Origin of the sequence: Cystobacter fuscus DSM 2262 (assembly GCF_000335475.2) — a bacterium.
Taxonomy (GTDB): Bacteria; Myxococcota; Myxococcia; order Myxococcales; family Myxococcaceae; genus Cystobacter; species Cystobacter fuscus.
The window spans coordinates 57070-170971 of sequence record NZ_ANAH02000007.1 but is presented as its reverse complement, the minus strand read 5'-3'; the positions used below and the strand labels follow the sequence as shown (position 1 = coordinate 170971).

Here is a 113902-nt window from a genome sequence, read left to right as displayed (position 1 = left end):
GCTCGGTGCGCAACACGTTCCTGTTCACCGGGGTCTCCGTGACACTGGAGACGGCGCTGGGGATGATCATCGCGCTCACGCTCAACAGCCGCTTCCGGGGCCGGGGCGTGCTGCGGGCGGCAGTGCTCGTTCCCTGGGCCATTCCCACGGTGGTGTCCGCGAAGATGTGGGGGTGGATGTTGAACGACCAGTACGGCGTCATCAACGAGATGCTTCTGTACGTCGGATTGATCTCCGAGCCCATCGCCTGGACGGTGGATCCCAACCTGTCCATGGTCGCCATCATCGCGGTGGACGTGTGGAAGACGACGCCGTTCATGACGCTGCTCCTGCTCGCGGCGCTGCAGATGCTGCCGGACGAGCTCTACGAGGCGGCGCGGTTGGATGGGGCCCACCCGGTGCTCGTCTTCTTCCAGATCACCCTGCCGCTCATCCGGGGGCCGATGCTGGTGGCCATCATCTTCCGTGTGCTGGACGCCCTGCGGGTGTTCGATCTGTTCTACGTGCTCACCAGCAACAGCAGCGAGTCCATGTCCATGGCCGTCTATGCCCGGCAGCAGATGTTCGAGTTCCAGGATCTGGGCGTGGGGGCCGCGGCGGCGACGCTGCTCTTCGGGCTCATCGCGCTGTTCACCATCATCTACATGCTGGTGAATCGCAACTCGGTGATTCAGGAGGCCGCATGAGCCAGGCCCTGGTGTGGTTGAAGCGGATCTCGTTCGGCGTGTTGGTGACGGCCATCACCGTCTACACGCTCTTTCCCTACTATTGGGCGGTGGTGTCGTCGCTCAAGGAGGGCAGCGCGCTCTTCCAGGTGCAGTGGTGGCCCACGAAGCCGGCGTGGCACAACTACGTCGCGGTCTTCACCGAGCAGCCCTTTGGCCGCAACCTGCTCAACTCGGTGCTGGTGGCCAGCTCGGTGGTGATCGTGTCGCTCATCCTGGCGATCACCGCCGCCTTCGCCCTGGCGCGCATCCGCTTCCGGGGGCGTGTCCCGCTCATGCTGATGATCCTCGGCGTGTCGATGTTCCCGCAGATCGCGGTGCTCTCCGGCATGTTCGAACTCATCCGCGCCCTGGGGCTGTACAACAAGCTGTCCGGACTGACGCTGTCCTACATGCTCTTCACGCTGCCGTTCACCGTGTGGGTGTTGACGACGTTCATGCGTGAACTGCCCAAGGAGCTGGAGGAGGCGGCGGTGGTGGATGGTGCCACGCCCTGGGTCGTCTGCATGCACGTCTTCCTGCCGCTGCTGCGTCCGGCGCTGGTGACGACGGGCCTGCTCGCCTTCATCGCGGCGTGGAACGAGTTCCTCTTCGCCCTGACGTTCACGCTGGATCAAAGCGCGCGCACGGTGCCGGTGGCCATCGCGCTGATGAGCGGCGCCAGCCAGTACGAGTCGCCCTGGGGCCTCATCATGGCGGCGTCCGTCATCGTGACGACGCCGCTCATCGTCCTGGTGCTCATCTTCCAGCGCAGCATCGTCTCCGGCCTCATGGCGGGCGCCGTCAAGGGCTAGAAACGGCTCCGCCCCACACGGTGTGAGCACCGTGCGGGGCGGGGAAGGGCGCCCGGGACGAGCGCCCGGGGTTCAGGCCGCCTTCGCCTCGCCCTTGCCGAAGGTCAGGCCGTCCTGGTCCGCGTCCACGAGGATGTGCTCCCCGGGGGCGTAGTCACCACCGAGCACCTTGCGCGCCAGCGGATCCATCAGGTGCTTCTGGATGGCGCGCTTGAGCGGACGCGCTCCGTACACCGGATCGTAGCCGCGCTCGGCGAGCACCGCCGCGGCCTTCTCCGAGAGCGACAGGGTGAGCCGCTTGTCCGCGAGCAGCTTCTGCAGGCGCCCCACCTGGATGTCCACGATGCGCTGGATGTCGCGCTTGCGCAGCGGCTCGAAGAGGATGATTTCATCCACGCGGTTGAGGAACTCCGGCCGGAAGTGCTGGCGCAGGATGCCCAGCACGTCCTCGCGCGTGCGCTCGTCCAGCTCGTCCTTGCCCGCCATGCCCTCCTGCAGCGCCTGCGAGCCGATGTTGCTCGTCATGATGAGCACCGTGTTCTTGAAGTCCACGGTGCGCCCCTGGCTGTCCGTCAGCCGGCCCTCGTCGAGCAGTTGCAGCAGGATGTTGAAGACGTCCGGGTGGGCCTTCTCGATCTCGTCGAAGAGGATGACGGTGTACGGACGGCGGCGCACGGCCTCGGTGAGCTGGCCGCCCTCGTCGTAGCCGACGTAGCCCGGAGGCGCGCCCACCAGGCGGGCCACGGAGTGCTTCTCCATGTACTCGGACATGTCGATGCGCACCATGGCCGTGTCGTCATCGAAGAGGAACTCCGCGAGCGCCTTGGCCGTCTCCGTCTTTCCCACGCCCGTGGGGCCCAGGAAGATGAACGAGCCGATGGGCCGGTTGGGATCCTGCAGGCCCGAGCGCGCGCGGCGCACGGCGTTGCTCACCGCCTCGATGGCGCTGCGCTGACCGATGACGCGCTTGGCCAGCCGGTCCTCCATGTGGACGAGCTTCTGCACCTCGCCCTCCAGGAGCTTGGAGACGGGGATGTGGGTCCACTTGGCCACCACCTGCGCGATGTCCTCCGCGTCCACTTCCTCCTTGAGGAACTTGTGGCTCTTCTGCAGCTCGGCCAGCTGCTCGTTGCCCTGGGAGATCTCCTTCTCCAGGTTGGGGATGACGCCGTACTTCACCTCGGCGGCCTTGTTGAAGTCGCCCTGGCGCTCGGCCGCGGCCTGATCGTTCTTGGCCTTCTCGAGCTTCTCCTTCTTCTCGCGGATGCCGGCGATGGCCTTCTTCTCCGAGTCCCAATGGGCCTTGAGCGCGGTGAAGTTCTCGCTGAGGTTGGCCAGCTCCTGTTCGATCTTCGAGAGCCGCTCCTTCGAGTGGGGATCCGTCTCCTTGCGCAGGCCCTCGCGCTCGATCTCCAGCTGGGTCATCTTGCGCCGGATGTCGTCGATCTCCGTGGGCATGGAGTCGATCTCGATGCGCAGGCGGCTGCACGCCTCGTCCACGAGATCAATCGCCTTGTCGGGCAGGAAGCGGTCGGAGATGTAGCGGTTGGACAGCGTCGCCGCCGCCACGAGGGCCGAGTCCTGGATGCGCACGCCGTGGTGCACCTCGTAGCGCTCCTTGAGGCCACGCAGGATGCTGATGGTGTCGTGCACCGTGGGCTCGCCCACCATCACCGGCTGGAAGCGCCGCTCGAGCGCCGCGTCCTTCTCGATGTGCTTGCGGTACTCGTCGAGCGTGGTGGCGCCCAGGCAGTGCAGCTCACCGCGCGCGAGCGCCGGCTTGAGCATGTTGCCCGCGTCCATGGAGCCCTCGGCCTTGCCCGCGCCCACCAGGGTGTGCAGCTCGTCGATGAAGAGGATGATCTCCCCGGCCGAGTCGGCCACCTCCTTGAGCACCGCCTTGAGGCGCTCCTCGAACTCACCGCGGAACTTGGCGCCGGCCACCATGCCGCTCAGGTCCAGCGTCACCAGGCGCTTGTTCTTGAGTCCCTCGGGCACGTCGCCGTCGACGATGCGCCGCGCGAGCCCCTCGGCGATGGCCGTCTTGCCCACGCCCGGCTCGCCGATGAGCACCGGGTTGTTCTTCGTTCGCCGGCTGAGCACCTGGATGCAGCGGCGGATCTCCTCGTCGCGGCCGATGACGGGGTCCAACTTCCCGGCGCGCGCCGCGTCCGTCAGATCGCGCCCGTACTTCTCCAGCGCCTGGTAGGTGGACTCGGCGTCCTGGCTCGTCACCCGGGCCGAACCGCGCACCTCCTTGAGGCTGGACAACACGCGCTCGCGCGTCACGCCGGAGGACTTGAGCACCTCGCCCACGTTCCCCTTGTCCTGCGTGAGGGCGAGCAGCAGGTGCTCGCTGGAGACGAAGTCATCCTTGAGGGACTTCGCCTCGTCCTCCGCCTTGTCGAAAACCTTGGCCAGACGCTGGCGCACGGCCGCGCTCTCGCCTCCCTGCACGCGGGGCAGCTTCTGGAGCGCCTCGCCCAGCCGGGACGCGAAGAGCTTCACGTCCACGCCGATTTTGCGCAGCAGGGGCTCGACGATGCCGTCCTTCTGTTCGAGCAACGCCGCCGCGAGATGCTCCGGCTCGTAGTCCGGGTTGTCGGCACGCCGGGCCAGAGACTGACCTTCCTGGATGGCCTCCTGGGCCTTCACCGTATACTTGTCGAGTCGCATGTCTCCAACGTAAGGGCCACGCACCCCTTGGCAAGGAAGGCCAGTCCGAGCTCCTTTCACGCCCCGTGGGGGCTTTTCAGGGACTTTCTGGCTCTTCGGGAGTTGCCTTCCCCCACCCGGTCCAGGTATATGCCCGCGCGAACACCCTGGGGGGCACCCACCTGGAATCGCACGGCGGTTACCTCATTCGAGTCGAGTCGCTGGGCAGCCTGCCGTTGAGGACGCTCGCTCAGCAGGCGCTCGTCGAGGACGGCGCCCCGGTGGACACGGTGCTCTCCCTGTCCGTCTACCCGCGGCGGAAGATCGTCCGACTGGCCCTGGACTCGGCCCTCACGGCGGGCCGCCGGGGGGCCCACTGGTACAGCACGCACCACGCGCTCGCCCGCGCCCTGTCACGCACCACCGGTGTCACCGTGCACACCTACGTGTATGATCCCCAGGAGTACGAGGAAGTGCTCGCTTTTGGCCGGGGACAGCATGTGGGCGGAGAGCGGCTGTGTTACGACACGGTGGATCTGCCCGAGTGCGTGGACGGGGAGTTCGACGACGCGGCGTTCGCGCGGATGCAGGCGCGCTGGCCCCTGGGCCACCTGGCGTGGGTGTTCGGGGTGGAGCGGGAGCTGTTGCTGCAACTGCACCAGATGAAGCCGACGCGGTTGAGTCTCCAGGACTCGGGGCCAGAGCTGTCCCTGGAGCACCTGCTGCACGGCATCGCCGCCTGAGCCCGCCGCCCGAGGGCTACTCCTCGTTGGCGAGGTGCCCGTCGCTCAGGCTGATGGCCTGACGCACCCGCTCACTCTGGAAGTACTGGCCGAGCACGGCGAAGGAGCCGGCGATGAGGGCCGTGAGGGCAATGGTGGTGGCGGGCAGCAGCCAGGCCACGAGCTCCAGGGACGCGGCGGTGGGGCCCTGGAACTCGGGGAGTGTCTTCAGGGCCTCGGCGATGACGGGGCCCGTGCGCCGGGCGACCACGGCGTTCTGGGCACCGTCGATGGTGCGCAGCAGGGCGGCGGCGATGGTGGAGCCCGCGAGCATCCGGCGCATCCGCTCCAGGGGGAGCCCGTCGGGCCGCAGCAGCCGGCCGGCGGACACGAAGGCGAGCGAGCACACCACCGAGAGGGCGCCGAGGAAGAGCGCGCGCGACTCCCGCAGCGGCTCGAGCGCGGAGATCTGGGCCTTGGCGATGCGGGTGTCGAGCACCGGGTCTCCCACGAGGGAGAAGTTGGCGGCGTTCCGGGGGTCCTCGAGCTGGCTGAGCCCCAGGCACTCGCTCAGGGCGAAGAAGCCCGTGAAGGCGGAGAGCACGAGACAGACGAAGGCCGCGAAGCGCAGGCCTCGCGGCAGGGGGCCCTTGTGGGGGGCGGGTGCGGCGGGGGGCGTCACCGTTTGTTCGCCTCCACGAAGCGCAGGCGCAGGTCGGCGAGGAGGTTGTCGAAGAGCTGCTTTTCCTCGCCCGTGAGGTTGCCGCGGGTCTTCTCCTGCAGCATCCCCAGCAGATCCAGGCTCTGGCGCGCGAGCACCAGGTCCCGCTCGGCCTTGCCCGTCTCCGGGTTGGAGGCCTCGCCCAGGTGGATGAGGGCGCTGGAGGCGAGGCCGATGAGAAAGGTGCTGAAGGTGATGGGGGCCTCGGGCGCGCCCGGCTTCGGCTCGCCCCTCATCACGAAGGTCTCTCCACGCTTCTCATCGCTCATGGGCTCACTCGTTCGCTTCGGCGTCCTCGTCGCCCTCGTCCTCGTCCTCGTCGTCCTCGTCGTCGAAGTCGTCGTCGAGGTCCTCGTCCTGCATCAACGTTTCCACGGGCACGGACTTCTCGGCCACGTCCGGCAGGCCCTCGATGTGGCGCTTGTACGAGGTCTCGTCCAGCTGACCGCTGCGCAGGTAGCGCTCGACCGTGCGCTTGTCGAGGTGCTTGGGGTCCATCGCGTCTGCCATGCTCAACTCCTCGGAATCTCTTGGAAAAGGGCGCGCCACCTTATAGCAGGGCTCCCCCCTGTCAACGCCGCTCAACCCCCCGCCCCTCCCGAGCCGATGAACGCCCCCCTTCCTCCCCGACTTCCACGAGATTCATCCCCCCCGGGTGACGACGCGCAGCAGGTATCCGAGCAGGCGTGGTGGCCGTGCGCCGCCTTTGACGCGGGGGCCCAGGGGGCTAGCCTCGATGGGAGAGGCGTATGATGCACAAAACCCATGGTCAGGCTCCACGCCGGCCCAATATCGGTATCACCCCGGACTTCAGCGCGAGCCGGCCGGATTCGGTCTTCCCCAGCTACGAGCTGAGGGCGGCCTACCCGGAGGCGGTGTTGCGCGCGGGGGGGCTGCCGCTGGTGCTGCCGTACTCGGACGACGCGGCGTGCGTGGAGTCCTACCTGGACCGCATCTCCGGGCTGATGGTCACCGGAGGCGCCTTCGACATTCCCCCGGACGCCTATGGCGAGACGGCGCGCGAGGGCCTGGGGCCGATGAAGCCGCCGCGCACGGCGTTCGAGACGGCGCTGATGCGCGGGGCCCTCAAGCGCAACATGCCGGTGCTGGGCATCTGCGGGGGCATGCAGCTGCTCAACGTGGTGCTGGGCGGCACGCTGTTCCAGGACATCGGCCTCGAGGTGCCCGGCGCGAATTCGCACCAGCAGACGCATGACCGCACCCAGCCGCAGCACCCCGTGGAGGTGCGCGATGGCACGCACCTGTCGGAGGCGCTCGGCCGGGGTCAGCTCATGGTGAACTCCACCCATCATCAGGCGGTGTCGAAGCTGGGCGAGCAGGTGGTGGTGAGCGCGACGGCGCCCGATGGGGTGGTGGAGGCCATCGAGTCGCCGCAGCACGTCTTCGCGCTGGGCGTGCAGTGGCACCCGGAGTTGATGCTCCAGACGATTCCCTTGAGCGCGGGCATCTTCCGGCTGCTGGTGCAGAAGTCGCGCGAGCACCGGCGCTGAGCGCGCCACCCACCGTGCTGTCAGACCTGCATGGCAGACATGCGGGGCCGAGCATGGTGAGAGGACATGGCCCCGAAAGAACAACGCCTGCGCGAGCTGCTCCAACTGCCGCCCGCCGCCGCCGTTCCCGCCGCTGACGCCTCCTGGCCCGACGAGTACTGGGACGAGACCTTCATGCGGCTGGGGCGCGGGTATGTGTTCGAGCCCGACGCGGGTGAGTTCCCCGTCGATCATTCACGCTTGATGGCGGAGCTGCTGCCGCTCGTCTCGCCGTGGCTGGCCGGGGCCCGGTTCTCCCAGGTGCTGCCGGGCCAGGGAGACATGGCGGGGGAGGGGTGGGGGCCGTTCTTCGGGGTGGAGGACCGGGAGGGCGGGGGCGTGGCGTCCCGGTACACGCTGCGCCTCACCCAGGGGGGACACCGCTACGGCGTCACGTTCCACGACAGCTCCGAGTTCTACAACCTCAACGCGGTGCTGGCCCTGTTGAACGCGGCGCTGGAGACGAGTGGCACGCCCCTGCGGCTCTTCGGCCTGGGCAACGTGGTCCTCCTGGGGCCGCTCGGGGGTCTGCAGCAAGCCATCCGCGAGGGCTTCATTCCCGGCTTCGAGGGGGAGGGCATCCACGAGGAGTGGGAGCTGGAGGCCATCGATGCCTGGTGCGAGTCCGGAGACACGCCCGAGTCCTTGGCCCGACAACTCGAGAAGGGGCTGCGGCGGGTCCAGGTCTCGCTCGTGGTATGAGCGGCCCGCATGGACATGGCCTCGAATACGGTGCTCATCACGGGCGGTGCCTCGGGTATCGGTCTGGCGCTCGCCGAGCGCTTCCTCCGAGCGGGCAGTGAGGTGATTGTCTGTGGCCGCCGCGAGGACAAGCTGCGCGAGGCCCAGCGGGCCCACCCCGCGCTGCACACGCGCGTGTGTGACGTGGCGAAGGCGGAGGAGCGTGTCGCCCTGGCCTCCTGGGTGAAGAGCGCGTTTCCCCGGCTCAACGTGCTCGTCAACAACGCGGGCATCCAGCGCCGGCTGAAGCTCTCCGACATCGAGGACTGGGAGGCGTCCCAACAGGAGCTCGCCATCAACCTCGAGGCGCCCATCCACCTGTCGGCGCTCCTCGTGCCGCATCTGCTCCAGCAGCCGCGCCCGGCCCTCCTCAACGTCACCTCGGGCCTGGCGTTCGCGCCGCTGGCGTTCACGCCCATCTACTGCGCCACGAAGGCGGCCCTGCACTCGTTCACGCTGTCCCTGCGCCACCAGCTCGCGGACACGGCCCTCCAGGTCATCGAGATCGTTCCCCCCGCGGTGAACACGGACCTGGGCGGGCCCGGGCTGCACACCTTCGGCGTTCCCCTGGACGAGTTCGCCGACGCCATCGTCGAGCGCCTGCGCCAGGGTGAGCGGGAGATCGGCTACGGCACCGCGGAGAAGGCCCGCCGCGCCTCGCGCGACGAGCTCGACGAGGCGTTCCAGCGGATGAACTCGCGCCGCTGAACGCCTCGGCCCGCCCTCACTCCATGCGCGCGCGGCTCTCGAAGCGCGTGTACTCGGCGAGGAAGACGAGATCGATGTCCCCGATGGGACCGTTGCGCTGCTTGGCGATGACGAGCTGCACGGGGATGGCACTGCTCGTGCGCACCTCGCCTCCGCCCTCGCCCTCGCCCTGATCCTCGCGGTGGATGAACATCACCACGTCGGCGTCCTGCTCGATGGCGCCCGACTCGCGCAGGTCCGAGAGCATGGGCTTGCCGCCCTTGCGCTCCTCCACCTTACGGCTGAGCTGTGAGAGGGCGATGATGGGCACCTCCAGCTCCTTGGAGAGCTGCTTGAGGGAGCGGGAGATCTCCGAGATTTCCAGCTGGCGGCTCTCCACCTTGCCCTTCTGGTGCATGAGCTGGAGGTAGTCGACGATGATGAGCGACAGCCGGGGATCCCTCTGCTTGAGCCGCCGCGCCTTGGCGCGCAGGTCGAACGGGGACAGGCCACCCGAGTCGTCGATGTAGAGGGGGGCGTTGTAGAGCTTGCCCGCCATCTCCTGGAACTTCTCCTCGTCGTGGGGGGTGAGCCGGCCTCCGCGCAGCTTCTTCATGTCCACGCGCGCGCACGAGGCGAGCAGACGCATGAGGAGCTGGTCCGCGGGCATTTCCAGGCTGAAGATGGCCGCCGCCTTGGCATCCTCCTGGAGCGCCACGTGGGTGGCGATGTTCATCGCGAAGGACGTCTTGCCCACGCCCGGACGCGCCGCGAGGATGATGAGCTCTCCGCCGTGCAGGCCCGTGAGCTGGTTGTCCAGGTCGACGTAGCCCGTGGACAGGCCGGTGATGCCCGTCGTCGCGGTCTTCATCTTGTCGAGCAGATCGAGCGTGTGCTCCATCAGCTCGCTGACGGGCCGCAGGTCGCCCTCGCGCTTCTTCTCCGCCAGGAGGAAGACCTTGCGCTCGGCCTCGTCCAGCAGCACCTCCAGCTCGCCCGTCTCCTGGCTGGCGAGTTCCTGGATCTCCCGCCCCACGCCCGCCAGGCGCCGCCGGATGGCCTGGTCCTTGACGATCTTCGCGTACTGGACGGCGTTGCCCGGCACGGGCACCACCTGGTCCAGGCTCATCAGGTACGCGGGGCCGCCCACCGCGGCGAGCTGGCCGAGCACCTTGAGTTCCTCGGCCAGGGTGAGGTGATCCACCTGGCGGCTGGTGCCGTCCAGCTTGATCATCGCCGCGAAGATCTGGGCGTGCGCGGGACTGGCGAAGTCGTCCGTGCTCACCACCTCCGCGAGGCTGGCGAAGATGCTGTTGTCCGCGAGCACGGCGCCCAGCACCGCGCGCTCGGCGGCCAGATCCTCGTGGCCCCGCCGCGTTCCCGTCCGAATGTCGAGGATGTTGTCCATGTTGTCCCGGCCAGTCTCCGCGCTACAGACGTGTGGCGCAACCCTGGCAGCCACCCCTGACACACGCCTGGGTGCCCGCTCTCGAAAAAGCGGAGGGCCGCCCGGGAGTGAACCCGGACGGCCCTCGGTGCTTCACGCGATGTCAGGGGGGGGCTTTACGCCTCCGCCTGGACCTCGACCTTGATCTTCGCCGTCACTTCACGGTGCAGGCGCAGCTCCACCTCGTACTGACCGGTGGCCTTGATGGGCTCGGCCAGGTGCAGCTGGCGGCGGTCCACCGACTGGCCCTGGGCGGCGAGCGCCTCGGCGATGTCCAGCACGGTGACGGAGCCGTACAGCTTGTCCTGCTCACCCACCTTGCGGCGGATGGTGACCTTCACCGAGCCGAGCTTCTTGGCCTGCTCCTCGGCGGCGCCCTTGAGCTTGACGTTGCGCGCCGAGATGACCGCGCGCTCGTGCTCGAGCTGACGCACGTTCTGCTCGGTGGCGAGCACCGCCATCTTGCGCGGCAGCAGGAAGTTGCGGCCGAAGCCGTCCTTCACCGTCACGAGCTCACCGGACTTACCCAGGTTCGCGACGTCCTCACGAAGAATGACCTTCATTGAATGTCTCCGTTGGTGCGGGCGAGGGGACTAGCCGACCATCGCGTTGTAGGGGAGCATCGCCAGGCCGCGGGCGCGCTTGATGGCCGTGGCCACCTCGCGCTGGTGCTTGGCGCAGTTGCCGGAGATGCGGCGGGGGATGATCTTGCCGCGCTCGGTGACGAAGTACTTCAGCGTCGCCTGATCCTTGAAGTCCACCTGGGCGTTCTTCTCGGCGCAGAAGCGGCACACCTTCTTGCGGCCAAAGCCGCGGCCACCGCCACGCTTCTCGTCATCGCCCCCGGCGCCACCCCGGCCGCCGCCATCCCGATCCCTGTCCCGATCCCGGTCGCCGCCACCGCGGGACGAATTCCTGTCGCTGTTGCCAATCATTGAGCGTTCTCTCTTCTCTGGTAGGGGTCCGTGGAGGACCAAGGGGCTCACGCCTCCTCGGTGCTCTCCTCCTCAGCCTCGCCCGCATCCTCGACCACGCCGCGATCCTGCGCGGGGGCCACGCCCGGACGGGTCTCCTCGACATCTCCGGCGAGCTTCACGTCCTCGAGCACCGGACGGCTCTCGGGATCCACCTCGTCCGCCAGCTTGGTGGACAGGTAGCGCGTGACCTCGTCGAAGTTGCGCAGGTTGCGCTCCACCTCGGCCACCATCTTGGTGCCGCCCAGGTAGTGGGCGTGGATGTAGATGGCGCGGGGCTGCTTGGCGATGGGGTAGAGCGTCTTCTTCTTGCCCCACACCGTGAAGCGGATGACCTTGCCGCCCTCACGGCCGACGATGCCACGGACGCGCTCCTTGAGCTTGTCCACGTTGTCGTCGGTGAGGTCCGGCTTGACCAGGAAGATGGTCTCGTACTCACGAAGCCGCTTGGCGGCCTGCGTCTCAGCCATGTTTCTCTCCCCTTGGGGTTGAGTGCCCCCCGGAAGCCGGGGAGCGGGGAAACGGTCGGAGGGTCCAAGGGGGATCCTCCGCCGGGGACGGGAAACCGCGCGCCCGTCACCCTCGCGCTTTTGAAAAAGAACGATGAAGAGGGGGGCCTTCTAAGGGCGCCCCGGCCCGGAAGTCAAGGCGCCCGCTTGTTGTAACGGTTCATCGCCGTGGCCAATCCGTCCCGCACCCACGTCTCGGCCGCGTCCGCCGCCTGGGCGAGCAGCTCGTCGAGCCTCCGGCGCTCCCCGTCGTCGAAGTTGGAGAGCACGTAGCCGGCCACCCGCTCCTTGGCATTGGGACCCTGCGGCTTGCCGATGCCGAAGCGCAGGCGGATGAAGCTGTCCGCCCCCAGGGTGGACACCGTGCTCTTGAGCCCGTTGTGTCCCCCGCTGCCGCCCCCCGCCTTGAGCTGCAGGCGGCCGAAGTCCAGGTCCAGCTCGTCGTGGATGACCAGCACGTCCTCCACCGCCACCTTGTAGAAGCGCGCCGCCTCGGCCACCGAGCGGCCCGACAGGTTCATGTAGGTCTGCGGCTCGAGGAAGACGACCTTCTCGCCCCCCAGGGTGCCCTGGCCCACGCGGGCCTGGAACTTCTCCTGGTGGAGCTCGGCGCGCGCGCGCGGCAGCAGCGTCTCCACCACCATGAAGCCCACGTTGTGCCGGTGGCGCTCGTACTCGCGCCCGGGATTGCCCAGTCCACAGATGATCTTCATGGCGGAGGCTCCGCAAAACAGACGGGGCCAGTCCTTTTGACGGACCGGCCCCGCGGGTGTGACAGGGAAGGGGGATTACTTCTTGCCAGCCGCGGGCTTGGCCGCCGCACCGGCCGCGGGCTTGGCCGCCGCGCCAGCCGCGGGCTTGGCCGCCGCACCAGCCGCCGCCGCCGCCGCCGCGGGAGCCGCCTCGACCGCACCCTCGGGCGCGCTGACGACCGCCACGGTGTAGTTGACGTGCGACTTCACCGTCACGCCCTCGGGCATCTTCACGTCGTTGATGTGGAGCGCCTGGTTGATCTTCAGCGGCGTCACGTCCACCTCGATCTTCTCGGGGATGGCGTTCGGCTTGGCGTAGACCTCGATCTCGCGGCGGGCCTGGGTGAGCAGACCGCCGTCGGCGACACCCTCGGAGCGGCCGGTGAGCACCAGCGGCACGTTCACCTTCACCTGCTCGCCCTCACGCACGGCGATGAAGTCCACGTGGAGCATCTGCCGGGTGAGCGGATCCTGCTGGTAGTCCTTGAAGAGGACCTGCTGCTCGCCGCCCACGCCCGTGAGCGTGAGCAGGGTGTTGAACTTGTGCGGGGTGTTGATGGCCTGGCGCACCGCCTTCGCGTCGACGGCGATGGACAGGGGCTTCTCCAGGTGCTTGCCGTAGACGACGGCGGGCACGAGGCCCTGGGTGCGCAGGCGGCGGGCGGCGCCCTTGCCAGAACCCTCACGCGGCTTGACCTCGAGCGGGCGCTTGTCGATGGACATGGATTTCCTCGGTATGGACTGCGGTGTGTTCCCCGCCGACGTCCCGGCGCCTCTGGCATCCCGCCCCCGTGGCGGGCCCCAAGAGCAGCGCCTCGCTTTTCGGGCAAGGACCGGCAGGGTGTGCCCGCCACATGCCAGCGCGCGCGCCCCGAGTCAAGGCGCGTGGCAGAAGAAGCAGCGGACCCTCCTCCGTCTACCTACACGAAGAGCGAGCTGAGCGAGTCGGCGCGGTGGATGCGCGCGATGGCCTCGCCGAAGAGGTGATCCGTGGCGATGACCCGGATCTTCCCGCACGCCTCGGCCGCGGGCGACAGGGGCACGGTGTCCGTGAAGACGACCTCTTCCAGGGTCGAGTCCTGGATGCGCTGGATGGCGGGACCGGAGAGGATGGGGTGGACGGCGTAGGCCACCACCCGGCGCGCGCCCCGCTCCTTGAGGGCGGCGGCCGCCTGGGTGAGCGTGCCCGCGGTGTCCACCATGTCGTCGATGAGCATCGCGTCCTTGCCCGCCACGTCGCCAATGAGGTTCATCACCTCGGAGGAGTTGGGCTTGGGCCGGCGCTTGTCGACGATGGCCAGGGAGCAGCCGAGCCGCTTGGAGTAGGCACGTGCCCGCTCCACGCCGCCCGCGTCCGGTGACACGATGACGAGCTCCTGCGCGTCGGGGAACTTCTTGCGCGCGTCCTCGAGGAAGACGGGCGAGGCGTACAGGTGATCCGAGGGGATGTTGAAGAAGCCCTGGATCTGCCCGGCGTGCATGTCCATGGACACCACGCGCGTGGCTCCCGCGCCCTCGAGCAGATCCGCGATCAGCTTGGCGGTGATGGGCGTGCGCGGCGCCACCTTCCGATCCTGCCGGGCGTAGCCGTAGTACGGGATGACGGCGTTGATGGAGGCGGCGCTCGCTCGCTTGAGCGCGTCGCACATGATGAGCAGCTCCATCAGATGATCATTGGCCGGCGGGCAGGTGGACTGGACGATGAAGATGTCCAGTCCGCGCACGTTCTCGCCAATCTCCACGTGGATCTCTCCGTCGGAGAAGCGACCCACGTGCGCCTTGCCTAGAGGTCTCTTGAGATAGTCGCAGATACGCTGGGCCAGGGCCGGGTTGGAACTCCCGGAGAACACCTTGAAATCGCTCGGGCTCATGGGGCGCGCTCCTAGCGCGCCCCGTGGCGGAAGGGAAGATCCTTCCACCACCAGCGTGCAGTCCCAGGCTCAGTCGGCCACGGCCTCCAGGTGGTACGAGCCCATCGCTCCCATGCTCGTCTGCTGGTGCCGCTCGTACTCCAGGAGGATGGCACGCTCCATCTGCGTGCGGGTGTCCGCGTTGAGCGGGTGGGCGATGTCCTTGTACGTCCCGTCCTTGCGCCGCTTGGCGGGCATGGCGATGAACAGGCCCGAGGCTCCGTGGATCACCTTCAAGTCCCGGATGACGAAGCAATGGTCCAGGGTGATGGTCACGTAGGCCTTCAGTTTGTCTTCTTCAACCGGATATACCTTGACGTCGGTGATGTTCATGGTCCCCCCAAGGACCCTTCGGATCCAAGCGCTGGGGAGAAGCCTGAAACAGACAGGCCTGGAAAAGCAAGTCTGTCAGGACTGGATGTGCGTCACGCGACGGTTTCGTGGACCAGGTGCGCCAGGAAGGCCAGGTGGTAGATGTCGATCACCGTATAGAGCGCCGCGCCCGCCTGGATGGCGCGCTGGCTCAGCTGCATGGAGCGGTGCAGGCAGAGCAGGGCGAGTCCCAGGCTCACGATGGTGATCTTCACCGCCATGAACGACAGCGGCGAGTGCATGTAGGCCACCCGCATCAGCGGATTGAGTTCCTCGGCCACGTTCATCTGTAAAAACGTCAGGGTGAAGAGCCCGTCCAGCAGGTTGAGCACCACCAGCAGCGCCGCCGCCGGCGTGATGTGGAACGAAGCCCCCTCGATACCCGCCCAGCTCGACCCCTGCACCTGTGCTGTCGCCGCCACCCGTCACCTCGCCGTTTGAACCCGAAGCACTTCTTTTCAAGATGCTTGCCAGGGGCACGGGCGCCGGGGGCTGGGGGGCGGGTCCCCGGAAAGTTGACGACCCGGGGGGGTCATGAAAGAGGTGGCCGTCGCTGTCGTCACCGCCCGGAACGAGCCCCTCGCGTGTACCAAATTCCCAAAGACATCGGGTGGATAGAGGTCATCTGCGGCTCGATGTTCTCCGGAAAGACGGAGGAGTTGATTCGCCGCGTCAAGCGCGCCGTCTACGGCAAGCAGACCGTCCAGGTCTTCAAGCCGAAGCTGGATAACCGCTACGACGAGACGCAGGTGGTCAGCCATTCCCAGTTGAAATTGACCTCCGTGGCCATCGAGAGGGCTGAAGAAATTTTCCATCACCTGTCCCCCCGCACCCAGGTGGTGGGAATCGACGAGGTGCAGTTCTTCGGCTCCGAGGTGGTGGCCGTGTGTGAGGCGCTGGCGCACCGTGGCCTGCGGGTCATTGTCGCGGGGCTGGATCAGGACTATCAGGGCCGTCCCTTCGAGCCCATGCCGCAGCTGCTCGCCGTCGCCGAGTACGTGACCAAGCAGCTCGCCATCTGTGTGGTGTGTGGCAATCCCGCCCACCGCTCCCAGCGGCTCGTGGACCGGGGCGAGCGCGTGGTGGTGGGCGCCGCCGGGGCCTACGAGGCGCGCTGCCGCAAGTGCCACCGCGCCGAGCCCACCGAGGCCACGCCTCCCCAGACGCTCGATCTGTTCAAGGACTGAGGTCCGACTGTTCAAGGACTGAGGCCCGAGCGCCATGAACGACCCGCTCTACACCCACATCCCCTTTCAGTTGAGTGAGCTGCCCCACCGCTATGGACCCCAGGTCCACCTGGTGGGCACCCCGTTCCTGCTCTCCCATCTCGCCCGGCTGTGCGCGAAGGGGACGACCCAGCCGGACATCAACCGGCTGGTGGCTCTGCTCTACACGGACCTGGTGAAGGCGGTCCTCAACGCGGAGTTTCCCCGCACGCGCGTGGCGCTGGCCACGCGGATGATCGACTCCTCGCCCCAGGGCATCTACCAGGGCGAGGTGCTCGATCCGGCCGTGCGCGCGGTGACGGTCAACATCGCCCGGGCCGGCACGCTGCCCTCGCAGGTGGCGTACGATCTGCTCAACATCACCCTGGAGCCCGCGCGGGTGCGCCAGGATCACCTCATGATGAGTCGGACGATGGACGCCCGGGATGTCGTGGTGGGCTCGCACATCGGTGGGTCCAAGGTGGGCGGGGACGTGGACGACGCGTTCCTCCTGTTTCCCGACCCCATGGGCGCCACCGGCGGCAGCCTGAGCACCGCGGTGAACCTGTACAAGAACCAGGTGGCCGGCACCCCCCGGCGCATCATCAGCCTCCACCTCATCGTCACCCCCGAGTTCCTGCGGCGCGTCACCCGTGAGCACCCGGACGTGACGGTGTACGCCCTGCGCCTGGACCGGGGCCTGTCCCCTCCGGAAGTGTTCGGCACGGTGCCCGGGGAGTTGTGGGAGAAGGAGCGGGGGTTGGATGATCACCAGTACATCGTCCCCGGTGGCGGCGGCTTCGGGGAGATCATGAACAACGCGTACGTGTAGAGGTCGGACCGTGGCTTACTTCGAGCAGGACGTCGGCATCCACATCGATGAGCAGAAGCTCCAGGCGCGCGTGCGCGAGCTGGGCGCGCAGATCACCCGCGACTACCAGGGCAAGGAGCTCACGCTCGTCTGCGTGCTCAAGGGCTCGGCGTTCTTCGCCATGGACCTGGCGCGCTACGTGGATCTGCCGCTGACGATCGAGTTCCTCGGGGTGTCGTCCTACCAGGGCGGCACCGAGACGACGGGCGAGGTGCGCATCACCACCGACGTGAGCAAGCCCATGGCGGGCAAGCACCTGCTCATCATCGAGGACATCATCGACACGGGGCTCACCATGAGCTTCCTGCTCGAGAACCTCAACGCCCGGCACCCGGCGTCGGTCAAGGTGTGCACGCTCCTGGAGAAGCCCTCGCGCGCCCGCGCGAAGATCCCCATCGACTACAAGGGCTTCGTCGTCGACGACGTCTTCGTCGTGGGCTACGGCCTCGACTACGCCGAGCGCTACCGCAACCTGCCCTTCATCGGCGTGATGAAGGGCAAGTAGTCCACCCGGCCGGCTACCGCTTCCCCGCCGTCTTCTTCGCGGCGGCCTTCTTCACGGGCGCCTTGCTGGCCGCGCTCTTCTTCACGGCGGCCTTCTTCACCGGGGCCTTGCCGGCCGCGCTCTTCTTCACGGCGGCCTTCGCGGCGGGTGCCTTCTTCGCCGGAGCGGCCGGGCCCGGTGTGTCCGTGCCTCCGGTCAACCGGTCCACCAGCTTCTTGGGCGCCACGGCGCGGTAGCTCTCGTCGAGCCACCGCCGCAGCATCTCCACCGGAGGCGTGTCCTTCGCGCCGAAGCGCGCGGTGACCCAGCCGCTCTTGCCCAGCCCGTACCCGGTCGGCTCGGCGAAGGGCAGCATCAGCGCCGCGCCGTGTGACTGGGGCAGCTTCACGGACAGCGAGAGGCCCTCTTCGCTCAGCGAGAAGAAGACGAACGCCTTGCCCTTCACCTTCAGCGTCGGATGGCCCCAGGGAAAGTCCTCGGTGACTTCCGGGTAGCGCCGTCCCGCCTCACGCAGGCTCTTCTCGAACGGCTCGAGTCTCTTCATCTCCGGGGGAACAACCAGGGTCATCGTCATGTCGCGCGCCTCCTCGGACCCGGTGGTTATACCGCTCGCGCGGCCACGCGCTCAGCGCGCCGTGCCCGGGGCCTCGCCCGTGGAGCCCGGGGCCGGTCCGGCGGGCGGCGGAGTCCCGGCCGGTGTTCCCTCGCGCTCGGGAGTGGGGGCGGGCGCCGGGGTGGGAAGCGCGGGGGCGTCGGACCCCTCGAAGCTCGCGTCCACGGCCCGCAGGGCCCGCTCCAGCGCCTGCGCCGCCGGCCCCACGGTGGTGAGCATCTGGTTGGCCCGCTGCGTGTTCCGGTTGCGGCTCTCCGCCGCCAGCTTGAGCTGCGTGAGCGCCTCGGTCACCCCCCGCCGCGCCTCCTCCAGCTTCTGCTTCGCCTGGAAGAAGGCCACCTCCGTCTTCATCGTCCCCAGCGAGCGCCGCTGCTCCTCCGTCAACCCCGTGAGCAACTCCGCGCGCCGCAGGTAGTACAGCCCCTTCTCCAGCACGGCCGGGTCATCCGACTGCACCTTGGGCTGGGCGAGCGACTCCAGGAGCGGGAAGAGGGCCCGGTCCAGCTCGTCGCGCTCGGTGAACTTGCGCTCCACGAGCATGCTCACGTCCCGGCCCTCCACCCCCAGGGGGGCATAGGCGTCCGCCAGCCGCGCGTCCCCGGGCCGGTAGGGCACCGCCCCCGTGGGCAACAGCCGGCCCTTCATCACCACCAACTGCCCGCTCTCCTGGGCCAGCGAGAAGGTGCGCGCGTTGAGCTGCGACAGCAGGAAGACCACCGCCGCCCCCAGGCCGAGCAGGAGCAGGGTGACGAGGAGCCGCGTGAAGGCGCTCGTGGCCCGGCGGCCGAGGCTCGGCCGGTGCTGGGAGGGACTCATCGGGGAATTCATGGTGCTTGCTCTCCCTTCATCCGGGCAGAGAGGCGACCTCCCGACTCCGGTGCTTTGCTTGGGACAATCCTCCCCGGGGCTATACTCGTCCGCTGGACCTCATGCACCCTACATTCCGCCGCCTGGGCAGCAGTGAGCTGTTGCCCCGGTACATCTTCGCGGAGAGCCTCTTCGCCCGCCGCCGTGTGTTGGAAGTGGACGCGGTCTCCACCACGGGCGGGGAGAGCGCGCGCTTCCTGCTCGAGCGCGGGGCTCGGACCGTGGTGGCCTGCGACGCCGACGTCGCCGCCGTGGAGGCCGCCCACAAGGCCCATGGTGGCCCCTCGCTGCGCTTCCGCGCCAACGTCTTCGACGACCTCGAGCCCGGCAGCTTCGATCTGGTGCTCGTGGCCGACCTCGGCCCCTACGTGCGCGCGCCCACGCTGCTCGCCGAGCTGACGCGGCTGGTGAGCCGGCAGGGCCATCTGGTGGGCGGCTTGCGCAATGGCGCGGGGCTCGCCCTCTGGCAGCTCATGGAGGTGGAGGAGGAGGCGCCGCCCACGTACGGGCAACTGCTCGACGCGCTCTCGCCCCACTTCCCCCACGTGGAGGTGGCCACCCAGTCCCCCGTGCTGGGCTACCAGCTCGCCTTCGAGAAGGGCGATGGGCTCCAGGTCGACGGCACCCTCATCCACGGGAGCGAGGCCGCCTACTTCCTCGTGGTCGCGGGGCATGATCCCGCGCGCATCGTGGACCCCACCTGGGTGCAGCTGCCCCCCGAGCCGCTCGCCTTCACCCGCGGCAAGCTGGATGAAGTGGCCCAGCGCGGCAAGAGCTGGGAGGAGCGCGCCGGCAAGTTCAAGGAGTCCCTCGCCCGGGCGCGCGCGGAGCTGACGGATCGCGAGGCCCAGGTGCTCGCCCTCCAGCCCGCCCTGGAGTCCGCCCGGAGCGACGTGGCCCGCCTCATCGCGCAACTGGAGCAGGCGCGCGGCACCCCCGACTCCGCCCGTGAGCGCGATGAGCTCGCCTCGCGTCTGCGCCGCACGAGCCTGGAGCTCCAGGTGGCCATGGAGCGCCTGTCGGACGCGGACAAGCGCCTCACCCAGCAGCGGCTGGAGGTGGAGTCCGCCGAGCGCGCCCGCAAGGAGTTCGAGGTCCAGGCCCTGGGCGCCCAGGAGGCGATGCGGCTGGAGCGTGCGCGCCTCGAGGAGCTGAACACCACCCTGGAGGAGGCCCGCGGGCGCCTGGCCCAGGCCTACGCCGATCAGCGCGAGCTGCGCGACGAGCTGGCCAGCGTGCGCGTCGAGCGCGAGAAGGATCGGCTCGCGGCCGAGCGCTCGCGTGAGTACTCCGAGGACTCGCGGCGGCAGTTGGAGGCGGCGCGGGAGCGCGAGGTGCGCCTCGCCGAGCAGCACTCGACGGCACTGGCCGCCGTGGAGCTGCTCAAGGCGGACGTGGCCCGGGCCGAGCACGCGCGCGAGGCGGCGGAGAAGTCCCTGCGCATACAGGACGCCGACCTGTCGCGCGTGAGCCGGGAGCTGGAGGCCCATTCCCGGCGGGTCTCGGCCGCGGAGGCGGCACGGCGCGACGCGGAGCTGCGCCTCACCGCGCGCGAGGCCGAGCTGCGAGGCGTGAACACCGAGCTCACCGCGGCACGCGCCGAGGTGCAGCGGCTCAACGCCGAGGGCGAGGAGCACTCCCGCGCCCAGGAACAGCTCCGGGCGGCGGCCGCGCGCCTCGAGCAGGAGCTCGCCGAGGCGCGCTCCCAGTTGTCGTCGCTGGAGCAGGAGCGCGTGCGCGCCGCGGCGGAGCTGGAGGAGACCATCGAGGAGGAGCGCCGGCTCGCCGAGGGGCGGCTGGAGCACGCCGTGGCCCAGGAGCGCGAGCGCACCGAGCAGGCCCTGGCCGAGGCGGCTCAGGAGCGCTCCGAGCGGGAGGACCAGGCGCGCCGGCTCGAAGAGCTGGAGCACCAGCTTCGTCTGGAGGAAGCCGCGCGGCACGACGCCCAGCGCGCCCTCTCCGCTCTGGAGGCCCAACGTCAGCAGTGGGCCGATGAGCGCGGTGCCCTGCGGCGGCGCGTGACGGAGGTCGAGGAGTCCCTCGCGGAGCTGGAGCGCGTGCGGGCCTCGGACATCGAGTCCATCTCCCGGCTCCAGGAGGAGCTCGAGGCGACCCACGGCACCATCGCGGCCGAGCAGCAGGCGCGGGTCCGGGCCGACGAGGAGCGGGAGCGGACGCTCGTGGAGCTCGGGCTGGAGCGCGATGCGCGGCTGCGGTTGAAGGAGTCCCTCGCCCTGGCCCAGTCCGGACTCTCGGCCGAGCAGCAGCGCCTGGCGGAGACCCAGGAGGCGCTCGCCCAGGCCCGCGAGCAGCTCGAGTCGACACGGCAGCGGCACGTCCAGGCGGCGCGCGAAGGGGCCCGGACTCAGGAGGCGCTCGAGGCGGAGCGCCAGCAGCGGACCCAGGTGGAAGAGGCCCTGGCCGAGACCCGGATCGCGCTCGAGGCCGAGCAGCGGGCACGGGGACTCTCCGACGAGTCGCTCGCGCGGCTCCAGGCCGATTGGGAGGCGGAGCGGACCCAGGGCGACGAGGCCCGGGAGTCGATCCTCCAGGTACGCGCGGAACTGGAAGCCGAGCAGCAGCGCGCCGAGCACTCCCTGGAGTCGCTCCGCGCGGAGTTGGAGGCCGAACGCTCCCGGCTCGCCGTGCTCGAGCAGACCCTGGCCTCGGAGCGCGAGGGCCGGGAACAGGCCGAGCAATCGCTGGCGCGGACCGAGGAGACATGGGCCGCCGAGCAACAGCGGCGGGCCGAGGTGGACACGTCGCTGGCGGCCCTCGAGGAGCAGCTCGCCGAGGAGCGGCTGGCGAGGTCCAGTCTCGAGGACTCCCTCGCGCACGCCCAGGAGGAGCTGGACACCGAGCGGGCGAAGCGCGCCGAGACGGACGAGTCGCTCACCGACATGAGCGCGGCCTGGGAAGTGGAACGCGACGGCCGGGCGGCCATCGAGGCCTCGCTGGCACGGGTGCAGGCGGAACTCGAGACCGAGCGGACGAAGCACGCCGAGGTGGCCACGTCGCTCGCCGCCGCCGAGGCCGGACTGGAGTCCGAGCGCGAGGGCCGCGCCCAGGCCGAGGAGTCGTTGGGCATCCTCCAGGAGGAGATGGCGGCCGAGCAGCGGCAGCGCTCCGAGCTGGAGGGCCTGTTCGCCGCGGAGCGTCAGGAGGCGGAGGCGCTCCTGGCCGAGGTGCGCGAGTCACTGGAAGCGGCGCTGGCGTCGGCCCGGGAGGAAGGGGAGGCGCAACGCCTTCGTGTGGAGGCCCTCGAGGCACGCCTGGAGGAGGAGCAGCGCTCGTTGGCCGAGCTGTCCGCCACCGTCCAGGCGCACGAGGCCGACCTGCGCCTGGCACGTGAGAAGCTCGAGGACACCGAGGCCCAGCTCGCCGAGGCCCAGGCGCGTGAAGCCGCCGCCTCCGCCGAGCGCGAGGCCCGCAAGCGCGAGGCCGTGGAGAGCCGGATGGAGCTGGAAGGTCTCCGGGACGAGCTGGAGGCCGCGCGCGCCCGGCTGGTCTCCCTCGAGGCCGCCCAGGCCCAGGCCCGGCAGGACGCGGAGGCCCTCGAGGCGGCTCGCTCGGAGCTCGAGGATCGCGAGGTCCTCGTGGAGAACCTGCGCGAGGAGCTGGACCAGACGCGCGTCCGGCTCGCCTCCGAGAGCGAGCAGCAGGAGTTGCTCACCCTGCAACTCGAGTCCGCGCGGCGCATCGCGGGCAAGGTCACCTCGCTCGAATCCTCACTCCAGGAGGAGCGGGGCCGGCTCGAGGCCTACCGCGCCGAGCTCGAGTCCGTTCGCGCGGAGCTGGAGACGGCCCGGGAGCGCGTGGCCGAGCTGGAGAAACAGAACGACGCCGCGGAGAAGGCCCGCCTCATGTCCGAGCGGGAGCGCCTGGCCTCGGACCTCACCGTGGCCCGGGCGGCTCGCGTGCGCTTGGAAGGCCGGGTCTCGACGTTGGAGGCCGAACTGGCCAGCCTCAAGGCCGGGGCCGCGCGCAAGGAACCAGATTCCGTCCAGCACATCTATGCTCGTGCCCACGCCGAGCTGAACGCGGTAAAAAACGACTTGCTGCGCCGTCCCAAGCCCAGCACCTCGGCGCCCACCGCCTCTCCCTCCAAGCCCGATGAGCCGGGCTGAAGCGACCCCTCCGTATGAGCACCACAGAGTTCTTTCACAAGTACCACGGCCTCGGTAACGACTTCATCGTCCTGGATCGCCGCCAGACGGGCGTGGACGTGGATGCCCAGACCGCCCAGTGGTTGTGCGATCGGCGCCTGGGCATCGGCGCGGACGGAGTGCTCAGCCTGCTGCCCTCGGAGACGGGCATGGCGCGCATGGTGGTGCACAACTCCGATGGCAGCATCGCCGAGATGTGTGGCAACGGCCTGCGCTGCGCCGTGAAGTACCTGGTGGACAACTCGGGCGAGAAGCCCGAGCGCATCGACGTGGAGACGGGCGCGGGCCTGCTCGCGTGCGTGCCCGGTTATGGCGCGGATGGGGTCGCCCAGGTGGAGATCTCCATGGGGCCCGCGCGGCTCGTCGAGCCGAACCTGCCCTCGGGCGCCACCCAGCGGCCCTTCCTCGACGAGCCCGTGCCGGGCCACGCCGGCCTGCGCGGCCATGCCATCAGCATGGGCAACCCGCACCTCGTGCTGCTCGATCAGCCCCTGGAGACCGCCAGCCGTCTGGGCCCCGTGCTCGAGCGCCACCCCGACTTCCCCGAGCGCACCAACGTCGAGTTCGTCCGCGTGGACGCGGATGGCCTCACGGTGGTGGTGTGGGAGCGCGGGTGTGGTCTCACCCAGGCCTGTGGCACCGGCGCCTGCGCGGCGGCCGTGGCGGCGGTCCTGGCGAAGCGACGCCCGGCCGAGGACTGGTCGCGTGTCCGCCTGCCCGGAGGGGACCTGTTCATCTGGGTCGCCACGGATCTGTCGGATATCCGCCTGCGCGGTCCCGCCGCCTTCGTCTTCACCGGCGTTGTCCCGGATGCTCCGGGCCGCTAACCTCCACTCCTTCCACTCCTTTCCCGCCCCGAGTTCCCCCCCGCCGTGGCCGGTCCCATCCTCGTCGTCGACGACGACCCATTCTTCCGGCAGCTCGCCTCCGACATGCTCTCCCGGCGCGGCTACCGCGTCGTCACGGTGGAGAGCGCCGCCCAGGCCCTGGACGAAGTGGGTCGCGCCTCCTACGACCTGGTCATCACCGACGTGGTGATGCCGGGCATGGATGGCCTCACCCTCACCGAGAAGCTGCGCGAGCGCGACCCCGCCCAGGAGATCATCCTCGTGAGCGCGCGCCCGGACATGAAGGGCTCGGCCATGGCGTTGAAGGTGGGGGTGGCCGTCGTCCTCACCAAGCCCGTGGACGAGACGGACCTGCTGCTGGCCACCGAGCGCGCCCTGGAGCGTGCCCAGCTGCGCCACGAGCGCGCCAAGCTCCAGAACGAGAACCTGGAGTTCGCCCGCTACCAGCACCTGCACCAGCGCTGCCTGGAGTTCCTGTCCCAGCCGGACCTCGAGTGGCTCCAGGAGCGCGTGGCCGCCGAGCTCGCCTCGGTGTGCGACGCCCAGAGCGCCGCCCTGTGGATCTCCGATGACCGGGGCCAGCTCGTCCTGCGCGCCTACCGGGGTCTGCTCGACCGGCACTTCCTCGTGGATCGCATCAGCACCGAGGGGCCGCTCGGCCCCTACATGCGCGAGGGCCATCCCTGGGTGGCACACGAGCAGCGCTCGTCCATCCTCTACGTCCCCTTCGTCAACAACGGCGAGCTGCTGGGCCTGGCGCAGTTGTCGGATCCGCTCGCGGGCGAATTCCGCCCCGAGCACCTGCACTACGCGAAGATCCTCGGCGACTCGGCCGCGGTGGGCGTCAAGAACGGCCGCAAGATGCTGGCGCTGCAGCGGCTCGGGCTGCGCGACCGGGACACGGCCGCCTACAACCTCAGCTACTTCACCGACTACGCCTCCAAGGAAATCTACAAGGCGCGGCGCTACGGGCGCATGTTCTCGCTGCTCACTTTCAGCGTGGACAACCTGCCCCTGGTGCGCATGCGCCTGGGCGCCACGGAGGCGAAGCTCGCCGTGCGCGGCATCATCAAGGCGCTCTCGCGCATCGTGCGCGACTCGGACGTCATCGCCAAGGCGAGCGACCAGGAGTTCTACCTGCTGTTGCCGGAGACGGACTTCTTCGGCGCCATGATGTTCGTGCGCCGCGCCCTGGCCGCCGTGCGCGAGGAGCCGGAGGCGCAGGAGGTGGAGGCGCGGCTGCCGCTCGGGCTCGTGGGCGGGGCGAGCACCTTCCCCAAGGACGGCGAGGACTTCGACGAGCTGATGTACCGCTGCCGCCGGCGCATGGACGAGCGCCGCGCGTCCCTGCAGCGCAAGCTCATGCTCGACACGCTGCCCTTCTGGGACGAGGTGGATCTGCTGCTCGGCAACGCCTCCAGCCCCCGGCTGCCCGTGGAGGACAACGCCGAGCCCTCGCGCCGCGGCAAGGTGTCCGATGCGCTCTTCGACGAGCTGCAGGTGGAGATCGCGCGCGAGCTGATGCGGGATCCGGCCTCGCGTGGGCTGTTGTACGTGGGCAGTCCGGAGATCCGCTCCGAGCTGCCCATCGTGCAGGGCCTGGAGTCGGCCTCGCCCGACATGGCCTCGCGCATCTACCTGCTCGGGCGGCGCATGGACCTGGAGTCGCACCGGGCCCTCACGCCCGTCTTCCTGGAGGGGGACGATCGCATGAGCCGGCACGAGTTCATCCTCTGGCTCTCGGAGAACGCCGCCTACGCGCTCATCCAGCGCCGGGGGCTCGGCGCCACCTGGGGCTTCCACTCATCGGACACCGCCGTGGTGGATGGGCTCATCACCCGTCTGCAGGCCGAGTACGATCTGCAGCCGTACTGACCCGGCGAGGAACTCCCCCCATGGCCCAGGTCCGAAAGATCCTCATCGCCGACCCCGACCTCGAGTCCGTGAGGCCGCTCTCGCGCGCCCTGCGTACCAAGGGGTACCAGGTGCACTACGCGCCGGACGGCTCGCGCGCGCTGGAGGTCGCCGTGCTGCGCCACCCGGACCTCATCCTCTTCGATGAGGCGTGCCGGATGCTGGATGCGCGCACCTTCATCAACATCCTGCACACCAACCCGCGCACGGACGACATCCCCGTGGTGGTGTCCACCAGCCAGTTCGAGGCGGACAAGCTGCGCGGCCTGCGCGATGGCTTCCTGCGCAAGCCCTTCAACCTCGACGAGGTGCTCTCACGCATCGAGCACGTCTTCCGCCGCAGCGAGGCCGCCAAGGATCTCAAGAGCGAGGCGCAGGAAATCGAAGGCTCGCTCAGCCAGCTCGGCATTCCGGATCTCATGCAGATCCTCGGGATGAACAAGCGCAGCGGCAAGCTGACGCTGGAGCGGGGCAACGAGCGCGGGGAGATCGTCGTCATGGAGGGTCGCCCGTTCAACGCCCGGGTGGGCCGCGCCGAAGGGGAGAAGGCCCTGTTCCGGCTGCTCGTGTGGACCGAGGGCACGTTCACCTTCGCGCCCGGCAACACGAGCGGCAAGCCCCGCATCCAGCGCCCCATGGACAGCGCCCTCCTGGAGGCCATGCGGCAGGCGGACGAGGTGAACCGGCTGCTGCCCGGACTGCCGCCGCGCCACACCCGGCTGGTGCTCGCGCCGGAAGCGGATCTCACCCAGGATCAGCACCCGGTGACGGCGCAGGTGGTGGACCTGTTGCGCCAGCCCCGGTCGCTGGGCGAGGTGTTGGATCTGGCGCCGGCCACGGACCTGGACGTGGTGGGCGTGCTGCACACGCTCCTGCAGAAGGGCGTGGCCCGGATGACCGACGGTGACTCGGACGAGGGCACCCAGGCGCCGCTCTTGGGGACCGCGGAGCTGCACGCGCTGCGCGGGCGCATCCTCCGGGGCCGGGGCTCCTCGCGCGAGGCCGTGGCGAAGATCTTCGTCTGTGGCAGTGGGCCCGCGGTGGCGCGGCGGCTGCTCACCCAGCTCGCGGACATCGCCGCCGTGGCGGCCGAGCCCCCCGCGGTGCGCAGTGGCTTCGGCACGCTCGGGCGGCTGGCCCTCAACGAGCTGCTGAGCCTGGACTTCTGCGTGCTGCCCCCGGCGGAAGCCGCGCGGCCCCTGTGGCGGCCCTTCAGCGCGGGCGCGGTGGGCGCGCTGCTCTTCGACAACACGGAGGCGGCCGTGAAGCTGGCCCATTTCCTGACCTGGGACATCCGCCTGCCCCTGGTGGTGGTTGGCCAACCCGTCCCTCCGGAACTCCAGGGCGCACCCTCGGGCTCGGCCAGCGTGGGCGAGGATCTCAAGGAGGCCATGCGCAGCCTGCTCGTCCTGGCGCTCAACCCCACGCCCCTGGTGTCTGGAATGCCTCCGCCCCCGCGCCCCAGCGCCTCGACTTCCTCCTCGCCGTAGCGTGTCCGCTCCCGTGCCCGCGATGCCCTCGAGACTCCTCCGCCCGCTCTGGGCCCTCCCCTTGCTGCTGTCGCTCGCCTGCAAGGACTCCGACACGCTCTCCGCCCGAGGCCAGGAACAGCGCTTCCAGGCGAAGATGAACGAGGGCCATGCCCTGCTCAACGAGAACCAGCCCGAGCTGGCCGCGCGCGCCTTCAGCGCGGCCTCCGGCCTGGCGCCCGACCGCACCGAGCCGCTCGTCCAGCTCGCCGAGGCCCAGCGCCGCGCGGGCAACTCGGGCGCGGCCATCCTGGCGCTCAAGCAGGCCATGACGCTCAATCCCTCCGAGGCGCCCGACATCAAGCGCAAGCTGGCCGAGCGCTATGAGCGGGACGGGCTCATCCGCCAGTCCATCACGGTGCTGCTGGAGCTGCGCGACGCCGATCAGCTGCGCGATTCGGAGATCCTCCGGCTCGCCCACCTCCAGACGATGGAGGGCCAGCACGAGGAGGCCTTCAAGACGCTGGAGCGCATCCAGAAGGACCGTCCCGATGACCTGAACGCCAAGGTCGTGGAGGCGGAGATCCTCCTGGCCAAGGGCGAGGAGGTGCTCGCCGCGAAGCTGATGGATCGGCTGCTGGAGGAGCAACCGGAGCTCACGGCCGCGCGGGTGCTGCGCGCGCGCTACTTCCTGCGCAACGGCTACGCGGAGTACGCCGAGCAGGATTTGTCGCGGATTCCCCCCGAGGACGCGCTGTTGCCGGAGTACGTCGCCCTGCGGGTGGGGGTGCTGACGGAGCTGGATCGCCGCGCGGACGCGGAGAAGCTGCTCGCCCAGGCGGTGGAGCAGAACCCGCGCAACGCGGACCTGCTCGCCCGGCTCGCCGAGCTGCGATGGGTAGCGGGCAACAAGGTCGAGGCGCAGCGGCTCGTGGAGCAGGCGCTCAAGGCGCAGTCGGACTCGGCCCGGGCGCTGTACGTCCGGGGCCTCATGCACGAGGGTGCGGGCAACGCCCAGCTCGCGAAGGAGGACTACGGCTTCGCCCTCACGGAGAACTCCCGGTTCGCCCCGGCGCTCTCGCGGCTGTGGCGCTTGCAGGCGCGCGCCGCCCAGGACGACGCGGCGGTCGCCTCCCTGGAGCGGCTGCTGGTGCTGGGCGAGGCCACCCTGGAGGAGAAGGTGGCGCTCGCCGACCTCTACGCACGCACCCGGACGAAGCCCGAGCAGGGCTTGAAGCTCATCGCCGAGGCGCTCAAGCAGGACGCGCGCAATGAGGAGTACCTGGAGATCCAGAAGGCGTTGAAGAGCATCCTGCCCCGGAAGAAGGCCGCGGGGCCGCTCATCATGCGGGGCGGGCGCCGCTAAACCCCTTCAGGGAAGTTGGGGATGGGGCCCGCCGCGTCAGGCCAGGAGCGAGCCGGCCAACGCCAGCATGACCAGCCCGATGGCGCCATCCAGAAGCCTCCAGGCGAGGGGCCGGGCGAAGAGGGGCGCGAGGTACCGCGCGCCAAAGCCCAGGCTGCTGAACCACGCGCAGCTGGCAACCGCGGCCCCGATGCCGAAGAGCGGCGCGCCGTTCCCCCCTTCCCGCGCCGCGACGGAACCCAGGAGCACGACGGTGTCCAGGTAGACGTGGGGGTTGAGGAACGTGAGCGCCAGGGCCGTGCGCAGCGTGGGCCCCGCGCCGGCCTCCCGCCCGCCGGCGGCCTCCATCCCCGTGTGGGCGGGGCGGAGTGCGCGGGCGAGCGACGTCAAGCCGAACCAGGCCACGTAGGCGGCGCCACACCACGTGGTCATCGTGACGAGCCACGGGAGGCTCTCGATGAGCCGCCCCATGCCCGCGACGCCCGCGGCGATGAGGAGCACGTCCCCGGCCACGCAGACGCCCACCACCAGCGGGACGTGCGCGCGCAGCAAGCCCTGCCGCAGGACGAAGGCATTCTGGGCTCCGATGGCCACGATGAGTGAGGCGCCCAGCCCGGCCCCTCGGATGAACGGTGACAGCTCCATGACAACCCTCCGTGCGGTGCGCTCGTCGCGCTCCCACTCGGCAAGGTGTCCGGGGACAGGTATGAAGTGAAGCTAAACATCCTGAACCCGATGAAGGAACGCTAAACCATGCTCGACTACCCTCTGCTGGAGGCGCTGGCGGCCGTCGTGCGCGAAGGGTCCTTCGAGCGTGCCGCCCGGGTGCTCCACGTCACGCCGTCGGCTGTCTCCCAGCGCGTCAAGCTCCTGGAGGAGCGCCTGGGCCAGGTGCTGGTCGTACGGGCGCAGCCCTGCCGCCCCACGGCGACGGGCGCGGTGCTCTGCCGGCACGCCGAGCAGGTCGCGCTGCTCGAGCACGAGCTGCGTGCCCGCCTTCCCGAGGTGGGGACGGCGGCGGGCCCCCTGCCCACGTTGCGCCTGGCGGCGAACGCCGACAGCGTCGCGACCTGGCTCGTGCGCGCCTTGGCGGCCTTCGCCTCGCGCCACGACCTGCTGTTCGATCTGGCCGTGGACGACGAGACCAACACCGCCGAGATGCTGCGGTCGGGCTCGGTGCTCGGCGCCGTGACCTCGCAGAACGAGCCCGTCCAGGGCTGCCGCTCCACGCGCCTGGGAGCGCTCCGCTACCTGGCGACGTGCTCTCCCGACTTCCACCGGCGCCACTTCGCCTCGGGCGTGACGCCCGCGGCCCTCGCCGGCGCACCGTGCCTGCGCTTCGACACCAAGGACGCGCTCCAGCGCACGTTCCTGCGACGGCTGACGCGCGCCCACCTCGAGCCGCCGACCCACTGGGTGCCCAGCTCGCACGGCTTCCTGGAGGCCTGTCGCGAGGGGATGGGTTGGGGGATGAACCCCGAGCCCCTCATCCGCGAGGAGCTGCGCACCGGGAAGCTCGTCGAGCTCGCTGCCGGCCGACACCTGGATGTGGTGCTGTACTGGCAGCAGTGGCGACTGGCGTCCCCGCTCGTGCAGGAGCTGACGCGAACGCTCCAGGAGGCCGCCCGCGCCACCCTGCGCTGAGCGCGGTTCGTACCTTCTACCGGACTACCCTGAAAGAGGTTGAGGGGCGGCGTGGCCGAGCACCACGACGTGGCCGATGACGGGCTGACCCGCCTGCCGGCGCAGCGTGTCCTCGCGCTCCACCACGGGATGCAGGCCCGCCAGATGGGCGCAGTGCCGGACGTAGTCGAGGTGGTGCGCGTAGCGCGCGCTCGGCTGGAGCCGGTAGCCGGGCTCGGTGCTCTTCTCCACGGTGAAGGCGAACAGGCCCTCGGGCGCGAGCCGCCGGGCCACCTGCGCGAAGAGCGGCTCCAGCGCGCCGAAGTAGACCAGCACGTCCACGGCGACGATGAGATCCGGGCGCGCGGAGGAGGCGGCGAGCCGCGCGGTGATTTCTCCGGCATGCAGGGCGTCATACACGCCGCGCTCGCGGGCCTTGTCCAGCATGCCCGTGGACAGATCGATCCCCTCCAGGTTGCGGGCGAGGGGCTTGAGCAGCGGACCGGCGAGCCCCGTGCCGCAGCCCAGGTCCAGCACGTCGAGCCCCCGCCGGGCTCCGAGCGCGGTGAGCACCGCGTCCAGGAGCCGCTCGGGCGCGCGGTAGTCGAGGAAGCCCCGCAGACTGTCATCGAAGGTGGGGGCGTAGAGATCGAACAGCGCGCTCACGTACGCGTCGGCCGAGCGCTCGGGCGGAGGGGAGCCGGTCTCGGCCGCCTCGAGGTAGGAGATGACCGTGTCGCGGGCGTGCTCGGGGACGCGCAGATCCTGGCAGCGCCGCTCCTGGAGCTGGCGGCGCAGGGGGCGTTCCTCGTCGCCGCGGCCCAGCTCGCGCAGCAGGGCGATGAGCGTCTTGAGCGCGTCCTTGTCCTCGGGCTGGTGCTCGAGCTGCTCGCGCAGGGCGGCCTCGGCGGCGAGCGGCTCGCGCCAGGAGCGCAGCACGTGGGCCGCGTAGCCGGGGGGGACGTCCTGGGCCCCTTCGAATCCACAGGCTTCCAGGCGCGCGCGCCAGTCCACGGGGGAGGGCTTCATGGGGGGCTCAGTCCTTGCGGTGCAGGACGAAGACGGCGTGCTGGAGACCGGACTGGTCCGGCTGATACTCGCCGGAGCGGAACGGCGCGCCGACGAGCGCCATCATCGCGTCCATGCTGCCGTTCATGAAGTAGGGCTCGATGCCGGACTGGTTGCCCAGCGCGGCGTGGAACTCGGGCAGCACCTCGAAGCGCAGCTCGAGCGCGCCTCCCTCCAGGAACCGGGTCTGGGCCGACAGGAAGTTGGTCCCGGATTGGAGCCCCCGGGTGATGCGTGACAGCGAGGACTGCCAGCCGAGCATCCGGAAGAGCTGGAGCACGGCGCTGCCCATGGTGGTCCGCCCATAAGCGTCCGTGAGCGCGTAGCCGATGCGGTAGCGCGCCTGATCGATGGGAAGGTCGGGGTGGAGGATCTCCGCGCAGACGCCGACGGTGGCGCGCCAGGTGGGCACCGAATAGGCGACCAGCAGCGGTTGATCCATGTCGACCCCAATGGCCTTGAGGCGCTTGCGGGTGTCCGCGTCGAAGCGCTGCCTGCCAGTGAGCCGGAAGAGGGAATCCACCACCTGACTGAAGATGACGGGTTCTCGTGGGCCCTCGACCGCGTTCATCATGTGCCGCATCCCCCGATGGTCGGGCGTCATCGAGGGCGAGGGTATAGGGGGGCGGGGGTAGCCGCCAGCACGTGTGCTCGACGGGCCCCGCACATCGTCAAGTGGCGGATGGCAGGCCCTCGGCGGTCTCCACCACCTTCTCCAAGGCCTTGATTCCCTTGCGTTGGCCCACGGCCACCACGGTGAGGTTGTCCCGGGCGAAGTAGCGCCGGGCCACGTCGCGCACCTGGGTCGCGCTGGCCGAGTCCACCAGATCCGCGCGCAGGCCGAAGGACTCGGGACGCCGGAACAACTCGGTTCCCGCGAACCACCCGGAAAGCTCTCCCGGCGAATCCTGGGAAAATTCCAGGAGCATGCGATGCCGCCGCTTGGCGCGCGCCAGCTCCTCCTCGGCCACCGGGGACTGGGCCAGCTCGCCGAGGACGCGGAACATCTCGCCCACCACGAGCGAGGCCCGCTCCGGCGCGCTCGCGGCCTCGATCTCGAAGATGCCCGCGTCGTGGAATGCCTCGAGCGAGGCGTGCACGGAGTAAGCGAGGCCCCGCTTCTCGACGATCTCGAAGGGCAGCCGCGAGGACAGCCCGTCATCGAGGAAGCGGCGCAGCAGCTGGAGCGCGGGCCAGTCCGGGTGGTGCTCGGGCACGGTGCGGAAGGACAGGCGGAACTCGGTCTGGGCCTCGTCGTGGGTGACGACGTGCAGGCGCGGACCCCGAGGAGTGGGGGGCGGGGCGATGTCGAGGCTCTCGGGGCCCTGGGGCAGGCGCGCGAAGTGACGCTCCACGAGCGCGAGCACCTCGTCGTGCTTGACCCGGCCGGCGGCGGACACCACGAGGTTGCCGGTGACGTAGTGGCGCGCGAAGTGCTCGAGCACCTGGGCATGGGTGAGGGCGGAGACGGACTCGCGCGTGCCGGCGATCTTGAAGGACAGGGGGTGGTCGGGGAAGAGCAGGCGCTTGGACAGGTTGTCGATGTCGATGTCGCGGCCCTTCTCGTCCACCTCGTCGAGCATCTCCTCGAGGATGATGCTGCGCTCCACCTCCATGTCGGTGAGGCGGGGGCGGGTGAGCATGTCGCCGAGGATGGCGAGGCCCACGTCCAGGTGCGCGGGGTGCAGGGGGGTGTAGTAGTAGCCGTGGTCGCGCGTGGTGACGCCGTTGAGGTTGCCGCCCACCTCCTCCACGGCGGAGTTCATCCGCACGGTGTCGGGCCAGCCCTCGCTGCCGCGGAAGAAGAGGTGCTCGAGGAAGTGGCTGACGCCGTTGCTGAGCACGGACTCGTGGCGGCTGCCGGTGCGCACGTACACGGCGAGCAGCGCGGTGTGCAGGTGCGGGGTCTCGACGGTGACGACGCGCAGGCCGTTGGGCAGCACGTCGCGGTGGTAGGTGAAGCTCATGCGCGGGGAAGCCTGACGAAGAAGGTCGTGCCCCGGCCGGGCTCGCTCTGACACGAGAGCTCCCCGCCGTGGGCCTTGAGGATCTGCTGGCAGACGGCGAGGCCGAGGCCCGTGCCGTCTTCCTTGGTGGTGAAGAAGGGTTCGAAGATGCGGGAGAGCACCGCCTCGGTCATGCCTCGGCCGGTGTCGCGCAGGGCGACCACCACGTCGCGCGTCTGCACCTGGGTGGCGATGGTGAGCCGGCCTCCGTCGAGCATGGCCTCGCGGGCGTTGCGCAGGAGGTTGAGGAACACCTGGCGCAGCTGGCCCTCGTCGGCGAGGGCATGGGGCGGCTCGGGGGACAGCTCGCGCACCACCTCCACCCCGGCGCGCTCCAGCTCCTCGCGGGAGAAGTCGAGCACGCTGGCGATCACCTCGGTGACGTCGGTGGGCTCGAGGCTGGGCTGGGGTGGGCGGGCCATGCGCAGGTACTGCTCGGTGACCTCGGTGAGCCGGTCCACCTCGCGGGTGACGGCGCCGAGGATTTCGCGGGCCTCGCGCGCCTCGTCGGGCGAGTCGAAGGAGGCGTGCTCGAAGGCGTCCTGCATGAGCTCCACGTTGAGGCCGATGGAGGAGAGGGGATTGCGCACCTCGTGGGCGACCTGGGCGGAGATGCGGCCCACGGCGGCGAGCTGTTCGGCGCGCATGAGGGCCTCGGCCTGGGCCTTGAGCTGGGCCTCGCGTGCCTGGAGCGAGCGCGCCATGGCGTCGAACTCGCGGGCGAGCACCGCCACCTCGTCGTCGCCGCGCACGCCGAGCTGGGCGCTGTAGTCGCCGCGGCCGATGCGCGACACGCCCTCGATGAGGGTGCGCACCGGGCGCAGCGTGCGCGCCGACCAGGCGGTGGCGACGAGGCCCACGATGATGGCGAGCACGGACAGGGTGATGATGGCCAGACCCGTGCGGCGCTCGCGATCCTCGGCCCCGTCCACGCGCTCGCGGATGCGGTTGGTGAGGGCGGCGCGCAGGAAGCGGATGTCGCGGCCGATGGCGTTCTCCTGCTGGCGCAGCTCGGTGGCGGCGCGAGTCACCTCGGCGGCGGGGGGCGACTCGCTGGCGAGCACCGTGAAGACGGCCTCCGCCGCCCGGCCGTAGGTGGGGTAGCGATGGGCCAGCTCGCCCAGGCGCGACTCCAGGTCCTGCACGAAGGGCACTTCCCCGGGCGGGGCCAGGGTGCGCACCTCGCGGGCCCGGGCGAGCGCGTCCTTCAGCCGCTCGGACATGAGCGAGGGGACATAGAGCCGGGCGAGCCGGATGAGGGCACGCCGGGTCTCCGCGTTGCCTTCCTCCAACAGCCGCTCGGTGTCCTTCTCCTGATTGGTGTGGAAGGAGTCGAGCGCGGCGGCGTCCTGGGACAATTGGAGGTAGCCCTGACTGACCAGACGGATCTCCAGTTGGTTGCGGTGCAGCTCGGCGACGCTGAACAGGGACACCGCGCCGAAGGTGACGAGCACCACCGCGTAGCCCAGGAAGATGCGGGTGGCGAGCGAGAGCTTCATCGGGAAGAAGGCCGCGTTGACCCTGGCCAGAGGGCATCGCTACGCTCGCGCCGGTCCGAGCGCAAGCCCTCTTTCGTCTGAGCCGGGGCCATCGGATCGCGAAAGGGTACCTCATGGGGCGGAGCAACAACCGGTGGGACTTGGCCGCCGGGAGGAGCGTCGGGCGGGGAAGGGGACGGCGGCTGGGTTGGATGGCGTTGACCGTCGCGGCGTTGGGCGTGCTGGGCGGGTGCGAGACACGTCCTCCCGTGGAACTGCGCACCGAGGCGTGCTCGGGGACTCCGGCCCTGCGGGGGGTCTCCTACCTGCGCTGGCGCGTCACCGGCGAGGGAATGGAGCCCCGGGAGCATTTCACCACCGTGGAGGTGGGCGTGGCGGGCGTCCCCGCCATTCCTCCGGGGAAGGGCCGGGTGGTGGAGGTGCGGGGGTACACGGCCATGCCGCGGCAGGGAGGACGGGTGGTCGCGGTGGGACGCTCGCACCCCTTCGAGGTGGGGGGCGGCGAGGCGCCGGCGGTGACCATCGCCCTGCGCCGGGTGGGGGAGTTCGTGCGGCCGAGGCTGGCCCAGGGCTGCGCGGGGCTGGGCGAGGCGCGCGCGGGACATACGGCGACGCTGCTGGAGGATGGGCGGGTGTTGCTGGCCGGGGGCGTGCGGCTCGGCGCGGACGGGAGGCCCGCCACGGTGTCCGCGGTGGAGATGTTCAATCCGGCCACGGACACCCTGGAGCGCGTGCCCGCGCTGGACTCCGCCCGGGCCTTCCACACGGCGACGCGGCTGCCGGGAGGCAAGGTGCTGCTGGTGGGCGGCGAGGAGGAGACCTCCGGAGGCACGAGGCCCCTGGCGAGCGCCCGGGTGCTGGATGTGACGGCGGGCACGGCGACGCCGGTGGAGGGCCTGCGGGCGCGTGGCCACCACGCGGCGGCGGCGGATGCGAGTGGGCGGGTGCTGGTGGTGGGGGGCGTGGGCGTGAACGGCGAGGTCGTGTCCGAGGCGGAGGGGTATGACGCCGCGACGGGCCGGATCTTCCAGGTGGGCACGCCGGTGCGGCGGGTGGGGATGGGGGTGAGCCCGGTGGGAGACGGGCGGCGCATCGCCGTGGTGGGCGGCTCGGACGGGACGGCGTTGGTGCCGGAGGTGTTGTTCTTCTCGTACCAGGGGGACACCTTCGTCGCGGAGGACACGGGCGAGCGGCTGCGCGAGCCCCGGCGTGACGCGGCGCTCGTGCCCTTTGGCGGGCCTGGGCGGTTGCTGTACGTGGGGGGCCATTCCTCCGCGGGGGCCGCGATGACGGACAGGCTGTTGGCCTCCTCGCAGCTCGTGTCTCCGGACGCGGCCTCGCGTCAGGGCCAGGGCCCCCAGATCTTCGCCCGGAGCGAGCCGTGCGCGGTGGCCCTCCAGGATGGGCGGGTGCTGACGCTGGGCGGATGGGGGAACGCCGACCTGGGCGACCTCGTGAGCGACGCCCATGGGGAGCTGTTCGTGCCCGGAGCGGAGGGGGGAGCGGCGGGGTTGCTCGGGCTGCCCGAGCTGGAGCGCTCGCGGCACCAGCACACGTGCACGGCGCTGGAGGATGGCTCGGTGCTGATCGCGGGCGGGCTGGAGGAGGATGGCGTCCGGCGCACGACGCTGGATGACCTGCTCCTCTACATGCCCGTGCCGCTGGACTGACGGCGGGCGCCCCCTCCCGGATGCAGAGGGGGACACCGGGGTGACGACTACGGCGTGGCCGGCTTCTCTTCAGCGGAGTCGGTCGCGGCGGGCTGTCCGGAGGAGTCACCCGACGCTGGGGTGGCGGCCTCGGGGGCCGGGGCGGCGGCCTGCTGGGCGGCCTGCTGCTGGGCGGCCTCGGCGGCGGCGCGGGCCCGAGCGGCCTCCTCCACCTTCTGATCGCTGGCGGCCATCTCGTCCGGCGTCAGCTCGGTGCGATCGGCCAGGATGCCCGTCTTCTTCTCGAGATCCTTGATGGCCCGGCGCAGCAGATCCCGCTCGAGCAGCGTGCGGTTGAGCCGCTTCTCCAGCGCCTTGAACTTGTCCTTCACCAGATCCAGCTCGCTCTTGCTGGCGGCGAAGATGCGCTGCTGCGAGTCGGCGCGGCCACGCACGCGCTTGAGCTCGCGCTCCAGCTCCGCGGCCCGGCCGCGCTCCTTGTTCGCCGTGGCCTCCAGCCGCTCCATCTTCTCGCGGTCGGCGTCGTTCAGCTCACGGTAGCGGCGGGGCGCCTTCTCGGCGGCGGCCTCGGCCGCGGCGGCGGGCACCACGGTCGTGGACACGGCCACCACCGGCTCATTCGCCTGGGCCGGAGCGGAGATCGGCTGCGAGGGAGCGGTCGTGACGGCAGCGGGCGCGGGAGCGGGCACCGGCGCGGGAGCGGCGTTGCGGCGGCCACCGCGGCCCATCTCCATCTCCGAGCGCAACCGGGCGATCTCCGTCTGGGCATCGGCCAGCTCGCCCCGGACCACCTCGAGCTGCAGGGACGCGTTGCGCTCCACCTCGGCGCGCGCCCGGGTCAGCTCCTTCTCGCCCTTCTCGGCTTCGCGCTGCTCGTAGTTCTTGCGCTTGGCCTGCTTGAGCTGCTCCTTCAGGTCCTGGAGCTGGGCGCGCTGCTCGTCCAGTTCCTTGCGCTTGCGATCCAGGTCCGACTCCAGACGCGCGCGCACCTTGGCATCGGACTCCGCCAGCTCCGCCCTGGGCTTGTTGGCCTGGGGAGCGGCGATGGCCGGGGCGCCCGTGGGGCGGAAGAGCAGCAGGCCGAGCGTGATCAGGAAGCCCGCTGAGACGACGATGAGGAGTGCTACCAGCACGAGGGTGACCTCCGGGGACAATGCAAAAAGCGGCGCAGCCTAGCGTCAGAAGGCGGGACGTCAATAGATGTCGTGGACTGTCCTTCCGGGCATGAACCTGGCGCCACCCCGCTCGCATCCCCCTGGAGGTGGCGGGCGAGGGGGGGGCGGATGACGCGGTGCGGCTCGGGTCGGGAAGGGGGCGGGGGGTTTTGCCGGGGAGCGGAACACGCGATGCTGGAGGACCGCCTCTTCGTGAAGGAACCCCCGCCTCATGGCTCACCTGGAGCTCATTCCCAAGGACAACATCTCCAGCTTCCGCAAGCTCGCCATCGGAAGCTGGAAGACCGCGTACGACCCGACCGTGTACGGGACGATGACGCTGCGGATGGAGAAGGCGTTGGCCTACATCGAGGCCTTCCGCCAGAAGACGGGCATCCGCCTCACCGTCACGCACCTGCTGGCGCGCGCCATGGCCGAGGCCCTGCGTCGCTGCCCCGAGGCCAACGCCATCCTGCGCTTCAACAAGATCTACCTGCGCAAGCGCATCACCATCTCCATGCTGGTGGTGCAGACGGACGGCGGCAAGGTGGACCTCACCTCGGCGAAGATCGACGACGCGGAGCGGAAGACTCTGCGGGAGATCGCCACCGAGATGGAGATCGCGGTGCAGCGGGTGCGCCAGCGCAAGGACACCATGATGGAGAAGGGCAAGGGCACGGTGCAGAAGGTGCCCTACATGCTGCTCAACCTCTTCACCTGGATGATGTCCTTCTTCATGTACACGCTGAACTGGAACATGACGTGGGCGGGCATGCCCTACGACGCGTTCGGCTCGGCCATCCTCACCAACGTGGGCTCGTTGGGCCTGGACACGGCGTACGTGCCGCTCGTGCCCTACAGCCGCGTGCCCATCCTCCTCGCTCCGGGCGCGGTGAAGGACGCCCCCGTGGTGGAGAACGGCCAGGTGGTGGCGGGCAAGGTCATGAACGTGAATGCCACGTTCGACCACCGCTTCATCGACGGCTTCCACGCGAGCATCCTCTCCACCACGCTGCGCGAGATGATGGAGGATCCCTTCAAGCACTTCGATCCGCTCGACGAGGTGCCCGCCGAGGGCACGGTGGCTCCCGCGTCCCAGACGGCCGCGGGGTAGGGCCCCCTCCTGGGGAAGGGGCCCCTCATCCCGGGCCTACGCCCAGGCGCTGTGCCAGGCGCGCGGCGAGCGCGGGGTGAGGGCGCTCATCTCGCGCAGGCGGCGCACCCGCTCGGGGATGGGCGGGTGCGTGGAGAACAACCCCATGATGGCGCCACCGGACAGCGGGTTGACGATGAACAGGTGCGAGGTGGCCGGCGCCCGGTCATAGGGCATCAGCTCCGCGCCGCGCTCCAGCTTCAGCAACGCGTCCGCCAGCGCATCCGGATCTCCACAGAGCTGGGCCCCCGTGGCGTCCGCGCCGTACTCGCGCGAGCGGCTCACCGCGAGCTGCAGCAGGGTGGCGGCGATGGGCGCCACGAGCAGCACGCCCAGGTTGCCGAGCGTGTGGGCGAGCCCGTCCTCGTCATCGTCGCGGCTGAGCAGCGAGCCGCCGAAGAAGAAGAGCATCTGCGCCGCGTAGCTGATGACGCCCGCGAGCGTGGCCGCCACGGTGCCGATGAGCGTGTCGCGGTTCTTCACGTGCGCCAGCTCGTGCGCGAGCACGCCCTCCAGCTCGCGCCGATCCAGGATGTCCATGAGGCCCGCCGTCACCGCCACCGCGGCGTGCTCCGGATTGCGGCCCGTGGCGAACGCATTGGGCGTGCGGGTGGGCAACAGGTAGATCGCCGGCTTGGGCATGCCCGCGCGCGCGGCGAGCCGCTCGACCATGGCGTGCAGCCAGGGCGCCTCGGCGTACGACAGCGGCTGCGCCCCGTGCATGGCCAGGGCGATGCGGTCGCTGAACCAGTACGAGGCGAAGTTCATCACCACGACGAAGAAGCCCGCCACGATGAGCCCCTGGGGACCTCCCAGCCGCTCGCCCACCACGAGCAGGAGCGCGGTGAGTCCGGCCAGCAGCACCGTCGTCTTCAACGCGTTGCCCAGCCGGTGGCGCCATCCGCCACCGCCCATACCTTCCGGGTGCAACGACGTGTTTCGCATCTCACCAGCACGCATGATGTGGCCTCGTCTTTCCTTTCCCTGGACTGAAGGGGTCTCGAAAGAACGTAAACAGGCGACAGGACGCGTCAAATCGGGGGAAAGACGAGAGAGAAGTGAAAACCCACCGGGCCATCGAGCGCTCCGCCGCCCGCTCGCACCTCGCTCCGCCGGGTTCGAGCAACCTCGTGCGGCCCGAGGCTTCAGAGGAGAGACGTACCTTTCCCCTCCTGCCCCGGGGGGCCGTGGCGTGCACGTCGCTTGCGCCTGCCTGCCCGCCTTGGTAGGGATTCGAGGTCCAGGATAGGCTTGGCATGATTGTATTTTTTTCAGACCATGGTTCCAAATGAGGGCAGGCGGCACGTGACGGACGAGGAGGCGACAGCGAAGCGTAAGGACGCCCACCTCGATCTGTGTGCGACCGGGGACGTCGAGCCGTTGGGAAACAGCACGTTGCTGGAGGACGTGCGGTTGGTGCACTGCGCGATGCCAGAACTCTCGGTGGACGAGGTCAACCTCTCCACGGAGTTCCTGGGCAAGACGCTGCGCTACCCTCTGCTCATCACGGGAATGACGGGCGGTACGGAGCGGGCCGGGGTGGTGAACCGGGACCTGGCCCTGCTGGCCGAGCGGCACGGGTTGGCCTTTGGCGTGGGCAGTCAGCGCGCCATGGCGGAGAACCCCCAGGCCGCCGAGTCCTTCCAGGTACGCAAGGTAGCGCCCACGGTGCCGTTGCTCGGCAACATCGGGCTGTACCAGGCCGTGCGCATGGGCGTGGACGGGGTGCGGCGGCTGGCGGACGCCATTGGCGCCGACGGTCTGGCGCTGCACCTCAACGCCGGGCAGGAGCTCACCCAGCCCGAGGGCGACCGGGACTTCCGCGGCGGCTATCAGATCGTGGAGCAGCTCGTGCGGGCCTTTGGTGCGCGGCTGCTGGTGAAGGAGACGGGGTGCGGCATCGGCCCCGACGTGGCGCGCCGGCTGGTGGAGCTGGGCGTGCGCAACCTGGACGTGTCGGGTCTGGGGGGCACGTCCTGGGTGCGCGTGGAGCAGCTGCGCGCCGAGGGCATCCAGGCCCAGGTGGGCGCCGAGTACTCCACCTGGGGCATTCCCACCGCGGCGGCCATCGCCTCGGTGCGCCGCGCCGTGGGCGCCGGGCCCCGGCTGGTGGCCTCGGGCGGACTGCGCACGGGTCTGGACGCGGCCAAGGTGATCGCCCTGGGCGCGGACGTGGCCGGCATGGCCCTGCCCCTGTTCCGGGCGCAGCAGGCCGGTGGCGTGGAGGGGGCCGAGAAGGCTCTCGCCGTCATCCTGTCGTCGCTGCGGCAGGCATTCGTCCTCACGGGCAGCGCGAGCTGTGCGGACCTCCAACGTAAACCCCGAATCATCGGGGGGCAGTTGAAGGACTGGCTCGCGACGCTGTAGGAATCTGTTGGGTTTCGCGCAAATGCCGCGTGGAGAAGAGAGAACGAATGTCTGACATGTTGACGTCCCGGTTGGCGGGTTTCCACAAGCTCTCGATGGTGGCGCGGCACGAGAAGCTCGCCGAGATGCTGAACCTGACCGAGGAGGACTTGGCGCAGCTGCAGGGCATCAGCGCGCTGCAGCCGGGTCTGGCCAACCAGATGATCGAGAACGCGGTGGGCACGTTCTCGCTGCCGCTCGGACTGGGACTCAACCTCCAGGTCAACGGCAAGGACTACCTGGTGCCCATGGCGGTGGAGGAGCCGTCGGTGGTGGCGGCGGTGTCGTTCGCGTCGAAGATCGTCCGCGAGGCGGGCGGCTTCACCGCGGAGACCGACGAGCCCATCATGATCGGCCAGGTGCAGCTCACGCGCTATGGCGATCCCACCGAGGCGACGCAGAAGATCCACGCGGCGCGCGAGGCCATCCTGGCGCTGGCCAACAGCTTCCACCCCTCGATGGTCAAGCGCGGCGGCGGCTGCAAGGACATCGAGGTGCGCGTGCTCCCGGCCCCCGAGGGTCCGCGGGGCGAGCCGCTGCTCGTGGTCCACCTGGTCATCGACACCCAGGACGCCATGGGGGCCAACCTCATCAACACCATGGCCGAGGGCGTGGCGCCGCTCATCGAGCAGCTCACCGGCGGCAAGGTCTACCTGCGCATCCTGTCGAACCTGGCGGACCGGCGGCTGGCGCGCGCCATGTGCCGCATCCCGCTGGAGGCGCTCTCGGACTTCGACATGCCCGGAGCGACGATCGCCGAGGGCATCTACCAGGCCAGCCGCTTCGCCCTGGCGGACCCGTACCGGGCGGCCACGCACAACAAGGGCATCATGAATGGCATCGACTCGGTGGCGATCGCCACCGGTCAGGACTGGCGCGCCATCGAGGCCGGAGCGCATGCCTTCGCGTGCCGGGACGGGCAGTACCGTCCGCTGTCGACGTGGCACGTGGAGGGCGGCCACCTGGTGGGCCGCATCGAGCTGCCCATGGCGTTGGGAACGGTGGGCGGTCCCATCAAGGTCCACCCGGGCGTGCAGATCGCCATGAAGCTGGTGAACTGCTCGTCCGCGCGAGAGCTGTCCATGGTGTTCGCGGCGGTGGGACTGGCGCAGAACTTCGCGGCGGTGCGGGCGCTGGGCTCCATCGGCATCCAGAAGGGGCACATGGCGCTGCATGCGCGGTGCGTGGCGGTGACGGCGGGGGCGCGTGGAGACTGGGTGGAGAAGATCGCCGAGCTGTTGGTGACCGCGGGACACGTGAAGGTGGAGAAGGCGCGCGAGCTGATCGCCTCGCTCTCGGAAGAGGACTTCCGCGCCGCCACGGGCACCGAGGGCTGAAAGACAAATGGACTCGAACAACACATTGGTGGGTTTTGGTGCCGGCAAGGTCATCCTTCTGGGCGAGCACAGCGTGGTGTACGGCTACCCGGCGCTGGCGGGGCCGCTGTCGCGCGGCGTGACGGCCCGGGGTGAGACGTCCAACAAGTGCCAGCTCGTCATCCCCGAGGCCCTGACGCCCGAGCAGCGCAAGGTGCTCAAGGCCGCCTTCGGCCGGGCGATGGCCGCGTGCGACGAGCCGGGAGTCCGGGTGTCGTTCAACACGGACCTGCCCCTGTCCATGGGCCTGGGCAGCTCCGGCGCGCTGTCGGTGGCGTGCGCGCGCGTGCTCTTGCAGGCCGCGGGGCGCAAGGCCTCGGCGATGGACGTGGCCAACGTGGCCTGGGAGATGGAGCAGGAGTTCCACGGCACCCCGTCCGGCGTGGATCACACCACGAGCGCCATGGAGCAGCTCATCCTCTACCGCCGCAAGCCGGGGGCCGAGTCGGGCCGCTCGAAGGTGGTGGAGAGCCCCAAGCCCGTGCGGCTGGTGGTGGTGATGGCTGGCGCGCGCAGCCCCACGAAGACGACGGTGGGCGCGCTGCGTGAGCGCCAGAAGCGCTGGAGCGAGCGCTACCAGCGGGTGTTCCGTGAGATCGGCCTGCTGGCCTCCGAGGGCGCCGAGGCGGTGGAGGAGGGCGATCTCGAGGCGCTGGGCGACGTGATGAACGTCAACCACGGCCTGCTCGCGGCGCTCGGCCTGTCCTCGCCGGGCCTGGACGACATGGTGCACCGGCTGCGCAACATGGGCGCGCTGGGAGCCAAGCTCACGGGCGCGGGGGGCGACGGCGGGGCCGTCATCGGCCTGTTCCACGACACGGCGCCCGCGGTGCACGAGCTCACGCGCCAGGGCTTCCGCTGCTTCGACAGCCAGCTCGCGGGACCGCGGGAAGAGGGCGCGACCCGGGGCGCGGCATGAAGGCGACCGCCCTCGCGCATCCGAACCTGGCGCTGGTGAAGTACTGGGGCAAGCGGGATGACGCGCTCATCCTTCCCCATCAATCGAGTCTGTCCCTGACGCTCTCGCCCCTGTCGGTGCGCACCACGGTGGCCTTCGGCGAGGGCAACGCCGACGCGGTGGAGCTCAACGGCTACGTGGCCAAGGGCAGCGAACGGGACCGGGTCCTGCGCGTGCTGGACACGGTGCGCGCCGAGGCGAAGGAGCGCTCGCTCGGCCCGGCGAGGATGGTGTCGCGCGGGGACTTCCCGGCGTCGGCGGGCCTGGCGAGCAGCGCGGCGGGCTTCGCGGCCCTGGCGGTGGCGGCGCGCGCGGCCGCGGGGCTGCCGGCGGATCCCCGGGCGTCGAGCCTCCTGGCGCGGCTGGGCAGCGGCTCGGCGTGCCGCAGCGTGCAGGGCGGCCTGTGCGAGTGGATGCGCGGTGAGCGCCCGGACGGCTCGGACAGCTACGCGGTGCAGCGCTTCGACGAGAAGCACTGGCCGGAGCTGCGCATGGTGGTGGCCATCGTCAGCCGCGACGAGAAGGAAGTGAAGTCGCGCGACGGCATGAAGAACGCCGTGGAGACGAGCCCCTACTACCCGGCGTGGGTGAAGGACGCCGAGGCCGAGGTGGTGCGCGCGCGCGACTACATCGCCCGGAAGGATCTCCAGGCGCTGGGGGACATGTGCGAGCGCAACGCGTGGCGGATGCATGCCACGTCGCTCGCGGCGGATCCTCCGCTCTGCTACCTCATGCCGGGCACGCTGGCGCTCATCCACTCGTTGCGCGAGCAGCGCAAGAAGGGCGTGCCGGTGTGGTTCACCCTGGATGCGGGCCCCAACCCGTGCATCCTCACGGACGCGGCGCACGAGGTGGCGGCCGAGGCGCTCGCGCGCGCCTGTGGCGCCACCGAGGTGGTGCGGTGCGTGCCGGGCGGGGACGCGCGGCTGCTCACGGAGCACCTGTTCTGATGGAGCGCGCCCTCTCGGCCCCGGGGAAGTTGTTCGTGTCCGGCGAGTACGCCGTGCTGTGGGGAGGCCTGTCGCGCGTGGCGGCGGTGGGCCCCCGCACGGCGGCGCTGGTGCGGCGGCGGGCCGACTCCCAGGTGCACATCTGCCTGGAGGAGGGGACGCTGGCGGGGCGGACGACGCCTCGGGGCGTGAAGTGGGAGCGCGAGGTGCCCCCGGGCTTCTCCTTCGTGGCGCGCACGCTGGACGAGGCGCTGCGGCTGCACGGGCGCGAGTCGGTGGGCTTCGATCTGGCGCTGGCGCCCTCGGCGGTGGGCCCCAACGGGCTCAAGCTGGGCATGGGCGGCAGCGCGTGCGCCACGGTGCTGGCGGCCGACGCGGTGCGCTTCGTCCTGGAGGAGCGCTTCGACGCGCTGAAGCTGGCGCTCGTGACGCACGCGGCGGCCCAGGGCGGCAAGGGCAGCGGCGGCGACGTGGCCACGAGTCACGCGGGCGGTGTGGTGCGCTACCGGCGCTACGAAGTCTCCGGGCTCATCGAGGCGTCGAGCGCCGGGGGCTACCGCGCGGCGGTGGATGCGGCGCCCGCGGTGGACGTGTGGCGGCTGCCCACGCCCCGGGTGTCCCTGGGCTATGCCTTCACGGGCGAGAGCGCGTCCACGCGCGTGCTCATCTCCCAGGTGGAGGCGAAGTGGGGCGAGCAGGGCCGCCGCTCCTTCGTGGAGCGCTCGGACGCGCTGGGCCAGGAAATCGAAGAGGGGCTCGCGGGCGGTGACTTCCGCTCCTTCTCCGAGGCCGTGCGCGAGCAACACGCGCTGCTGCAGGAGTTGGGTCCGCTGGAGACCGAGCCGATGAAGCGGGTGCTGGGTCTGGCCGCGTCCTACGGGTGCGCGGGCAAGCAATCCGGAGCCGGGGGAGGGGATGGGTGCATCCTGTTCGCCCCGGACGCCGAGCAGCGCGCGGCGCTGTTGGAGGGCATCCGCGCGCGGGGCTTCCACACGTTGGAGCTCACCGTGGAGCCCGGTGTGCGCAGCGAGGCCGTGGCGGATTCTCGGTTGCGCGCCTGGCTCGACGCCTGTTCCTGAGCCGAGAGGCCCCCATGCGCCGCTCCCCCATCTGGAGACTCCCCGTGCTGGCCCTGCTGCTGGGGGCTTGCCTCGTCGGGGCGTCCGAGCCCCGCGCGCCCACCCGGCAGGAGCGGGCCCGCTACCCCTGGCTGTCCGCGGACAGTTCCATCCGTCCGCTCTCCGAGGCCCTGCCTCCTCCGGAGGGCTACACGCGCGTCGCGCTCGAGGAGGGCTCCTTCGGCGCCTGGCTGCGGGGTCTGCCGCTGAGGCCGGAGGGCACCCCGGTCCTCGACTTCCAGGGGCGGACCATCCTGCCCGCGAAGAATGACTCCCTCGCCGCGGTGGCCGAGCTGGACGTGGGACGGGCGGATCTCCAGCAGTGCGCGGACTCCCTCATCCGCCTGCACGCCGAGTGGCTCTGGTCCCGTGGCGACAAGGAGCGCATCGCCTACCGCTTCACGAATGGAGACCTCGCCTCCTGGCCGCGCTACGCCCAAGGGGAGCGCGCTCGCGTGTCCGGCTCGAAGGTGACGTGGGAGAAGCGCGGGCCGGTGGATGGCTCGCGCGCCGCGTTCCAGAAGTACCTGGACCTGGTGTTCACCTACGCGGGCACGCTGTCCCTCGCCGCCGGAAAGCGGCGGCCCTCGCGCGAGGACGTGCGCCCGGGAGACTTCTTCGTGCTGGGCGGCAGTCCGGGCCACACGGTGATGGTGCTGGACGTGGCGCGCGATGCCGAGGGCCGGCGCGTGGCGTTGCTCGGCCAGGGCTTCACGCCCGCGCAGGACTTCCACGTGCTGTCCCCGGGCGATGCGGGGCCCTGGTTCTCGCTGGAGGGCGACACGGTGGCGACGCCCTTCTGGGCCCCCTTCCCCTGGTCCTCCCTGCGCCGGTGGTAAGCGGCGCCCACGCCTCGGCCCGGGACAGCTACGCGGACCTCATGTCTGCTTGTTCCAGTCCTTGATGAAGTCGACGAGCTTGCTCGCCCTCATCCTCATCGGCCTTGTCGATTTCATGGCTGACACGGACCAGGAAGACTGAATCGGCACACCTTCCACCCTGTGGCTTCCACGCTGAAGGAATGGGAGGAAGACGAGGGGTGTGCCCGTCCTGCAATGCGAAGCGGGCGCATGTGACGGCGGCGCATCTGGTGGAGCGGGTGCTGCCGCACGTGCCCTACCGGCAGTGGACGCTGTCCTTTCCGCACTGGGAGCGGTGGGTGCTGCTCAAGGATGCGGGGCTGCTCTGCTCCTCCTGACGGAGGCAGAGCCGAACGAAAGTGATACACCCAGGAGGACTGGCGGCACTTGTGGCATCATGGTGAGTGTGAACGACCCCTTCATGTTCATCATGCCCTCCATCCGTGGCCGCATCCTGGTAGTGGACGACCAGCGCATGATGCGCGGCATCACGGCGCTCCTGCTGCGCGCCGAGGGCTACGACGTCATCGAAGCCGGATCCGGGGAGGAGGCACTGGCCATTCTCGCCGAGATCCAGGTGGACCTGATGCTGACGGACTTGAAGATGGAGCCGATGGACGGGCTCACCCTCCTCCAGCGTGCGCTGAAGATGGAACCGCGCCTCCAAGTCATCATCATGACCGCCTTCGGCTCCAGCGAAATCTCGGAGGAGAGCCTGCGTCTGGGTGCGTGCGACTACATCCAGAAGCCCATGAAGCATGGCGAGATGGAGCACAGGGTGGGGCGCGCAGTGGAGCGGAGCCGGCTGCTGTCGCCCAGATAAGACTCCGGGCCAGGTGTCAGACGACTCGTAGGGGACCTGGCCAAGTCCCTGCTCGCCCATGAGGCGAGCCACGCACTTGCGGCTCACGCGCTGCCCCCGAGCACGCAGCTCGGCATGCACGCGGAGGCTCCCCTACGTGCCACGGCTGTCCTGGTGCTCCGCTGTCACGACTTGGGCCAAGGCCCGGTCCTCCTTGTGCCTCTCGCACTCCGGGCGCTCCCTCCAAGCGGAGTAGCCCGAGCGGGCTGAGAGCCGGGCGCAGCAGGGGGGAGCGAAGGCCCGCACACGCCTTCCCGGGGCACGCTTCAGGTGCGCGGACGCGCGTGCCTTCTTGGGCATGCCAGGCTGCTGGGCGGCCTGCGTGAAGCTCCCCAGTTCCGCCACCCGGACGAAGACCTCGAGGGCGTCGAGGCCAGGGCTCATTGTCTCCACCTACCAGACAGTGTGTCCGGAATCCCGTGGCTGACAGGAACTCGCGTGAATCGTTACCTTCCCGAATCGGAACCAAATGCAACGCTTCATGGGGATCGCGGGCTTCATTGAACGGCGCTCCATCATGAACGACATGCAGGAGCTGGGTGCGCAAGGGAAAGACGCTCGACCGCGAGAAGTAACAAGAGAGACGTCATGCCGAGCATCCCCTTTGGGAAACGCATGCGTGCTCGACACGAAATGGAGAGAAGGCAGCCATGGCTGACGATGAGAACAAGACGGCGCCCCTGACAGTCACGCGTCGGACCGCGCTGGGCGCCGGCGCGACGCTGCTGACGCTGTCGCTGGCTTGCGAGCAATCCCTGTCGCCGCAAGCCCCCGTACCTCCGCCTCCGGAGGTTGGCAACCCGCTCGACCTGCGAACAACGGTGAACGGCCATGCGGTGGAGGTCGCGATCGACACGCGCACGTCGCTGCTCGACCTGGTGCGCGAACAGCTGGGGCTGACCGGCACCAAGAAGGGCTGCGACCACGGCCAGTGCGGCGCCTGCACCGTCCACGTCGACGGTCGTCGCGTCGCGTCGTGCCTGACGCTCGCGGCCAAGGTCGAGGGTCGCGAGGTGACGACGATCGAGGGGCTGGCCAACGGCGAGCAGTTGCACCCGATGCAGCAGGCGTTCATCGACCACGACGCGTTGCAGTGCGGCTATTGCACCCCGGGCCAGATCATGGCCGCGGTTGCCTGCGTGCGCGAGGGCAACGCCACGTCGCGCGAGCGCATCCGCGAGTACATGAGCGGCAACATCTGCCGCTGCGGCGCCTACGTTGGCATCGTCGCGGCGATCGAGGACGCCGCGTCCAAGATGGGGAGGGGCTGATGCAACCGTTCACCTATACCCGGCCGACGTCCGCCGCCGAGGCGGTGGCCGCGCACAGCCGCGCTGGCGCGGACGCGCGCTACATCGCGGGTGGCACGTCGCTGTACGACATGATGAAGCTCGACATCGACCGGCCGCGCCACCTGATCGACGTGACCTCGATCCGCGGGCTCGACCGGATCGACACCGGCGGCGACCAGCTTCGGTTCGAGGCGCTGGTGCCGATGAGCGCGGTGGCGGCCAATCCCACGCTGCAGAGCGACTATCCCCTGCTCGCCGAATCGCTGTGGAAGGCCGCCTCGCAGCAGCTGCGCAACATGGCGACGGTGGGGGGCAACCTCCTCCAACGCACGCGCTGCCTGTATTTCCGCAACGGCACCGGCAACCCGTCCTCGGTCGGCACCTTCCCCTGCAACAAGCGCGAGCCTGGCTCCGGCTGCGCGGCGATCGGTGGGATCGACCGCGGCCAGGCGGTGCTCGGCACCAGCGACGCGTGCACCGCGGTCAGCCCGGGCGACTGGCCCGTGGCGCTGGTGGCGATGGACGCCTCCCTCGAGCTGCTCGGTCCGACCGGCTCGCGCACGCTGCCAGTGGCCGACCTCTACCGCCTGCCCGGCACGACCCCGCATCTGGAGTTCACGCTCCAGCCGGGCGAGATGATCATCGCGATCGTCGTGCCCAAGACCCGCGCCGGACGCGCGTCGACCTATCACAAGATCCGCGACCGCGAGAGCTACGCCTTCGCGCTCGCCTCCGCCGCGGTCGCGCTCGAGATGGATGGCGACCGGGTGGGCCGCGCGCGGATCGCCCTGGGCGGGGTGGCGACCAGACCCTGGCGCGCCACCGCCGCCGAGCAGTCGCTCGTCGGCCAGCCACTCACCCCCGAGACCGCGCTCGCCGCGGGCCGCGCGGCGCTCTCCGGCGCGACGCCGGGCCACTACAACCGCTTCAAGATCGAACTCGGCGCGCGCACCGTCGCCGACGCGCTGCTGATCGCCGCTGGGAGGAATGCCTGATGACCACCGTCCCCTTCGCTGATCGCGCCCGCGTCGACGCGCGCGAAAAGGTCATGGGCCGTACCGCCTATGCCGCCGATGTGCCCCTGCCGGGCCTGCTCTACGCGATGACCGTGCCAGCGCGGATCGCCAAGGGCCAGCTCACCGCGCTGTCGCTCGAGGAGGCGGCGCGCGTACCCGGCGTGGTGCGCATCCTGACCGCCGACGACTTCCCACCCCCGCCCCAGGGGGGAGGGCTGCCCCTGCCGCCGACCCTCATCCGTGAGATCGCCTATCGTGGCCAGCCCGTGGCGCTGGTCGTCGCCAAGACGCTGGAGGCCGCGATCGAGGGCGCCGAGGCGGTGCGCGCGACCTATGCCGACCAGACCTTCAGCCCGCTGATCGACAGCACCGGCGCGGCGCACGAGCCGTTCGCGGGTGTGGAGGTCGGCAACGCCCGGCTCGCCATGGAGACCGCCTCGACATCGCACGCCGACACCTACGTGAGCCCGGCGCAGCACCACAACCCGATCGAGATGCTCTCCACCACCGCGCAATGGTCGGGTGGCAGGCTCACCGTGTGGGAAGGGACTCAGTCCTCGGGCCCGGTGAAGACCGTGCTCGCGCTCATGCTTCGGCTGGACCGCTCACTGATCGATGTGAAGAGCCCCTCGGTCGGCGGCAGCTTCGGGCAGAAGGGCGCGTTTCAGCGCCAGACCACGCTCGTCGCGCACGCCGCGATGCTGCTCGGGCGCCCGGTGAAGCTGGTCATGCCGCGCGCGCAGATCTTCCACAACGCGTGCTTCCGGCCGAGGAGCCGCCATCACGTCAAGCTTGGCGCGGACGCGGGCAAGATGGTCGCGGTCCAGTACGACGCCGACCACCAGCAGTCGCGCACGGGCGACTTCCCCCCCTTCTACCACGAGGCGACGGTGCAGATGTACGGCATCGCCAACTATCTCGGCACCGCCAGCAACATCCGCATCGATACGCAGGCTCCGGGCTACATGCGCACGCCGTTCCCTCAGCCCTCCAACTTCTCGTTCGAGAGCGCGGTCGACGAACTCGCTTACAAGCTCGGCGAGGACCCGGTCGCGTTCCGTCTGCGGCATGACGCGACGATCGACCCGCTCAATGGCAAGCCGCTGTCGTCGCGGTTCCTGAACGACTGCATCCGCGAGGGGGCGCGACGCTTCGGCTGGGAGCGGCGGACCGCGGCGCCGGGGTCGATGACGTTGCCCGACGGAACGCAGGTCGGCTGGGGAATCGGCTGCGGCGCCTATAAGTCCATGACGACGCCTTCGCTGGTGACCTTGCGCGTCTACGCCGATGGCAGGACGTGCTACGCCGCCTCGGGCCACGAGATGGGTCAGGGAATCCGCACCGCGATCGCCGCGGTGCTGCTGCGCGAGCTCGACCTGGATCCCGACCGGCTGGAGATCTTGATTGGCGACACCAGTGCCGCGCCGCAGCACCCCACCGCCGGCTCGTCGGGCACGGCGAGCGTCGTCTCCGCTGCCGCCACCGCCGCGGCGAAGATGCGCGAGGCGGCGGACGCGCTGTTCGCGGGTCGCGTGCTCTCCGGCAACCTGCACCAGCGGCTCTTCAAGGTGCGTCGCCCGTACCTGGAGATCGAGGCGTCGCAAGTCGGGCCCGGGCAGGATCCCAGCGTGCTGGACGCGCTCAGGCAGGGCGGCTTCGGGCCGTGGGGACCGCAATATCCGTCGTTCACGGCGTTCAGCTACATCGCCCACTTCGTCGAGGTCCACGTCGAGCCGCGCACGCGGCGGGTGCGTGTGCCGCGGGTCGTCAGCGTCGTCGACTGCGGGCGGGTGGTGAGCCCGAGGACCGCGGTGAGCCAGGTGCTGGGCGGCGTCGTCTGGGCGATTGGCGCGACGCTGCGCGAGGAGACCGAGGTCGACCCGCGCTTTGGCGGCTGGCTGAACTGCGACCTCGCCGACTACGTCGTGCCGGTGAACGCCGACGTGGGCGACATCGACGTCTCCTTCATCGACAAGCCCGACCCGCTGACCAATACGATTGGCGCCAAGGGGCTGGGCGAGGTGGCGATGGCCGGTGCGTCCGGTGCGATCGCCAACGCCATCTACCACGCGACCGGCAAGCGCGTGCGCAAGATGCCGATCCGGCTCGAGGACCTGCTGTAGGCCCCCCAGGCGCCTCCCGCTGGCGGGCGGCTTTGCGCGAGCGCGCGGCGTCCCTCGGAAGAGGGACGCGCCCGAGAGGGTGTCCCGAGAACCAGCGTGCCCACCTTCTTGGACAGGTTGGTGCGCGGATACTGCATGAAGCCGGCAAGCGCGGCACCCCGTGTCCACACCAACAAGTGGAAGTGATTGGAGGCGAAGGTAAAGGCGTACAGAGTCCTTTGACACCGTCTCTGCCCGTGGGGCTTACTGGTTCGGCAACATTCCCAGGCTCCACACGGTGCCGGTGCCGGTGGCCGCCGCGTTGACGCCCTGGGCCGCGTCGGTACGGTTCAGGTAGTCCCCCTTCACCGACTTGAGCTTCACCTTGCCGCTGGCGAACTCAGGAGTCCACGCGTTGCCGGTGGCGCCGGTGGCCGCCGCGGTGATGGGAATGGCCGCGTCGGAACGGTTCAGGTAGTCCCCCTTCCACGACTTGAACAGGTACTTGCCGTCCGCGGCGCACTCGAGGGTCCACTCATTGCCAATCAAGGATTGGTATCTGAAAAGGGTTTTGACTCTGGGACTCACGCTTGCGAGGGCTGTCTCGCTAGGAGACGGGGCCGAGGTGCTCAGCAGGACGTTCGACTTCGACGTGTTCGCCTGCGTGAGGTGTGGAGGCAGGCGGCGAGTGCTGGCGGACGTGAACGAGGCGGGAGGGGTGCGAGCGATTGTGGAGTACCTGGGCCTGGCCCCGGCAGGTGCGAGGCGGGCCCCGGCGCACGGGCCCCTCCAAGCCGCGTGGTGTTGAAGCTCAAGCCGCCAGGGCCAACAGAGCCAGGCGCCTGCCGCGCACCTCCTGGCAGGGCGGCCTGGGCCGGCGTGTACCCCAAGGGGCAACGCGGCTTCTCCACCCGCCTGGCTCACTGCTCGGGCGGGCCCCCGTCAGCGGCCCTCCTCGCCACCTCCGCTCCTGGCCGCCTCCTCTCAACAGGTCTCCTATCCGTCCTATACTTAGACGTTGAACACGCCCGTCCCATTCGAGGAGAAGAGCACCCGCTTCTCGTCCGGGGAGAAGGAGGCGCCGACCACCTCCGACGTCTCGAGCAACTGCTCGATGGTGTACTGCTTCACCGGACGCGCGGCGGGGGCAGCCAGCGCCAGAGCGGGCAGCAGCACCAGCGCGGCGCACGAGTGGAACACGAGAGACCAGGAGGACATGCGGCGTTCCTTCCAGAGGGCGGTGGAGGGCCCTCATACTCCCGACATGAGCCCGCGACGTGGAAAACGATGCGTGCCCTCCGTCCGTCTCCTGTCTCGGGGTTTTCCGTATAGCGGCTCAACGGAAATCACGAATGTGTCGGCAGGTTCCGATTTGCCATATTGCACCCGCCACCAACGCGAGTTCCCTCTGAACAGGAGATAGTCACATGTCTGCTTTAGCCCTCGAAAACGAAACCACGACAGGTGTCACGGCAACCCGCGATCGCCTGGCGAAATACATGATGATCGCCCTCGGCGTCGCCACACTGGGTGCCTTCGCCAACGCAGCCCATGAGTTCAGCGCTCTTCCGCCCGATCGCCTCGTGGTCAACACGTGGCAGATGCTCGGTTTCGTCGTCTTCGCCGGGCTCTTTACCCTCCTCGGCTTCTTTCCGCGCCGCATGACTGGCATTTGGGAGCTCGTCCTCTTTCACAAGCTCGCGGTGACGCTCTTCAATGCCTCCTTCATCGGCACCGTGACCGGTCCCGTGCGGTCCGACAACCCGTTGGTCGTGACCGTCGTCGACGGCGTCCTGGTCGTGGTGACGCTGATGGCCTATGTGCTCACGCGGGGTTGGCGGGCCTGGTCCCACGGGAGATGAAGAGCGCAGCGCATTAGAGGAATGGGGGCAATGTCGAGGGCAGCGGGGGGAGCAGAGAAGCAGAGGAAGGCCGCTGAGGGGAGCCTACGAGCTGTGAGCCATGCCGGTGCACTCGGTGTGGAGCCCCCTTGGGGTACACGCCTGCCTGGTCCGCCCTCCCTGGAGGGGGCGACAGGGGGTGTGGGCCTGATGGCTGTGGCTGCTCGAGCCTCAACACCACGCGGCCTGGGGTGGCCCTCGCGCTAGGGCCAGAAGTGATATGTCAGCAGCGTGTGGTGCACGTCGAGCCGCTCCGCTATGTAGCGGATGGACAAGTTCGGGCTCGGGCCGTTCTCATCGAACTCGTCGAACAGCGCCTCCAGGAGGCGCTGTTTCCCTTCCCCCACCGGTGACTTCACCTTACCTCCGTTGACAGTTTCACCACTGTAGAGTACGTTGCCACCTATCGAATTCACCAGCGTTGAGGACGGTGGCCATGGACTCCGTGGGGAGGTCTCGTGACCGACGCATGGTCCGCCGGTGGCGTCGACGCGGACGGATCGGGCACCGACCCAACAGCGCCACCAGCGTAAACGCCGACATCCTCGGTACAGGAGAGACCGTCGGGATTCTCCGTGTGGGGATGCAGGCGGACATGGTCGCCTGGCAACGAGACCCGCTTCAAGACGCATAGGTGTTCGCCGATCCAGATATGGCCGCCCTCGTTGTGAAGGCAGGCCGCACTGTGAAGAAGGAAGCTCGATGAGCGAGATGTTGCACGGCTGCTTGCCGGACACGGAGTACTTTGAGATCACAGCACAGTCGGGGCACCGTTACGGCGTCTGGGTGACCACACCCCCCGGTTATGCGGACTCCACAGAGCCCCTGCCGCTGATCTACGTGGTAGACGGCAACTGGACCGTTGGCCTCACCGCGCCCCTCATCGTCACCCAGGCAGACCCATATTTGACGATCGCCCCGTACATTCAAGTCAGCATCGGTTACGCCGGTGAGGAGGCCGCGGCCTGGGCACAGCTTCGCAACCGCGATCTGGTTCCGCCGGGGGAGCCTGTCAGCGACGAGATGGTGGCCACGGTCAGGTCGGCTCGCGACACGGGTGCGATGACTCAGGAGCAGGCGGACGCCTACCTCGCGAATCTAGCGGACACTCACGCGGACATCTTCCTCGACTTCCTGACTGCCGAACTCCACCCTCGGTTGCAATCGCAGTTGCGTGTCAGCGAGTCCGGGCATGGCCTCTTCGGCTACTCCTACGGAGGTCTTTTCGCCCTCTATGCATGGCTACGGGCGGCAGCCCCGTTCGCGACCTTTGGTGCGGGCACCCCCGGAGTCGCGAGTGCGGACAGCCAGGTGTTCAAGCTAGTCGAGGCCCTGCCTGAGCGCAGTGTGGACTCAGCGGCTCCACAGTTGCACGTCACGCTGAATGAATCTGAACTTCTAGGGGGAATTCCGATCTATCGAAGAATAGCGCGCAACGTGCTCTCGGTCGTGGAAGAGTTGCACGGCAAGGGACGATCGCAGGATGTTTCGAGCGCGTTGTTACACGAGACACACGTCACCGGGCTGCAGGCATCGTTCCTGAGCTATTTGAAGACATGCCATGCACGCTAGGTGTACTCGGTCAGCAGGTTGGTGACAGTCGGCTGATGGGTGGCTGGCCGCCGCATGCGGTGTGGGGTCGAGCGTAGTTGTAGTGGTCGAGCCAGGGTGCGAGGCGTCGTGTCCGGCTTGGTTGCTGGTGAACGGGTGTGGGCAGGCCCAGTGCTCCTGGAGGGTTCGGCTAAATCGTTCCGCCTTGCCGTTCTGCCAGGGGCAGTGCTCGCGGGTGGTGATGCGCTTCGCGTCGATCGCGGCCGGTGCGGCTTGGAAGGCGAATCCGATGCGCCCGAGGTACGCGCCGCGCCGTGTCTGCCGCTGCGCTGGCGGCTCCACCCGCCCGAGGCTCGGCTGCTGTCCTGGTGGCATGCACCGTGCCCGAGCTTCGGCTGCCCGAAGTGCCCACCATACCCGAGGTTCGCGCCGCGTCCTGGTGCTCCCGCCGCGCCCGAGGTTCGCGCCGTGTCTGCTGCCGCGCCGCTGATGCGCTCCACCCGCCCTTGGCCCCGGCAGGTGCGAGGCGGGCCCCGGCGCACGGGCCCCTCCAAGCCGCGTGGTGTTGAAGCTCAAGCCGCCAGCGCCAACAGAGTCAGGCGCCTGCCGCGCACCTCATGGGAGGGCGGCCTGGGCCGGCGTGTACCCCAAGGGGCAACGCGGCTTCTCCACTCGCCTGGCTCACTGCTCGGGCGGGCCCCCGTCAGCGGCCCTCCTCGCCACCTCCGCTCCAGGCCGCCTCCTCTCAACAGGTCTCCTATCCGTCCTATACTTCGCCGAGGTGTTGCTCCCATCACATCTCGGGTGTCCACGGAACTGGGGCAGACCCAGTTCTCCCGGTACAGACTCTTCACACGTCGGGGCCATTCCGGTAGCCCCGAAGGGCCAAGGCAACGCAAGGGTGAGGAGCGCGTTCAGTTCCGGACTGGGCGGCCAAGCTCTGGTCTAATGGCCTCCCATGTCCTTGCTGCCACTGTCCGACCCACCTCCCGAGATCAACCGAGCAGCCTTCGCAGATGTGCTGTCCGACGACCTCGAGCGGGCGCGTGCTCTGCTCGCGAGCGTCCCGAGAGCGCCGCGCGTGCCCTCGAAGGAGGCCCGGCGCCTGGTGCTCGCCTTCGCGGGCCCCCAGCGCGTCGTGCTCTACAGCAGCCTCTTCTTCCTTCTCGCCGGTGGGCTCGTCTGTGCCTTCTTCCAGTCCCATCGCGCCTTGGGGGACCTGCTGCTGGACCTGCACTCCTTCGAAGTCCTCGGCGTCGTCGACTCGGTCGAGGTGGGGATGCGCAGTCGCAGGCATGCGCCCGTGTACTGCGCGCGCTTCCACTCGGAGGACGGCGCGCTGGTGGGGCGCAGTTGCGAGCGGGGCGGTAGCTTTCAGCCGGGCCAGCGCGTGGTCCTCGAGCGGCGCGGAGGCCAGGTGGCCCGTATCCGTGGCACCACCCTCATCCCCATAGGGCGCGTGGGAGGGCTGGTGCTGTTGTTCCCCCTCGCGGGCGCGGTGGGCCTGTTGCTCGTCGTGTGGACCAACCACCGTGAGTCGCGCGCGGCCCGCGTGGGCATCCCGATTCTCGCGCGGGTGACGTACTTCGGCGACGGAAAGCCGGTGAGCAAAAAGGGGCCGCCGCCCACGGAGCTGCGCTGGAGCTTCATCGCGCGCGGCGAGCGGTATGAGGGCCGTCTCTCCCTGGACAGCGCGTTCGAGTTCGACTTCCTCCCCAGCCGCGACGTCATCGTCGTGCTCTACGACCCGGCGGCTCCGGGCATCAACACCGTCTACGTGCCCTAGCGTGTTCCGGGCGGCGCAACCCCCCCCCGCCCTTGTTCGGAGGGGGCGGAGTGTCCGACACTCCCCCTACATGACTGCCAGCGAAGAACGCCGCTTCCAGGCCTTGGTGCTCGCGCCCGTCCGGCGCGTGCAGCGGCGTCTCAATGCCGTGGCATAGGCCGAGGCCGGCCTTGCCCGGCCGGTTGGCGCAGCCCTTGCGCGTCACGAGCGCGTCCTGCAGCACCCGGACGTTCCTCCAGCTTTCGGATGCCGTCGAGGAGGTGGTGAGCGCGCGGATCTGGGGCGGCATGCACTTCCGCTACTCGGTCAGGACGGCCTGGGCGATCGGCTTGTCGCACAGCTCGCGAATCAGCACCGCCGGGAGGCCATCGAAATCGTCCCGGGAACGAGCTCCTTCATGTAATTGATGAGCGAATGGGTCAACGTGCGCCCGGCCTCCGACGGGGCCACCTGGCGCCGGGTGATGGCGTCCCAGAGTTGCTGGCCCTCGTTCGGGTCGCGGGGCAGCAGGGACGCGTCGATGCCCAGGATATGGCCAATCACCCGCCAGCAATGGAAGAAGGCGTCCTGCTCCGCCGGGGTGAAGTCGAGCCCGAGCTTCGTCAACGTGTGGGGTAGCAGCGCGAACGTCAGGAGCGTGATGGCTTGATCCTCTTGATTGATGGGCGTCCCCCACTCGGGCTGCCACTTCGGGTAGTGGCGCACGTGGTAGCGGATGGTCGCATGCAGCAGCCGGATCTTCTGTGCCGTGCGGACTCCGCGGCCGCCCCGCTCCAATCCGCCCTCGGCCATCACATCCATGAGGAACTGAGACGTCTCGACGATCCGGTAGTTCACGTACTTGTCGATGCGTCCGGTCGACACCAGCACCTGTGCTCCCTTGGCGCACGCGTAGCAACTGGGAAGGGACCAGGTGAAGAGGGCCAACGCCATCTGCATGCCGTTCCCCCAAGCGGGAGCGGAGGAGGAGAGCGTGGCGACCCAGGCAGCGGCCAGCAAGGAGCCGATAAAGGAGAAGACGTCGCGAGTAGACTGGGCCGAGTGGCTCAGGAGGACGTTCGACTTCGGCGTGTTCGCCTGCGTGAGGTGTGGAGGCAGGCGGCGAGTGCTGGCGGACGTGAACGAGGCGGGAGGGGTGCGAGCGATTCTGGAGCACCTGGGACTGGCCACGGCAGGAGCGAGGCTGGCCCCGGCGCACGGGTCCCTCCAAGCCGCGTGGCGTTGAAGCTCAAGCCGCCAGCGCCAAGAGAGCCAGGCCCCTGCCTCGCACCTCATGGGAGGGCGGCCTGGGCCGGCGTGTACCCCAAGGGGCAACGTGGCTTCTCCACCCGCCTGGCGCACTGCTCGGGCGGGCCCCCGTCAGCGGCCCTCCTCGCCACCTCCGCTCCAGGCCGCCTCCTCTCAACAGGTCTCCTATCCGTCCTATACTTTCACCTCCCGCCCGAGACGTGGGGGTAGACTCGCTCCGCCCATTCCGGTGGAGGGACGCACATGAAGGAGTCGAGAAAGGCGGGCTGGGACGCCCTGCGGGCTGACCCGCATGAGCCCCGGCCCGGCACGTCCAAGGCCATCCCGCTCCAGACGGGCACGAAGAAGACCATCACGCTCGAGTTGCCCGTCCTGCGCCTAGTCGTCATCGACGCCAGCGGGGCGCCGTACGCGGACAAGGCGTACACCCTTGAGGTCGAGGGCTCCTCCACGGACAAGAAGACGGGGACCACCCAGGTTGGCACGCCCATCACCCAGAAGATGATGGGAAAGGGGACGGTCCGGCTGAGCCTCAAGCTGCCAGGCGCCGCCGCTCCCGCTGGCAGTCCACCCGCTGCGCCCCCGCCCCCGTCCGCGGCGGGAGCCGCGCCCGCCTACCCGCTTCCGATTCATGCGGGAGACTTCACGGACGATGTGGCGAAGCCCGAGGACGTCACGGTCCGGTGGCAATTGACGGCCATCGTCGGCGATCTGTTCGACCAAGACAAGACGCAAGCCGCGCTGGTGCGACTCCACAACCTGGGCTACCATCTGCCCAAGCCCGATCCGAACGCCCCCGAAACCCAGGCCTCCGTGCGCGCCTTTCAACGGAAATACGGGCTGACCCCCACCGGTGCGCTCGCGGACGTGCAACAGCGGCTCCTGGATGAGCACGACAAGCCTTGAGGTGACCCATGCGCGAACTCACCCTTCAATCCCTGGTAGCACTCTCCTCCGGCGATGACCGTGTGAACCGGCTGCGGCCTGGGAACTTTGGCGTGACGGAGTTCAAACTCGTCACCCGCGGCGGAAAGACATCACAGTCCTTCCGTCCCGCTCCCTTTCCCGCGCCGGTCGGCTCCAACGACTTCTGCTTCGCCCCGGAAAAGGAACAGGTCGAGATCGTCTACACGCTGAGCAACGACTTCAACGTCATCCGGGAGGCGACGCTCGAGCTGTTCACGCGCTTCGATCAGAAGCCCCTCATGAGCTGGAAGCTCACGCCCGAGCAGTTCACCTCGGGCGAGCACCGCATCCCCTGGGACGGCAAGAGCACCGGGCGCACCCCTCAGTTCCCGGACGAGTACATCACCGTCGAGTTCTCTCCCTACAAACTGAAGCTCACGCTCAAGGGAGAGGGCATCCCCGAGTCCCCCACCGCCTGGACCTATTTCCACGTCCTGGTGAAGGACATCACCCTGGAGCTGGGAGACCGCAAGTCGCTCTCGCTCGAGCGGGACAAGCGGCTCTACGACACGTTGGGCGGCCACCTCCCAGCGCCAGGGAGCACCCTCGAGGTGAAGCTCGTGAGCAACCTCTTCAAGACCTCCTCGGCGGAGATGAACAACAACACGGCGTTCACCCAGTACGAGGCCGAGTGGGGCACGGGCCCCCACATCCCCCTCTTCGCCAAGGTCTCCCTCCAGGACTCCCAGGGAGGCAAGGTCGATGCCCCCAAGGCCCTCGGCAATGTCCGCTTCCTCTGGGATTGGGAAGACGTCGCCGAGGACACCACCCGCCATCACCCCAAGGCCAAGACGTACCTGGACCTGGCGCTTGACCATGACAAGGCCACGACAGAACCCAAGGGAGACAACGCCCCCAAGCAGCACGGCGGAAAGCGCGGGAACGCGGCGGCCTTCGTCTTCCCGGCCGAGGCCGGCTATGCCCCCGGAGCGGCCTTGCGTGAGGGCGTCTTCCCCTTCAAGGTCGAAGCCTGTGCGACACGCCAATGGGCCGCCTACAGCCAGGCTTGGCGGCAAGGCGCGCTCGCGGGCAAGACCGGCGTCTTGTTCCAACCCGCGCGCATGGCGGGCGATGCCTACAAGGTCACGGTCCACCTCGCCTTCGAGCGCAAGGCGGACGGGGCGCTCGTGCTGGATATCAAGGACGATGCCCCCCTGCCCGCCGCCATCAAGGCCAGCACCGGGACCCTGGAGATCTGGCGGGAGCTGCACCTCGCCAGGTACGTCAAGAAGAAGAGCACCCTGCCGAGCTTCAACGTCGTCGACTTCCAGGACTACTACGAGAAGGCCTTCATCCGAATGAAAGACAAGTCGGGCGCACGTACCGACATGTCCGCCCAATACAATACACGCATGGCGGCGGCCGTTCGCGCTCAGCCCAACTACGTCCAGGCCGCCATCGACAACACCGTCAATCAGTACGCCATCGGCGACTACGCGGTTCACTTTCGCGTCTACCCTGACTACCTGAACGCGCTGCGCACGCGCTTCTCCTTCACCCCAGCTGCGCTCACCGCTTGGCTCGCGGGTCCGGGAGCCGCTGTCAACACCGCACCCAAGTACCACGCCCTCTGCAAGGCCTGGGCGAAGGACATCGTCACCGCGGCCTGTGACGCGTATCTGGGTGCCGCCGACGGCATCAACATCCTGCAGTTCTCCGGGCTCTACAATCTGGAGACCGCGCCCGGAGGAGAACAGCTCAATGGCTTCGCCCCGGACTTTCCCTCCGGCGGCCGCAAGAAGTGCGCCTTCGTCCAATGTGCGGCGCCCGCCAACTATGCCGGTGGCGGCTTCAATCGGATGGAGCAGACCGTGACCCACGAGATCGGCCACCACCTCTTCCTGCCCCATGCCCCCTTCCCCGCCGGCTCCCTCCCCGGGGGCGCGGTCGCGGACATGCACGACAAGGATTGGAGCAACTGCATGATGAGCTACGACTACTCGGCGGAGCGCAGGTTCTGCGGGCTGTGCCTGCTCCGGCTGCGAGGCTGGGACAAGACCCATCTGAACAAGGATGGATTGCTCAACAAGAAGCCATGACTCCACCCCTTCGCCACCTTCCCCTCGTCCTGGGCCTGCTGCTCGGGGCCAGTCTGGGGTGCAGCCGCCAACAGCGCGCCGAACCGCCTCGCGCGGCAGCGGACCCGCAACGGAGACCCACCGTGCAGCTTCGGCTCCAACTTCCCAAGCGTCAGTTCCTCGTCACCGAGGAGCTCACCCTCCAGGTGACGCTCGTCAATGAAGGCCCCACCGCCGTCGAGTTGCCGGACCCGTTCCACTCCAACAACTGGCAGCCCGTCTATCACCTCACCGGCCCCACCCAGGCGGAGCAAGCCACCTTCACCTTCCGCTCGGCGGTCTCCCCGGACAAGCGGCTCGTCCCCGAAGGCGCGGCGCCCGTGCTGACACGACTCGAGGCCGGTGGGCGGTTGGAATCCGAGGTTCCCCTCCACGACTGGGCACGGCTGTCGAAACCCGGGACGTACCAGCTCACCGCGTCACTGGACTGGCAGGGGCTCTCCGCGCGCTCGGAGCCCATCGACTTCACCCTCGCGCCCCTGTCCGTGGGCATGGCCGCCCTGGGCCTCGAGGAGACCGCCTCGAGCACCGGCCAGGTCTGGGTCCATTGGATCCACCGCGAGGGGGACACGGGCCACCTGTACGAGACGATGTTCGTCGAGTCACGTCCGGACCTGGGAGAAGTCGAACCGCACTCCGTGTCCGACGTCGGAGCGGTCGGTCCACCGACCGTTCAACCCCTGTCCGCCTGGACCAACACCGACCGGATGGAACTCCTCGGCGTCTGGAGGGCCTGGAGCGACGGCGCCACCGTGTTCGCGCTTCCCTCCCAGACGCCCGCGCGGCAGCAGCTCCGCCTCGACGCGCCGCCCGCGCTCATCGTCCGTCCGGCGCTGATGCCTCCCACCGGGGAACTGGACATGTTCGTGATTCCCCCGGGGAAGAACGAAGTGACGCTCGCGCGCTTCCGCCCGTCCGAGGACGCGGCGCCCTCGGGCAGCCGGGTCGGCCACGTGTCTCTGCCCGCGCCCATCCAGTCCGCCCGGGCCGCGCTGGGCTCCCCCGAAAAGGGCAATGTCCGCTACGTCGTGCTCACGACTCAGGAGGAAGGTCAGGGCTTGTCCCTGCACACCCTGCACACGGAGCGCGGCGGCACGCTCGGCGCCACCGTCACCACCGTGCCCATTCCCGGCGCCTGGGCCCTCACGAACTCCGAGCCCGGGCTGTGGATCGACAAGAAGGGCGCGCTCAGCGCCGCTGTGCTCGTCAGCACCGACCCGGCGGGACGCGACGTCGCCCTCGCGGAAGTCCACATCGGGCACGACGGCAAGGCCGAGCGCCCCGCCCTCTTGACGCCGATCGGCAGGCTTCCCGCCGCCGCTCGCGCCGCGGTCGTCCGCTTCTCCGTCTCCCAGCGACGTCCTGGACGGCAAGAGTGGGTCATCCTGCTGGAGAACGGAGAGTTCCTCTCCAGCGGTGCGCCTGATCAGCCCCAGCGTCCCCGCCACCCCCCCGTGCTTCCCCTGGAGGTGGCGCCCCTGTCCCAGGCTACCTATCTGCTCACCCTCTCCGCCTCCGACGGTCCGCAACTCGAACTCCTCCGCTGACGGGCTGCGGGGTAGAGTCCCACCCCCTTTTGCTTGGAGTTCACACCATGAAGCGTCTGTTGCTCGCCGTCGCGGTCCCCGTCCTGCTGCCGGTGTAGCTCGCCGGCTGCGCCAGCACCTCCTCCGCCGCGAAGTCCCCGGAGGCCGAGGCCACAGCGCCCATGGTGTCCAACGGCATGGGCTCCGCGCTCGACGAGGTGCTCGCGGGCTCCTGGCGGGATCAGAAGAATACGGCCCGCGACCCGTACCGCCATCCGAAGGAGACCCTGAGCTTCTTCGGCGTCACCCCCAACCAGACCGTCGTGGAGATCACCCCTGGCGGCGGCTGGTACAGCGAGATCCTCGCGCCCTATCTGCGTGAGGGCGGCCACTATGTCGCCGCCGTGTACGACGAGGCGATCCCCGATCAGCCCAAGTACCGCGCCGAGCAGAACGCGAAGCTGCGCGCGCTGTTCTCCGGCAACGCCGCGGTCTACGGCTCGCCCGAGGTGCGCGCGTTCGATCCCGCGAAGCCCGCCTTCGGCCCCAACGGCTCGGCCGACACCGTGCTCACCTTCCGCAACGCCCACAACTGGGTCGACGCCGGGAGCGCTCCCGCGTACTTCAAGGCGTTCTTCGCCGTGCTCAAGCCGGGCGGCGTGCTCGGCGTGGTCGATCACCGCGCGAAGCCGGGCACCAACCTCGAGATCCAGAAGAAGTCGGGCTACCTCACCGAGGCGCTGGTCATCGAACTCGCCCAGAACGCCGGCTTCCAGCTCGAGGGCAAGAGCGAGGTCAACGCCAACCCGAAGGACACCGCCGATCACCCCAACGGCGTGTGGACGCTGCCCCCCGCCAACCGTCACGACGCCGCAGATGACGAGAAGTACAAGGCCACCGGCGAGAGCGACCGCATGACCCTGCGCTTCGTCAAGCCGCGCAACTGAAAAGGCTTCCCACGGCCGGAGCGCCCCGAGCTCCGGCCGTCGGGTTACCGCAGAAAGGGAGACACCTGCGCGGGCCCGCTGCGGAACGGCCAGCCGCCCGTCGTGCGACGCGCTCGCAGCACGGTGCATCGCAGCCGCTGCGCCGGGTGGTCCCAGTCGATGGCCACGTGCACGGCCACATAGAGCAGGCCGCCCCCCGCGAAGTCGATGAACAGCAGGCCCGCGCGGCTCGGCCATCAGGTTGCCCAACGTATTGAACAGGCCGTTGCCCGCTCAAGCCGCCAGCGCCAACAGAGCCAGGCCCCTGCCGCGCAGCTCATGGGAGGGCGGCCTGGGCCGGCGTGTACCCCAAGGGGCAACGCGGCTTCTCCACCCGCCTGGCGCACTGCTCGGGCGGGCCCCCGTCAGCGGCCCTCCTCGCCACCTGCGCTCCAGGCCGCCTCCTCTCAACAGGGCTCCTGTCCGTCCTATACTTGGGCGCGAGCGGAGAGCGGCCCTGCCGGGTGCTGGAGTTCGTGGAGGGAGAAGCGCTGAGCACCCTACTCGCGGTGACGTCTTCCGCCTCGGGCTGCTCCTCTACGAGTTGCTCGCCGGACGGCCGCTCTTCCTCGATGGCTCCCATCCCCGAGCCATCCACCACATCGGGGCCTTCGTCTTCCCCGCGCGCCGCTCGTCCATCGAGGAGTGGGTGAGGGCGCGGAGCGATTCCCTGATCGACATCGTTCCGCTGACGTCGGGGAGGCGCTTCCAGATGGAGCCCCCACCGGTGCTGTACCCGGTGGAACCGCCTCCGCCTCCGGATGAGGCGCTCGAAGAGGTGCCGGAGGCAGAGATACCCGTGGCGCCCCGCCAGTCGAGGTACGAGGAGGACTTGCAGGCGCGGCTGCTCGACGAGGCCCTGGGGCTGATCGGAGGAAGCGCGGAGGTGGCCCCGCTGCTGGTGAGACTCACTCGTGGCTGTGTGGCGCGGCTGGGAGGAGAGGCCGACGAGGTGATGGAGGCGGTCCTGGCGGCCCGTACACTCGTGCTCGCCGCGCGGATGGAGGAGCCGAGGCGCTTCGTCCTGCCCACGCTCGGGGGCGTGAGAGCGCTCGTGGGAGGGTCTCCGGAGCTGGGCGCGCTCCTCTCGGCGGTGTTGCTCTCGGGACCGGAGGCGGGCCCTCCGGCGGGACGCTCGGTCCTCGCAGGAAATGACCCGTCCCCGTGGACGTACGGAGGACGGAGCATTGACTTCGGAGGGCAGGAGCGCATGGATTGGAAGGTGTTGTTCGTCGCCGGAGTGCTGGGTCTCATGGGGTGCAGGACGCCAGCCAGTTCTGGGAGGGTCACGGACTCAGAACTGCCCACCCTGGCGCTCGTTGGCGGCACGGTCTACCCGTCCCCCGAGGCGACTCCCATCGCGGATGGGGTCGTGCTGATCTCATCGGGACGGATTTCCGCGGTGGGGCCTCGGGCGGAGGTGGAGATTCCAGCGGGGGCGACCGTCCTCGACACCTCGGGCCAGACGCTGTTGGCCGGGTTCTGGAACAGCCATGTCCACTTCACCGAGCCATGGGGACAGGGCGCGGCGACCCTGCCCGCGTCCGAGCTCGAGCAACACCTCCGGGACATGCTGCTGCGCCACGGCTTCGTCCACGTCGTCGATACCGGCTCGTTCCCGGAGGCGACGCTGGCCCTGCGGCGGCGCATCGAGGCCGGCGAGCTGATGGGTCCCAGCATCATCACCGCGGGTGTTCCACTGGCCCCGGTGGATGGCACACCTCGGTACGTTCCGGTGAAGCTGCCGGAGCTCCGGACGCCGGAGCAGGCCAGGGCGATCGTGAAGGAGCAGCTCGGGGGCGGCACGGATGCCATCAAGCTCTTCACCGGCTCCCTCACGGCACACCCACCCTATCCGGTGATGCCGCTCGCCATCGTGCAGGCGGTGACCGAGGAGGCTCATGCGCACGGCAAGCCCGTTTTCGCGCACCCGACGAACGCGGCGGGACTGAGCGCGGCCGTGGAGGGAGGCGTGGACGTGGTGGTGCACACGGCGCCGATGGCCGGTCCGCTATCGGACTCACTCCACGAGGCCATGGTGCGCCGGAAGGTGGCGCTGGTGCCGACGCTCGCCCTGTTCGAGTGGGAGCTGAAACGCGCCAACGAGGATCCCATCGTGCTCGAGCGCTTCACCCAGGCGGGAGCCGAGCAGGTCCGCAACCACGCCCGGCTCGGAGGCCGCATCCTCTTCGGCACGGACGTAGGCTACATGACCGACGACGATCCACGGCGCGAGTACGTGCTGCTGCGGGGAGCGGGGCTCGACCCGCGGGACATCCTGGCGAGCCTGACGACGAACCCCGCGACACAGTTTGGCCAGGAAGCGCGGACTGGTCGGCTCGCGCCGGGACTGGATGCGGATGTGGTGGTCATCGACGGAGACCCGTCCCGGGACATCGAGGCGCTCGCCAACGTGCGCCTGGTGTTGAGGCAGGGGAAGATCGTCTTCCGCCAGGACACGCTCCATCGATGAGTACCGATGCATTACGGGCGACGCGTGGGCTATGTCTCGGCCATGTCCATCTCCTACCCTCCAGGCCTTCGCGAGCTGCCCGAGCCCGAGAGGGTGTCAAAGAACTTGAGCAGGAGCGACACGCGGCGGGAAGGCGAAGGGAGGAAAGCAGGCCAGGAAATCCCCCCGACTCCACCGCGCCGCCGCCTCTCGAAATGCCGCGACGAAGGCCCGATACTGCTCGCGTAGCACCTTCAATGCCTGCCGCGTGGCGGCATGGCCCAACGGCCTCGGGCTCCTCTTGAGGTGCTCGGGCCGGGTATGCGGGTGCTGCGCCTTCACGGCTCGCGCCCCCAGCACAGGCGTGCCCCGGGTTCGAGCCTTGGCTTCCACTTGCTCCACCATCCCCCGTACCGCACGCTGCCTCTGCTCCTCCTTCAGTCTTTCCCAGCACGGCAGTCGCGCCAGCTCCAGTTCCACCGGCTCGGCCCATTCCCGTGCGAAGCGCCCCTCACCCGCCACGTCCTCGCTTCACCGTTTGCTCCAGCGCTTCGTCCAGTTGAACCACTGGAACACTCTGCGCGCCGGCCCCAGCAATTCGTGCTGGGTGGCAGTCCGGGCCACACGGTGATGGTGCTGGACGTGGCGCGCGATGCCGAGGGCCGGCGGGTGGCGTTGCTCGGCCAGGGCTTCACGCCAGCCTGAAGCCGCTACATTCGTCTTCGTCCCGGTCGTGTGGGTGGCTTCCCAGGGAGCGGGGGGCGAGGCCCTGAACGTCAGGGCTTGCGCTGGCGCAGCGCGGCCCGGGCGCTCGTCCAATCCACGAGGCTGTCATTGAGGTCGTCGTCGCCGCGTTGGGCCTCGGGCATATCGCCCGTCTCCACCCGGCGGATGATCTCGGGGAGCGCGTCGTAGAACTCCTTGGAGCGCCACTTCGGGTGCAGGCTCCACAGCCCCGGCGACTGGCCCAGGAAGTCGAGTCGCCGCAGGTCCTCGCGCTCCATGGCCCGGGTGAGGATGTTCTCCGGCTCTCGGTAGGGGGGATTGCCCGCGCGCAGCGCCCGCAGCAGATGGATGGGGGGAGCCAGCTTGCGCTTCAGGGGCACGAGCCGCTCGAGGAGCCTGCGCCGGTCCATCAGGAAGACGCGGGTGCTGAAGCGCCGCATCAGGAATCCGGAGGGCACGGAGGGAGCGGGCTCGATGCCACCGCGCAGGTGGATGCGCAGGCGCCCGTCGGCCGCTGGGGGGCCGGGGTGGGGCGCGCAATAGAGGATCTCCGGCCGCGAGGCCAGCAGCCGCACGGCCTCGGACACCCAGGTGGGCGAGCCGCCTCCCAGGAGGATGTCCGCGTCGAGGTGGAAGACGTGGTCGTGCGCCGCCGCGTGCAGCCCGTACATGTACGAATAGTACGGCCCGCCGCGCGAGTCCTTGAGGGGCACGGGCCTTCCGCCGAAGAAGCGCTCGGCCATGGCGGAGGCGGTGGCGGGCGAGTAGTCCACCTCGCGTACCTTCGCTCGCGGGTAGCGCGCGCACAGCTCCGCGAGCAGGGCTTCCATCCCCGGGCGGCGCTCCTCCCATGCCGCGGCGAAGCGATGGCCCTTGCTGCGGTGCAGGTCCAGCACGAGCAGCACCTCGTCCACGGAGGCCGCGAGCTGCCGCAATTGGTGCGGCAGGATGTGGCGCGCGTGGGGCAGGTCGGTGGGCGCGAGGTTGATCTGAAGCGTGACGGCGCCGTGGTGGGAGTCCATTGTCGAGCGCCCCACTACCACGAAGCGGGCCAGTGCACCGAACGGATGCGTCAGTGCGGCAAGGCGCGCACCAGTACGCGGGCCCAGGCGAGCGTGGCACCTGCGGCAGCGGTCAGGAGTGTGGAGGAAGGCGCCGGGTGCTGGCGTCCCTGATGGGCACCCGACGGTCTGTCGTCCACTGCCGCAAGCGCCTCGTGGAGCTGTCCGGGGTCCTCGGAGAGGGCGAACCCGAGAGCGGAATCTGCGCGAGCCTTCGAGAATGGCCGGAGCACCTCCGGCTTCTTTGTTTCATCGCCTTCCTCATCCAGAACGAAGCCGCCACCGTGAAGGGTCGGCTCAGAACTCACTCACGCTCGGCACCTGGCCGAGGATGAGGTGCTCCCTGGCGCGGATAATGGGATGAAGCCATCGTTCCAGCATGCGCCCGCGCGCGGGTTCGGGGGAGTCATGATTGCAAGCAACCTGCGCCGTTGGCGCTCGGGGTGGTCGCCGGCGACGCGGCAAGCGCTCAACTTGTTCCTCGGCTGCGCTGCTCTCTTCGTGGCCTACTGCGCCCTCGGGAAGCTCAACCAGGCTTTCATCTTCCCCCCTCGGAACGCCATATTCTGGCTGCCCAGCGGCCTGGCTCTTGCCTGGTTTCTCCGCACGCCCCGCTCTCATTGGCCCGCCTACCTGCTTGCCATCTTTGGAGCAGATGTGTGGATCGGCTCATGGCATGGCTTCCCACTCTCCATCATCGTGGCTTGGGCGCTGGTCTCCGCTCTGCTGCCTCTCCTCGGGGCCTGGCTGTTACGCCAGCCGTCGGGCCACCCTTTCGTGTTCAGTCACGCCGAGGACATCATCCGCCTGGCCTTGCTGGCCGCTGGGGTCGGCGCATTCCCATGCGCGCTCATCGCGGCGGCTGCCAACGTCACGTGGTTGGAGGCCGGCTCGTACTGGACGAAAGTGGCCACGTGGTGGACCAGCGACGCCCTTGGGGTGATTCTCCTCACTCCCTTCTTCCTGGTCTGGACGGAGCCCGCGAGCCCTCGCTTCGGTCGCGCTGTCGAAGCCCTGGCCTTGCTCGCGTTGCTGATGACCGTGGGATGGTGGGTGTTCGCCTCCACGCAGCCACGTGAGTTCGACGCGGCGCTTCCTTTTCTCCTTCTCCCCTTGATCGCATGGCCAGCCCTGCGTCTCGGAGCGCGAGGCGCGACGGCTGCCACGGTCATCCTCGATCTGATGGCGACCTGGCACACGGTTCACGAGCGCGGGCCCTTCGCGATGCTGAGCATGACCGTCGGCACACGCATCTTGAACCTGCAGCTCTACATCTCGTTCCTCAACCTGTTCGTGCTGATCCTGGCGGTAGTCGTCGTCAAGGAGCGGCAGGCGCGCGCCGCCGCTCAGCAGGCGGAGCAGCGCGCCAGGTTTCTCGCCGCTGCATCCGAGTCCCTGTCGGCCTCGCTTGACTACGAGGAGAGCCTCTCCGCGCTGCCGCGGCTGTGCGTGCAGTCGCTGGCGGACTGGTGCGTGCTCGACGTCGTCGAGGACAACACGCTTCGGCGCCAGGGTTCCGCGCATCGGGATCCATCAAAGCTGAGACTCCTCGGTGAGCTCGCGGAGCGTTATTCACCCCACAACCGCTCGCCTCAGCCCGCGGCTCAGGTGCTCCGCACGGGCGAGCCTCTCCTGTTGCCTCGGACCACCGACGACGTCATTCGGAACTACAGCGCCGACGATGAGAACGTACGGCTGATCCGGGAACTCGGCACACATACGGCGATGGCCATCCCACTCGCCCTCCGCGGGAAGATGATCGGTGTGCTCACCCTCGCCTCGGCGAACCCTGGCCTTGCATACAGCTCCACCGACATCGTGTTCGTGAGCGAGCTCGGGCGCCGGGCCGCCATCGCCATCGACAACGCGCGCCTCTATCGCGATGCACAGGACGCAAACCGCCTGCGGGACGTCTTCGTGTCCTTGGCCGCGCACGAGCTGCGCACCCCCCTCCTGCCGCTCCGGCTGCGCCTGCAGAGCATCCTGCGCAAGTGCGCTCGGACCACGTCCGCCCTGGACCCGGCCTGGCTCGTCCGGGAACTCACCGCCGCGGAGCATCAGACCCGGCGGCTCGGACAGTTGGTCGATCAGCTCCTCGACGCCTCCAGTCTCAGCTCGGACCAGCCGTTGGAGCTGCACCGCAAGCGAGTGGACCTGTGCACGGTGGTGGAGGGTGTCCTCGAGTCGATGCGGGAGCAGATCGACGCCAGCGGCTGTCAGCTCGTCCGGAAACTGCAAGGTCCAGCCCTGGGGGAGTGGGACCAGCGCCGGCTCGAGCAGGCGGTGCTCCAACTGGTGCACAACGCGCTGAAGTTTGGGCAGAGGAGGCCCGTCGAGGTAAGCGTGGTGCCGGGAGCGACGTCGGTGCGCCTGGTGGTGCGCGACCACGGCCTCGGGATGTCGGAGAGCGAGGTGGCTGGCATCTTCGATCGGTTCTCGCGCGGAGTGTCGGACCGGCATTACGGAGGGCTGGGCATCGGCCTCCATCTCGTGAAACATCACGTGGAGGCACATGGTGGGAAGCTCTCCGTCGAGAGCCAGCCGGATGCGGGCTCCACGTTCACGCTGGAGCTGCCGGCGGCGGTACGCCAATACACTCCGCCTGCCTCCACAGCTCACGCAGGCGAACACGTCGAAGTCGAACGTCTTCCTCGGTAGCTCCGCTCAGTCCACTCGCTCGAGGCAGGGATGGCCGCCAGCTGCCGGTCATCCAACTCTTTGACACCCTCCTCGGGCTTCGGTCAGGCCATCCTTCGCTGCTGGCGAGCCCACGTCTCGAAGCTCATGGGCGAGAGACCGTAGGAGCGCGCGAGCTCGGGCCGTGCCAGCACCGGGGCGACGTTCATGTACGTCATGCCCTGCGCCACGCCGGGATGCAGGCCGGCGGCGACGGCCTCCTCGACCGTGCCCGACTGCACTACGTACTCCTTGCCGTCGAGGCGCGAGAGGATCTCGGCGATCTGGGGAATCGTGAGCAGGTCGCCGGCGAGCTGCAGCGTCACACCTTTGAACCTGACGGGATCGTTGATCGCCGCCGCGGCTGCCTTGCCGATGTCCTCCGGGGCGATGAGCCCGATGGGCCGATCGGTCCTGATCACCGTGACCAGCCGGCGCCCGTCGGCGAAGCCGGCGGGATCGATCATGGGGTGGTCCATGAAGGTGGCGGGCAGGATGATGGTCCAGTGGTCGAAGCCGGCGTTGCGCACGAGTTCGCAGGTAGCGAGCTTGTTCTCCCAGTAGTCCTCGTGGGACTTCCAGCGACCCTCGGCCCAGCCCTCGACGTTACGGTGGTCGCCGACGCCCGACGTCGCGGTGTGCACGAACGTGCCGACGCCTTCGGCCAACGCGGCCTCGACGAGGTTTTTCCCCTGCTCGCGCTCCTTGCTGTAGTCAACGCCGGTCGCGGAGACGATGGGCGACTGCATCGAGAACACCGCCCGTGCCCCGGCGCAGGCGGCGCGCAGTGACCGCGGATCGTCGAGATCCCCGACGACCACCTCGGCGCCGGCTGCCGCGAGGGCCTTCGCGTTCGGCGCGTCCGGGCTGCGCACCATCACCCGCACCGATGTGTTGCCTTCGGCCAGCAGCGCCCATGCGGTGGCGCCGCCTTGTCGCCCCGTGGCGGCGGTTACGAGAACGGGAGCACTGCTGCTCATGCTGGTCTCCTGTAAGTGGGGGGTCACCCCGTTTAGACTTCGGTGGCAAGATACGGAGGACCACCCCGTTTGTCGAGAAGAGGAGCACCGTGGATCGTGTGAAGACGTTGCGAGCGGACGGCCGACGCAACCGGGAGCGGATCGTCGCCGCCGCCGCGGAGCTGGTCGGCAGGGATGGCGCGCGGGCGTCGCTCGAGGAGATCGCGCGGCGGGCGGGGGTGGGCTCCGCGACCCTGCACCGACACTTCCCGTCGCGGCGGGCGCTGTTGGAGGCGGTATTCCGCGTCGGCGTCGCGCAGCTCTGTGAACGGGCAGCCGCGCAGCCGGGCGAGGACCCCAGCGCGGAGCTGGCTGCATGGCTCGAGGAGGTGACGGTTTACACCGCGACCCACCGCGGGCTTGCCGCTGCGCTGCTGGCCGGCCCGGATGGCCTCTCGCCAGAAGAGCTCTGCAGCACCGGCATGCTGCTCGACGTGTTGGAGGTTCTGGTGGCACGAGCCTCGTCCGTGGGCGCGCTTCACGCCGGCGCCACCGCGGAGGACCTGATGCTCTTGGCGAACGCGATCGCCGTCGCCACCGAAGACGATCCGACCACCGCGAGCCGGTTGCTGCGCCTCGCGCTCTCCGGCATACGGTCTGAAAACCGGAACGGTCCCCCTTCTCGGCCGGGTCGGGCTCGGGCGCCGACAAGAAGTAGGCGTTCGCGGTCTCCGTTGTCGACGTAGACCACGCGGCCTGGGGGCTCGCGCGCCGGGGCTCGCCTCGCACCTGCCGGGGGCAGGCCCAGGTGCTCCAGAATCGCTCGCATCCCTCCCGCCTCGTTCACGTCCGCCAGCACTCGCCGCCTGCCCAGGGAAGTTGGTGGAGACACCGCGGCGCGAGGCAGTCACGGCCTTGGACAGGTTGGGCGCTGAAGTCTCTATGTGACGTGTCTGTCCGTGCTCGGAACGGTCCTTGCCATGGGTTGTGGTGGTCCCGAGCAAGTCAGTGGTTCTATCGAGAGTGGTGCGCAGCCCTCGTCCATCGCTCCGGATGCGCCTGCACAGGAGGGGGAAGACACGAGTCCTGGCACCACCCCTTCCGAGGCCGTTGGAGACGCCCACCAGGGAGGGGAGGTCCACCAGCTCAATACATGGACTTCATACTGCACGGCACACGTATATGATCCTCCTGGCCAATCGTCTCTTCCAAACAAGACGGTTTATTGCCAGATGCAAGGAGGGCCTGCATTTGAGTCCGGCTACACCGGGCCTGTCGACGGGGTCATGGGAACTAATAGCTGGAAGGGTTGGCAGGTTCTACTTCGCCAGAGGTATTTCGGAGTCTGAATCGAAGTCCGCTGACACGCCGATCAGCGCCTCGGTGTCGCGGCGGAGGACCCGCGTCGCCTGGTCGACCCCGCCGAGCAGGCCCTTGGGCTCCGCCAGCACGCGGATCGCGTAGCGGTGGAGGGGTGGTCGAGCCGGCGTCGACGCCGCGGTGGCGGAGGCCGCCCGCCTGCTCGAACTGGCCCGCCGTCGCGGCGTGCCGGTGGTCCACGTGGCGCACCCACGCCCGGCGGCCTGTTCGATCCGCGGGGGCCGGGCAGCGCCTTCGTTCCCGCCGTCGCCCCCATCGACGGCGAGGTGGTGGTGACCAAGGGCCTGCCCAACTCCTTTGCTGGCACACCCCTGCACGACCGACTGAAGGCCATCGGCCGGCCGGAGCTGATCATCGTCGGCTTCATGACGCATATGTGCGTGTCGGCCACGGCGCGCGCCGCGCTCGATCTCGGCTACCGCGGCACCGTGGTGGCCGCCGCCATGGCGACCCGCGACCTGCCTGACCCGCTGGGCGGCGTGCTCTCCGCCGCGGAGCTTCAACGCGCGGAGTTGGCGGCGCTAGGGGACCGCTACGCGGTGGCCTGGCGCGGCCGCTGTGCACGCCCCAGCTGCCTGCCGCTCTGCTCAAGCGAGGGCGGCCAGGGCAGGGGTGTGCCCCAAGGGGTTGTACCGTCCCGTGTACCGGCGCGGCGCGCGGCCTTGCTGGCCCCGTCAGCGGCCCTCCTCGGCTCCTGCGCTCCAGCCCTCACCCTCCACCTGGCTTCTCTCCCGCCTATACGCCGAGGGCGCGCTGCATGCGGAGAACCGCTCCGAGGGCGGCGCCCGCTTCGTCATGGGGTTGCCGGCGGCGGGCGAGCCCGTCTCCGCTTCGGCCTCCGCCGCGGCGTGAGGCCCGCGCGGCGCCGGTCCACTCGCGGAACATCTCCTACTCAACATTGAAACCGGCGTGCTGGGGGCGTTGTCGGCCAGGGATATATCTTTGTCTGAGAATCCTGTTTAGTATGTGATTTGAAATTGGACTGCCCACATTGGTCGCGTGTCTCACCTATCTGTTCTCGAGAATTGATAGGCATTTCCGCGGTTTTGGATGCGGATAGGGGACTCGGAAGAGGGGGCAGGTGGGGGGGTGTACACCATGAGTCTCTCAGCCGTGCCCGCGCCGCGTGTCCTGGTCATCGATGACACTCCGTCGATTCACCAGGACTTCCACCGGCTGCTCGCCGAGAGCGAGGGCGGCGCGTCACTCGCGGAGTTGAGGGCCTCGCTCTTCGGCATGCCTCCACCCCGGCCCAAGGGGTATCGCTTCGAGGTGGACTCCGCCTTCCAGGGAGAGGAGGGTCTGCGGCGCGTGAAGGCCGCACTGAAGGAGGGGCGGCCGTACGCCCTGGCCTTCGTCGACGTCCGCATGCCGCCGGGAATGGACGGCGTGGAGACCACCGAGCGCCTCTGGCGGGAGGACCCGGACCTCCAGGTCGTCCTCTGCTCGGCGTACACGGATTACTCCTGGGAGGAGGTGGTGCAGCGGCTGGGCATCAGCCAACGGTTGCTCATCCTCCACAAGCCCTTCAGGAGTATGGAGGTGCGGCAGATGGCCCACGCGCTCGCCGAGAAGTGGGAGCTGCTGCGGCGCGAGCGCAGGCGGTTGGCGGAGCTGGAGCAGGCCAACGCCCAGCTGCGGCGGGAGACGGAGGAGCGCAGGCGGCTGGAGTTCAAGCTCGTCCAGGCCCAGAAGCTGGAAGCGCTGGGGCGGCTCGCCGCCGGGCTGGCGCACGAGGTCAACAACCCCCTCAGCTTCATCATCGCCAACCTCCACCACGTTCGAGGGGAGCTGAAGGCGCTGGCCGCCACCCAACCCCCGCGAGACGTGGAGGAACTCCAGGAGTCCTGCCACGATGCGCTCCAGGGCTGCGAGCGCATCCAACGGCTGGTCCAGGACGTGCGGGGGTTCTCCCGCGGCAGGAGCTTCCCCGACGCGCCGGTGGCGCTGGACACGGTGCTGGAGGATGCCCTCGCCATGGCGAACCTCACCCAGGTGCCGGGGCTCCGGGTCGAGTGGGCGCGGTGTCCGGTGCCGCCCGTTCTCGCCGACGAGCATGGGCTGGGGCAGGTCTTCCTCAACCTCATCATCAACGCCCTCCATGCCGTGGCGAAAGGGCCCGCCGAGCCCCGCATCCGCGTGGCCACGGGCCTGCTCGCGGATGGCCGGGTGTGGGCGGAGGTCCAGGACAATGGCCACGGCATCGCCCCCGAGGACCTGGGCCGCATCTTCGAGCCCTTCTTCACCACCAAGCCGCCGGGCGTGGGCACCGGGCTGGGCCTGTTCATCTGCCACGGCCTCATCACCGGGTTCGGCGGCGAGCTCTCCGTGGAGAGCCAGCCGGGCCAGGGGGCGACCTTCCGCGTCCTGCTGCCAGCGGCCCCCGCCGATGCGCCTTCCAGCGCGGTGGCATGAGCTTCCGGGCGGGCAGCCTCCGTCCCCCCCCGCCCTGGTGTTTGCGGTGGGTCCGTGCGTGGATTCACGCTCCAGCCCGTTGAGCGCGCTCCATGCCGAACTCGATTCCTTCCCGCCCTCGTGCCTCCCTGGCCCGCGCGACGCTCCTCAAGATGGGGATGCGCATCGCGTTGGTCATCGCCCTGAGCACGCTCTTCAGCTACCTGCACCTGTTCAAGACGCTGCGCGACCAGTCCCTCCTTCAGCTGGAGCGGTCGGTCGTCGAGCGCGGCCACCGCGAGGAGTCCATCTTCCTCCTGGCGGAGGACCACCATGCCTTCCTCAAGAAGGCCCTCCAGGAGCGCATCCAGTCCTTGAGCCAGGAGGAGGCGGCCTCCCGCTTCGCGCGCCTGACCGTCCAGCTCCCCGACGGGACGATCCGCAGCCGCCCCGAGGGCTTCGATGGCACGAAGATGCCGGGGTTCATGGTGTTCCGCGGCGTGTCCCCCAACGCGGAACTCCGCCAGCGGCTCGTGGCGGCGTACGACGTGCTCGTCCAGCACGGGCCGCTCCTGCTGACCCGCGTCGCGGACATCTACATCATGATGCCGGAGGGAGCGTTCGTGACCCTGTGGCCGGAGCGCCCCACCTATACTCAGGACACCGAGCCCGACTTTCCGCTCTACACCTTCGATTACTTCACCAACAGCCTTCCCCAGAACAACCCCCAGCGGAGGACGGCCTGGTCCGGCGCCTTCCTGGACTCGGTCTCGAAGGTCTGGATGGTCACGGCCTCCACCCCATTGGATGTGGAGGGCCGTCATGTGGCCACCATCGGCCATGACATCCTCCTGAATGAGCTGATGGCCCGCACCGCCAAAGGCCACCTGCCCGGCTCGTACAACGTCATCTTCCGCGACGATGGTCAGCTCATCACCCATCCCGAGCTGAAGCTGGATGGCACCGAGGCCTACAACATCCGCGACGTCTCGTTGTCCGGGGGCTCCACCCAGTTCGGCTCCCCGGAGCAGCGGGCCCACCTGCGGCACATCTTCGAGCGGGTGATGGCACGCGCGTCCGCCCAGAGCGTGCTGGAGCTGCCGGAACACGGCGAATTCCTCGCCACGATCCGGCTGGGGGGCACGGGCTGGAACTTCGTCACGGTGCTCCCCGAGAAGGAGCTCACCATGCCCGCCCTCCTGGCGGCGCGCTACGTGCTGGTGTTCGGCCTGGCGTCGCTGGTGTTGGAACTGGCCATCATGTCCTGGGTGCTGCGGGAGCAGATCTCCCGCCCCCTGCTGGATTTCACCCACGCCACCGAACGGATCGCCACCGGGAACTTCCAGGTCCAGCTGGACACCCGGCGTCAGGACGAGCTGGGACAGCTGGCCTGGTCCTTCGGCCTCATGGCCGACGAGGTCCAGCGGCGCGAGGAGGCCTTGCGACAGGCCAACGAGGGGCTGGAGCAGCGGGTGGACGAGCGCACCCGGGAGCTCAAGGACGTCCACCGGCAACTGGTGCAGGTGGCACGGCAGGCGGGCCGGGCGGAGGTCGCCACCAGCGTGCTGCACAACGTGGGCAACGTGCTCAACAGCGTCCACACCTCGGCCATGCTGGCCAAGGAGCGGCTGGTGGGCCTCCAGGTGGACGACGTCGGCCACCTGGCCACCCTGCTCGAGGAGCGGCGCGATGACCTCGCCACCTTCCTCACCCAGGACGAGCGCGGCCGGAATGTCATGCCCTTCCTGAGCGGGCTGGGACAGCACCTGCGCAAGGAAACCCATGAGGCCGTGTCGCTGCTCGACGAGGTGGGCCGGTACACCGAGCACATCGGCACCATCGTGAAGCTGCAGCAGAACTACACCCGGACACCCCGGCTCAACGAGCCGGCCCACCTGGTGGAGCTGTTGGAGGATGCCTTGCGCATCAACTCGGCGGGGCTCACCCGTCATGAGGTGCGGGTGGTGCGGCACCTGTCCCCCGTGCCCCAGCTGCTGACCGACAAGCACAAGGTGTTGATGATCCTGGTCAACCTCATCAGTAACTCCAAGTACGCCCTGGATGCGGCGCCCGCGGAGCAGCGGTGCCTGACGCTGCGGGTGGAGGCGCCCACGGCCGACCGCGTCCGCATCGAGGTGAGCGACAACGGGGTGGGCATCGCGCCGGAGCTGCTCACACGCATCTTCCAGCACGGCTTCACCACCCGGGAGGAGGGCCACGGCTTCGGCCTGCACTCCAGTGCGCTGGCGGCCCAGGAACTGGGCGGCACGCTGACGGCGCACAGCGACGGTCCCGGGCGCGGCGCCACCTTCACCCTGGAACTGCCCTGCACACCCCCGGAGGCGGCATGAGTGACAAGCGGCGGATCCTGGTCATCGATGACTCCGCGGCCATCCACCAGGACTTCCGGCGGCTCCTCTGTCCGGAGCGAGGCGGGAGCCCGGAGCAGCTCGCATCGCTGCGGACGGCCCTCTTTGGCGCGCCCCCCGCTCGTGCGCGGCCCGCCGGTCCGGAGTTCGAGGTGGAGTCGGCCTTCCAGGGACAGGAGGGGGTGGCCAGGGTACGGGAGGCCGTGGCGGCGGGTCGCCCCTACGCGTTGGTCTTCCTGGACTACCGGATGCCGCCCGGCGGCAATGGCGTGGAGACGCTGCGGGAGCTGTGGAAGGTGCACCCCTCGCAGCGGGTGGTGCTCTGCTCGGCCTACTCCGACTACTCCTGGGAGGAGATTGTCGAGGAGTTCGGCGAGACCCCGCTGCTCAAGGAGCTGCGTAAGCCCGTCAACGGCCACGAGCTGCGCCAGCTGGCGCTCACCCTCACCGAGCCGTAGGCCGTCCCATGAGCCGGTGGCGCAGTACCCGGTGCAGCTCGCCGAGCAGCGGGGACTGCCCCATCTGCTGCATCACCAGGTCGTGACTCCGAGCGGGGGCGCCAGAATGCAGTGGCCGAGTACGGCTCTACACCAGCTTTGCGGCATGCCCGAGAGGGTTCATGAAGCTGAAGCACGGCCAGAGCGGCAGTCGAATGGTGCTTATGTCGCAGTTGAAGAACCGGCAGCCATTGAGGCGGGCCTCTGAGAAGTCGCAGTCCTCGACCCCACCAGCCTTCTCCCTGTCGAACAGGTCCGCGCGGAAACCGAAGTCGTTTCCGCTGAAGCTGCCCTTGAAACGGCACCCCTTCAGCTTCATCGGTGCCCACGCCACGCCCTTCAACAGGCGGCGCCCGGGGTGGCCTTGTCCGTCCATCCCAGTGCCTGTTCCCCGGTACGTCCCCGCGGGAGCGGGAGCACCCATGGTGGGCCAGCCGGGCGAGCAAATCGCACCCATCGACCGCTCGCCAAACTCGCGAGTACTTCCTCCAACAAGGGAGCCTGGAATCTGGGCCGCGGATGAGACGAAAGCGGTCAAGAAGCCTGTGCCTGTGTCCCCGCCAGACTTTGACGAACTACTGGCTGCTCGGCCGAGTCCCGGCACTCCGTAATGAAAACCGTTGAGAGTGCTGTGTGGTTCTCCGCGAAAATCAAGGCGATTCGCGCCGAGGCAGGGCGTGACGCCGCGAAGTTCGAGGAACTCTGTAAAGAACCGGTGCTTGCGCGCGAAGCTTCAGAGCAATTCCCCGATGACCCACTTTTGTACCAGCAGCTTCAGTCCGCGTTGGAGAACGAGATCATTCTAGCAAGATGCGGCCTCTTCTTGGCCGACTCCGCTTTCTGGGACGAACTCTAGCACGACTGGTAAGCCCAGACGGCTCGCGTCGCCTCGTTCCTTCAGCGGGCATCGTACCTCCCCCAGTCCTTCCCAGCACGGCAGGGGTGCCACCTCCAACTCCACTGACACCTCCTGCGGCGGGGGCTGTCCGTGCCCGCGAGGGTCTTCTCCACGCCAGGAACCATGCACTCAGGCAGGTTGGCTGGGCTTCGATGCCTCGTCCGCTCGCGGAAGATTTTCACCACCTCGCTTCACCATCCGCCTGGAATTCGTGCCGGGCCCAGGTGCGGTGCTTTTGTGAAATTGACTTTGATAATCGATTTCATCTAGGACGTGGCCGTCTTTTCCGTCCCTGGAGACCGCTTCAACCTGGAGGCCTCGAATGCAAAGCAGCACGAGGTGGTGCATGAATGGACTGTTGGGTGTCTGGCTTGGCGTCTTGCTGTTGGCCGGCTGTGGTCGGTCTGGAGGCGCTTCAGGTGAGCAGGGGATGCGCGCCTCTTCACTGGGGGCGGCGCGGGCGCCGGCCCGTATCGCGACGGGAGGTTCTCATTCCCTGTCCGTGCACCAGGATGGCACGGTCTGGGCCGTGGGCGGCAACTCCGTCGGCCAGTTGGGAGATGGGACCACGAGCCTTCGCCGGGTACCGGTGCGGGTGCTGGGCTTGAGCGGGGTGGTGACCGTGGCCGCCGGTGGGGGCCACTCGCTGGCGGTGCACTCCGACGGCACCGTGTGGGCCTGGGGCAACAATTCCTCCGGCCAGTTGGGGGACGGGTCCTTCGACAACCGCGCCGAGCCGGTGCGAGTGCGGGGCTTGAGTGGGGTGGTGGCCGTGGCGGCGGGCGGGTATCACTCGCTGGCGGTGAGCGCCGACGGCACCGTGTGGGCCTGGGGCAACAATTCCTCCGGCCAGTTGGGGGACGGGTCCTTCGACAACCGTGCCGAGCCGGTGCGAGTGCGAGGCTCGAGCGGGGTGGTGGCCGTGGCGGCGGGCGGGGCTCACTCGCTGGCGGTACGCTCCGACGGCATCCTGTGGGCCTGGGGTGACAACCTCTATGGCCAGCTGGGCAACAGGGGCGAGTTCAACTCTTCCGAGCCGGTGCAGGTGCTCCGGGTGACCGGAGGGGTGACCGTGTCCGCTGGCGCCAACCACTCGCTGGCGGTGAGCGCCGATGGCACCGTGTGGGCCTGGGGGGACAACAGCCATGGCCAGCTGGGCATTGCCAGAACCACACCGTTGCTGTCGATTCCAGGGCGGGTCCCGGAAGTGCGCGGGAGCGTGGCCATGGCCGCTGGCGACAACCACTCGCTGGCGGTGCGCGACGACGGCACCGTGTGGGCCTGGGGCTCCAACGGCCATGGCCAGCTCGGCAATGGCTTCATGGTCGACAACTCCGAGCCGGGGCGGGTGCCAGGGCTGGAAGGTGTGGGGGCGGTGGCCGCGGGCAGCAACCACTCGCTGGCGGTGCGCGACGACGGCACCGTGTGGGCCTGGGGCTCCAACGTGGAGGGCCAGCGGGGGGATGGGACCACGGGCCAGCTCTCCGCGCCGACGCGGGTGCCTGGGGTGAGCGGAGTGGTGGGCGTGGCCGCGAACGTCTTCCACTCGCTGGCGGTGAGCGCCGATGGCTCCGCGTGGGCCTGGGGCCACAACAGCCATGGCGAACTGGGGGATGGCTCCACGCGCAACAGCCCGGCTCCCGTGCGGGTGGATGGGCTGAAAGAGGTGGTGGCCGTGGCCGCGGGCAGCAGTCACTCGCTGGCGCTGCTCGCCGATGGCACCGTGTTGGCGTGGGGTGACAACACCTTTGGCCAACTCGGGGATGGCACCCGGGCCAGCCACTCCGTGCCCGCACAGGTGCGAGGGCTGCGAGGGGTGGTGGCCGTGGCCGCGGGCAGCAGTCACTCGCTGGCGCTGCTCGCCGATGGCACCGTGTGGACCTGGGGTTACAACCTGAACGGCCAGTTGGGCGATGGCACCACCACCTACCGCTACGAGCCGGTGGCGGTGAAGGGGCTGGAAGGGGTGGTGGCCGTGGCCGCGGGCGGCAACCACTCGTTGGCGGTGCGCTCCGACGGCACCGCCTGGGCCTGGGGGGAGAACGTCAAGGGCCAACTCGGGGATGGCACCCTGACCAGTCGCCCGGCGCCCGTGGAAGTGAAGGCCGCGGCCAAGGCCGTGGCGGCGGCCCAGGGCCTCTCGTTGGCGGTGGGCTCCGACGGCTTCCCGTGGGCCTGGGGCAACAACTCCTCCGGACAGCTGGGGGATGGTTCCACGACCTCTCGCCCGATGCCGATGCGGGTGCAGGGGGCGGGCGAGGTGGTGGCCGTGGCCGCGGGCAATGGCCACTCGCTGGCGCTGAGCCCCGAGGGGGGCGTGTGGGCCTGGGGCCAGAATGCCCGGGGACAGTTGGGGGAGGGCACCCTGGACAGACGCCTCGCGCCCACGCGGGTGCAGGGCTTGAGCGGGGTGGTGGCCGTGGCCGCGGGTGGTGCCTTCTCGCTGGCGGTGCGCGACGATGGCTCCGTGTGGTCCTGGGGCGACAACGCCTTCGGCCAGCTCGGCAATGCACCGCCCGTGTATGCGACCTTCGTCGTTCGCTCCCTGCTGGAGTGAGCGCGGGGCCTCGGAGGAGCGTGAACGCGCCGTGAGCAGTGCCGATTGGGAAGCGGCGGCTTCCGACGCCGTCGCCTCGGTCGTCGCGGCGCTGTCGGGCTACGGCGTGGCGGAAGACGACACCGACCGCATCCGGTTCGTGCGCGCCGCGCTCCACGGATTCGTGGACCTGGAGCGGAGCGGGGGATTCGCGCTCCCCGCGTCGGTCGACGAGAGCTTCGCGTTCCTGATCGACGCGCTCGACGCGACCCTTCGAGCACTGCACACGAAACGATGACCCCTCGGGTCATCTAGCGGCTCGAGGGACGGAGGGAGGAGGTGCAAAGGGGTCATGGGCGGATACTCGCCCACGATCAGCCTCCCGAGGCGCGCCGTCCCTCCGTGTCCACTCTCGCGTCAAAGTGGGCCCGCGCCCGGCCTACATCGTCGTGATGCTCGATGGTCCAGCGGTACAACGCCAGGAAGGGCTCTCCCAATGTCCGGCCGAGTGGCGTCACCGAGTATTCGACGGCGATCGGCGAGCCGGTGAGCACCCGGCGCGCCACGAGGCCATTGCGCTCCAGCCGCCTCAGCGCATCGGTGAGTGCCTTCTGCGTGACCCCTTTCAATCGTCTCTTCAAGGCGTTGAATCGCGTCGGCTCGTCGAACAGCACGGCCAGGATCAAGACCGACCACTTGTCCGCGATCTGATCGAGGATATAGCGGTTGGGACATTCCAAGTCGAACACCTTCTGGTCATCGTCAATCAAGGTGGTTTCCTTTCGTATACCTAGTTGTCTTCAAGTGCGTCATTGACGCCTGTCATGGGGGCCCTGCTATACGATTTGTATTTGAATGCCGTTTGAAGCGAGGTGAGTTCATGAATTTGTTCGCCCCTTATGACCTGGGTCGCATCCACCTGAACAACCGGATCGTCATGGCGCCAATGACCCGCGCCCGAAATCCTGACAATATCGCCAACGAACAAACCGCGCTCTATTATGCCCAGCGGGCGACGGCGGGGCTGATCGTGGCCGAGGGAACAACGATCTCGCCGGAAGCGCAGGGCTCTATCTCGGTGCCGGGCATCTGGTCTGAGCAACAGGTCGCGGGTTGGTCCAAGGTGACTCGTGCCGTGCACGAGAAGGGTGGCAGGATTTTCTCGCAGTTATGGCATGTCGGGAGGATGTCGCACAAGTCCGTACAGCCGGGCGGGGGCCAGCCCGTCAGCGCCAGTGCTGTCGCGGTCACGACTCACCCGATGAACACCGCCTTTGTCTATCTTGAGGACGGCACCGCGGGCCGGGCCGATCCCACTCCGCCCCGTGCATTGGCCGTGGATGAGGTCGTCAGGGTCGTGGAGGATTTCGCGAATGCCGCGGAACATGCCCGGACCGCGGGCTTCGATGGTATCGAGGTGCACGCGGCGACCGGATATCTGTTCGAACAATTCCTCAACCCTCACGTCAATCTCCGTACCGATCGTTACGGCGGATCGCTCGAGGGGCGGGCGCGCTTCGTGCTCGATGTCGTCGATGCTATCGCCGCTCGGATCGGTGCGGACAGGGTAGGGATCAGGCTGTCGCCACACAGCACGATCTTCGACATGCCGGAGTATCCGGAAAATGGTGAGACCTATCGCTATCTCGCCGAAGAGTTGGGCAAGCGTGGCGCCGCCTATCTGCATCTGCACGACCTCGGCTATCTTCTGAATGACGGTGTCCCTCTTCTTTCCGACGAGCTGATGCGCGACTTGAAGACCGCATTTGGTGGCACCGTCATCCTTGCCGGCGGATTGTCGCGGACTCGCGCGACGGCGCTGATCGAACGCGGGCTCACAGACCTGGCGGCCTTCGGCCAGCCTTACATCGCCAACCCAGATCTGGTTGAGCGTTTCCGGCGTGGCTTCCCACTGGCCACGCCCGACCGCGCGACCTACTACGGCGGTGATGCCCGCGGGTATACGGATTATCCGTTTGCCGGGCCCGACACTCCGTAAGCGGAGTGCTTCAATCTCTTCAACACGAGAGAACTTCGGCGGATACGACGGATTCATCCCGCCGACGGCGGAGGCCGTGAACCCGAACTTCGGCAAGCCCACGGCCTTGGCGGGGCCGCCGCGCAGCTTCCAGTTCCCCAATTGGCCGGGCTGAGGCGGCCCCGGGCGTTTTGTAGGGAAAGGTGTCCAACTGTTTGGGCAGGTCGTTGTACAACGCCGACAAGTTCTTCACCGGCCAGTCCCGCGAGTTCGCGCTCTACAACCGAGCGCTCAGCGCGTCCGAGGTCCTGACGCTGTCCGGCGACAATACCGCCCACGGCCATCCCAGATATTCCGGTTAAGCATTAATTGCTGGATGAAATCAGGATTATCAGGGACAATGACAGCCCGCGCATCAGCGCAGCCTCGCCAGGGGGACTCTGGCGAGCAGGAGAAAGAAAAGAGAACCACGATGAGTTCACCGCGCACGGGCCTTGTCACCCTCTTCGTCATGAACCTGCTTTGCGCCTGCGGAGGTGAGGAAGGCGAAGGCAGCGGTCCGTACAGCATCACCACGGCCGCGAGCAGCGCGCCCACCCTGGATCAGACCAACAACCCGGTGTACGCCGAACTCAACACCTACAAGAGCTGGCTCAGCACCAGCACGAACGCGGCCACCGCGCTCGCGGCCGACACCACCAAGGCCAACAACATCGTCTCCTGGCAGATGCCGCACGGCGGCTTCTACAAGATTCCCTCGTGGTACAGTTCCGCCTGGAACGGCAAGGCGGCACGCTCGGAGTGGCTCGGCGCGAACGGCGTGGAACTGGGCACCATCGACAACGGCGCCACGGTCTCCGAAATCCTCTTCCTCGCCGACGTCTACAAGCGCGGCGGCAAAACCAACCACCGCGACGCCGCCCGCCGGGCGCTCGACTTCCTGCTGACCATGCAGTCCTCCTCGGGCGGCTGGCCGCAGGTCTATCCGGCGCGTACCGGCACGAGCTACTCCAACTACATCACCTTCAACGACAATGCGATGGTGCGGGTGCTGGTGCTGCTCGATCATGCCTCGCGACAGAAGGCGCCGCTCGACGGCGACATCTTCACCGCCGAGCAGCGCGCGAAGCTCGCCACCGCGATCGACAAGGGCGTGAACTACATCCTCAAGGCGCAGATCGTTCAGGGCGGCGTGAAGACCGTGTGGTGTGCCCAGCATGATCCGGCCAGTTACGCCCCGAAGGGAGCCCGGGCCTATGAGCTGCCCTCCAGGAGCGGCAGCGAATCGGTGGGGATCGTCGCCTTCCTGATGACCCGTCCGCAGACCGCCGAGGTCAAGGCCGCCGTCCAGGCCGCGATTGCCTGGTTCAAGAGAAGCACGGTCAAGGTCGCCAACACCGCCTATGTGAAGCGCCCCTCGGGCAACACCGACGACTCCTACAACCCGATCCAGACCCGGTCCGGCAGCACCATGTGGTACCGCTTCTATGATCTGAACCAGGACAAGGGTTTCTTCAGCGACCGCACCGGCGGCAAGTTCTACAACATCATGGACATCGAGGCCGAGCGCCGCTACGGCTACCAGTGGGGCGGCGACTATGGCACCAAGCTGATCAACTACAGCGACTCGGTGGGCTACTGAAGTCGCCTCCCTCCGCCAGATGCACGACAGGCGACTCGGGCGCGGTCGCTGACACAGCGCCTCGCCTGGGCGGAGTCGGACGTCCGGTGCCCTCCCAGCGAGCCTGGATCCTCGCCGGGCGGTTGCGCGGGCGCTTCGCGCTGGTGTTCCCATGCGCTCGATGAGCGTCATGTCCACCCTCTCGGAAGGACGCGGCTCACTCCGCCGCGTTTCGAGGAGGTGGGCCGCCATGAACATGACGCGGGTGCTCGAAACCTCCCCACGGGATTCGCACCACGCGGCCGGTCGGGCCCCTGGCTCGGCGCTGGAGCGTTGAGCATGCCAGCGCCAGCACACGGGGAGGCCCTCACTCTCTTTCTCTGTGGCGACGTGATGACCGGGCGAGGCATCGACCAGGTCCTCCCCCACCCGTGCCCGCCCCATCTGTACGAGTCCTATGTGCGTGACGCCCGGGACTACGTCGCACTGGCCGAGGAGGTGAACGGTCCCATTCCCCGGCCAGTGGGCCTCGACTATATCTGGGGTGATGCGCTCACGGAGCTGGAGCGGCGAGCTCCGGACGTGCGGTTGATCAACCTGGAGACCAGCATCACCACCAGCGAGGAGTGGTGGCCAGACAAGGGCATCCACTATCGAATGAGCCCGGCGCACGCCGCCTGCCTCACGGCCGCCCGCATCGGATGCTGCGCGCTGGCGAACAACCATGTGCTGGATTGGGGGTACGAGGGACTCCGCGAGACGTTGGCGACCTTGAGCCGCGTGGGTATCGCCACCGCGGGAGCGGGCACCCACCTGGAGCAAGCGCGGGCTCCCGCCCTGCTGGACGTCCCAGGCAAGGGCCGGGTCGCCGTGTTCTCGTTCGGGACGAGGAGCAGCGGCATCCCGCCGGAGTGGGCGGCGAGCACGGACAGGCCAGGGGTGGAATTGCTGGAGAATCTGGCTCCCGCCACGGCGCGCGGCATCGGGGCGAGGGTGCGCGCCATCAAGCACACGGGAGCACTCGTCATCGCCTCCATCCACTGGGGGGGCAATTGGGGTTACGAGGTGCCCTCCGCACAGCGGGAGTTCGCCCGGGCCCTCATCGACGAGGCGGGGGTGGATGTTGTCCACGGCCACTCCTCCCACCATCCCCGTGGCATCGAGATCCACCGGGAGCGCCCCATCCTTTATGGCTGTGGAGACTTCCTGAACGACTACGAAGGTATCCGCGACAACGAAGGTTTTCGTGGTGACCTGACCCTGATGTACTTCGTGACGCTGGAGCCCACGAGCGGCCGGCTGCTTTCCTTCCGCATGACGCCCATGCGGGTGCGCCGCTTCCAGGTGTGCCGGGCCTCCTCCGCCGACGCCGGGTGGTTGCAGGGCATCCTGGACCGGGAGGGCCGCCAGTTCGGCACTCGCGTCACCCTGGAAGGAGACGGCTCACTCTGGCTTCACTGGACCTGACCCCCAGCGCGTTCGGCGATCCCCGGCATCGACAATCCCGCGACGATGGCATGGGCGCTGGGGGCTCGGCCTTACGAATCGTCTGACACCCTGGCTGGACACCTTGGCTGGCCTTGGCCGGCTATTGTATCCGCCGCGGTCCAGCGCACGCCTTGATGCGGTCCCTCGCGGCCGTGCCACTGTCCTTGGTATACGAGTAGGGGACCGAGAACACGCTGCCACCGACATCCCGGGAGGTGGACGTCGACTTGCCGGTGTAGACGTTCCCGCTGTCGATCGCGATCGCGCCCGGAGCCTGGAGCCAGTGCGGCTTGCTCGCGTTCTCGAAGTAGTTGCTCTCGACGCGCGCTTGCGCATTCTCCGCGGCGGTGACGCAGAAATAGGACGTGTTGAGCCAGTAATTATTGTAGAGGTGGGCCTGCATCAGCGCGCCACCGAGCTTCGGGTTTCGCCCCGAGCTGTTGTCGTACCAGTTGTGGTGCCAGGTCATCTTGGCGTTGTTGGCGAAGTTCACGAAGCTGTGCTGACCGCCACACTGGTAGGGATTTCTCCCATTGATGTAGGTCCACGAGAGTGTGATGTAATCGGGATGGACGCTGGTCTCGGAGGCCGTGGTGCCAACGTCGAGGTAGCCATCGCTGATGAGCGAGATCGAGCAGTGGTCGATCCACACGTGCTTCGACGAGGTGATGGTGAACCCGTCACCCGCCTCGATGAGACCGGGGTTCACGTCGCGGATGTCGAGATTGCGGAAGATCAAATTCTCCTGGTTCCCAAGGTTGAACGACGCCCCGTAAAGGGTGGCACCGTCGCCCATGCCGATCACCGTCTTGTTCGACTTGACGTTGATGGTGGTCTCGTTGCGCGTCCGGGTGGCCGTCACCTCGTCCGAGTTGCAGGTGCTCGAAACCCGGAACTCCTTGATGGATTTGCCCTGGGAGTCACAGGACGCCTTCTTCTCGCATCCCGACACGGTGCGCGCAGCGGTCCTGAAGTCCAGATCATTCATGATGTGGAGCACGCGTGCCTGGCCATCCTCCAGGTACTGCTTGAGCTGGCTCGCCGTCGTGACCTGGATGGGGGTGGCATTCCCTCCACCCGTGGTGCCACCCGCCTGGGCGGCGAAGCCATCGGGCTTATCGGAGAGGGAGATGGCGCAGGGATCCTCACCACCACCCGCCGTGCCACTGGCCACCAGCTTGAACGTCTGGTTCGTCGACCCACCCCAACCCCACTGATGCAACCCCGTCCCGTTGCTCGTCCCCCCGCCGATGACGTCAATCACCAGGCCGCTGTGACGGGCGGTCAGCTTCACCGTACCACCGCCGGTGTCCTCGACCAGGAACTGCTGGTAGCTCCCGCTCGAACAGGACCACTGCTTGATCAGGGCGCCGTTGCTCGTCGATGCATCCGTGACGTCGAGACACAGGCCGCTGGAGACATTCTTGATGCTGTAGTAGCCGCCCGACTGCGTGATGAATTGGAACCGCTGGGCAACTCCCCCGCTGCAGGCCGAAATCACCGCCTCGGTACCAGCTCCCGTATTACCGCCCTTGGGCTGTACGCACTTGTCGCTTCCCACGCCGACGATGTTGTACGTCTTGCTGGTATCCACGGAGAGCGCCTCGGCGACTTCTCCGACGGCCTCGTCCAACCCGTGCTCAGAGGGCGCCCCCCCGCAGCTCGGAGTGATGGCCCCCACGATGGACAGCAGAAACAAGCAAGGAGCAGCTCCACGCATATAAACACCTCTTTCAATACATGAGCCGAACTGGCGGAGCCCTCTCTATCATAACGTTTCGAACGAGAAAATCATGACTAACCGGTTGATGATACGTTCTCGACAAAACAAAGGAGTTCTGGCCCGTGACACGGCCCCTTGCCCTGCACTGACCTGTGTGGCGCAGCGCGTCGCGACGGCACTGGAAACGCTTGATGGCCAGGAAGACGACGGAAGTAGCGGGCGTCGCGCGCCTGCCGCAACACCCGCTCCAGCTTCCGCCTGTCGTATGCTGTCAGCCCCAGCTCGGCAGGGCTCCTTGCCGGTCACATGCTCCAGACGCTGTGCATGCGGCCGGAATTTGTCTCGGAACTCCTGGCGACCTGCTTAGGGAGCCCAGGGGGACACGATGTTCCAACTCGTGTCCTCTTTGAAGCTGGTGGCCATGTCCCAACCGATCCCGAACCCCGACGCCGTCCACACCTGGGCGGCGGAGTGACGGATGTAGCGTCCGGGGAAGTTGAAGGACTCGAACGAGACACCGGTGCCAGACAGACCCGGCTGGGCACAGAAGGTGGCGTCCTGGTCGAAGATCGCCGAGCCGTCGGGAGCGTCCTTGCGGAGGCGGCTGCCCTGGTGGCGCAGGTACTGGCCGGGGTAGTTGCGCGACTCGAAAGAGTAGCAGCTGGCGTCCGCCAGGCCGGGCACGAGCTTGAAGGTCGCGTCCTGCTTGAGCGTGGTGGAGCTGGCGCCGTCCATCCCCTCGGTGAAGCCCAGGCTGTCGAGGTGGCGCAGGTAGCGGTGGGTGTAGCCCGGCGTCGTCACCTGGAAGGAGCGGTACTCGCCCACGGGGACATTCGCGTCGCTCTTCCACCAGGCCTCTCCCGGGGCCCATGTCGCGTCCTGACGGAAGCCCGTGGTGTTCTCCAAGGCCTCCAACCAGACCTCGCCGACGCGGTGGCGCACATAGAAGCCGGGCTTGTTCTTGGACTCCAGCGACGCGTACAGCGGGGACCCGTCGAGCGCCGGGCGAGCGCAGAAGGTGGCATCCTGATCGAAGAGCGCCGTGCCATCTCGTACATCCCTGCGCAGGCGGCTGCCGTAGTGGCGCAGGTAGCTGCCGGGGAAGTTGCGCGGCTCGAAGGAGTAGCAGCTGGCGTCCGCCAGGCCGGGCACGATCTTGAAGGTCGCGTCCTGCTTGAGCGTCCCGTTGCTGCCGTTGTTCACCACCTCGGTGAAGCCCAGGCTGTCGAGGTGGCGCACGTAGCGGTGGGTGTAGCCCGGCGTCGTCACCTGCAGGGAGCGGTACTGGCCACCAGCGCCCAGAAGTCCCAGGTTGTTGAGCTGACGCGAGGCGGCGATCAGGTTGAGGTGAGCGGTGCGCACCGGGTTGAGGTCCACCTTGAGGACGGCGCGGTCGTAGGTGTACATGCCGTTCACCTCGTTCTCCACGTCCGTGATCTCCGTGTAGACGGCCGCGCTCAGGCCCGGCTTGTTCATCAGGCTCTGCAGTCCCTGGATGAAACCCACATAGCGGGAGGTGAGCGCCGCGCTATCGGCGACCATCTCGTAACCAAAGCCGTTGCCGGGGCTCCACTCGTGGCCGGGGACGCGCAGGCCCAGACCGCCGTACTCACCCAGCACCGCCGCGCGCGAGGTCGACGCGGAAGGTGAAGCCGGGCTTGGGTAGACGTGCCAGTCCGCCAGGTCGCCGTTTCCACCGTCCACGGAGCCGCAGCAGTTGATGCCGCTCATGTTGTTCACCAGGCGGGAGGAATCCCAGCTCTTCACCAGGTCCGCCAGCCGGGCCTGGTCGTACTGACCCCAGCCCTCGTTCTGCACCACCCAGGTGATGAGGGACGGTGAGCTGCGGTGCTCATCCACCATCTCGCGCAGCTCTCTCTCGAACTGGCCGCGCGCGGTGGCGGAGGGCGTTCGGTTGTCCATCAAGGGCATGTCCTGCCAGACGAGCAGGCCGAGCTTGTCGGCCCAGTAGTACCAGCGCTGGGGCTCGACCTTGATGTGCTTGCGGATGAGGTTGTAGCCCAGGTCCTTGTGCTTCTGGATGTCGAACTTGAGTGCCTCGTCGGTGGGCGCGGTGTAGATGCCATCCGGCCAGTAGCCCTGATCCAGGGTGCCCATCTGGAAGACGAACTGGCCATTGAGCACCGGGCGCGGGTAGCCCCCCACGAGCTTGAGGCCCACCGAGCGCATGCCGAAGTAGCTCGTCACCTGATCGACGACGGTGGAGCCGCTCTTGAGGGAGACGCGCAGATCGTAGAGGAAGGGGCTGTCGGGAGACCACGTCTTGGGGTTGGGCACGGGGATGCGGATTTCAGCGCCCACGCCGCCGGTGGCACTGCCCACCTGGGTGGTGCCATCGAAGGCCACGGCCTCGACCGTCTGGCCCGACACGCCGGTGCCCCGCACCGTGAGGCGGAGGGCGGAGCCGGCCAGGTCCGGAGTCATGTCCAGCCGGGTGATGCTGGCCGAGGGCGTGGGCTCCAGCCACACCGTCTGCCAGATGCCCGAGGCGGACGTGTACCAGATGCCGTTCGGGTTCTTGCGCTGCTTGCCCACGGGCTGCCCGCCCTCCTCGGTGGGGTCATACACCCCGACGATGATCTCGTTGGTGCCCCCGTTGAGCTGGGGGGTGATGTCGAAGCTGAAGGAGTCGAAGCCGCCCTGGTGGCTGCCCACCCACTGGCGGTTGACGTAGACGGTGGCCTCCCAGTCCACGGCGCCGAAGTGGAGCTGGACGCGCCGGCCACTCCAGGCCGCGGGGACGGTGAAGGTGCGGCGGTACCACATGCGCTCCTGGTAGCGCTTGATGCCGGAGAGGCCAGACTCGATGGGGAAGGGGACGAGAACGCTTTCAGCGAGGTTCTGGCCGAAGGGAGGCGTCTGGCCCGCGGTGGCGTTACCGAACTGCCACTCGCCATTGAGGTTGAGCCAGTCGGAGCGGACCATCTGCGGACGGGGATAGTCCGGAAGGGCGTTGGTGGTGGAGACCTGGGCGGTCCACGGCGTGGAGAGGGGTGGCGTCTTGGGGGCCCAGGCAGCCTGAGCGCCTTGGAGCGACAGCAGGCCACAGAACAAAGGCAGCAAGCGCAAGGCGGCGCCGCCAGTCCATTGATTGCATTTCATGCGGGGGAATCTCCTGAATTGGATTGAATGAGATGTAATCGGTAGACCAGATGCCAACAAGGAATATTGTCAAAACAGGGATTGATTGAACCTCAATCAGTCTGCAAGGCGCGTACGTGTGGCCGGCTCCTATATGAGTGAATGTATCGAGTCGAAACATTCTTGACAAACTGGGGCGCCGCGGGCATTTGGTATCGGGTCGAAACAAAACGGAGGCACTCCCCCATGAAGTCCCATGTCCTGCTCGTCCCGCTGCTCCTCATCCCCACGCTCGCGCTCGCCCACGGCGATCAGAACCACTCACCGCCCAAGCGAGGCAAGCCCGCCAAGGGCCTTGTCGCGCCCGTCTCCCCGAAGGTGACGGCCTCCTTCGACCTGGTGCGCACCGAGGTGCGGCGCGAGGGCGGCCACATCCTCTTCCGTCAGGAGGTGCGGGAGGAGGCAGGCAAACTCACGCCCACGCCCACCGGGCAACTGGCCGGCAGCGAGGTGTTTTCCTACGTCTGGCCCACCTCCATCGACTCGGGGGCGGTGGGCTTCGACGCCGCGCAGGGCATCCTCGCCTTCGTGCTGACGGCCCACCCGGACTTCGACGACACGCCGCTGGAAGACGAGAACGGGGACGGCAACAAGGGCAACGACGGCAACCTGTGGCACAGCCACTGGGTGGTGCTGGTGAAGGACGCCTCCTGTCCCGGCGGCCTCAAGGTGCGCGACATCCCGGAGGGCACCAGGCCGAAGCTGCCGAAGACGTGGCCCGGCCTGCCCATCCTCATCGACTCCCCAGGCTTCAAGCCCGCGCTGCGGGGACAGGTGGTGGAGGTGCGCATCCCCGAGGAGGCCGCCACCTTCCCCGCGCAGTTCAACTACGACGGTGTCACCGCGGCCCTCAAGGTGAACGCCAACCTGCACGACCCGTTGCTGTGCGTCACGGGCACCTTCGACGTCGCCTCCGGTGACCTGAGCCTTCCCGGCCGCGTGCTGCGCTGACGCAGCAGGCCCCCTCTCTTCCCTTCAGTCCCGGGCACCCGTCGTGCGCCGCTCCCGACCGGAGCTCCCTCAAGCGGGGACGGAGCCTCTTATGCGCTGTTCATGATCGGTTAACATCAACGATTCCGTTATCGGATCATTATCGGAGGCTCATTGAAGCCGCACCTGTCCGCCCTGCTGTTGGCCTGCGCGCCGGCCTGTTCTGCCCGAAGCGCCATCCCGGTGCCCGCCCCCTCGCCCGCCACGGTCCATGCGACCATCACGATGCGCGACCCCGCCGCGCTCGAGGTCAGCTACGAGATTCCGCCGTCCTGCACGGCGCTGACGTTCCGTGACGACGGGGTGCGCCCCAATGCCGGTCGCGATGACGTCGGCCTGCGCAGCGACTGGAGCGCCGCCGACGACTGCACCGGGTTCGATGGGCGGCAACTCCGCCGCAAGAACGCATCCTGCAGCACGCTGCGCCTGCGCGTGCCCGCTACCAGGCGCAACAAGGACCGTACGTATCCGTGGGCCTATCCGGTCGAAAAAGGCTTGTATGTGCACACCAGCTCCTACGCGCTCACCGATGCCTGTGGTGCGGTCGACTGGAAGTTCGTCGTCCCTGGCGGGACAGTCGTGGTCGATGGCGTGACCACGGCGGAAAGCGGCGCACGCACTGCCGCTGCTGGCGGCGGCGATGCGATGCCGACCGTCCTGATCCAGCAAGCCTTCCGGCCCGGTGCGACATCCCGCGTCCATGCCAGCAGCAACTTCTCGCGGCAGACCCTGGCCTATCTGGACGCCACGCTGGACAGCATCGAAGGAGAGCTCAGGAAGGAGTTGCCCGGCCTGCCGTTCAGCATACCCTTCATCGTTGCCTCTCCTTCTGATCCGCACAATTACTGGGGTGACGTAGCCAATCGTACCGTGATGCGCCTGTCCTTCCCGCCCACGCCCGGCCGCGAACAGGAAGAGCTGCTGCATACCTTCGTGGCGCACGAGATGGCCCACCTCACCCAACCCCAGGACTGGAACGACAGCTGGAAAGAGGATGAGGCGACCGTCGGCGAAGGCGGCGCCGAATTCCTGCGCGCGGTGACGGCCGCCCGGCTCGGCTGGCTCGATCACGACGGCTTCAAAGGCGAACTGGAAAAGGCCGTGAACGGCTGCGTCCTCGCAGCCAATGGCAAATCCTGGAAGGCGCTGCCCCGCCGCGGCTGGGGGCGCATGCCCTACGACTGCGGCCTGGCTTTCTACGCGATCGGACTGTCGTCGGACGTCCCGCGGTCGTCCCTGCTGCGGCTGCGCGACTACAACCGCAAAGGAAAGCAGGGCGAGCGCACCGATTTCGCCCGTGAGCTCGAATGCGGCGCCGCGCAGGACTGCCAGCCCCGCTGGCTGCCACGCCTCGCGGGCACCGAAACGCTGGAGAATGTCCTGCGGGACTACGCGCGCCAGCCCGGCTCCCTGCTGCGTGTGACCTCGGAGTGGAGCCCTGCCATGGTCAAGCCGATGGCCTTTCGCCACATCGAACAACTGATGCGCGCCGACTGCAACGGCGCCGTCAGCATGTACCAGGAAGCGGCGGCGGCGCGCATCGCGCCCGGGCCGAAGTGCGGCGTGCTGCGCGCGGACATGGTGGTGGTGCGCGCGGAAGCTCTGCCGCTATTCGAGGACGCCGGCGCCGTCAAGGCCTCGGTCAAGGCCTGCCAGGAAAAAGGTAAGACTGTGCTGGGCCTGCAGGATGGCAGCAGTGCCACCCTCGCATGCGGACAATCGGTCAGCCTGCCGGCACAGTTCTTCGGCGTCGATCCCGAGCGGGCTCAGGCCCTGCTGAAGTAAGTCCCGACGGCACGGGGCGCTCCCTCGAGCGGGGACGGAGGAGGGTCGCAGCCCGCGCTGGATTGCCCCCTTCCAGAGCCTCCAGTGCCACTGTGACGTGCGTGGCGACGCCCTTCTGGGCCCCCTTCCCCTGGTCCTCTCTTCGCCGGTGGTGAGCGGCGCCCACGCTCCGCGCCCGCGCAGGCTGAGACAGGCACGGACAGTTTCGGCCGGTGACGGGGACGCGCGCCCAGCACATCCCTGCTTTCTTGTCAATTCAGTGAAACGCTTATCCCCTGAATCGAACCAGACCGTTATACGGGCTCTCCCGGCAAGGGAAGACAGCGCAAGACGAGCACACGCAGTCGTCGTCCGACACAGTCCATCACAGCCTCGTGATCCGCTGCCGCGGCGGTTCGCCTTCTCGCGTGACGTCAAACATCCTTCCGAAGGAGCATCACCATGGCTGGAGAGTCGACAACCCCCAATGTCCTTCTCGTCCCCATGCACCTGGACGCGCTCTGTCTGTCCAGCCCCACGCCCGTCCGCGAAGCACTCGCGCAGTACACCCGGCTCCCCTTCACCTACAAGAAAGCGGATGGTGACTACGGCCACAGCAATGACCGGGCGAACATCAGCGAGAACATCCTCTCCCAGCCCTTCTCGCCCACCTTCCAGGAACTCGCGCCAGGCATCCACCTGCACTGGGCCCTGCCCGATACGCTGACCCGCAGCACCGGGTCGGATCTCTCGGGACGGCATCGCTTTCCCATCGTCCCCAACCGCTGGCTGGTCCGCCGCCTCCGGGGCGACAGCGTGGAGCGGCAATGGGTCGTCGAGAGTGATTACCTCTACCCCGATCTGACGGGCCTCTCTCTCCAGCAGCAGCCCGTCGCCGCCATCATTCCCTTCCCGCGCACCCGGTTGAAGGAGGGGCCCTACCAGCCCTTCCGGCACATCGGACGTGCGATGCAGGTCACGGACTGGCAGTCCTCCGGGGCCTCGGGCGAGTACCTGCGCCAGCACGAACTCGCGCTCACGGCCATGGGGCCGCTCGAGTGGCATGCGTCTCTGGACCATGTGAAGGCCTCGTTCGCGGCCTTCTACCCGGGGTGCTTCAGCGTGTTCGGCTTCCATGACCCGGACGCCAAGCTGGGAGAGAACCCGTCCGGTGTCAGCTATGACGTCCTCGGCTGGTATGACCGGCCCGACGATGACGTCTTGAAGGACTTCTACCTCCAGCACCAATCCGAGACGGATCGCATCCGGGTCCGCCAGGACTTCGAACAACGCTTCCGGTGGCAGGTGGACCTGGGGCAGGCCGCGCTCCCCCGCCGGACCGTCTGCCACGCGCGGCTCACGTTCCAGGGAGCGACCCGGAACAACCCCGCCGCCAGCCAGAAGACGCTCACCCTGTCGGTGGGTGACACCGGCACCGAGGCCCTCTCCGCCTATCTGGCCCACCAACTGGAGGAGGAGCCCGATACGCGGCGCGACGTCGCGCGGCAACTCGACGCCCTCGAGTTCACGGATCAGCTCGACCAGCTCCAGCTCGACGTGGACGAGAAGTTCCACGAGGCGCGCCACGAGCGGGGCTTCACGGCCCGCGCCGGTGGCACCCTCTGGTCCATCCAACGCGCCAATCCCGCGAGCGACACCGAGGGAGAGGAGGTCACCCTCCCGGACGACGTGGCCCACCTGCTCAGCGAGCTCAACCAGCTCCAGGGCGCGTATGACCGGGCCAACGAAGCCACGGCGTCCATGAGCTCGCGGCTCTTCAACGACTGGCACAAGTTCATCTACGCCACCCATCCCGAGGCGATCGGCGACCAGATGGGCGAGGATCAGCCCACCGACGCCGAGGACCTCTCGGACGCGATGCAGACCCTGCGCGCCAACGGGCTCGCCACCCTCCGCAAGCATCTGCTCGCGACGGGCAAGCTCGGGTGGAAGCAACCCCGGAACACGCAACAGGTGGTGGGAGCGCCCGAGACGCTGCGCTTCGGTCTCGTCAATGCTGGCTCGACGCAATACTTCCGGGAGTACCGGGAGGATCTCGACGCCAATTACATCAAGGATCCCTCCAGCCACTGGGCCAAGGAGTTCAAGAACTTCGGCATCACGCTCTCCTCGAGCGCGACCGTGAAGGTGGTGGCGGAGGGCGGCGAGGAAGGCGAGGGGAGGGTGTGGAACATCACCGACGGGGGGCGGACGTATGTGATTCGAATCGAGAAGGGGTTGATAAGCCTCGATATCCCCCCCTTCGCGGAGCAGCTCGCGGCGCGCTTGCAGCGTGCGATGGATGCGCTCCAGCGGCGCGTCTGGGGACTCACCCCCCCATTCGCCCTCAGGGCCACCCCCGGCCCACGCTACTGGCAGCCCAATGATCCGGTCGTCTTGATGCATGGCGAGGCGCTCTCGCGCGGTGTCCGGCATGGCCGCGACGGCCGGCTCCAGAAGGACGGTCTGCTGGCGTGCCAGCTCCTCGCGGGCGTCTCCGACGAGAGCCTCGACCGCCTGCCGCTGGAGGAAGCGCTCCTGGGCCGCATTCGACAGCTCATCGACGCCTCACCCGCCTCCCAGTCCGGCGAGCGCGCGGGCTTCACCACCTGGACCCAGCAGCCCTGGAACCCCTTCCTGCTGGAGTGGGACGTCCAGTTCTTCCCGCACCCCGTTCCCAAGGTAGATGGCCGTGACGCCTACCCGCCAGACCACATCACCCGCCGCTACGTGCGCGCTCCCGAGGCGGTGGACCTGGCGCGCCGGGAGCCGGACAACACCGATGACGTCGTCACCAACTCGGAGCCCTATCGAGGGTTCAGCATCCTGAGCGCGCACGCGAGCGGGACGCTGAAGCAGCGGATCGCCTCGTACGTGGTCAAGCAGCGGCTGCTCCTGCCGGAGGAGAGTCACCAGAAAGCCCTGTATGGACTCACCGCGGCGCAGGCCGAGCAATACCTCGACACGAACGGCAACGCCCAGGCCCTGCTCTCCGGTTATCAGCCCGAGCCGGGACAGGAGGACGACACGCTCCGCACGGCGCTCAGGGCCTACGTGACGCTCCAGTCCCAGCAAGAGCACATCCTCTCCCAGGCCCTCAATGGCTTCAACGACGCGCTCCTGATGCAAAAGCGCACGCTGCAGCTCGACATCGAGGATCCCATCGGCTTCGACGACCACCGCCTCTTCGCCTCGCAGGTGGCGGGGACGGTCCGCGGCGCCCTGCTCCTGGCGTCCACCCCGAAGCGCGACTTCAATCCGATCCGCGGCGGAGAGCTGCGCATCACCGGCCTGCGCCTGGTGGACACGTTCGGACAGCTCAACGACCTGGACACCCGGCCCGACGAGGGGGGCACGACGATCGTGTCCTCCGAGCTGATGCCCCTGAGGGATCGCGGCGAGAATGACCACCGGGTGCTGCTCGCGCCACGGCTCGCCCAGCCCTCGCGCATCCAGTTCCGCTGGCTGTCGGGCATGCCCCTGGAGGGCGAGGACCAGCCGGAGATGAACGCGCATCCGGCGACGAGCCCCATCTGTGGCTGGCTCATCCCCAACAACTTCGACGGCGGCCTGATGGTGTACGCCACCTCGGGCACCCCGCTGGGGGTCATCAACGCGGCGGGGTATTGGGATCCCTTCCCCGGCACGACCCATCCCGTGGCCGTGGAGGCCATCGAGAACCCCCACCTGCGCAAGGTGATCGACCACCTCACGTCCGCCGGCAGGGCGGGCCAGGACTACACGAAGGCGTTTGGCACGGTGCTCAACGCCGCCCTGGACCAGAGCGACCCGGAGGCGCTCTCCCACAGCCCCTCGCTCTCGCTCCTGATTGGACGCCCCCTGGCCGTGGTCCGGGCGTCGGTGGACCTGGAGCTCCACGGACTGCCGGCGCGTGACAAGCGTTGGCGGGTCTTCAACGAGACCCTCGCGCAATACCAGGACGGGGAGGCGCCCACGCCCATCTCCCAGAGCCCCGAGTCGTGGACGCTGGGCTTCGACCAGGTGGAGCTGCCCATCCGCATCGGCGAGTTCCGCCAGTTCAACGACGGCCTGCTCGGCTACTGGAAGGAGCAGGCGGATGGCCGCTTCGAGAACGGCACGTTCTATGCGCCCCAGAGCGAGCATGAGGGCTTCTCCGGCACCGACCCCGCCGGGCGCTCGATCGTCACCGCCTCGGGAAACAGGGCGGTGGAGATCCCCCAGACGGTGAGCGCACCGGCCCAGATCCTGACCATGCTCGTGGATCCGCGAGGCGAGGTCCACGCGACCAGCAGCATCGTGCCGGCCAAGTCGATCCGGATTCCCCCCGAACAGTACGAAAAGGCGCTCGCCTCGCTCGAGGTGACGTTCACCTCCGCGCCGCTGCTGACGGGCCGGGCCGCCTACGGCAAGGCCGGCGGCGAGCGCGAGGTGAGCGTGCCGGTACCCGAGCAGCCCGGCTTCACCTGGTCCTGGGTATCCCGGCAGCGCGGCCTGTGGGAGGAGACGCGGGCGCTGACTCCGGCGGAGACGCGCGCCCGGATGCCGGACGCCCTGCAACTCGCCGAGGGCTGGCTGAAGCTCTCGCGTGAAACACCTCCTGGAGGCTCCAACAACCATGGCGCATGACACGAACAAACCGCTCCAGCTCACGTTGAGCGTGGCGGAGATCAACCAGGTCCTGGAGGCGCTCGGAAGGCAGCCCTACGCGCGCGTCTTCCAGCTCATTGGCCGCATCCAGCAACAGGCCGCGGCCCAGATCTCGGCCTCCGAGACGACGGCCCCCGCTGGACCCGCTCACACCTAGAGGAAGCCCATCATGGCCCAGGCCTTCGCGTTCCAATTCAACCTTCCCCTCCCGGACTCGAGCGACACGCTCACCAACGTCCTGTTCATCAACGAGTCTCCCGCGGAGAGCGACACCCTCGAGGTCGAATCCAAGCCCCATTCTGGCGTCACCATGATGCTCAAGAACGTGAGCGACAAGGTGGTGAGCAGCTCCAACCACCACTTCAAGCTCACCTTCCGTCCCGACACGCTCGTGCGGCCCGAGGAGCTCCTCCTCGACGCCTCTCATGACGGACAGTGGGGACTGCTCTGTGAGGTCGAGAAGCGTGTCCCGACCTCGGCTGACGAATACGCGCTGGGCGACGTCTATCTGTATGTCCTCTACAAGGGCGCAGCGCCGCTGGAGGTGAAGCCCAGCACTCCCCTGGCGCTGACCTTGAAGAAGGTGGGTGCGGTCGCCGGAAAGGGCACGCGGCCCACGCTCGCCCAGCTCACCCTGCACCGATACGAGACCTACGTGACGCTCAGCGGACCAGATGACGAGTACAACCGCACCGAGAACTCCGACCTCGGCCTCATCAACATGAGCATGGGCGGCGCGTCGGCTCCTTCCCTGGAGGCGGAGTTCAGCAGCTCCAACCTCGTTCTGAATGATGGACATACCGACAACCACCTGGTGCTGCGCATCGTCAACACGGGCCTGGTCCCCATCCTCCTGACGCCCGGCACGGGCGGGGAGTCGGTGAGCCGTTTCACCCTCCGCTTCGAGTCCAGCGAGGACACCTCGGACCTCTGGGCCCTGGGGACGTCCTCCCAGGTGTCCAGCATCTTCATCCCGGGCAAGTCGGACCACACTGGAACGGACCCGGACTGGCCCGGCCACGCCCTCTGGAACGTGGAGGGGCCCAATCAGCTGGGGGAATGGACGCTCACGCCCAAGTCCGGCAACACCACCCTGGACAAGGGGATGGCGATCGAGGTGCCCATCTCGAAGGTCAAGACGGGCCACGCCACGGGCCGCTCGGCGCTGCTCGTCCGCTACGGTGGGCTGACCGGCTACAGCGACGGTGAGCGCGTGGCGTTCATCCAGAAGCAGCCCTTGAAGTTCGCGGACCAGAAGGTCGGCATCGGCACCGGCAGCCCGACCGAGAAGCTGACGGTGGAGACCGCTGAGGATGCGTATGGCATCACCCACTCGGATGGAACGGTCAAACTGTCCACACGGCTGCGTGGGACCTCCAGCACCCGAGCGGCCGGGTTTGGAACCCAGACGAACCATGACCTCTTGTTCTACACGAACGACAGCGTCTCATCCCCCGCGATGACGCTGAAGACCAATGGCAGGGTGGGCATCGGCACGGAGGCGCCAACCTTTCGCCTCCAGGTGAAGACGGGAACGGGCGTTCACGGGCTCAGCCATACCGATGGCACCCGGATATTCACCACCTACGTGGGCGAAAAGGGAGTTTCGCTCGGCACCCTGACGAATCACAACCTTCACCTCTTCACGACCGGCCGCGGCGATTCTCCCCAACTGACGCTGACGACCGGTGGCAACGTGGGTATTGGCACGGAAGCACCCGATTTTCCCCTCCAGGTGAAGACGGGCACGGGCGAGCACGGTCTCAGCCATACCGATGGCACCCGGACGCTCACCACCTATGTGAACGACAATGGCGGATGGTTCGGCACCAAGTCGAATCATGACCTCCATTTCTTCGCCAACAACAAGACCCAGCCTCAGCTGACGCTGAAGACCAGTGGCAACGTGGGCATTGGCACGTATACACCCGATCATCCCCTCCAGGTGAAGACGGGAGCGGGTGCGCACGGGCTCAGCCATACCGACGGCACCCGGACGCTCTCCACCTATGTGAGCGACAAGGGCGGATGGTTCGGCACCAAGTCGAATCATGACCTCCATTTCTTCACGAGCAACCACACCACGACGCCTGAGCTGACCCTGAAGACCGACGGTAGGCTCCTGCTCAAGGGGGAGGCGCCATTCCAGTGCAAAACCATCACCGTGGACAGAGGCTCCGCCAGCGGAAACACCGGCTTCTCCAAAGACGAGTGGGTGGTCTTCGTCGCTGGATTCTATCTCAATGCCGATGATGACAGCGCTGACAAGGATATCTCCTTCAACTGCTACCCCAAGGTGAGCGGCACCACCTGGCACATCTTCGCTGACGTGGAGCGGGTAGGTGACGACTGGCGTGTCCATGTCATCGCCATCCGGCGCGCCCTCATCACCGGCAACTATTCCTATTGAGATGAGATGCAAACCCGCCGGAACACGGACCGGCGCGTGAACACCTTGAGCAGGGCGAGGATGGCCATGGCATTGCTGGATGACTTGCTGACCAATGAAGGGATTGCCGCCCTGCTCGGTGACGGCCTCGAGTTCGAGCTCGAGACGGCCGATGGCGGCAAGGTCCTCGTCTTGAAGGGCGAGCTCGCCGAGGGAGGAGGAGACACCTCGCCCCTCGTCGTCACCGCGGAGCTGGATGGCATCCGGCTGACGGAGCTGGATGCCCTGACCCAGCTCGTGGGCGGCGTGAGCCTGGACATCATCCCCGCCCAGGTCCCCCTGGCCAACGTCATCGCCCTCCAGGGGTTCGAGCTCATCCTCGAGCAGAATCCCACCCGCCGGGTCAGCTCGGTCACCCTGGAGCTCCAATCCGCCGAGCCCTGGCAGATCATCGACGGGCAGTTCGCCCTGGAGGAGCTGTTCTTCTCCATCACGGTGAAGTCGCCGTCGGATCCCCTGACCCGGCAGGTGTCCTGCGAGGCCCGGAGCACACTCAAGCTCGACGATGAGGTCCTGCTGGAGGCCGGGGTGGCGCTGCCCTCCATGAATGTCGCCGTTGCCCTGCCCGAGGGACAGACGGCGCCGCTCTCGTCGCTGCTCGCGGGCGTCCTGCCGGAGAGCGGCGACCCGTCCACGTTCACTCTCACGGGGCTCGAGGCCGTCATCCAACCCCGTGAGCAGAGCTATTCCTTCGCGGCGGAGATCGCGCAGGAGTGGGAAGTGGTGCCGGGGCTCGTGACCCTGACCGGACTCGGCCTCGACATGTCGAAGGAGGGGGTCAACCGGCCCGAGGTGGAGATCCACGGCTCCTTCGCGCTCGCGGACAAGGAGTTCGTGGTCTCGGCCAGCCGCTCGGGGGGAGGCACCTCCACCAATCCCACCGCGACCCATTGGGTCTTCGAGGGCGGGCTGGCGGAGGAGGAGCAGGTGGAGATCGGCGCCCTCGTCGGGGACCTGACCGGCAAGCTGGGCATCCCCATGCCACGGTTCATCGAGGAGCTGGTCCTCGAGGACCTCTCGGTCACGCTCGACAACACCACGAAGAATCTCTCCGTCCGCAGTGAGTGGGCGTCCACGGGGAAGCTCGCCATCGACTCGCGTCCCAACCTGCCAGCGCCGCTCGGCAAGACGCTGCTCGCGGGCTTCTCCAACCCCGAGGGCGAGAGCACGAGCCTGCGGAAGATGGTCGAGGGCATCTCGTCCGACTTCGCCGCGCTCATTCCCGATGGGCTCACCCTCCAGGTGAACCACGCGCTCTTCGCCTCGTGGCAGCAGCCCCCCACGTCCCTGACGGCCAGGCGGCTCTTTGGCGTGGAGGTCGGCGCGGGCCTGGACCTGTCGCAGCTTCCCCTGGTGGGTCAGAACTTCACGCCAGAAGACGGGGTGAAACTGACCTACCGGATCATGGTGGCCTCCGCCGCGCTCACCCAGCCCGAGGTGAACGCCCTCATTCCCCTGTTCGAGGCCCAGGGCGTGCCCTTGGGCAAGGAAGTGCTCCCCCAGGGGGTGACGCTGCGGGGAGAGCTCCAGATCGGCGACCTCACGCTGCCCATCAACGTCCCGGTCCAGGTGAGCGACAACGGTCAGATCGTCGAGGGTCCCGGAACCCGGAGCGGCATGGAGCCCCAGTGGTTCTCGCTCCAGAAGGCCGTGGGCCCGGTGAGTCTGGAGCGCGTGGGGGTGAAGTTCGACGCGGGCGAGCTGTGGCTGCTGCTCGACGCGTCCCTGGCCCTGGGGCCGCTGTCCCTGGGCCTGTCCGGACTGTCCGTGAGCGCGCCGGTGACGATGAGCTCGCCGCCCCGCTTCCACCTCGATGGACTGGCGCTCGACTACCGCACGCCCAATCTGGAGATTGGCGGCACCCTCCTGCGCCGCGAGATGGAAGTGGAGGGTGAGAAGGTCGAGAGCTACGACGGCCTGGCGCTGCTCAAGGCGAAGATGGGTGGCCGGGCCATCTCGCTCAGCGCGATTGGCGGCTACGCGCAGTTCAAGGGCGAGCCCTCGCTGTTCCTCTATGCCGTGCTGGGCGTTCCCCTGGGCGGGCCGCCCTTCTTCTTCGTGGAGGGGCTGTCCGCGGGCTTTGGCGTCAACCGGGCGCTGACGATTCCCACGGTGGACAAGATCAAGGACTTCCCCCTGGTCCGGGAGGCGCTCAGCGGGCAGAACGACATCGGTGACGCGAACAGCCGGGCGGCGCTCCTCCAGGAGAAGGTCGCCCTGCTGTCCACCTATCTCACGCCCAGCGTGGGAGATGGCTTCCTGGCCGTGGGAGTGAAGTTCACCTCGTTCAAGCTGCTGTCGGGGTTCGCCCTGCTCACGGTCAAGCTGGGCGAGCGCTTCGAGGTGCACGTGCTCGGGCTCGCCAACCTGAGCATTCCCTTCGGGGCGGCCAACACGGGCGTGGACCCCATCGCGCAGATCGAGCTGGCCTTGAAGGCCTCCTTCATCCCCGAGGAGGGTTTCCTGGGCGTCATCGCCCAGCTCACGCCGTCCTCCTACATCCTGTCCAAGGACTGCAAGCTCACGGGAGGCTATGCCTTCTACACGTGGTTGGCGGGGCCGCACGCGGGCGACTTCGTCATCACCGCCGGAGGCTACCACCCCCGCTTCCCCGTCCCCGACCACTACCCGCTGGTGCCGCGACTGGGATTCAACTGGCGCCTGGGCGACGTGGCCATCATCAAGGGAGGCGGCTACTTCGCGCTCTGTGCGCACGCGGTGATGGCGGGCGGCTCGCTGGAGGTCAGCTTCGAGTCGGGGGATGCGCACGCCACCTTCCGTGCTGGCGCCGACTTCCTGATCAGCTGGAAGCCCTACCATTACGACATCGAACTCCGGGTGAGCATCAGCGCCGGCTTCGGCTTCCTCGGAGATGTCGACGTGTCGGCCGCCCTGCGGCTGTGGGGACCGGATTTCGGCGGCTACGCGGAGATCGACGTCACCCTGTTCTCCTTCACCATCGAGTTCGGAGACCAGGGCAGCGTCCATCCCAAGGCCATTGGTTGGGAGGATTTCCAGAGTGGATTCCTGCCTCCGGCGGAGGAGATCTGCACCCTGGGGGTGACGAACGGGCTGCTGCGGCGGCTGCAGAAGGGGGAGGAGGAGCTCTGGGTGGTCAACCCCAAGGACTTCGCGCTCACCACGGATGCCTTCGTCCCCACGAAGAAGGCCGTTCAGGGGGAGGGGAGGCAGGAGATCGTCATGGGGAGCACCCAGGGAGCCTTCGGCATCCGCCCCATGGCGGTGACGCCAGACGATCTCGAGACGGAGCAATGGATCCGGCTCACGAAGCTCACGGACGATGGAGAGCTGGACGTGACGGACTGGTTCACGTTCACGCCGATGACGCGCAAGGTCCCCTCCGCGGTGTGGGGCACGGCCAAGACGGCCTCCGAGGATCGGGTGCTTCCGCCCTCCGCGGACGAGCCGCGCTTCGTGGAAGGCGTGGTGACAGGCTTCGACGTCCAGATCAAGGCACAGCCCGCACCCGGCCATACCGAGAACATCCGCACGGAGGTGCTGCGCTACGACACGACCCCCATCCCAGACGCCTTCCAGTGGGAGCCCATCGCCGAGTTCCAGCCCATCAGCGCAGACGACGTGGCGCGCCGTGAGCGGCTGCGCGAGACGGTGGGACGGAATGACCTCCGCGATCAGCTCCTGAAGGGACTGGGATTCGATCCCGAGCGGGACGTGTCGCTCGATCCGGAATCACTCGCACGAACCTTCGTCGTGGCTCCCCAGGTCCAGTGAGCCGCCCATCCCCTCGAGGAATCCGATCATGACTGGAAAGACCCGCACCGACACCGCCCCGCTCGTCGAGTTCATCCAGTATCACCAGCCCCCGCTCGACAGCGGCACCTACCGCGTGGACCTGACGCAGTCGCTCCAGACGCTCCAGAGCGACAAGGTCTCCACGCCAGCCACCTGGGAGCGCAGCCTCACCTTCGTGGTCACGGGAGAGCGCTTCACCGCGCTCGCACCGAGCGATGTGGCCGGCGTCTTCCCGCCCGAGGGAAGCCTGGGCGACCACCTGAATGTCCTGCCCCACATCACGCTGACCCGCAGCACGCTGCCCTGGGAGCGCTCGCCCGACAACGAGGATCCGAACCTCCCGTGGCTCGCCCTCCTGCTGTTCCGGGAGTCGGATTTCACCTCGCCCGAGGACAAGCCCGTCGAGCGCATCCTCCCGCTGCGGGAGCTGACGTCGGCACCTGGGGCCACGTTCCCCCCCTTCGAGGAGGAGGTGGGGCAGGACCCGGACGACAGCGTGAGCGTGATCGAGGTGAAGCGGCGGCTGCTCGAGGCGGTGCTGCCCAAGAAGAGCGAGCTGGGTTATCTGGCCCACGTGCGCCAGCTCAAGGGCATGAAGAAAGAAGACCCGTCGGCCAGCACCAATACCCATGCGACCGTGCTCTGCAATCGTCTGCCTCAAGAGGGTGGAACCAGCACGGTCTATCTGGTCTCCGTGGAGGGTCGCTACCATCAAGACTCCGAGGAGTTCGATTTCGGAGGTGCTGGCGAAGAGGCGCTGATCCGCCTCGTGAGCCTGAAGCGGTGGAGCTTCTCGTGTCTGGATCCGGACCAGAGCTTCACCGCGCTGCTCTCGAAGGTGAAGCGGGAGCCGAGCACGCTCAGGCTGACCGAGGAGGTCGAGACCGAAGCGGCTCCGTATCTCGCCAGGGGATGCGTTCCCCTGCCGCATGCCCTTCGCCAGGGAGACAAGACGGTCTCGTGGTACCACGGCCCCCTGAGCCCCGGCGACGTGCAGGAGCCGGTGGCATTGCCCGCCCTGGCCGCGGACGAGCTGCTGCGCTACGAGGCGCGGACCGGCATGTTCGATGTCTCCTATGCTTCGGCCTGGGAGCTCGGGCGCCGGCTGACACTGCGGAATCAGGCGGTCTCCCTCGCGCTCTACCAATGGAAGCGCACGGGCCGGCTCGCGCAGCGCCAGGAGGAGCAGCGGCTGCGGACGCGGAGCGTGTCCCGCATGCCCTTCCGGAGCGTGCGCACCCCGCCCGGGCCACCCGAGGTGGTGAGGAAGTGGTTCGAGGACCTGCGCGACCTGCGCGGCGTGCCCTTCGAATACCTGGTGCCCGACGCGCGGCTCCTCCCCGCCGAGTCCCTGCGGTTCTTCCGGATGGACTGGCGCTGGATGAAGTGCCTGCTGGATGGCGCCAACAGCATTGGCCGGGTGACCGAGGCGGACAGGCGTCTGGAGCTGCGGCGGAGGAGCGCCAGCCCCCTGGAGGAGGCGGACCGGTTGATCACGGGCTTCCTGCTGCGCTCGTCCGTGGTCTCCGGCTGGAAGGATCTGCTCGTGGATGGCTATGACGTCCTCATCGAGGACAACACCTTCCAGCCTCCGGAGTCGATGTTGAACCTCGCGCGGATGGAGCGGCTGAACGACAACGTGCTCCTGTGTCTCTTCGAAGGCGACGTGAAGACGGTGGACATCCACCTCCAGCCGGAGGCGATGCATTTTGGAGTGGATGCGCCCGTCGACGAGGCGCCGAGGTTCCGCAAGACGCCGCGTGACCGGGAGACGGGGAGTGAAATCCTGGAGCGCCAGTTCCCCGTCCCCTGGAAGAAGGACGAGGCGCTCGGCGTCATCCACATGGGTGAACTCGCCCAGAAGCTGCAGAACGTCCAGAGCCGCTCCGAGTACACGTCCGCGCCCCTGGCCCTGCAGATGATCGAGGGGGTGCAGAAGGTACGCTTCTCACAAGTGACCCCGTAGCCCCCGCCCCTTCTTGAGGGCGACACCCTGGCGACGCCCTTCTGGGCCCCCTTCCCCTGGTCCTCCCCGCGCTGGTGGTAGTAGAGGAGGGGCATGCGCAATCGCATGCCCCTCGTCCTTCCGCTGTCCCACACGGTGCTCTTGTCGATGGCCGTGGCCCTCGCGGGTTGCTCGGAGAAGAAGGAGGCGGAGACCTCCGCGTCCGGAAACACCGCCACCGCCCAGGCGCCGCGGCCTCCGGAGGAACTCTTCGCCAGCTTGAAATGCCGCGGCTGCCACGGCGAGGGCGCCATGTTCGCCCCCGCTCTCGTCAACGCGCGGAGCAAGCCCGACGAGACGGTCGCCATGTGGATCCTCGACGCCCAGAAGGTCCGGCCCGGAACGGGCATGCCCAGCTACGCGGACCTCATGTCCACCCAGGAGGCCCTCTCGCTGGCGCGCTGGATCAAGGCGGGCAACCCCGCGGCCTCGGCGGCGACTCCCTGAGGGCCGCGGAGGCCGTGCATTGCTTTCCGCGAAGCCAGGACTGATCCTGCGAGTGGGTGAGAAGCCCCATGCGCATCACGGCCGGCGAGTCCATTCGATGAAGACCACTTCTTTTCGCGTCCCCCTCATGCTCGTGGGCGTCCTGTCCGCGGGCTTTGTCTTCCACGCCTCCGCCGCGGAGCCCGAGCCCCAGAAGGCCGCTCCCTCCAAGAAGCCCAAGGCCGAGAAGCCCAAGGCCGAGGCGGCCAACAAGGAGTCGCCTCCCTCCTCGTTGGGCAAGCCGGACTATCTGCCCGAGCAGGCCCGGTCCCTGCTGCGCCAGAAGATGGAGCGCCATGGGCAGGACGCGCGCGACCTCATGTATGGCGTGACGTTGCTCCAGTACGACGTCGCGCGCGCCGCGGCCAAACACATCTCCGCCGAGCCCCGGATCATCCGGCCCCTGCCCGGCGGTGAGGCGGATCTCAACGCGCTCCTGCCCGAGCGTTTCTTCGTGCTCCAGGACGAGGCCCGCCTGCGCGCTCGCGCCGTGAGCGAGGCCGCGGAGAAGCGGGACGACCAGGCGCTCGCGGAGAGCTACGGGCGCCTCGTGGAGACGTGCGTGGCGTGTCACTCGACGTATCTCAACCACCGATGAGCCGGAACGGAGGGGTGATGCGTACCGTGTTCCTGTTGGCCCTGTTGTGTGTCGGCGTGGGCTGTGCCCGCGTCCCCACCCGGCCCGTGCGCTACGTGGTGGACGGCGCGCGGGCTCCCACCTTCCGCATCGCCCAGGGCAAGGGCACCGCGCTCCTGCTGCTCAACGAGGAGACCGGCGCCCGTGCCGCCTCGATGGGCGTGTTGGAGCTCCAGGGGGGAAGCACGGTGCCCGAGCACGTCCACGTGGACAGTGTGGAGATGATCTACGTGGAGGAGGGCGGGGCGGAGATGACCATCGAGGGGCAGGCGATGTCCGTGCGTCAGGGCGACGCCGTCTACATCCCCGCGGGCCTGCGCCACTCGGTCCGGGTGGCCGAGAGCACGCCGCGCTTCCGCTCCGTGCAGGTGTACGTGGGCCCGGGCCCGGAGGCGCGCTTCCGCCAGGGCGAGCCCGTGACGCCCGCTGTCTCTCCGTAGCGCCCTATTCCGGAGGGGGTCCCCGGTGGGAGCGCTCGGGGTGGCAGGCGCGTTGTTGATCGGGGCCGGTGTGGCACTGGCCCTGGAGCTCCCTGTCGTGGAGCGTCACCGTGCAGGCCTCGCCCTCCTGGAGGCCCGAGCAGGCGGCGAGGGCCTCGGGAGGAGGACCGGGAGGACGCGCCGGCCGGCAGGCGAGGGTCTCTCCATGGTGCGACTCGCAGGTGCCCTCGAGCTGGCGATCCGGGAAGTCGATGGTGCAGGTGGCGCCCTGGCTCTTGGAGGCGCAGGCCTGGAGGGCCTCGGGGGGCGGGCCTCGCCGATGCGGGGGCTGTGCGAGCACCGACGTGGAGACCAGCGATGCCGCCACGGTGAGCACGGCGTGAAGAGGGATGAACCGACGCATGGGCTACCTCCTGGGGTGAGGATTCGACGTTCACCAGTGTCGGCGCCGCATGTTTCCGGGTGATTTCTCTCCCGTTGCGAATCTTGTTCTTTCGACTTCCGGGAGTTGAGAAAGGTTGGCCTTCCATGGACCTGGGAGGAGAGGGCGTGTCGCGGAGTGAATGGCAGGCGAGCGTCCGGCGTCTGGGCGCGCACCATGAATGGTCTTCGCGCACTTCTCGTTGGTTGGATGCTCACGGCGGCGGGTTGCACTTTCATTCACTCTTCCGACCCCGACCCCGAGCCTTCGGAAACTCCGAGCCGGCCTCCCCATCGGCCTCGGCCCCCGCCGCGCGGTCCCCGGCCTCCTCCTCCCCCGTCCCATCCGCATGAGCCGCCTCGGGGCTCCATGAACTTCCACGTCCCTCCGGATCGTGTTCCGCGAGAGGGCCTGTGCCGCATCTGGTACCGGCCGCTGCCTCCGGATCGCCAGCCGGCGACCATGTCGTGCGGCCACGCGCATCGGACCGCGAGTCGCCATGGGGGCCTGGTGATCTGGGCTTCCTCGCCGCGCTCGTTCCAGACGGGTGAAGTGGCGGCGACCGAGTACGGGCCGGTGTCCTTCGATGGCGTTCCGCCCGATCGTCTACCGCCTCCGGGCTCCTGCCGCGTCTGGCTGGACGGAGTGCCTCCCGATCGTCAGCCCCCGCCCATGTCCTGCCAGGACGCCTCCGCCTACCAGCGGCGCCACGGGGGCCGGGTGCTGTTCATGCCCGCCTCTGACCTCTGAGCATCAGCATGGAAACCAGGGCACGGCCTCGCGTCTGACTTGCCTCAAGCGGGAATCGAGGATGGTTTTCAAGAAATCATGACGAGGTAGCTGCCATCAAGCAGCCCTATCTCCCTCCGCCTCTCGATGGACAACTACACCGCCATGCGCCACCCTTCCATGGCGTGCATTCTTCTCTGTCTGTGTTGCGAGTTGATGTGTGTTTGTGGGTTGCGGTGGCGAATGTCGAATCGTGGACAAAAGCTCCCCATCGGCACTTGTTCATCGACCACGTTCTCCAAGAACATCTTCCCGGGGTTGAGTGACGGCAGAGACCGATCGACGCAACGGAACCGAGATGAGAGCAGTGGGGGACGAAGGATCACATGGCCGAGCCTCATACGAAAAGCAAGGTCGTAGCGGAGAGCGCATCCACGACAACTCCCACATCCAATACCGAGCGCAAAGTTGTTCCTATCAAGAAATACGATTGTGATCGGCTATCCCTTGATGAAATCAAGAAAATCGTCAAGGAGCACAACAAATCCAAACAGCCGGATGAATTCATCATCTGTCAGATCTACAAGGAGAGTGATTTTTATCCTTGTGCGAAGAGTTCTGAGTCTACTGCCTCTGGGTTCATGGGGTTGACCGTCACTGCGGTGATGGACGTTATTGGGCAGAACAAGGGGGAAACGAAGGAGCAATGGAGGGCACGTGCGAGGACCCTTCACAGTGGGCTGACCAAGGAACAGAATATCGAGTACGCAACCAAATACCTCCAGATGCGGATTGATCGGGCTGGAGACCTCGAAAAGGGAGTGAATGGTTACGGCACTGGAGCCGGGTATTCGACCAATATCAATGCTTGTGCCGAATGCATGAGGAGGTCTGGTGTTGGAGTCGCCTGTCTGGAGAAGATCCGGAAGTGGTAGGACTTGCGAGGAGCTGCATGGACACGCTGAAGAAGAACAGGCTCATGGTCTCCTTGCTCGTGGTGCTTGCCTCGATGGGAGTGGCCGAGCCGGTGGCTGCGGCGACTTTGGTGCGGCTCCAGGGTCTGTTGAAGCCGGGGGAGGAACTGCTGGGCTATCTGGAAGGGTGCGGTGAGCGAGGGTACGGCGCCTTGTTGGCAAGCAGTGTTGAGGCGGCCTCCCCGGGGGATTCCTCGCGGTTGGTGGTGTGGTCTTCCGAACAGGGGGAGCAGTCAATCTCCCTGGACGAGAACTTCGAGCAGCTTGTGTGCCACGGAGACTTCCTGGTGGCTTCGGGGGAGAGTGGTTCCGCTCTCAACGTCCTCATCATGGATCTCCGGGGGGCACAGCCCATGGTGTCGCTGCGAGAGCGCTCCCAGCAGCCGCCCGTATTCCTGCGCCGGGGAGATGATGTGCTGGTCGCGCTCGTCAAACAGATGCGGATGCCCGCCGGGAAGAAGTTCCTGCTTCCCTCGGATGGCGATGTCTACAAGTTCGAGCCGGCAAATGGTCGATTCCGGCTCCTCGCGCACTCGCGCTGGTCCAAGCTTGAGCAGTATGGGTCCTGTAAATAGAGGGAGACCGTCGATATGCCTGCTGCCGGCCGTGTTGGCGATAGATCACATGTCCCTGCGGACTCACACGGATGCCCCTCTTGCCCGCACTCGGCAGTGGGGCCTGCCGTGTCGGGCTCACCAGACGTGTTGATTAACTTCAAACCCGCGTTGCGAGTGGGAGATACGGGCAACCATTCCTCCTGCTGTGGCCCCAACACCTGGCAAGCTGCTACCGGTGCGTCCAGTGTCATCATCAACAGCAAGCCGGCGCACCGTCAGGGTGATGCGGTCGCTCATTGCGGTGGGCATGGACAACTGATTGAAGGCAGCCCGGACGTCATTATTGGCAATGATGTATACCAAGCCACCTCCATGGGGATGCTCTATGACGAGGCATTCATCCTGGTGGATGAGAAGAACGGCACCCCTCTGCCAAATCGGCGCTACCGCATCACCCGAGAGAATGGCGCGGTGCTCGAAGGCGTCACGGATACCAGGGGCCACACCGAGTTGGTGCAGAGTACGTACCAAGAAAAGTTGCGTATTGAGATCCTGGACCCGGAAATCGATTACAACACATTGGAGGACGAGCTGGAGACCTTCCAGCTCAAGGTTGTGGATTCGAATGGCAAGCCCCTGGCGGGTCATCCGGTGACTGTCCTCCATGAGGGACGGAGAATCAATGTGACACTGGATGAGCAGGGAATCGCGTGGCTGGAAGGACTCGATCCAGGTCTGCCCTGTGAAGTCCTGGTCGACAATCATGGATGTTTGGCAACCCATGGGGCGGCGGAGATGCCGAACAATCCAGAGTCCCTACCGGACTACATGCCAGGTTCGTGTGGTCCAGATGATTCCCACGGTTGTTGAGAGTCGCTCGCGCTAGGAGGAAACATGGCTGGAAACGCTGGCGTGGCGCAAGGGACTAATCCCACTACCGCGGTAGTCGTCGCCAAGGGGACGGTCACGGTCGTGGCCTTCCCGTTGAATTATTGGGAGTACTCGGGACTTCAACTCTATTTCAAGAGCAAGAAGGACAACAGCATCGACAATACGGCGAGCAAGAAATATAAGCAGGCCGCTACCGCTCCTCATGATTACGTGGTGCAACTCCAGAAGGACCTGATCGCGCTGAACTACCTTCCGGCCAAGGATGACTACCGGGATGGTTACTTCGGGCCCGAGACCCAGCGAGCTGTCGCCCGCTTTCAGCGGCACGCCGCGAGGCCCTATCGGATGCCTCAACCAGACATTGGCACGGGGGAGTGCTTTGCTGGAGGCGAGACCGGTGTTTGTGACTTCGCTACAGCCCAGGAAATCCGCAAATGGATCTCGAAGAACTGGACGCTTCCCCTGGCCAGATTCCCACTTCGGGCGATTTCGGTTGTAGGGGTCGTTACAGGCGGCAAGCTGCGAGAGGATGCAGCCGCAGCGTGGGGGGAGATCGTCACGCTCGCCCAGGCACAGGGCGCCACACTCGAAGGCCCTTATGGAGACACCACTCGTGTGCTTCAGCGGATGACCAAGTCGGGCACGAGCCGGTACAGCTTCCATTATTGTGGCCGCGCTGTGGACATCAATCAGGCCCTCGGCGGAGGCAACGGACAACGCTATTTCATCGTCAAGGAGGCTTCCGGCCAACAGATGTACTGGCGGATCTACTGCAAGACAGCCAATTCGAGTGGAGCCCACATCAAGGCGCTCACCAAGGGGCAGGTCAAGTACTACAGTTTCTTCAATGGGAAGGACATAGACATTCCGGCTGGGAACTACGTGGACTTGACGACGTTGATCGAGTCTTCGGGCAAGTTCGAGCGCATCAAGGCCCAATCGGGCTGGGAAAAGGACTACAACAAGACCGAGTGGTGGCATTTCCAATACATCGTCGCCAAGCAGGCCACGTTCTTGGATGAGATGGAACTCATCGGGTACTCGGAGCAGCAACTCCGCATTGCCGGGTGGAGCAATGATGCGATGCTGGATCACCCACCGGGATGAAGGGTCTCCTCGTGCTCTTACGGAACGTGCGCTATCTGCTGTTGTTTCTCTCGGTCGCTCGCGCGGATCCATCTCCAGCGCTGACTGTCCAACTCGAGTGCCTTGATGCCTGGAAGGGCGGCAACCTCCAGGAGCAGGGCGGCGGCCCCATGGGGGCTCAGTGGAACACAGAGGCGGTGGTGTGCGAGGCTCGCATTGAGGGGACTCCTGGCGATGCTGTGCGGAGTGTGCACATGATGCTCCAGGTAGGACAAGGCAACGAGATGCTCATGGTGGGAGAACTCTACGTTCCCGCCCATCCCCAGCGGACATTGGCCATGGCGGATGCGCAGTCCCAAGCCAAATCAATCCAGGCGGCAGCCAGTCCCATACGCACCTTCTTCATCCCAGATCCTCTTCTCGCACGAACGCTGCGCAAGAAGTCGCGTCAACCAGGGACCGGAGCAGAGGTCTACATCGTACACTTTGTGCTGACCGCGCGAGGGCTCGATGGCAAAGGGCGAGTTGTTGCCAGGGCCCGGGATGAAGTGAAGTCGGAGTTCGCCTTCGGTGAGTAACAAGTGCAAAGAGTTCGTCATTGCTCGACGCGGC

Annotated in this window: 102 protein-coding genes and 2 pseudogenes (1 of these 104 cut by a window edge); 67 read left to right on the top strand and 37 right to left on the bottom strand. The window is 68.2% G+C overall.

From position 1 onward, the window contains the following. Positions 1–686: the 3' portion of a carbohydrate ABC transporter permease gene (locus D187_RS13000; RefSeq protein ID WP_002621124.1), read on the top strand. It extends 199 nt beyond the left edge of the window; the window shows 686 of its 885 coding nt (coding positions 200–885); the start codon falls outside the window, past its left edge; it ends in the stop codon at positions 684–686. Further along, positions 683–1519, top strand: a complete 837-nt coding sequence (locus tag D187_RS12995) for a carbohydrate ABC transporter permease (RefSeq protein ID WP_002621123.1) — start codon at positions 683–685, stop codon at positions 1517–1519. Before D187_RS13000 ends, D187_RS12995 begins: the two co-directional genes overlap by 4 nt. Positions 1520–1591: 72 nt before the next feature. On the opposite strand, the gene clpB is transcribed toward D187_RS12995, so the two are convergent. Further along, the gene (gene clpB / locus D187_RS12990) at positions 1592–4195 is read right to left on the bottom strand and encodes an ATP-dependent chaperone ClpB (RefSeq protein WP_002621122.1); all 2604 of its coding nucleotides are present in this window, start codon (positions 4193–4195) and stop codon (positions 1592–1594) included. 215 nt (positions 4196–4410) lie between these two features. Here clpB and D187_RS12985 point away from each other — a divergent pair, with 215 nt between their 5' ends. Continuing rightward, positions 4411–4917 carry a hypothetical protein gene (locus tag D187_RS12985; RefSeq protein ID WP_002621120.1) on the top strand — a complete coding sequence of 169 codons (507 nt, stop codon included), beginning with the start codon at positions 4411–4413 and terminating at the stop codon, positions 4915–4917. Positions 4918–4933: 16 nt separating this feature from the next. Here the strand turns inward: D187_RS12985 and D187_RS12980 are convergent, their stop codons facing one another. The 3 genes from D187_RS12980 to D187_RS12970 are packed head-to-tail and all read right to left on the bottom strand — an operon-like array spanning position 4934 to position 6127. Further along, positions 4934–5578 (bottom strand): hypothetical protein, encoded by a 645-nt coding sequence (locus D187_RS12980; protein ID WP_002621119.1) that lies wholly within the window; start codon positions 5576–5578, stop codon positions 4934–4936. After that, positions 5575–5886: a DUF1844 domain-containing protein gene (locus D187_RS12975; protein ID WP_002621118.1), complete on the bottom strand. Its 312-nt coding sequence runs from the start codon at positions 5884–5886 to the stop codon at positions 5575–5577. The genes D187_RS12980 and D187_RS12975 overlap by 4 nt, the downstream gene beginning before the upstream one ends. Positions 5887–5890: 4 nt before the next feature. Further along, complete coding sequence (locus tag D187_RS12970; protein ID WP_002621117.1) at positions 5891–6127, bottom strand: hypothetical protein; 237 nt, start codon at positions 6125–6127, stop codon at positions 5891–5893. A gap of 239 nt (positions 6128–6366) precedes the next feature. On the opposite strand from D187_RS12970, the gene D187_RS12965 reads away from it, so the two are divergent. The 3 genes from D187_RS12965 to D187_RS12955 all read left to right on the top strand — a co-directional run bounded on the left by D187_RS12965 (position 6367) and on the right by D187_RS12955 (position 8616). After that, on the top strand, positions 6367–7128 hold the full coding sequence (locus D187_RS12965; protein ID WP_002621116.1) for a gamma-glutamyl-gamma-aminobutyrate hydrolase family protein: 762 nt from the start codon (positions 6367–6369) through the stop codon (positions 7126–7128). A 66-nt stretch (positions 7129–7194) separates the two neighbouring features. Next, positions 7195–7869, top strand: coding sequence for a hypothetical protein (locus D187_RS12960; RefSeq protein WP_002621115.1), 675 nt, complete (start codon positions 7195–7197; stop codon positions 7867–7869). 15 nt (positions 7870–7884) lie between these two features. Continuing rightward, positions 7885–8616 (top strand): SDR family oxidoreductase, encoded by a 732-nt coding sequence (locus D187_RS12955; protein WP_211241505.1) that lies wholly within the window; start codon positions 7885–7887, stop codon positions 8614–8616. A gap of 16 nt (positions 8617–8632) precedes the next feature. Here D187_RS12955 and dnaB read toward each other — a convergent pair whose 3' ends face one another. From dnaB to D187_RS12910, 9 genes are all read right to left on the bottom strand, one after another. Then, positions 8633–10003: a replicative DNA helicase gene (gene dnaB / locus D187_RS12950; RefSeq protein WP_002621113.1), complete on the bottom strand. Its 1371-nt coding sequence runs from the start codon at positions 10001–10003 to the stop codon at positions 8633–8635. A gap of 155 nt (positions 10004–10158) precedes the next feature. Next, entirely contained in the window at positions 10159–10605 is a 447-nt protein-coding gene (gene rplI / locus D187_RS12945; RefSeq protein WP_002621111.1) for a 50S ribosomal protein L9, read from the bottom strand. A 30-nt stretch (positions 10606–10635) separates the two neighbouring features. Next, entirely contained in the window at positions 10636–10977 is a 342-nt protein-coding gene (gene rpsR / locus D187_RS12940) for a 30S ribosomal protein S18 (protein WP_002621109.1), read from the bottom strand. A 47-nt stretch (positions 10978–11024) separates the two neighbouring features. Next, complete coding sequence (gene rpsF, locus D187_RS12935; protein WP_002621108.1) at positions 11025–11486, bottom strand: 30S ribosomal protein S6; 462 nt, start codon at positions 11484–11486, stop codon at positions 11025–11027. 173 nt (positions 11487–11659) lie between these two features. Continuing rightward, entirely contained in the window at positions 11660–12238 is a 579-nt protein-coding gene (gene pth / locus D187_RS12930; protein ID WP_002621107.1) for an aminoacyl-tRNA hydrolase, read from the bottom strand. Positions 12239–12313: 75 nt separating this feature from the next. Next, positions 12314–12994: a 50S ribosomal protein L25/general stress protein Ctc gene (locus D187_RS12925; RefSeq protein ID WP_438356952.1), complete on the bottom strand. Its 681-nt coding sequence runs from the start codon at positions 12992–12994 to the stop codon at positions 12314–12316. A gap of 203 nt (positions 12995–13197) precedes the next feature. Continuing rightward, entirely contained in the window at positions 13198–14148 is a 951-nt protein-coding gene (locus D187_RS12920) for a ribose-phosphate pyrophosphokinase (protein WP_002627418.1), read from the bottom strand. Between the two features lie 69 nt (positions 14149–14217). Continuing rightward, complete coding sequence (gene spoVG / locus D187_RS12915) at positions 14218–14520, bottom strand: septation regulator SpoVG (RefSeq protein ID WP_002627417.1); 303 nt, start codon at positions 14518–14520, stop codon at positions 14218–14220. 92 nt (positions 14521–14612) lie between these two features. Then, positions 14613–14981 (bottom strand): DUF5658 family protein, encoded by a 369-nt coding sequence (locus D187_RS12910; RefSeq protein WP_002627416.1) that lies wholly within the window; start codon positions 14979–14981, stop codon positions 14613–14615. A 162-nt stretch (positions 14982–15143) separates the two neighbouring features. On the opposite strand from D187_RS12910, the gene D187_RS12905 reads away from it, so the two are divergent. From D187_RS12905 to hpt, 3 genes are read left to right on the top strand one after another with little or no spacing between them, the layout of a single operon-like run. Further along, entirely contained in the window at positions 15144–15746 is a 603-nt protein-coding gene (locus D187_RS12905) for a thymidine kinase (protein WP_002627415.1), read from the top strand. Between the two features lie 34 nt (positions 15747–15780). Further along, a complete protein-coding gene (locus tag D187_RS12900) occupies positions 15781–16596 on the top strand; it encodes a uracil phosphoribosyltransferase (RefSeq protein WP_002627414.1) in 816 nt (271 codons plus the stop codon). A gap of 10 nt (positions 16597–16606) precedes the next feature. Then, positions 16607–17140, top strand: coding sequence for a hypoxanthine phosphoribosyltransferase (gene hpt, locus D187_RS12895; protein WP_002627413.1), 534 nt, complete (start codon positions 16607–16609; stop codon positions 17138–17140). Positions 17141–17153: 13 nt separating this feature from the next. Here the strand turns inward: hpt and D187_RS12890 are convergent, their stop codons facing one another. After that, positions 17154–17714 carry an MmcQ/YjbR family DNA-binding protein gene (locus tag D187_RS12890; RefSeq protein ID WP_002627412.1) on the bottom strand — a complete coding sequence of 187 codons (561 nt, stop codon included), beginning with the start codon at positions 17712–17714 and terminating at the stop codon, positions 17154–17156. Positions 17715–17765: 51 nt separating this feature from the next. Continuing rightward, complete coding sequence (locus D187_RS12885) at positions 17766–18581, bottom strand: IF-2 protein (RefSeq protein WP_245591699.1); 816 nt, start codon at positions 18579–18581, stop codon at positions 17766–17768. A gap of 101 nt (positions 18582–18682) precedes the next feature. Between D187_RS12885 and D187_RS12880 the strand changes: the two genes are divergently transcribed. From D187_RS12880 to D187_RS12860, 5 genes are read left to right on the top strand one after another with little or no spacing between them, the layout of a single operon-like run. Continuing rightward, positions 18683–22747, top strand: a complete 4065-nt coding sequence (locus D187_RS12880) for a methyltransferase domain-containing protein (RefSeq protein ID WP_002627410.1) — start codon at positions 18683–18685, stop codon at positions 22745–22747. A gap of 14 nt (positions 22748–22761) precedes the next feature. Beyond that, positions 22762–23613: a diaminopimelate epimerase gene (gene dapF / locus D187_RS12875; RefSeq protein ID WP_002627409.1), complete on the top strand. Its 852-nt coding sequence runs from the start codon at positions 22762–22764 to the stop codon at positions 23611–23613. 45 nt (positions 23614–23658) lie between these two features. Then, positions 23659–25509 carry a response regulator gene (locus D187_RS12870; protein WP_002627408.1) on the top strand — a complete coding sequence of 617 codons (1851 nt, stop codon included), beginning with the start codon at positions 23659–23661 and terminating at the stop codon, positions 25507–25509. A 20-nt stretch (positions 25510–25529) separates the two neighbouring features. Next, positions 25530–27038 (top strand): DUF4388 domain-containing protein, encoded by a 1509-nt coding sequence (locus D187_RS12865; protein WP_002627407.1) that lies wholly within the window; start codon positions 25530–25532, stop codon positions 27036–27038. A gap of 22 nt (positions 27039–27060) precedes the next feature. Further along, positions 27061–28383, top strand: a complete 1323-nt coding sequence (locus tag D187_RS12860; protein ID WP_043429779.1) for a tetratricopeptide repeat protein — start codon at positions 27061–27063, stop codon at positions 28381–28383. A 36-nt stretch (positions 28384–28419) separates the two neighbouring features. Here D187_RS12860 and D187_RS12855 read toward each other — a convergent pair whose 3' ends face one another. After that, complete coding sequence (locus tag D187_RS12855) at positions 28420–29028, bottom strand: LysE/ArgO family amino acid transporter (protein WP_002627405.1); 609 nt, start codon at positions 29026–29028, stop codon at positions 28420–28422. Positions 29029–29136: 108 nt separating this feature from the next. Here D187_RS12855 and D187_RS12850 point away from each other — a divergent pair, with 108 nt between their 5' ends. Beyond that, positions 29137–30027, top strand: a complete 891-nt coding sequence (locus D187_RS12850; protein ID WP_002627404.1) for a LysR family transcriptional regulator ArgP — start codon at positions 29137–29139, stop codon at positions 30025–30027. Between the two features lie 24 nt (positions 30028–30051). Here the strand turns inward: D187_RS12850 and D187_RS12845 are convergent, their stop codons facing one another. From D187_RS12845 to D187_RS12830, 4 genes are all read right to left on the bottom strand, one after another. Beyond that, positions 30052–31035: a class I SAM-dependent DNA methyltransferase gene (locus D187_RS12845; protein WP_002627403.1), complete on the bottom strand. Its 984-nt coding sequence runs from the start codon at positions 31033–31035 to the stop codon at positions 30052–30054. 7 nt (positions 31036–31042) lie between these two features. After that, entirely contained in the window at positions 31043–31648 is a 606-nt protein-coding gene (locus D187_RS12840) for a DUF2378 family protein (protein ID WP_002627402.1), read from the bottom strand. Between the two features lie 97 nt (positions 31649–31745). After that, the gene (locus D187_RS12835; protein ID WP_002627401.1) at positions 31746–33041 is read right to left on the bottom strand and encodes a M16 family metallopeptidase; all 1296 of its coding nucleotides are present in this window, start codon (positions 33039–33041) and stop codon (positions 31746–31748) included. Further along, entirely contained in the window at positions 33038–34579 is a 1542-nt protein-coding gene (locus tag D187_RS12830) for a sensor histidine kinase (RefSeq protein WP_002627400.1), read from the bottom strand. The genes D187_RS12835 and D187_RS12830 overlap by 4 nt, the downstream gene beginning before the upstream one ends. A 191-nt stretch (positions 34580–34770) precedes the next feature. On the opposite strand from D187_RS12830, the gene D187_RS12825 reads away from it, so the two are divergent. After that, on the top strand, positions 34771–36249 hold the full coding sequence (locus D187_RS12825) for a Kelch repeat-containing protein (protein WP_002627399.1): 1479 nt from the start codon (positions 34771–34773) through the stop codon (positions 36247–36249). Between the two features lie 47 nt (positions 36250–36296). Here the strand turns inward: D187_RS12825 and D187_RS12820 are convergent, their stop codons facing one another. After that, positions 36297–37379, bottom strand: a complete 1083-nt coding sequence (locus D187_RS12820; protein ID WP_043429773.1) for a coiled-coil domain-containing protein — start codon at positions 37377–37379, stop codon at positions 36297–36299. Positions 37380–37635: 256 nt separating this feature from the next. Between D187_RS12820 and D187_RS12815 the strand changes: the two genes are divergently transcribed. Further along, positions 37636–38517 (top strand): 2-oxo acid dehydrogenase subunit E2, encoded by an 882-nt coding sequence (locus tag D187_RS12815; RefSeq protein WP_002627397.1) that lies wholly within the window; start codon positions 37636–37638, stop codon positions 38515–38517. A 36-nt stretch (positions 38518–38553) separates the two neighbouring features. Here D187_RS12815 and D187_RS12810 read toward each other — a convergent pair whose 3' ends face one another. Next, positions 38554–39471 (bottom strand): zinc metalloprotease HtpX, encoded by a 918-nt coding sequence (locus D187_RS12810; protein ID WP_002627396.1) that lies wholly within the window; start codon positions 39469–39471, stop codon positions 38554–38556. Positions 39472–39861: 390 nt separating this feature from the next. Here D187_RS12810 and fni point away from each other — a divergent pair, with 390 nt between their 5' ends. The 8 genes from fni to D187_RS12775 all read left to right on the top strand — a co-directional run bounded on the left by fni (position 39862) and on the right by D187_RS12775 (position 47047). Next, positions 39862–40923 carry a type 2 isopentenyl-diphosphate Delta-isomerase gene (fni, locus tag D187_RS12805; RefSeq protein WP_002627395.1) on the top strand — a complete coding sequence of 354 codons (1062 nt, stop codon included), beginning with the start codon at positions 39862–39864 and terminating at the stop codon, positions 40921–40923. A 29-nt stretch (positions 40924–40952) separates the two neighbouring features. Further along, positions 40953–42299: a hydroxymethylglutaryl-CoA reductase, degradative gene (locus D187_RS12800; RefSeq protein ID WP_281171777.1), complete on the top strand. Its 1347-nt coding sequence runs from the start codon at positions 40953–40955 to the stop codon at positions 42297–42299. 7 nt (positions 42300–42306) lie between these two features. Continuing rightward, positions 42307–43257, top strand: coding sequence for a mevalonate kinase (gene mvk, locus D187_RS12795; protein ID WP_002627393.1), 951 nt, complete (start codon positions 42307–42309; stop codon positions 43255–43257). Next, positions 43254–44246 (top strand): diphosphomevalonate decarboxylase, encoded by a 993-nt coding sequence (mvaD, locus tag D187_RS12790; protein ID WP_020917989.1) that lies wholly within the window; start codon positions 43254–43256, stop codon positions 44244–44246. The genes mvk and mvaD overlap by 4 nt, the downstream gene beginning before the upstream one ends. Further along, positions 44246–45325, top strand: coding sequence for a mevalonate kinase family protein (locus tag D187_RS12785; protein ID WP_002623242.1), 1080 nt, complete (start codon positions 44246–44248; stop codon positions 45323–45325). Before mvaD ends, D187_RS12785 begins: the two co-directional genes overlap by 1 nt. A gap of 14 nt (positions 45326–45339) precedes the next feature. Next, complete coding sequence (locus D187_RS12780; protein WP_043429593.1) at positions 45340–46203, top strand: DUF4846 domain-containing protein; 864 nt, start codon at positions 45340–45342, stop codon at positions 46201–46203. Between the two features lie 200 nt (positions 46204–46403). Further along, positions 46404–46562 (top strand): transposase zinc-binding domain-containing protein, encoded by a 159-nt coding sequence (locus D187_RS55050; protein ID WP_002623247.1) that lies wholly within the window; start codon positions 46404–46406, stop codon positions 46560–46562. 59 nt (positions 46563–46621) lie between these two features. Further along, positions 46622–47047 carry a response regulator gene (locus D187_RS12775; RefSeq protein ID WP_002623252.1) on the top strand — a complete coding sequence of 142 codons (426 nt, stop codon included), beginning with the start codon at positions 46622–46624 and terminating at the stop codon, positions 47045–47047. Between the two features lie 42 nt (positions 47048–47089). Here the strand turns inward: D187_RS12775 and D187_RS59530 are convergent. Further along, positions 47090–47293: pseudogene (locus D187_RS59530) on the bottom strand (IS3 family transposase); the annotation flags it as partial. 75 nt (positions 47294–47368) lie between these two features. Next, positions 47369–47470, bottom strand: a pseudogene (locus tag D187_RS59525) (helix-turn-helix domain-containing protein); the annotation flags it as partial. 266 nt (positions 47471–47736) lie between these two features. Here D187_RS59525 and D187_RS12765 point away from each other — a divergent pair. The 3 genes from D187_RS12765 to D187_RS12755 are packed head-to-tail and all read left to right on the top strand — an operon-like array spanning position 47737 to position 51517. After that, on the top strand, positions 47737–48357 hold the full coding sequence (locus D187_RS12765; protein WP_002623253.1) for a (2Fe-2S)-binding protein: 621 nt from the start codon (positions 47737–47739) through the stop codon (positions 48355–48357). After that, positions 48357–49373, top strand: a complete 1017-nt coding sequence (locus D187_RS12760) for an FAD binding domain-containing protein (protein ID WP_002623254.1) — start codon at positions 48357–48359, stop codon at positions 49371–49373. The genes D187_RS12765 and D187_RS12760 overlap by 1 nt, the downstream gene beginning before the upstream one ends. Further along, positions 49373–51517: a xanthine dehydrogenase family protein molybdopterin-binding subunit gene (locus tag D187_RS12755; protein ID WP_002623255.1), complete on the top strand. Its 2145-nt coding sequence runs from the start codon at positions 49373–49375 to the stop codon at positions 51515–51517. Before D187_RS12760 ends, D187_RS12755 begins: the two co-directional genes overlap by 1 nt. Positions 51518–51760: 243 nt before the next feature. Here the strand turns inward: D187_RS12755 and D187_RS56355 are convergent, their stop codons facing one another. Both D187_RS56355 and D187_RS12740 read right to left on the bottom strand, forming a co-directional pair. Beyond that, the gene (locus D187_RS56355; protein ID WP_002623256.1) at positions 51761–52045 is read right to left on the bottom strand and encodes a hypothetical protein; all 285 of its coding nucleotides are present in this window, start codon (positions 52043–52045) and stop codon (positions 51761–51763) included. Between the two features lie 462 nt (positions 52046–52507). After that, complete coding sequence (locus tag D187_RS12740) at positions 52508–52714, bottom strand: hypothetical protein (protein WP_002623257.1); 207 nt, start codon at positions 52712–52714, stop codon at positions 52508–52510. A 209-nt stretch (positions 52715–52923) separates the two neighbouring features. Here D187_RS12740 and D187_RS12735 point away from each other — a divergent pair, with 209 nt between their 5' ends. After that, on the top strand, positions 52924–53358 hold the full coding sequence (locus D187_RS12735) for a hypothetical protein (protein WP_155893333.1): 435 nt from the start codon (positions 52924–52926) through the stop codon (positions 53356–53358). Positions 53359–53600: 242 nt separating this feature from the next. Here the strand turns inward: D187_RS12735 and D187_RS52200 are convergent, their stop codons facing one another. Then, the gene (locus tag D187_RS52200; protein ID WP_002623263.1) at positions 53601–53756 is read right to left on the bottom strand and encodes a TetR/AcrR family transcriptional regulator; all 156 of its coding nucleotides are present in this window, start codon (positions 53754–53756) and stop codon (positions 53601–53603) included. A gap of 343 nt (positions 53757–54099) precedes the next feature. On the opposite strand from D187_RS52200, the gene D187_RS12730 reads away from it, so the two are divergent. After that, on the top strand, positions 54100–54969 hold the full coding sequence (locus D187_RS12730; RefSeq protein WP_002623265.1) for an alpha/beta hydrolase: 870 nt from the start codon (positions 54100–54102) through the stop codon (positions 54967–54969). A gap of 10 nt (positions 54970–54979) precedes the next feature. Here the strand turns inward: D187_RS12730 and D187_RS59520 are convergent, their stop codons facing one another. Further along, entirely contained in the window at positions 54980–55114 is a 135-nt protein-coding gene (locus D187_RS59520; RefSeq protein ID WP_438356951.1) for an integrase core domain-containing protein, read from the bottom strand. Positions 55115–55906: 792 nt separating this feature from the next. Here D187_RS59520 and D187_RS12725 point away from each other — a divergent pair. Beyond that, entirely contained in the window at positions 55907–56734 is an 828-nt protein-coding gene (locus D187_RS12725) for a hypothetical protein (protein WP_043429585.1), read from the top strand. A gap of 348 nt (positions 56735–57082) precedes the next feature. On the opposite strand, the gene D187_RS12720 is transcribed toward D187_RS12725, so the two are convergent. Next, a complete protein-coding gene (locus D187_RS12720; RefSeq protein ID WP_002623269.1) occupies positions 57083–57673 on the bottom strand; it encodes an oxygenase MpaB family protein in 591 nt (196 codons plus the stop codon). Positions 57674–57707: 34 nt separating this feature from the next. Here D187_RS12720 and D187_RS12715 point away from each other — a divergent pair, with 34 nt between their 5' ends. From D187_RS12715 to D187_RS12700, 4 genes are all read left to right on the top strand, one after another. Further along, positions 57708–57959, top strand: a complete 252-nt coding sequence (locus D187_RS12715) for an ATP-dependent helicase HrpA (protein WP_245591698.1) — start codon at positions 57708–57710, stop codon at positions 57957–57959. 266 nt (positions 57960–58225) lie between these two features. Next, positions 58226–58888 (top strand): peptidoglycan-binding domain-containing protein, encoded by a 663-nt coding sequence (locus tag D187_RS12710; protein WP_002623273.1) that lies wholly within the window; start codon positions 58226–58228, stop codon positions 58886–58888. Positions 58889–58896: 8 nt separating this feature from the next. Beyond that, a complete protein-coding gene (locus tag D187_RS12705) occupies positions 58897–60987 on the top strand; it encodes a hypothetical protein (protein WP_002623275.1) in 2091 nt (696 codons plus the stop codon). Between the two features lie 122 nt (positions 60988–61109). Next, the gene (locus tag D187_RS12700) at positions 61110–62573 is read left to right on the top strand and encodes a hypothetical protein (RefSeq protein WP_002623276.1); all 1464 of its coding nucleotides are present in this window, start codon (positions 61110–61112) and stop codon (positions 62571–62573) included. Positions 62574–62613: 40 nt separating this feature from the next. Here D187_RS12700 and D187_RS57015 read toward each other — a convergent pair whose 3' ends face one another. Then, positions 62614–62751, bottom strand: a complete 138-nt coding sequence (locus D187_RS57015; protein ID WP_211241504.1) for a hypothetical protein — start codon at positions 62749–62751, stop codon at positions 62614–62616. Here D187_RS57015 and D187_RS12695 point away from each other — a divergent pair. From D187_RS12695 to D187_RS55030, 3 genes are all read left to right on the top strand, one after another. Beyond that, the gene (locus D187_RS12695) at positions 62750–63499 is read left to right on the top strand and encodes a class I SAM-dependent methyltransferase (protein ID WP_211241503.1); all 750 of its coding nucleotides are present in this window, start codon (positions 62750–62752) and stop codon (positions 63497–63499) included. The genes D187_RS57015 and D187_RS12695 overlap by 2 nt on opposite strands. Before the next feature lie 583 nt (positions 63500–64082). After that, positions 64083–66011 carry an amidohydrolase family protein gene (locus tag D187_RS53780; RefSeq protein ID WP_020917986.1) on the top strand — a complete coding sequence of 643 codons (1929 nt, stop codon included), beginning with the start codon at positions 64083–64085 and terminating at the stop codon, positions 66009–66011. A 579-nt stretch (positions 66012–66590) separates the two neighbouring features. Beyond that, positions 66591–66695, top strand: a complete 105-nt coding sequence (locus tag D187_RS55030) for a DUF4846 domain-containing protein (protein WP_438356947.1) — start codon at positions 66591–66593, stop codon at positions 66693–66695. Positions 66696–66766: 71 nt separating this feature from the next. Here the strand turns inward: D187_RS55030 and D187_RS12685 are convergent, their stop codons facing one another. After that, a complete protein-coding gene (locus tag D187_RS12685; RefSeq protein WP_002623289.1) occupies positions 66767–67738 on the bottom strand; it encodes a hypothetical protein in 972 nt (323 codons plus the stop codon). 399 nt (positions 67739–68137) lie between these two features. On the opposite strand from D187_RS12685, the gene D187_RS49810 reads away from it, so the two are divergent. Then, a complete protein-coding gene (locus D187_RS49810; protein ID WP_051256334.1) occupies positions 68138–70435 on the top strand; it encodes a sensor histidine kinase in 2298 nt (765 codons plus the stop codon). 83 nt (positions 70436–70518) lie between these two features. On the opposite strand, the gene D187_RS12675 is transcribed toward D187_RS49810, so the two are convergent. Further along, a complete protein-coding gene (locus D187_RS12675) occupies positions 70519–71433 on the bottom strand; it encodes an NmrA family NAD(P)-binding protein (protein ID WP_002623293.1) in 915 nt (304 codons plus the stop codon). 89 nt (positions 71434–71522) lie between these two features. Between D187_RS12675 and D187_RS12670 the strand changes: the two genes are divergently transcribed. The 5 genes from D187_RS12670 to D187_RS12650 all read left to right on the top strand — a co-directional run bounded on the left by D187_RS12670 (position 71523) and on the right by D187_RS12650 (position 78013). Next, positions 71523–72158, top strand: coding sequence for a TetR/AcrR family transcriptional regulator (locus D187_RS12670; protein ID WP_081713669.1), 636 nt, complete (start codon positions 71523–71525; stop codon positions 72156–72158). 720 nt (positions 72159–72878) lie between these two features. After that, positions 72879–73694, top strand: coding sequence for an isochorismatase family protein (locus D187_RS59185; protein ID WP_076606151.1), 816 nt, complete (start codon positions 72879–72881; stop codon positions 73692–73694). Between the two features lie 196 nt (positions 73695–73890). After that, positions 73891–75207 carry a hybrid sensor histidine kinase/response regulator gene (locus D187_RS12660; protein ID WP_043429760.1) on the top strand — a complete coding sequence of 439 codons (1317 nt, stop codon included), beginning with the start codon at positions 73891–73893 and terminating at the stop codon, positions 75205–75207. A 92-nt stretch (positions 75208–75299) separates the two neighbouring features. Next, on the top strand, positions 75300–77537 hold the full coding sequence (locus tag D187_RS12655) for an ATP-binding protein (protein ID WP_245591697.1): 2238 nt from the start codon (positions 75300–75302) through the stop codon (positions 77535–77537). Beyond that, positions 77534–78013: a response regulator gene (locus D187_RS12650; protein WP_002623304.1), complete on the top strand. Its 480-nt coding sequence runs from the start codon at positions 77534–77536 to the stop codon at positions 78011–78013. Before D187_RS12655 ends, D187_RS12650 begins: the two co-directional genes overlap by 4 nt. Positions 78014–78140: 127 nt before the next feature. Here D187_RS12650 and D187_RS12645 read toward each other — a convergent pair whose 3' ends face one another. After that, complete coding sequence (locus D187_RS12645; RefSeq protein WP_002623305.1) at positions 78141–78428, bottom strand: pentapeptide repeat-containing protein; 288 nt, start codon at positions 78426–78428, stop codon at positions 78141–78143. 234 nt (positions 78429–78662) lie between these two features. On the opposite strand from D187_RS12645, the gene D187_RS12640 reads away from it, so the two are divergent. The 3 genes from D187_RS12640 (at position 78663) to D187_RS12630 (ending at position 81784) form a co-directional block, all read left to right on the top strand. Continuing rightward, on the top strand, positions 78663–78908 hold the full coding sequence (locus D187_RS12640; RefSeq protein WP_155893331.1) for a hypothetical protein: 246 nt from the start codon (positions 78663–78665) through the stop codon (positions 78906–78908). Between the two features lie 364 nt (positions 78909–79272). Continuing rightward, the gene (locus tag D187_RS12635) at positions 79273–81507 is read left to right on the top strand and encodes an RCC1 domain-containing protein (RefSeq protein WP_043429578.1); all 2235 of its coding nucleotides are present in this window, start codon (positions 79273–79275) and stop codon (positions 81505–81507) included. 31 nt (positions 81508–81538) lie between these two features. Then, positions 81539–81784, top strand: a complete 246-nt coding sequence (locus D187_RS12630) for a TetR-like C-terminal domain-containing protein (protein WP_002623311.1) — start codon at positions 81539–81541, stop codon at positions 81782–81784. Between the two features lie 76 nt (positions 81785–81860). Here the strand turns inward: D187_RS12630 and D187_RS12625 are convergent, their stop codons facing one another. Beyond that, positions 81861–82256: a winged helix-turn-helix transcriptional regulator gene (locus tag D187_RS12625; RefSeq protein WP_002623313.1), complete on the bottom strand. Its 396-nt coding sequence runs from the start codon at positions 82254–82256 to the stop codon at positions 81861–81863. A 110-nt stretch (positions 82257–82366) separates the two neighbouring features. On the opposite strand from D187_RS12625, the gene D187_RS12620 reads away from it, so the two are divergent. The 4 genes from D187_RS12620 (at position 82367) to D187_RS12610 (ending at position 86552) form a co-directional block, all read left to right on the top strand. Next, complete coding sequence (locus tag D187_RS12620; protein ID WP_043429574.1) at positions 82367–83485, top strand: alkene reductase; 1119 nt, start codon at positions 82367–82369, stop codon at positions 83483–83485. 194 nt (positions 83486–83679) lie between these two features. Continuing rightward, a complete protein-coding gene (locus D187_RS55020) occupies positions 83680–83826 on the top strand; it encodes a hypothetical protein (RefSeq protein ID WP_155893329.1) in 147 nt (48 codons plus the stop codon). 110 nt (positions 83827–83936) lie between these two features. Beyond that, positions 83937–85106, top strand: coding sequence for a pectate lyase (pelA, locus tag D187_RS12615; protein ID WP_002623318.1), 1170 nt, complete (start codon positions 83937–83939; stop codon positions 85104–85106). Positions 85107–85424: 318 nt separating this feature from the next. Then, positions 85425–86552, top strand: coding sequence for a CapA family protein (locus tag D187_RS12610; protein ID WP_002623319.1), 1128 nt, complete (start codon positions 85425–85427; stop codon positions 86550–86552). A 121-nt stretch (positions 86553–86673) separates the two neighbouring features. Here the strand turns inward: D187_RS12610 and D187_RS12605 are convergent, their stop codons facing one another. Next, the gene (locus D187_RS12605; protein ID WP_043429569.1) at positions 86674–88272 is read right to left on the bottom strand and encodes an RICIN domain-containing protein; all 1599 of its coding nucleotides are present in this window, start codon (positions 88270–88272) and stop codon (positions 86674–86676) included. Between the two features lie 387 nt (positions 88273–88659). Next, positions 88660–91419 (bottom strand): AbfB domain-containing protein, encoded by a 2760-nt coding sequence (locus D187_RS12600; RefSeq protein WP_002623322.1) that lies wholly within the window; start codon positions 91417–91419, stop codon positions 88660–88662. A gap of 225 nt (positions 91420–91644) precedes the next feature. Here D187_RS12600 and D187_RS12595 point away from each other — a divergent pair, with 225 nt between their 5' ends. The 10 genes from D187_RS12595 to D187_RS12550 all read left to right on the top strand — a co-directional run bounded on the left by D187_RS12595 (position 91645) and on the right by D187_RS12550 (position 108632). Continuing rightward, a complete protein-coding gene (locus tag D187_RS12595) occupies positions 91645–92409 on the top strand; it encodes a hypothetical protein (protein ID WP_002623323.1) in 765 nt (254 codons plus the stop codon). 153 nt (positions 92410–92562) lie between these two features. Continuing rightward, positions 92563–94233: a hypothetical protein gene (locus tag D187_RS12590; protein ID WP_002623324.1), complete on the top strand. Its 1671-nt coding sequence runs from the start codon at positions 92563–92565 to the stop codon at positions 94231–94233. 441 nt (positions 94234–94674) lie between these two features. Further along, positions 94675–98820: a hypothetical protein gene (locus D187_RS12585; protein ID WP_002623325.1), complete on the top strand. Its 4146-nt coding sequence runs from the start codon at positions 94675–94677 to the stop codon at positions 98818–98820. After that, positions 98810–98998 (top strand): hypothetical protein, encoded by a 189-nt coding sequence (locus tag D187_RS12580; protein WP_002623326.1) that lies wholly within the window; start codon positions 98810–98812, stop codon positions 98996–98998. The genes D187_RS12585 and D187_RS12580 overlap by 11 nt, the downstream gene beginning before the upstream one ends. Positions 98999–99010: 12 nt before the next feature. Continuing rightward, positions 99011–101251, top strand: coding sequence for a hypothetical protein (locus tag D187_RS12575; RefSeq protein WP_002623327.1), 2241 nt, complete (start codon positions 99011–99013; stop codon positions 101249–101251). A 6-nt stretch (positions 101252–101257) separates the two neighbouring features. Continuing rightward, positions 101258–105043 carry a DUF6603 domain-containing protein gene (locus D187_RS12570; protein WP_051256332.1) on the top strand — a complete coding sequence of 1262 codons (3786 nt, stop codon included), beginning with the start codon at positions 101258–101260 and terminating at the stop codon, positions 105041–105043. A gap of 28 nt (positions 105044–105071) precedes the next feature. Continuing rightward, entirely contained in the window at positions 105072–107030 is a 1959-nt protein-coding gene (locus D187_RS12565; RefSeq protein ID WP_002623329.1) for a hypothetical protein, read from the top strand. 93 nt (positions 107031–107123) lie between these two features. Then, entirely contained in the window at positions 107124–107516 is a 393-nt protein-coding gene (locus D187_RS12560) for a c-type cytochrome (RefSeq protein ID WP_002623330.1), read from the top strand. Positions 107517–107613: 97 nt separating this feature from the next. Next, entirely contained in the window at positions 107614–108153 is a 540-nt protein-coding gene (locus D187_RS12555) for a cytochrome c (protein ID WP_002623331.1), read from the top strand. Between the two features lie 17 nt (positions 108154–108170). Beyond that, the gene (locus D187_RS12550; protein ID WP_002623332.1) at positions 108171–108632 is read left to right on the top strand and encodes a cupin domain-containing protein; all 462 of its coding nucleotides are present in this window, start codon (positions 108171–108173) and stop codon (positions 108630–108632) included. Positions 108633–108636: 4 nt separating this feature from the next. Here the strand turns inward: D187_RS12550 and D187_RS49805 are convergent, their stop codons facing one another. Next, positions 108637–109035, bottom strand: a complete 399-nt coding sequence (locus D187_RS49805; protein ID WP_002623333.1) for a hypothetical protein — start codon at positions 109033–109035, stop codon at positions 108637–108639. Positions 109036–109422: 387 nt separating this feature from the next. On the opposite strand from D187_RS49805, the gene D187_RS12540 reads away from it, so the two are divergent. From D187_RS12540 to D187_RS12520, 6 genes are all read left to right on the top strand, one after another. Continuing rightward, on the top strand, positions 109423–109803 hold the full coding sequence (locus tag D187_RS12540) for a hypothetical protein (protein ID WP_002623334.1): 381 nt from the start codon (positions 109423–109425) through the stop codon (positions 109801–109803). Between the two features lie 365 nt (positions 109804–110168). Then, a complete protein-coding gene (locus tag D187_RS52170) occupies positions 110169–110717 on the top strand; it encodes a transglycosylase SLT domain-containing protein (protein WP_076606150.1) in 549 nt (182 codons plus the stop codon). A 17-nt stretch (positions 110718–110734) separates the two neighbouring features. Then, positions 110735–111331, top strand: a complete 597-nt coding sequence (locus tag D187_RS12535) for a hypothetical protein (protein ID WP_002623335.1) — start codon at positions 110735–110737, stop codon at positions 111329–111331. A gap of 126 nt (positions 111332–111457) precedes the next feature. After that, positions 111458–112183 (top strand): hypothetical protein, encoded by a 726-nt coding sequence (locus tag D187_RS57005; protein WP_211241502.1) that lies wholly within the window; start codon positions 111458–111460, stop codon positions 112181–112183. Between the two features lie 24 nt (positions 112184–112207). Further along, entirely contained in the window at positions 112208–113311 is a 1104-nt protein-coding gene (locus D187_RS52165) for a peptidoglycan-binding domain-containing protein (protein ID WP_081713667.1), read from the top strand. Continuing rightward, the gene (locus tag D187_RS12520; protein ID WP_043429561.1) at positions 113308–113868 is read left to right on the top strand and encodes a hypothetical protein; all 561 of its coding nucleotides are present in this window, start codon (positions 113308–113310) and stop codon (positions 113866–113868) included. Before D187_RS52165 ends, D187_RS12520 begins: the two co-directional genes overlap by 4 nt. Positions 113869–113902 lie beyond the last annotated feature (34 nt).

What these genes read in the sequence shown, in the direction of transcription:
- D187_RS12885 (WP_245591699.1), bottom strand. Translation starts at nt 18,581, where the DNA reads ATGAATTCCCCGATGAGTCCCTCCCAGCACCGGCCGAGCCTCGGCCGC.
- mvaD (WP_020917989.1), top strand. Translation starts at nt 43,254, where the DNA reads ATGAAGGCGACCGCCCTCGCGCATCCGAACCTGGCGCTGGTGAAGTAC.
- D187_RS12635 (WP_043429578.1), top strand. Translation starts at nt 79,273, where the DNA reads ATGCAAAGCAGCACGAGGTGGTGCATGAATGGACTGTTGGGTGTCTGG.
- D187_RS12865 (WP_002627407.1), top strand. Translation starts at nt 25,530, where the DNA reads ATGGCCCAGGTCCGAAAGATCCTCATCGCCGACCCCGACCTCGAGTCC.
- D187_RS12730 (WP_002623265.1), top strand. Translation starts at nt 54,100, where the DNA reads ATGAGCGAGATGTTGCACGGCTGCTTGCCGGACACGGAGTACTTTGAG.
- D187_RS12860 (WP_043429779.1), top strand. Translation starts at nt 27,061, where the DNA reads ATGCCCTCGAGACTCCTCCGCCCGCTCTGGGCCCTCCCCTTGCTGCTG.
- D187_RS49805 (WP_002623333.1), bottom strand. Translation starts at nt 109,035, where the DNA reads ATGCGTCGGTTCATCCCTCTTCACGCCGTGCTCACCGTGGCGGCATCG.
- D187_RS12975 (WP_002621118.1), bottom strand. Translation starts at nt 5,886, where the DNA reads ATGAGCGATGAGAAGCGTGGAGAGACCTTCGTGATGAGGGGCGAGCCG.
- D187_RS12725 (WP_043429585.1), top strand. Translation starts at nt 55,907, where the DNA reads ATGTCCTTGCTGCCACTGTCCGACCCACCTCCCGAGATCAACCGAGCA.
- D187_RS12900 (WP_002627414.1), top strand. Translation starts at nt 15,781, where the DNA reads ATGAACGACCCGCTCTACACCCACATCCCCTTTCAGTTGAGTGAGCTG.
- D187_RS12540 (WP_002623334.1), top strand. Translation starts at nt 109,423, where the DNA reads ATGAACTTCCACGTCCCTCCGGATCGTGTTCCGCGAGAGGGCCTGTGC.
- D187_RS12535 (WP_002623335.1), top strand. Translation starts at nt 110,735, where the DNA reads ATGGACACGCTGAAGAAGAACAGGCTCATGGTCTCCTTGCTCGTGGTG.
- D187_RS12755 (WP_002623255.1), top strand. Translation starts at nt 49,373, where the DNA reads ATGACCACCGTCCCCTTCGCTGATCGCGCCCGCGTCGACGCGCGCGAA.
- D187_RS12555 (WP_002623331.1), top strand. Translation starts at nt 107,614, where the DNA reads ATGAAGACCACTTCTTTTCGCGTCCCCCTCATGCTCGTGGGCGTCCTG.
- D187_RS12960 (WP_002621115.1), top strand. Translation starts at nt 7,195, where the DNA reads ATGGCCCCGAAAGAACAACGCCTGCGCGAGCTGCTCCAACTGCCGCCC.
- D187_RS12760 (WP_002623254.1), top strand. Translation starts at nt 48,357, where the DNA reads ATGCAACCGTTCACCTATACCCGGCCGACGTCCGCCGCCGAGGCGGTG.
- D187_RS12955 (WP_211241505.1), top strand. Translation starts at nt 7,885, where the DNA reads ATGGCCTCGAATACGGTGCTCATCACGGGCGGTGCCTCGGGTATCGGT.
- D187_RS12660 (WP_043429760.1), top strand. Translation starts at nt 73,891, where the DNA reads ATGAGTCTCTCAGCCGTGCCCGCGCCGCGTGTCCTGGTCATCGATGAC.
- D187_RS12825 (WP_002627399.1), top strand. Translation starts at nt 34,771, where the DNA reads ATGGCGTTGACCGTCGCGGCGTTGGGCGTGCTGGGCGGGTGCGAGACA.
- D187_RS12565 (WP_002623329.1), top strand. Translation starts at nt 105,072, where the DNA reads ATGACTGGAAAGACCCGCACCGACACCGCCCCGCTCGTCGAGTTCATC.
- D187_RS49810 (WP_051256334.1), top strand. Translation starts at nt 68,138, where the DNA reads ATGAAGCCATCGTTCCAGCATGCGCCCGCGCGCGGGTTCGGGGGAGTC.
- D187_RS12855 (WP_002627405.1), bottom strand. Translation starts at nt 29,028, where the DNA reads ATGGAGCTGTCACCGTTCATCCGAGGGGCCGGGCTGGGCGCCTCACTC.
- dnaB (WP_002621113.1), bottom strand. Translation starts at nt 10,003, where the DNA reads ATGGACAACATCCTCGACATTCGGACGGGAACGCGGCGGGGCCACGAG.
- D187_RS12710 (WP_002623273.1), top strand. Translation starts at nt 58,226, where the DNA reads ATGAAGGAGTCGAGAAAGGCGGGCTGGGACGCCCTGCGGGCTGACCCG.
- D187_RS12620 (WP_043429574.1), top strand. Translation starts at nt 82,367, where the DNA reads ATGAATTTGTTCGCCCCTTATGACCTGGGTCGCATCCACCTGAACAAC.
- D187_RS12675 (WP_002623293.1), bottom strand. Translation starts at nt 71,433, where the DNA reads ATGAGCAGCAGTGCTCCCGTTCTCGTAACCGCCGCCACGGGGCGACAA.
- D187_RS12775 (WP_002623252.1), top strand. Translation starts at nt 46,622, where the DNA reads ATGGTGAGTGTGAACGACCCCTTCATGTTCATCATGCCCTCCATCCGT.
- D187_RS12890 (WP_002627412.1), bottom strand. Translation starts at nt 17,714, where the DNA reads ATGACGATGACCCTGGTTGTTCCCCCGGAGATGAAGAGACTCGAGCCG.
- pth (WP_002621107.1), bottom strand. Translation starts at nt 12,238, where the DNA reads ATGAAGATCATCTGTGGACTGGGCAATCCCGGGCGCGAGTACGAGCGC.
- D187_RS12685 (WP_002623289.1), bottom strand. Translation starts at nt 67,738, where the DNA reads ATGGACTCCCACCACGGCGCCGTCACGCTTCAGATCAACCTCGCGCCC.
- rpsF (WP_002621108.1), bottom strand. Translation starts at nt 11,486, where the DNA reads ATGGCTGAGACGCAGGCCGCCAAGCGGCTTCGTGAGTACGAGACCATC.
- D187_RS12835 (WP_002627401.1), bottom strand. Translation starts at nt 33,041, where the DNA reads ATGAGCTTCACCTACCACCGCGACGTGCTGCCCAACGGCCTGCGCGTC.
- D187_RS52165 (WP_081713667.1), top strand. Translation starts at nt 112,208, where the DNA reads ATGGCTGGAAACGCTGGCGTGGCGCAAGGGACTAATCCCACTACCGCG.
- D187_RS12705 (WP_002623275.1), top strand. Translation starts at nt 58,897, where the DNA reads ATGCGCGAACTCACCCTTCAATCCCTGGTAGCACTCTCCTCCGGCGAT.
- D187_RS12765 (WP_002623253.1), top strand. Translation starts at nt 47,737, where the DNA reads ATGGCTGACGATGAGAACAAGACGGCGCCCCTGACAGTCACGCGTCGG.
- D187_RS12570 (WP_051256332.1), top strand. Translation starts at nt 101,258, where the DNA reads ATGCAAACCCGCCGGAACACGGACCGGCGCGTGAACACCTTGAGCAGG.
- D187_RS12720 (WP_002623269.1), bottom strand. Translation starts at nt 57,673, where the DNA reads ATGCAGATGGCGTTGGCCCTCTTCACCTGGTCCCTTCCCAGTTGCTAC.
- mvk (WP_002627393.1), top strand. Translation starts at nt 42,307, where the DNA reads ATGGACTCGAACAACACATTGGTGGGTTTTGGTGCCGGCAAGGTCATC.
- D187_RS12695 (WP_211241503.1), top strand. Translation starts at nt 62,750, where the DNA reads ATGGGCTCCGCGCTCGACGAGGTGCTCGCGGGCTCCTGGCGGGATCAG.
- D187_RS12520 (WP_043429561.1), top strand. Translation starts at nt 113,308, where the DNA reads ATGAAGGGTCTCCTCGTGCTCTTACGGAACGTGCGCTATCTGCTGTTG.
- D187_RS57015 (WP_211241504.1), bottom strand. Translation starts at nt 62,751, where the DNA reads ATGCCGTTGGACACCATGGGCGCTGTGGCCTCGGCCTCCGGGGACTTC.
- D187_RS12655 (WP_245591697.1), top strand. Translation starts at nt 75,300, where the DNA reads ATGCCGAACTCGATTCCTTCCCGCCCTCGTGCCTCCCTGGCCCGCGCG.
- rpsR (WP_002621109.1), bottom strand. Translation starts at nt 10,977, where the DNA reads ATGATTGGCAACAGCGACAGGAATTCGTCCCGCGGTGGCGGCGACCGG.
- D187_RS12560 (WP_002623330.1), top strand. Translation starts at nt 107,124, where the DNA reads ATGCGCAATCGCATGCCCCTCGTCCTTCCGCTGTCCCACACGGTGCTC.
- rplI (WP_002621111.1), bottom strand. Translation starts at nt 10,605, where the DNA reads ATGAAGGTCATTCTTCGTGAGGACGTCGCGAACCTGGGTAAGTCCGGT.
- D187_RS12595 (WP_002623323.1), top strand. Translation starts at nt 91,645, where the DNA reads ATGAAGTCCCATGTCCTGCTCGTCCCGCTGCTCCTCATCCCCACGCTC.
- D187_RS12880 (WP_002627410.1), top strand. Translation starts at nt 18,683, where the DNA reads ATGCACCCTACATTCCGCCGCCTGGGCAGCAGTGAGCTGTTGCCCCGG.
- spoVG (WP_002627417.1), bottom strand. Translation starts at nt 14,520, where the DNA reads ATGAACATCACCGACGTCAAGGTATATCCGGTTGAAGAAGACAAACTG.
- D187_RS12735 (WP_155893333.1), top strand. Translation starts at nt 52,924, where the DNA reads ATGTCTGCTTTAGCCCTCGAAAACGAAACCACGACAGGTGTCACGGCA.
- D187_RS12815 (WP_002627397.1), top strand. Translation starts at nt 37,636, where the DNA reads ATGGCTCACCTGGAGCTCATTCCCAAGGACAACATCTCCAGCTTCCGC.
- D187_RS12840 (WP_002627402.1), bottom strand. Translation starts at nt 31,648, where the DNA reads ATGATGAACGCGGTCGAGGGCCCACGAGAACCCGTCATCTTCAGTCAG.
- D187_RS12845 (WP_002627403.1), bottom strand. Translation starts at nt 31,035, where the DNA reads ATGAAGCCCTCCCCCGTGGACTGGCGCGCGCGCCTGGAAGCCTGTGGA.
- pelA (WP_002623318.1), top strand. Translation starts at nt 83,937, where the DNA reads ATGAGTTCACCGCGCACGGGCCTTGTCACCCTCTTCGTCATGAACCTG.
- D187_RS12965 (WP_002621116.1), top strand. Translation starts at nt 6,367, where the DNA reads ATGATGCACAAAACCCATGGTCAGGCTCCACGCCGGCCCAATATCGGT.
- D187_RS12785 (WP_002623242.1), top strand. Translation starts at nt 44,246, where the DNA reads ATGGAGCGCGCCCTCTCGGCCCCGGGGAAGTTGTTCGTGTCCGGCGAG.
- D187_RS12650 (WP_002623304.1), top strand. Translation starts at nt 77,534, where the DNA reads ATGAGTGACAAGCGGCGGATCCTGGTCATCGATGACTCCGCGGCCATC.
- D187_RS12780 (WP_043429593.1), top strand. Translation starts at nt 45,340, where the DNA reads ATGCGCCGCTCCCCCATCTGGAGACTCCCCGTGCTGGCCCTGCTGCTG.
- D187_RS12550 (WP_002623332.1), top strand. Translation starts at nt 108,171, where the DNA reads ATGCGTACCGTGTTCCTGTTGGCCCTGTTGTGTGTCGGCGTGGGCTGT.
- D187_RS12645 (WP_002623305.1), bottom strand. Translation starts at nt 78,428, where the DNA reads ATGGACGGACAAGGCCACCCCGGGCGCCGCCTGTTGAAGGGCGTGGCG.
- D187_RS12850 (WP_002627404.1), top strand. Translation starts at nt 29,137, where the DNA reads ATGCTCGACTACCCTCTGCTGGAGGCGCTGGCGGCCGTCGTGCGCGAA.
- clpB (WP_002621122.1), bottom strand. Translation starts at nt 4,195, where the DNA reads ATGCGACTCGACAAGTATACGGTGAAGGCCCAGGAGGCCATCCAGGAA.
- D187_RS12810 (WP_002627396.1), bottom strand. Translation starts at nt 39,471, where the DNA reads ATGGGCGGTGGCGGATGGCGCCACCGGCTGGGCAACGCGTTGAAGACG.
- dapF (WP_002627409.1), top strand. Translation starts at nt 22,762, where the DNA reads ATGAGCACCACAGAGTTCTTTCACAAGTACCACGGCCTCGGTAACGAC.
- D187_RS52170 (WP_076606150.1), top strand. Translation starts at nt 110,169, where the DNA reads ATGGCCGAGCCTCATACGAAAAGCAAGGTCGTAGCGGAGAGCGCATCC.
- D187_RS12740 (WP_002623257.1), bottom strand. Translation starts at nt 52,714, where the DNA reads ATGTCCTCCTGGTCTCTCGTGTTCCACTCGTGCGCCGCGCTGGTGCTG.
- D187_RS12585 (WP_002623325.1), top strand. Translation starts at nt 94,675, where the DNA reads ATGGCTGGAGAGTCGACAACCCCCAATGTCCTTCTCGTCCCCATGCAC.
- D187_RS12830 (WP_002627400.1), bottom strand. Translation starts at nt 34,579, where the DNA reads ATGAAGCTCTCGCTCGCCACCCGCATCTTCCTGGGCTACGCGGTGGTG.
- D187_RS12970 (WP_002621117.1), bottom strand. Translation starts at nt 6,127, where the DNA reads ATGGCAGACGCGATGGACCCCAAGCACCTCGACAAGCGCACGGTCGAG.
- D187_RS12920 (WP_002627418.1), bottom strand. Translation starts at nt 14,148, where the DNA reads ATGAGCCCGAGCGATTTCAAGGTGTTCTCCGGGAGTTCCAACCCGGCC.
- D187_RS12610 (WP_002623319.1), top strand. Translation starts at nt 85,425, where the DNA reads ATGCCAGCGCCAGCACACGGGGAGGCCCTCACTCTCTTTCTCTGTGGC.
- D187_RS12600 (WP_002623322.1), bottom strand. Translation starts at nt 91,419, where the DNA reads ATGAAATGCAATCAATGGACTGGCGGCGCCGCCTTGCGCTTGCTGCCT.
- D187_RS12995 (WP_002621123.1), top strand. Translation starts at nt 683, where the DNA reads ATGAGCCAGGCCCTGGTGTGGTTGAAGCGGATCTCGTTCGGCGTGTTG.
- D187_RS12640 (WP_155893331.1), top strand. Translation starts at nt 78,663, where the DNA reads ATGAAAACCGTTGAGAGTGCTGTGTGGTTCTCCGCGAAAATCAAGGCG.
- D187_RS12580 (WP_002623326.1), top strand. Translation starts at nt 98,810, where the DNA reads ATGGCGCATGACACGAACAAACCGCTCCAGCTCACGTTGAGCGTGGCG.
- D187_RS12575 (WP_002623327.1), top strand. Translation starts at nt 99,011, where the DNA reads ATGGCCCAGGCCTTCGCGTTCCAATTCAACCTTCCCCTCCCGGACTCG.